Raw genomic sequence first — 114776 nt, 5'->3', positions numbered from 1 at the left:
AACATGGCGAAATCCTGGACGTCGAACGCCGACGGCACGCAATACACCTTCAAGCTGCACAAGGGCATGACCTGCTCGGACGGCAGCACGCTGGACGCCAGCGACGTGAAATACACCGTCGACCGCGCGCTCGACCCCAAGGCCCCCAGCGTCACCAAGGCCAGCTGGGGACCGATCGAGAAGGTCGAGGTGCTGGACCCGCTGACCGTGCGGTTCGACCTGTCCAAGCCCTTCGTCGCGCTGATCCCGTTCCTGGCCGACAGCTTTTCCTCGATCATCTGCAAGTCGAACAAGGACAAGCCGGGGTTCGGGACCACTGCGGCCATCGGATCGGGCCCGTGGATCTTCAAGTCCTGGACCAAGGGCGACGAGATCGTGCTGAAGAAGAACCCCAACTACGTGAATTACGGCAAACTGGCACAGAACAAGGGCGCGCCCTACATGGACGGCCTCACGATCAAGGTAATCCCCGATCCGCAGGCGCGCCTCGCCGCGCTGAAGACGGGAGAGGTCGACATCGCCGAGCCGCCGCCGGACGACGTGCCCGCGATCAAGAAGTCGGGCAAGCTCAAGCTCGTGGTGGCGCAGAATACCGGGCAGAACGTGTTCTGGGAATTCGCCGTGCACCGGCCGCCGTTCAATGACAAGCGCGCGCGCCTTGCCGTGGGATATGCCACCGACGCGGCCAGCGCGGTCAGCCTGATCTACGGCGACCTGACCCATCAGGAGGAATGCCCCGTCTCCAAGGGCACGTTCGGCAACGACCCGGCCTTCTGCAAGAAATACCGCCCCGGCTACGACCCCGCGAAGGCGAAGGCGCTGCTCAAGGAGATGGGCTACGGCCCCGGACATCCGCTGGAAACGAACATGCTGGTCTGGACCGGCGGCAACCGCGACAAGCTGGCCGAGGTGTTCCAGGCGCAGCTGGCCGAGGTGGGCATCAAGGCGCATATCCAGATGATGGATATCGGCACCATGAACGCCCGCGTGAAGCAGGAGAACAACACCAAGACCGGCATCGGCAGCATGGATATGATGACCTGGTCCTGGTACGATCCCGACATCCTCTACGCGCTGTGGCATTCGCCGGGCGCCTATGACGGCTTCACCTCGCCCGAGCTTGACAAGATGCTGGAACAGACCCGGGTTCTGACCGATCCGAAGGCCCGGGCCGAGAAGGTGCACGAGGTGTTCAAGTACCTGCTCGAGAACGGCGTGCAGATCCCGCTCTACTCCCCGGGCTGGGAATGGGTGTTCGCCGTGCGGCCCGACGTCACCGGCTTTCACGTCGCGCCCTTCGTCTACCCGATCTTCAACGACGTGAAGATTGCCGCCGCCGACTAAACGCAGCCGACTGACCGGCCGCCGACTGACCCGCCGGAGACTGACCCGCCGGCGACGATGCCGGAAATGACGCCGGGGGCGGCCCGCTGCCCCCGGCGTCAGCCGCCCCACCCGACCGACGAAAGGACCGAGACGATGTGGCGCTTTGTCGGAGGCAGGCTTGCCATGGGCCTGCTGACCATCTTCGCGACGACGGTCGCGGTGACCCTGCTGATCCATCTGGTGCCGGGCGATCCGGTGCAGATCATGTATGCGCAGAGCCAGGGCACAACGCCCGAACAGCTCGAGGCGATCCGCCATTCGCTGGGCCTCGATCAGCCGATCGTGTTCCAGTACCTGCATTTCCTCGGGCGGCTGCTGCACGGCGACCTGGGCTATACCATCCGCGGCCATCAGGCGGTGCTCGACGTGGTGCTGCAACGCCTTCCCAACACCATCGCGCTGGCGGTCACGGCGCTGGCCATCGCGGTCGCCATCGGCCTGCCGATGGGCTTTGCCGCCGCCTACTGGCAGGGCAGCCTGCTGGACGCCGGTCTGATGATCCTGTCGATCGGCGGTATCGCGATCCCCAGCTTCTGGCTTGGCCTGATGCTGATGCTGTTCTTTGCGGTCGACCTTGGCTGGCTGCCGGTCTCGGGCACCGGGCCGCTCAACATCCTGCTGCCGGCCTTCACCCTCGGGTTGTCGAACGCCGCGATCGTGGCGCGGATGACGCGCTCGTCCATGATCGACGTCATGAGCCAGGATTTCGTCCGCACCGCCGAGGCCAAGGGCCTGCCCCGCAGCACGATCCTGGTGCACCACGTCCTGCGCGCGGGCCTCGTGCCGGTGGTGACCATGCTGGGGCTGCAATTCGCCTTCATGATGGGCGGCGCCGTGGTGGTTGAGAACATCTTCGCCTGGAACGGCGTCGGGCGGATGGCCGTCGACGCGATCTTCCAGCGCGACTACCCGCTGATCCAGGGCTTCATCCTTTCCTTCACCGTGGTCGTGGTCTTCGTCTCGATCCTGCTCGACACGGTCTATGCCCTGATCGACCCCAGAATCCGGAGAAGCTGAACGATGCCGTCCAACGCCTCACCCACCCCGGACACTGCCGCAAACTCCGCCGCCAATACCTCCGCCCCGGTCCGTCGGATCGCGCGCCGCCCGTTCTGGCTGCGCGTCCTGGGCACCGTCAACGGCGCGATCGGCGGCGCCATCGTCTTCGTGCTGATCCTGAGCGCGGCGCTGGCCGGCTGGATCGCGCCCTATCCCCCCGCCAAGATGGCGGTCGGGGGCCGCTTCGGGCTGCCGCAGGCGGCGCATCCCCTCGGCACGGACGAGTTCGGCCGCGACCTGTTCTCGCGCATCGTCTTCGGCAGCCGGCTGACCCTGACGATCGGGGCGATCGCGGTGGGGATCTCGCTCATCGCGGGCCTCGCCGTCGGGCTGACCGCCGCCTATCGCCGCGGCTGGGTCGAGACGGTGCTGATGCGATCGAGCGACGTGCTGTTCTCCTTCACCGAGACGCTGATCGCGCTGGCCTGCGTGGCCGTGCTGGGCCCGAGCCTGCAGAACGCGATGATCGCGGTCGGCATAGCCGGCATCCCCTTCTACGCCCGGACCTGCCATTCCGCCGCGCTGGTCGAGGTCTCCAAACCCTATTTCGAGGCCTCGGTGGCCGCCGGGGCGGGGCATGCGCGGCTGGTGTTCGTGCACCTTCTGCCGAACGTGTTCCCCACCATGGTGGTGGTTGCGACGCTGGGCGTGTCCTCGGCCATCCTTGCCGCGGCGGGGCTGTCGTTCCTTGGCCTCGGCGCGCAGCCACCCGATCCCGAATGGGGGCTGATGCTCTCGGGGGCGGCGCATTACCTCAATCGCGCGCCCTGGCTGATGGTCGTTCCCGGCCTTTCGATCGCGGTGACCGTGCTTGGCTTCAACCTGCTGGGCGACGCGATCCGCTCGGCCATGGATCCGCGGAGGCAGGGATGACCGCCAAACCGTTGCTCGAGGTGCGCGACCTGCGCGTGGGCTTTCGCACAGGGGGCGCAGAGACCCCGATCCTGCACGGGCTGGATTTCGCGGTGAACCCCGGCGAGATCTTCGCGATCGTGGGTGAATCCGGCTCCGGCAAGTCGGTGACGGCGATGTCGCTGATGGGCCTTCTGCCGCGTGCCAGCGCCCGCATCGACGCCGGCCGCGCCCTGTTCGAGGGCGAGGACCTTCTGCACCTGCCGCCCGAGCGGCTGCGCGCCATCCGCGGCAGCCGGATCGGCATGATCTTCCAGGAGCCGATGACCTCGCTCAACCCGGTGCTGTCGATCGGCAGGCAGATGACCGAGGCGCCGGTGGCGCATGGCCGCGCGTCCCGCCGCGACGCCGCCCGCCTTGCCGTCGAGATGCTGGAACGCGTGGGCATCCCCGAACCCGCCCGCAGGCCGCGCCAGTTTCCGCACGAATTCTCGGGCGGGATGCGGCAGCGGGTCATGATCGCGATGGCCATGATGATGCGCCCGTCCTTGCTGATCGCGGACGAGCCGACGACCGCGCTCGACGTGACGGTGCAGGCGCAGATCCTCGGGCTGATGCGCGATCTCGTGCGCGAGACCGGGACCAGCATGATCCTGATCACCCACGACATGGGCGTCGTCGCCGAGATGGCCGACAGGGTGATGGTGATGCGCCACGGCCGGATCGTCGAGGCGGCGGATACCGCCAGCCTCTTCGCCCGGCCGACCCAGCCTTACACTCGCGACCTGCTGGCCGCCGTGCCCCGGATAGACGGCGACACCCCGGCGCCCGGCCCCGCGCGCAAGACCGCGCCGCCGGTGCTTCGGCTCGACACCATCACCAAGAGCTTCGGCGGCGCCCGGCCTGCGCTGGCCGCGGTGTCGTTGCAGATCGCGCCGGGCGAGATCCTCGGCCTCGTGGGCGAGAGCGGCTCTGGCAAGTCGACCCTCGGGCGCGCGGCGGCAAGGCTGACCGAGGTGGATGGCGGGACGGTGACGCTGGAGGGGCGCGACATCACCCGCCTCCGGGGAAGCCGCCTGCGCGAGGTTCGCGCCGGTGTGCAGATGATCTTTCAGGATCCCTATTCCTCGCTCGATCCGCGGCTGCGCATCGGCCGCACCATCGCCGAACCGCTGGCGATCCACGCAGGGTTGCGCGGCCGGCTGGCGCGGGCGCGGACGGGGGAATTGCTGGCGCAGGTCGGGCTCGACCCCGAGATGGCCGACCGTTTCCCGCATGAATTCTCGGGCGGGCAGCGGCAGCGCATCGCGATCGCCCGGGCGCTGGCGGCAAAGCCCCGCCTGATCATCGCGGACGAGCCGACATCGGCACTCGACGTCTCGGTTCAGGCGCAGGTCCTCGACCTGCTCGGTCGCCTCAGCGTGGAGCGGGAGCTGGCCTTCCTGTTCATCTCGCACGACCTGTCGGTGGTTCGGAAGATGGCGCGTCGGGTCGCGGTGATGCGTGCGGGGCGGCTGCTGGAAATCGGCCCGACGGCCGAGGTTCTCGGCGATCCGCGCCATGCCTACACCCGCGCGCTGATCGCAGCCGCCCCGATCCCCGACCCCGCACAGCGCGACCGCCTGACCCGCGCCGCACCGCCGGGGGAATACCCCGACGGGCCGCTCCGCCAGGTGGGCCAGGATCATTGGGTGGCGGCATGACGATCGGCATCGCCGCCGCGGGACCCGGTGCCGGGCGCGCCGTCTGCCGCGCCCTCGCCGCGGTCGAATGTATCGGACGCGGCGCGATCGGCGGCTTCGTGAGCTTCGTCGCCCTGACCGGCAGCGGCGCCCCCCTGCGCGCCGAGATCCAGGCCGGCGGGATTGGCGCGCTGTTCGGTGCCGACCTCGCAGACCTGCCGCCCGAGATGGCCGGCGCACGGATCGCCGGCCTGATGTCGAGCGGTCCGAATCGGCCCGAGCCGCTGAGCCGCTTCACCCCCGCGAAGCAGGGCGTCGGGCTGGTGACGGGGCACCGGATGCCGAACACCCCCGGCACGGGCGGGCGGGCGCTGAACGACGACGTACTTGCGCTGATGGAGACCGGCCTTTCGCCCGAGGCGGCGGTGACCCGGGTGGTCGCGGCCAACCCCGAGGTCGACGCCGGGCTGATCGCGCTGTCGGCCAGCGGCGAGATGTTCCTTGCCGATACAGCGCTGGTCGGGCGGCGGGGGGATTGCGGGCAGGCGCTGCTGCGCGCCGGGCCGGGCGCAGGGGGCGCCTGCGTGCTTCACAACTCCATCCTGCCCGACCGACCGCTGGCCCAGCTTGTCGCCGGGATCTGCCTCGACACGATGTGGCCGCCGGACCGGGCGGACGGTGTGCTGGCGCTTGCGGCAGGCGTTTCGGTCCGCGTCGGCCCGCAGAACGCGCTGCTCTGCGACGCAGCCGGGACGGTGTCCGAGATCCTCGTGCAGGACCCCAAGTTCGCCACTGGCGAATGGAGCCTCGGGCTGGGGCACAACCCGCCGGTCCTGCGCGGCGGGCGCGCGGCAGGGGTGATGCTGTATGAGCCCTACCTCGTGGTGCGCGACGGGCGCGTCGCCTCGATCGACGGCGGGCGGGACCTTGTGGTGCCGGTGCGGTGGCTCTGATCGCCCCGGCGCCCGTCCGGTCAGGAGGCGCGCAGATCCTCGAGGTAGATCCGCACCGCGTCCTGCACATGCCGGAACCGGTCGCCGCCAAGGTGCTTGCCGCCGAACCAGCGCGTGACCACGACGATGTGGCCGTGAAGCCCCTCACGCTCCAGCATCCGCAGGATCACGAGGCCCGCGCCACCCTCTCCGTCGTCGTTCTTCAGCGGGGCGTCTTCCGTCAGAAGCGCCCAGCTGTTGTGCGTCGCCTTGGCGAACTTCTTCTTGCGGCAGAGCGTCTTGATGAAGGCCCGCGCCTCGGCGTCGGAACCGCAGGGGCCGCCCGAGACGGCATATTTCGATCCGCGGTCGCTGATGACGTTCTCGAGAATGCGCATGGCGCAGGCTTAGTACCGGGGGCCGCGGGCGGCAAGGTACCCTAGCCACCCGGCACGCCCCAGCACCCGATCCGGGCCGGTTGCGCGCCGTCACGCCGGGCCAGGCGAGGCGGGCCGGGCGAGGCGGGCCGGGCGAGGCGGGGCGCCGGATCAGCCGGTATCGCCCCCGGCCACCACGAGCGTGCTTGCCGTGATGTAGGACGCATCCTCCGAGGCGAGGAACAGGATCGGTCCGACCTGTTCCCGAAGGCTGCCATAGCGCCCCATCATGGTCGAGCCCGTCACCTGCGCCACCGCCTCCGCCATCCACGCCCGTTCCTGCGCGCTGTCGCCGTCGGGATTGCGAGGCACGCGCCGGGGCGGCGCCTCGGTCCCGCCGGGGGCGGCCGCGACGACGCGGATGTTCTCGCCCGCCACCTCCATCGCCAATGCGGCGGTCAGGGCGTTCACGCCCCCTTTCGCGGCGGAATAGGGCACCCGGTGGATCCCGCGCGTGGCGTTGGACGAGACATTGACGATGGTGCCCCCGCCACGGCTGCGCAGATGCGGAAGGGCGGCGTGGCAGGCCCAGAGCGTGGGCATCAGCGACCGGCGGATCTCGGCCTCGATCTGGGGGGGCGTGAACTCGGCATAGGGCCGCATCCGGATCGCGCCGCCGACGCAGGTGACCAGGATGTCGACACCGCCGAAGGCCTCCTGCGCCGCGCGCAGGGCCGTCGCCGCCCCTGCGTGGGTCTCAAGGTCGGCGACCGCCGCCACTGCCCGCCCGGGCCCGTTGGCCGCGATCTCGGCGGCGACGTCGGGGGTGAACTCGGCCCGGTCGGCCAGAAGCACGTCGGCCCCCTCCGCGCAGGCCCGCGCCGCGACGCCGAAACCGATGCCCTGCGCCGCCCCGGTGACCACCATCACCTTGCCCCTGAACCTTTCGGGAAAGATCATGCGGCCTCCTCCACTGCGCTCGGGGTGAATTTCTCGTAGTGGAAATTCGCGGGATCCACCCCCTTGTCGCGCAGGAAACTCCGCACCGCCTCGACCATGGCGGGCGGGCCGCACAGGTAGATGTCGACCGCGCCACCATGGAGCATCGCGTCGTCCAGGTGGTTGGTGACGTACCCCTTCAGCGGGTGGGAAGATGCCTCGTCCGCCACGCAGGTGGCCCAGCTGAACCCCGGCAGCCGGTCGGCCAGCGCCTCGATCCGCGCGGTCTCGACAAGGTCCGCATCGGTAGTGACGCCGTAGAGGAGGTGGATCGGAACATGGTCCGTCCCGTCCTTCCTGGCCCCGTCCTGCGCCGCTCCGTCCTCCGCCATCGTCTCCAGCATCGACAGGATGGGTGCGAGGCCGGTGCCGCCCGCCAGCATGACGATCGGCCGTGCCCGTTCGCGCAGGAAGAACGAGCCGAAGGGACCGGTGAAGCGCAGCGTCTCTCCCGGTTTCGCGGTCTCGCGCAGGTAGCGGCTCATCGCACCGCCCGGCACGTTGCGGATCAGGAAGGTCGCCTCCGCCGCGCCCGGCGCGGAGCTGAAGGAATAGGATCGCGTCACCACCCCGCCGGGCAGCCCGAGGTTCACGTACTGCCCCGGCAGGAAGTCGAGCGCGGCGGGATCGGGCAGCGTCAGCCCCAGCAGGATCGTGCTGTCGGACACCTGCCGCAGCGTGGTGATCCGGCCCTCGAACTCCGCCGGGCCCAGCTTGCAGGCCGAAGACGGCACCGGAACCGCGACGATGCAGTCGCCCTCCGGCACCATCTGGCAGGTGAGGACGAGGCCGCCGGCGGCCTCGTCCTCCGTCAGCGCCTCGTCGAGATACTCGTCGCCGAGGTCGTAGACCCCCTGTTCGCAACGGCATTTGCAGGTGCCGCACACCCCGTCGGAACAATCGACGGGCAGATTCACCTTCTGCCGGTAGGCCGCGTTCATGACGGTTTCGGACGGGTTGCACGAAATCACCTTCGTCACCCCGTCCTCGAAGGTCAAAGCAATGCGATAGCTCATCTTTTTCCCCCCTCAGACGTGATAGATGTCGATCACCTGATGGATGTAGTCATCCTTCAGGATCACCTTCTTGGCCGTGATCTTCGGCGCCGGCCCCGAAAGGTCGATCGTGTAGAACGACGTGCCGAAAAAGCCCGTCGTCTTCTGGTAACGGTGGCTCAGCGTGTGCCAGTTGAACCGCAGGTCGACGGCATCGTCGCGCCGCGCCAGAATCTCGATGTTGGAGATCATGTGGCAGGTGCGGGGCTCGGGCATGGTGGCGCCGGAACGTTCCGTCTTGATCCGGAAAACGCGGTCTTCCAGCCCGTCGCGGTTGGGGTAGTAGATCAGCGACACCTGCGCCTGCGGATCCTCCGTCAGGCCATCGTCGTCGTCCCAGGCGGGCATCCAGAAGGTCGCCTCGGGGGCATAGCACTCCAGCCACGCGTCCCACTCGCGGTCGTCCAGCAGGCGCGCCTCGGCATAGAGGAACGCGGCGATCTGGTCCTGGTCGGGGCGGAAGGGCGCGTTCATGCCGGTTCCTCCTCTTTCGCGGAAACCGGCGCGAGGGCCTCCCCCAACGCCTTGGCCCAGTATTCGTGCTGCCGCACGAAAAGCCCTTCGTCCTCGGACCGCTCGCCCGAGATGATCGGCGCAAGCCCCATGGCCCTGGCGTTCTCGTCCGCGCCCTCGATCCAGCGCGTGGCGCCGCGGCTGAGGTCGTTCCACACGCCGTCGGCCGCCGCATAGGCGGTCTGGCAGGCGCGGAATTCCTCAAGGTCGTCGGGCGTACCCATGCCCGAGACGTTGAAGAAATCCTCATATTGCCGCAGGCGCAGGGCGCGTTCGGCCGCGGGTTCGCCCTTGGGGGCGAAGCAGTAGATCGTGATCTCGGTCTTATCCACGCTGATCGGGCGCACCACCCGGATCTGGGTGGAGAACTGGTCCATCAGGTAGACGTTCGGATAAAGCCCCAGATTGCGGGTCTGGCCGGTGATGAAGCCCGCGCGTTCCTTGCCGACGCGCGCCTCCAGCTCCTCGCGGTGGTTCCAGACCGGGCGCACCTCGGGGTTCAGGGTTCGGGTCCAAAGCAGGATGTGCCCGCGCGCGAACCCGTAGACGCCGCCCACGGATTTCGACCAGCCGTTCGCGTCAACCGCGCGGGTGCCCTCGGCCTCGTAGTTGCGGTGGCCCATCGTGGCCGAATAGTTCCAATGGACGGAGCTGACGTGATAGCCGTCAGCCCCGTTCTCCATCTGCAGCTTCCAGTTGCCGTCGAACGTGTAGCTGGAATTGCCGCGCAGCACCTCGAGCCCCTCGGGCGCCTGATCGACGATCTGGTCGATGATCACCCGTGTCTCGCCCAGGTGGTCCTCAAGCGCGGGCACGTCGGCGTTCATCGAGCCGAAGAGAAAGCCGCGATAGCTTTCGAACCGCGGCACCCGCCGGAGATTGTGCGACCCTTCGGTGTTGAACGCCTCGGGATAGCCGCCGGTCTTGCCGTCCTTCACCTTCAGAAGCTTGCCGGTGTTCGAGAAGGTCCAGCCGTGGAACTGGCAGGTGAAGCTCGACTTGTTGCCGTGCTTGCGCCGGCACAGCATCGCGCCGCGATGGGCGCAGGCGTTGATGACGGCATGCAGGGCGCCTTCGCGGTCGCGGGTGATCACGACCGGCTGGCGGCCGATCCAGGTGGTGAAATAGTCGTTCGCCTCGGGGATCTGGCTTTCATGGGCGAGATAGACCCAGCCGCCTTCGAAGATATGCGTCATCTCGGCCTCGAAGATCTCGGGGTCGGTGAAGATGTCGCGGCGGCAGCGGTGGATCCCGGTCTGCGGGTCCTGTTCGACCGCGCGGGCGATGCGGTCCTTGAGGTCTGTGGTCATTGCGTTTCCTCCTCGATTGCGGGCCGGATCGGCCGGGTCCTTGGCGATGCGTGCGGCAACAGGGTGCAGAAGGTCGGCCCGCGACCGCGGGGCGATGAGCCGGAATGCCGGCTCATGAGACCTCAAAAGTATCGGGCGATACCTCCCTGAAGGCGGCTCCTCCCGCCGCGCGCATCACTCAGCGCTGGATATGCTGCCGGTCAGGGCCGTAAATTGCCAAGACTATCGGAATCTGCATCCATACCGGGAGGGTATAGTATGGAGATGCGTCAGCTACGGTACTTCGTGGCCGTCGCGCACGACCGCAATTTCTCGCGCGCGGCGGAGCGGCTGCACATGGCACAGCCCCCGCTCAGCCGGCAGATCCAGCTGCTCGAGGCCGAGATGGGCTGCGCGCTGATCGACCGGTCGGTGCGCCCCCTGCGGCTGACGGCGCCGGGCCGGCTGTTCCTCAAGCAGGCCGAGCAGATCCTCGCCCATGCCGAGGCCACGCGTCAGATGATCGAGCGTTCACGGGCGACGGAGAAACTGAGCGTGATCTTCGGCTTCGTCGCCTCGACCATGTACGGCCGGTTTCCCGCCCTGATCCGCGAGTTCCGCAAGGTGGCGCGCGACTTCGAGATCAATCTGGTTGAGATGAGCAGCCTCGAACAGATCGCCGCGCTCAAGGAGGGGAGGATCGACGCGGGGTTCGGCACGCAGCGGTTCGAGGATCCCGCGGTCCGCCGCGTCCTTCTGCGCAACGAGGAGATGGTCGTGGCGATGCCCGCGACCCATCCCCTTGCCGGTGGCGACGCGCCGCTGCCGCTTGCGCGGATCGTGCAGGAACCGCAGATCCTCTACCCCAGCCATCCGCGGCCATCCTATGCCGACCAGGTGCTGGCGGCCTTTCACGACTACGGCCTCGCCCCTGCCATCGTGCAGGAGGTGCGCGAGCTGCACATCGCGCTGGGGCTGGTGGCGGCAGAGGAAGGCGTGGCGATCGTGCCCGCTTCGGTGAAACGCTCCTGGGCCGAGGACCTGCGGTTCCGCCCGATCGAGGAACGCCCGACCTCGCCGATCTTCATGAGCTTTCGCGAAGGCGATGTCTCGCGGCCGATCAGGGCCATGATGGAGGTGATCTGCCGGATGTACGCCAGCTGGGGCTACGAGGTGCCGGAGGGGCTTCTGACCGACTAGCCCCCGCCCGCCGCGCGCTATTTCCGCAGGACGGTGTTCTGGTCGACCATGTAATCCACCGAGATGTGGAACGCGGCGGCGCCGAGCGCGCGGGCGATGCTGCCGAAACGGCCGGCGGAAATCTCGGGCGGCTGGATCCCGCGCAGGTCGAGCCGGTAGAGATGCGCGCGGACCTCCTCGATCAGGCGCGCACGCATGTCGGCCGGGATGGCCCCGTCGATCACCACGGCCTCGAACTCGATCACCGCCTGGGTCGAGACGATGGCATGCGCGAGGCTCCGCGCCGCGCGGGTCATCCAGGCGGTGATCAGCTGCGGATGCGACCGCCAGCCGCTTTCGTCGGAATAGAGCGTCTCGGGGTCGGCCCCCGCATCCGCAAGAAGATGCTCGAGCACCACGAGCGAGGCATGGTCGATCAGGCGGTCGCCGCCCGGCTCGTCCGGGATCCGCAGCGGCCCGAAGCCCCCCGCCGTGCCCCGCCGTCCGGTGAAGACGCTGCCGTTCAGCACGATCCCGCCCCCGATGAAGGCGCCGAGGAAGAAGTAGATCACGTCTTCCTTGTGCGTCGGCGGACCGAATACCAGCTCGGCCCGACAGGCCGCGGCGCCGTCGTTCTCGACCGAGATCGGCCCCGGCACGAGATCGGCGAAGCCCGTCACCGGGTCGAACTCGCGCCAGGCGTCCATCTCCTCGCGCGGAGCACCGAAATCTTCGGTCCAGTGCCAGAGCTCCGAGGGCATCGCGACGCCGAAGCCCGAAACCTCGTCCCGGCGCAGCTTGGCCGAGCGCAGCAGGGGCCGCAGATTCGCGTTGAGAAAGTCGATCGCGCGGGCGGGTGTGGGGTAGTCGTGGCGCTGGATGCGCCGGGCCAGCACCCCGCCGCAGAAATCGACCGCGACCAGGTCGAAGCTGCGCCGCCCGATCTTCAGCCCGAGGTAGCGGTTGGCATCGGGGTTGAGCCGCATCGGCACCGAGGGCTGGCCCACCCGACCCCGCCGCGGCGCGTCGCGCAGTAGCAGGTTGTCGGCCTCCAGCGCGTTGAAGATGACCGAGACGGCATTGGCCGACAGCCCCGTCGCGCGCGTCGCCTCGGCCTTGGTCATCGTGCCGTACTGACGCAGGAGATGCAGCACCAGCCGTTCGTTGTAGCTGCGCACCGCGATCTGGTTCGACCCCTTGAGCGGGGTCGCCAACAGAAGTTTCTCCTTGTCGTCGACGTTCATCCTGTCGGGTCCGATGCCTTTTCTGCCCCGGGGGTATCCTGGGCGCATCCTAGGCCGCGCCGGCGCGGCCGAACAAGCCGAAACGTGTCGGACGGCACCTGCGCACGTCAACTTAATAATTCATTTGCGAGTTTATATTGACAGGCTGCGAGTTGCGGATCTACTGAATCAACCATGCTGTGCGGGATCTGAGGAGAGGTCTCCGCAGCGTGTCAGCCGGTTCCGGCGGGCGAAAGAAGATGCGGCGGACCTGAAACCACTTTGCAGGGACTTATCCGCCGCGCGCTCCGGGACGAGTGTTAACGGGAGGAGAACATGAGGAAATTCAAGACCGGCGGCGCCGGGTTCGTGGCGGTGGGACTGCTGGCGATGGCGGCGTCGGGGCCGGCCATGGCAGAGGGCGTGAAGGCCTGCCTGATCACCAAGACCGATTCCAACCCCTACTTCGTGAAGATGAAGGAAGGCGCCAAGGCCGAGGCCAAGAAGCTGGGCGTCTCGCTCAAGACCTATGCGGGCAAGTACGACGGCGACAACGAAAGCCAGGTGTCGGCGATCGAGGCCTGCATGGCCGATGGCGCCAAGGGCATCCTGATCACCGCCTCGTCGACCAAGGCGATCGTGCCGACGGTCGAGAAGGCGCGCAAGGCAGGCCTTCTGGTGATCGCGCTGGACACCCAGCTAGACCCCGCAAGCGCCGCCGACATGACCTTTGCGACCGACAATTTCCACGCGGGAGAGCTTGACGGCCAATGGGCGAAGGCCAAGCTGGGCGACAAGGCCAAGGATGCCAAGATCGCCTTCCTCGACCTTGCCGTGTCGCAGCCGACCGTGGGGGTCAAGCGCGACCAGGGCTTCATGAAGGGCTTCGGCATCGACATCAAGAACCCCGACAAATGGGGGGATGAGGACGACCCGCGCATCGTCGGGCACGACGTCACCGGCGGCTCGATCCAGGGCGGCCAGAAGGCGATGGAGAACCTGCTGGCCAAGAATCCCAACATCAACCTCGTCTACGCGATCAACGAACCGGCGGCGGCCGGTGCCTACCAGACGCTGAAATCCTTCGGCAAGACCAAGGGCGTGACCATCGTCGCGATCGACGGCTCCTGCCAGGGGGTGAAGAACGTGGGCAAGGGCGTGATCAGCGCGACCGCGCAGCAATATCCGCTGCGCATGGCCGCGCTCGGGATCAAGGCGATCGTCGAATACGCCAAGACCGGCGAGAAGCCCAAGGCCACCGAGGGGAAGGACTTCTTCGACACCGGGGTGAACCTGGTCACCGCGGATCCGCAGAAGGGCGTCGACTCGATCCCCGTCAAGAAGGGCGAGGCGATGTGCTGGGGCTAGGTTCCGCGGCGGCGCCCGGCGGGCGCCGCACATGACGACCGGGCGGGGCCCCTGCCCCGCCCATTCCATCGCGGTCCGGCCAGGAAGGAGAGACCATGACCACGCGGCACACCACCGCCGAGGAATACGAGCGCGACCTGACCGGCGCGCCGTCCTCGCAGGCCGAATTCGAGGAACGGCGCAGCCCGATCCAGCGCGTGCAGCACCTCTTGCACACGACCCCGTCGCTGGTGCCGCTGTTCGTGCTTCTGGTATCGGTCGCGGGCTTCGGCCTGCTTGTCGGCGCCAATTTCTTCTCGGCCTTCGCGCTGACGCTGATCCTCAAGCAGGTCGCCGTCACCGGCATCGTGGGCGCGGCCCAGTCGCTGGTCATCCTCACCGCGGGGATCGAGCTTTCGGTCGGCGCGATCATGGTGATCTCGACCGTGATCATGGGCCAGTTCACCTTCACCTACGGCATTCCGGCGCCGCTTTCGGTGCTGGCGGGCCTGGGGTTCGGCGCGCTGATCGGCTTCATCAACGGCAACCTCGTGGCGCGGGTCAAGCTGCCGCCCTTCATCGTGACGCTGGGGATGTGGCAGATCGTGCTGGCCGCGAACTACCTCTATTCCGGGAACGAAACGATCGGATCGGACCAGATCACGACCTCGGCCCCGACGCTTCAGGTCTTCGGCGGGACCATGCAGATCGGCGGCGCCGTGCTCAGCTACGGCGCGATCATGATGGTGGTGCTGGTGCTGGTGCTCGCCTACGTGCTGCGCCACACCGCCTGGGGTCGCCACGTCTATGCCGTGGGCGACGACCCGGCGGCGGCAGAGCTGGCCGGCGTCAAGGTCAAGCGCGTGCTGGTTTCGGTCTACACCCTGTCCGGGCTGATCTGCGCGATCGGCGGATGGGTGCTGATCGGCCGGATAGGGGCGATCTCGCCCAACTCGGGCCAGTTCGAGAACATCAACTCGATCACCGCGACGGTGATCGGGGGGATCTCGCTCTTCGGCGGGCGCGGTTCTATCCTGGGGATGATGTTCGGCGCGCTGATCGTCGGCGTCTTCACCCTGGGGCTGAACATGTACGGGACCGACCCGCAATGGACCTACCTGCTGATCGGCATGCTGATCATCCTTGCCGTGGCGGTCGACCAATGGATCCGGAAGGTGGCAGCATGAGCACCCAACAGAAACCCGACCCCAACCGCGACGCGCCCATCCTCTGGGCCCGCAACCTGGTGAAACGCTTCGGGCGCGTCACCGCCATCGACCACTGCGACTTCGAGCTCTACCCCGGCGAGATCCTCGCGGTGATCGGCGACAACGGCGCGGGCAAGTCGACGCTGATCAAGGCGCTGTCGGGGGCCGTCAGCCCCGACGAGGGCGAGATCCACCTCGATGGCCGGAAGGTGCAGTTCTCCTCGCCCCTCGATGCGCGCAAGCACGGGATCGAGACGGTCTACCAGACGCTGGCGATGTCGCCCGCGCTGTCGATCGCGGACAACATGTTCATGGGGCGGGAGCTGCGCAAACCCGGCTTCGCGGGCACCTGGCTGCGCAAGCTCGACCACGCGCGGATGGCGCAGATCGCGCGCGAGAAGCTGACCGAGCTGGGGATCATGACGATCCAGAACATCAACCAGCCGGTCGAAACGCTCTCTGGCGGCCAGCGGCAGGGCGTCGCCGTGGCCCGCGCGGCGGCCTTCGGGTCGAAGGTGGTGATCATGGACGAACCGACCGCCGCGCTGGGGGTCAAGGAAAGCCGCAAGGTGCTGGAACTGATCCAGGAGGTGCGCGACCGCGGCATCCCGATCATCCTGATCTCGCACAACATGCCCCACGTGTTCGAGGTCGCCGACCGCGTCCATGTGCACCGCCTCGGGCGGCGGCTCTGCGTGATCGACCCGCGGCAGCATTCCATGTCGGACGCGGTGGCCTACATGACCGGCGCCAAGGTTCCCGACGAAGCCCCCGCCGAGGTCGCGGAGCCGGCCTGAGATGGCACAGATCGAGACGCATGTGCAGGCGGTGCTCGCCCTGATCGGGCGCACCGTGCCGAAGACGGGCCGGGTGGTGATCGCCGTCGCGGGACCGCCCGGGTCGGGCAAGTCGACGCTGGCTGCAAGGGTGGTCGGGGCGCTGAACCCCGCCGGGGGCGCCCCGCAGGCCGCGCTTGTGCCGATGGACGGGTTCCACCTCGACAACGAGGTTCTCGACGCGCGCGGACTGCGGGCCGTGAAGGGCGCACCGCAGACCTTCGACGCGAGCGGTCTTGCCGACCTCCTGGCACGGCTGCGCAGGCCGGGAACCGAGACGCGCTTTCCGGAATTCGACCGTGCCGCCGACCGCGTGGTGCCGGGCGCGGGACATCTGCCCGCCGAGACCGCGACCGTCGTGGTCGAGGGCAATTACCTGCTGCTGGCCGAGGCGCCGTGGTCCGCGCTCGCGCCCTTCTTCGACGCGACGGTGATCCTGGCGCCCCCCCTCCCCGAGATCCGTAGCCGCCTTGTCGCGCGGTGGCAGGGGCTGGGGCTGGACGCCGCGGAGATCGCCGCGCGCGTCGATGGCAACGACATGGTCAACGCCCGGACCGTCCTTGACCGCAGCGTGGCCGCGGATCTCGTCCTCGGATGACGCCGCGCTTTCCGCCGACCCCGACGCTCCGGGGCAATGCTTCCCGCCGCAGCCGGCATCAGCGGCGCCGACCGGCCTTGCCGAGGTGCGAGGTCGGAAGCGCCGTCGTGTACTTCACCTGGTCCAGCGCAAAGCTGGACCGGATGTTGGCGACCCCCGGGATCTGCGTCAGGAACTCCAGCACCAGTTCCTGGTAACGCTGGAGATCCTCGACCACGATCCGCAGCATGAAATCCGCCTCGCCGGTCATCAGGTAACACTCCATCACCTCCTCGCGCGCCTCGATCGCGTCGGTGAAGACCTTGAGCGAGGCCTTGTCCTGCTGCACCAGCGTCACCTGCACGAAGACGTTGACCGACAGGCCCAGGCTGATCGGGTCGGCCAGCGCGACCGAGCCGCGGATCACCCCGCTCTCGCGCAGTTCCGCCACGCGGCGCCAGCAGGGGGAAGCGGAAAGGTTCACCCGCTCCGCCAGCTCGGCATTGCTCAGCGCCGCGTTCTCCTGCAGCGCATCCAGGATGCGCAGGGTCGCAGCATCGAATCCCCGCTCCTGTTGCGGCATGTTTCACCTGCCTTTCTCGTCTTTCGGAAAGAATTTGCCCATAACTCCGCATCGTCGGCAACCGTCAGGTCAGATTTTCCGCGCCTAAAGGTCTAACTTGCCCCGGCGGGTGGCGGCGCCCCTCCGGCGCCCCGTCCGCATGCCCCCGGCGGCCCGCGTCAGCCCGCGGCGGCCCGCACGAAATCCGCACGGGGCGGCAGGACGCAAGGCGAGAGGATCCATCATGGCGCAGACACCGGAACGCGACCCCCTGAAGATTGTCGAACAGCGCCTGCTGTGGCTGTCGCACTGGATGATCCACCATGCCAACCACATCCGGCCCAAGGCGGACGGGATCAAGGTGGGCGGGCACCAGGCCTCGTCGGCCTCGATGGTGTCGATCATGACCGCGCTCTACTTCTCGGCGCTGCGCCCCGAGGACCGGGTGGCGGTGAAGCCGCATGCCTCGCCGGTGTTCCACGCGATGCACTACCTGATGGGCAATCTCGACCGCGAGCGGATGGAGAATTTCCGCGGCTACGGCGGCGTACAATCCTACCCCAGCCGCACCAAGGACGTGGACGACGTCGATTTCTCCACCGGCTCGGTCGGCCTTGGCGTCGCGATCACCGCCTTCGCCTCGATCGTGCAGGATTACGTCGCAGCCAAGAGCTGGGGCGCGGGCCTGCCCACGGGCCGGATGGTCGCGCTGGTGGGCGATGCCGAGCTTGACGAGGGCAATGTCTACGAATGCCTCCAGGAAGGCTGGAAGAACGACCTGCGCAATTGCTGGTGGGTGATCGACTACAACCGCCAGTCGCTGGACGGGATCGTGCGCGAGGGGCTGTTCGCGCGGATCGAGAAGATCTTCGACGCCTTCGGCTGGGAGGTGGTGAAGGTCAAGTACGGCGCCCTCCAGCGCGCGGCCTTCGCCGAGCCGGGCGGCGACCGCCTGCGCGACTGGATCGACGCCTGCCCGAACCAGGAATATTCCGCGCTGACCTACCAGGGCGGTGCGGTCTGGCGCCGCCGGCTGATGGAGGATCTGGGCGACCAGGGCGAGGTTTCGGCGCTGATCGACCGGCGGTCGGACGCGGCGCTTGCCGCGCTGATGGAGAACCTCGGCGGCAATTGCGTGGAAACCCTGGCCGAGGTCTTCGCGGGCATCGACCACGACCGCCCGACCTGCTTCCTCGCCTACACGATCAAGGGGTGGGGCACGCCGATCGCGGGCCACAAGGACAACCACGGCGGGTTGATGACAAAGGCCCAGATGGCCGATTGGCAGGCCCACATGGGCGTGCCGGACGGCGCGGAATGGGAGGCCTTCGCGACGGTGGAGAACCCCGCCGCGCTGAAGGACTGGCTGACGCGCGTGCCCTTCTTCGCAAAGGGGCGGCGACGCCATGGCGACGCGCGGCTGCCCGTTCCGGCGATCACCGCTGGCGCGGACCGGGGCAGCGACCGCGAAACCTCGACCCAGGCGGCCTTCGGCAAGATCCTCGACGATCTGGCCAAGGGCGACAGCGACCTTGCGGCGCGGATCCTGACGATGTCGCCCGACGTGACCGGCACCACCAGCCTCGGGCCCTGGGTCAACCGCCGCCGTCTGTTCGCGCGCAAGGCGCAGGCCGACGCCTTCATCGAACACCGCATCCCCTCGACCGCGAAATGGACCTTCGACCCCGAGGGCCAGCACCTCGAACTCGGCATCGCCGAGATGAACCTGATGCTGGCGCTCGGCGCGGCGGGGCTGTCGCACAGCCTTTTCGGCAAGCGGCTGATCCCGGTCGGCACGCTTTACGATCCCTTCGTCGCCCGCGGCCTCGATGCGCTGAACTACGCTTGCTACCAAGATGCCCGCTTCCTGCTGGTCGGCACCCCCTCGGGCGTCACGCTGGCCCCCGAGGGCGGGGCACACCAGTCGATCGGCTCGCCCCTGATCGGGATGAGCCAGGACGGTCTGGCGGCGTTCGAACCGGCCTTCGCCGACGAGCTGGCGGTGATCATGGAATGGGCCTTCGACTACCTCCAGCGGGATGCCGAGGGCGATCCGGACGAACGCACCTGGCTGCGCGACGAGACGGGCGGGTCGGTCTATCTGCGGCTCTCCACCAATCCGATCGAGCAGCCGGGCAAGCGCCATGACGATGCCTTCCGGCAGGGCGCGGTCGACGGCGCCTACTGGCTGCGCAAGCCGGGGCCGAACGCCGAGGTGGTGATTGCCTACCAGGGCGTTGTCGCGCCCGAGGCGATCTGCGCGGCCGGTCAGCTTGCCGGGGCGCGGCGCGATATCGGTGTGCTGGCCGTGACCTCGGCCGACCGTCTGAACGCGGGATGGATGGCGGCGCAGCGTGCCCGCGCCCGGGGCAATCCGCGCGCCGTCTCGCATGTCGAACGGCTGATGTCCGACCTGCCCCCGCATTGCCGCATCGTCACGGTGATCGACGGCCACCCCGCGACGCTCAGCTGGCTCGGGGCGGTCGCCGGCCACGTCACCCTGCCGCTGGGGGTGGAGCATTTCGGCCAGACGGGCACCATCGGCGACCTTTACCGCCACCACGGCATCGACGCCGAGGCGATCGTCGAGAAGGTCGGCGGGCTGACAATGGGCCGCCGCCCCGGCCTGCCCGTCGCCGGATAAGACCCGTCGAAAAGACCCCAAGGCCCACCCCGCGCGATGGATCGCGCGGGCCTGACCCCAGGGCTTACAAAGCAAACGGCAGGGGGCTGCGTCCCCTGCCGTTCTACCTTGTCAGAATGTCCGAAAGACCCGGCCCCGAGCAGGCGCCCTCAAACGGGCCACCACCGGTCTCATGCGGGCCTCACGGGCCGGGGCGGTCAGATCCCGTCGCCGACGAAGGCCTTCTCGACCACGTATTCCTTCGGATCGGAATTCGCGCCTTCGTTCAGGCCATAGCTTTCCAGCACCGCCTTCACGTCGACGTTGAAATCGAGCGAGCCGCAGACCATGGCGCGGTCTTCCTCGGCGTTCATCTTCGGCAGGCCCAGATCCTCGAACACCTTGCCGGAGGCGAGGTTGTCGGTGATCCGGCCCATGCGCGGGCTCTCTTCCCGCGTGGTCGTGGGGTAGTAGAGCAGCTTGCCCTCCACCAGCTCGCCGATCAGCGGGTCCTCGCGCAGCGCCTCGACCAGCTGTTGCCCATAGGCCAGCTCATCCGCGGTGCGGCAGGTGTGCATCATGATCACCTGCTCGTACTTCTCGTAGACCTCCGGGTCGCGCATCAGCGAGGCGAAGGGCGCGATGCCGGTACCGGTGGCAAGGAACCACAGCCGCTTGCCGGGCAGTAGCGCGTCGACCACCAGCGTGCCCACGGGCTTGGGCCGCAGGATGATCTGGTCGCCCTCCTTGATGTGCTGCAGCTTCGAGGTCAGCGGCCCGTCCGGCACCTTGATCGAGTAGAACTCCAGCGCCTCGTCCCACGAGGGCGAGGCGATCGAGTAGGCACGCAGGAGCGGCTTGCCGTTGTCGCCCAGCAGGCCGATCATCACGAACTCGCCCGAGCGGAAGCGCAGGCTCTGCGGGCGCGTCACCCGGAACGAGAACAGCCGGTCGGTCCAGTGACGGACCTCGGTCACGGTCTGGGCGTCGGGCAACACCTTGGCGGCAGGCGTCTGGTCGGGGCTTTGGGCGGTATTGGTCATGGGGCTTTGAATAGTCATCTCGTCCCGATCTTTTCAAGGTCAAGCTATGGCGCAAATCTCGTTTGCACGCAAATGATATGGATCAACCGGCGAAGCGGCTGCGGTAATCGTTCTGCTGCCAGTCGGCGCGGAACTGCCACTGATCCTCGGGCTGGCGGGCCGCGGTTTCCTCGGGGATCTCGACCGCGTCGAAGCCCGACCGGCGCGCCATGGCGTATTGGTCCGAGATCATAGCGCCCTTGGCGTGCAGCGTACCGGCATAGCCCATGTCGCGCAGCCGGCGGCCAAGGGTGAAGCCGCGCCCATCGGCGGCCGAGGGAAAGTCGACCCGGATCAGCGAGAGCGCCGAGAGATCCGCCTCCAGCGCCGAAAGATCGGCGTCAGAGGCGAGGTCGAGCGTTTCGCCCGCGGGGGCGGGAACCGGGCCAAAGCCCCGGTCGGTGACGAGGATGGTCATCGCAGGTCTCCTTCAGGCGGCGTTGCCGCGCACGACGCGGCCATTGACGAAGTGGATGCCGCATTCGTCCTTGTCGCGGCCGCGCCAGCGCCCGGCGCGCGGGTCTTCGCCCGCCTTGACGGGCGTGGTGCACGGCGCGCAGCCGATCGAGGCATAGCCCTTGGCGACCAGCGGATGGCGCGGCAGGTCATGGGCGTCCATGTGGTCGCGCAGGTCTTCCGCCGACCAGTTCGCCAGCGGGTTCACCTTCAGCCGGCCTTCCTCCACCTCGAACGGTTGCAACGCGGCGCGGGCACCGGTCTGGAACCGCTTGCGCCCGGTGATCCAGGCGCCATAGGGGGCAAGCGCACGGTCCAGCGGCTCGGTCTTGCGCAGCTGGCAGCAGGCGTCGGGCTCGGCCAGATGCAGGATGTTGTCGGGGTCGCGCTCCAGCACCGCCTTCGGATCGGGCCGGATCACCTGCACGCCGGTCAGGCCCAGCGTCTGCGCCACCTCGCGCTGGTAGGTCAGCGTTTCGGGGAACAGCATCTGGGTGTCGAGGAACAGCACCGGAAGCGACGGGTCGATCTGCGCGGCAAGGTGCAGCAGCACGACCGAATCCGCGCCGAAGCTGGACACCATCGCGACCGGGCCGATGTCTTCCTGTTCCAGCGCCTTCGCCAGGATCTCCTGCGCGCTGCGCCCCTCGGCCCAGGCGTTCAGTCGGGCGGCACGGGTCTCGAGGTCGTCTTCGGTCAGGTCACGCGGCATCTTTCTGCTCCTCGTAGAGGGCTTCCTTGAACGGCCCCGTCCCGAGGCGACGAACCGCCTGCAGGAAGGTCTCGGACGGCGCCTTGCGCAGCGCGAGATAGGCGCGCAGGATCCGCTCGATCGCCGGGACGACCTCGTCATAGGCAAAGCCCGGGCCGGTACGTTCCCCCAGCGCGGTATCCGCGCTCGGATCGCCGCCAAGGGTGATCTGGTAGGTCTCGACCCCCGCGCGATCCAGCCCGAGAATGCCGATATGGCCCAGGTGGTGGTGGCCGCAGGCGTTGATGCAACCCGAGATCTTGATCGTCACCTGCCCCAGCTCACGCTCGATCGGGCGCAGCCGGTCGGCCAGACCCTGCGCCACCGGGATCGACCGGGCGGTCGCCAGCGTGCAGTAATCCATGCCCGGGCAGGCGGTGATGTCGGTCACGAGGCCCGTGTTGGCCTCGGCCAGCGCGATGCCTTCCAGGGCCGCGCGCAGCGCCGGCAGGTCACCGCGATGGACATGCGGAAGGATCAGGTTCTGATCCTGGCCCACGCGGATCTCGCCGTGCCCGATCTCGTCGGCCAGATCGGCGAGCGCGCGCATCTGGTCGGCTGTGATGTCGCCCGGCGTGGCGCCCCGCCCCTTGAGCGAGACACGCACGATCGCGTAATCCGGGTTGGCGTGGGAGACGAGGTTGGTCTCGGCCCACTCGGCATAGCCACGGTCGGTCAGCGCATTGAAATGCGCGACGGTGGGCGCGTCCTTGTAGACAGGCTTGGCAAAGCCCTTCTCGATCCGCTCCAGCTCTGCCACGGCGTTCGGGTAGATGCCGCGACGCTCGGCGAACCGGGCCTCGACCTGCTCCTTGAGAGCCTCCATGCCCTCTTCGCGCAGCGTGATCTTGATGCGGGCCTTGTACTTGTTGTCCCGGCGCCCGGCGATGTTATAGGCCGCTAGAACCGCCTCGATATAGGGCAGCAGCTCGTCCATCGACACGTAATCGCGCAGCTCCTCGCCCAGCAGGGGCGTGCGGCCCAGGCCACCCCCCACCAGCACGCGGGCACCGATCACACCGTCGCGTTCCACCAGTTGCAGGCCGATGTCGTGCACCTTGAGGATGGCGCGGTCGGCCTCGGCGCCGGTCACCGCGATCTTGAACTTGCGCGGCAGAAACTGGAATTCCGGATGGTCGGTCGACCATTGCCGCACCAGTTCCGCCACCGGGCGGGGATCGGCGATCTCGTCCGCCGCGGCGCCGGCATAGGGGTCGGCGGTGACGTTTCGGATCGTGTTGCCCGAGGTCTGCACCGCATGCATCCCCACCTCGGCCAGCGCATCGAGGATATCGGGCACATCGGCCAGCTTGGGCCAGTTGTACTGGATGTTCTGACGCGTGGTCATGTGGCCATAGCCCTTGTCCCACCGCTCGGCGATCATCGCGAGCGTGCGCAGCTGGTCGGAATTCAGCGTGCCGTAGGGGATCGCCACCCGCAGCATGTAGGCATGCAGCTGCAGGTAGAGGCCGTTCATCAGGCGCAGCGGGCGAAATTCCTCTTCGGTCAGGCTGCCGTCGATGCGGCGCGCAACCTGCTGACGGAACTGCGCGGCCCGGGTCTTGAGGAAATCGCGGTCGAATTCGGTCTGGTCATACATCGGTCAGGTCCGCCTGCTTGCCGTGGTTGCGGTTCGAGGGCCCGGCGGCGCGGAACCCCTCGCGGAAGTGGCCGGGCACCGGGCCCTGCTGGCTTGCGCGTGCCTCGGCCAGGTACGGGCCGACGACGCGGTCGGGCTGCGACTGGGCGTCGATCAGGCGCAGCTGCGCGATCGCCTCGTCCTCGATCAGCTCGGCCTCGTCGAGGCGGCGCACCCAGGCGCCATCCTCGGCGAGATAGACGACGTCGCCTTCCAGAAGCGCGTTCGCGGTGACGACCTTGGGGGTGAAGATGCGGCTCATGCGGAGGCCTCCCGTGCGGTGGCAAGGGCCGCGCGCGGGGCGAGGCCGAGAAGAAGGATGGCAGGACCGGCAAGGCCCGAGGCCTCGTCCGGCAGGGTGGCAAGGGTCGCGGCGATCACGCGCTCATCGCGGCGCGAGGCGTTTTCGACCAGGGTGACAGGGGTGGCAGCGGCCGCGCCGTGCATCATCAGCCGGCCCTGGATGAAGCGCGCGGCGCGCTTGCCCATGTAGATCGCGGCAACCGCACCGGGCGCGGCCAGTGCGCGCCAGTCCTGGTCGGCGAAGCCCTTGACGTCGTGGCCGGTGATCAGCCGAACGCCCTTGTTGCGCCCCCGCGCCGTGAGGCCCTGGCCAAGGCTTGCGGCGGCGGCCGATGCGGCGGTGATGCCGGGCACCACCTGCCAGGCGATCCCGGCCGCGTCGAGCGCCGCGATCTCTTCGTCGAGCCGGGCAAAGACCGCCGGGTCGCCACCCTTGAGGCGCACGACGCGCAGGCCCTTGAGCGCCTCTGTCACCATCAACGCGTTGGTCGTTTCCTGCGGGACCGATGGGCCGAACCCCTCCTTGCCGACGGCGATCAGCCGGGCTGCGGGGCCCGCCAGCGCCAGCACCTCGTCGGACACGAGCCGGTCGTGGATCACCACTTCGGCCGCGGCCAGCGCGCGGGCGGCCTTCAGCGTCAGCAGTTCGGCATCGCCGGGACCGGCCCCCACCAGCGCCACGGTTCCGGGCAGGGTGCCGCGCTGCGGCAGGTCCGTCGCGGCGGTATCTTCAGGGGTGCGGAACATGGCGGCCTCCGGTGCTTTCTTGCCTTTCAATCTAGGATATCGTCCCTGTATTTCGCCAGTCGCCCTTGCCAATAAGGAACATCGTCCCGATACTGCGGTGCAGCAGGACAAGGTTCGCGGAAACGCCGGAGGTCAGGAATGTCGGTTCGTCTGGACGCGCTGGATCGGAAGATCCTTGCGGAGCTTCAGGAAGATGCCAGCCAGTCGCTCGATGATATCGCGGGCAAGGTGGGCTCTTCCAAGACGCCCGTCTGGAACCGGATTCGCAAATTGCGCGAGGCCGGGGTGATCCGCCGCCAGACCGTGATCCTCGACCCGGAGGCCTTGGGGATCGACGCCTGCTTCTTCGTCCTGATCCGCACGTCGGAGCATGAGAAGGACTGGCAGCAGGCCTTCCTCAAGGCGCTGCGCGAACGGCCCGAGGTGCTCGAGGCGCACCGTCTGGCGGGCGATATCGACTATATCCTCAAGGTCTGCGTGCCCAACGCCCGGGCCTACGACACCTTCTACCAGGCCCTGATCGCCGAGGTGAAGATTCACAACGTGACCGCGCTCCTGTCAATGGAACAGATCAAGGCGACGACCGCGCTGCCCGTCTGACCGGCACCGCCCCTGTCTGCCCCTGTCTGCCCCTGTCTGCCCCTGGCCGACCGGAACCGCCCGCCCCCGTAGCCAAGGATGAGCCTCGACGCGCCTCGCCCGCGCAGCTATCACCAGAGGGCGAACAAAAAGGGGCGCCCGCGGACCGCCCCCGGCGCAGCAGGCAGGGGCCGCGTCGCGGTCGCCGGCCGGGCCGGACCAGCCGCATCAGCCTGAGCGCACCGATCCCCCGCCGACGCGGCGAAGATCGGGGACGCCAGGAAACCGGGACAGCAGAGACATGACGAACCTCACCCGACCGCTGCCGACCCGTCCGAAGGGGGCCTCCGCCCGTGTCTGACGCCCATATCCTCGCAACCTTCCTCGCCGAGCTGGTCGTGCTGATGGTGCTGGGCCGCGCCCTCGGCGAGGTGATGGCGCGCTTCGGCCAGCCGGCGATCTTCGGTCAGCTGCTGGCGGGGGTGGCGCTTGGCCCCTCGCTCTTCGGTCTCGTACTGCCGGGGCTGCACGACCTGATCTTCCCGCAGTCCAACAAGCTCAAGACGATGATCGACGCGGTGTCGCAGGTGGGCATCCTGTTGCTGCTTCTGCTGACCGGGATGGAAACCAACATCCAGCTTGTCCGGCGCCGCTTCCGTGTCGTCGCGACCACCTCGGTCAGCGGCATCGCGGTGCCCTTCGTCTGCGGCCTCGCGCTGGGGTATTTCCTGCCCGACAGCCTGATCCCCGACGAGGGCCGGCGCCTCGTCACCGCGCTGTTCATCGGCACCGCGCTGTCGATCTCGTCCGTCAAGATCGTCGCCGTCGTACTGATGGAGGTGGGGTTCATCCGCCGCGACCTTGGCCAGTTGATCCTCGCCACCGCGATCCTCGACGATTCCATCGCCTGGATCATCGTCTCGGTGATCGCCGGCATGGCCTCGCGCGAGGCGCTCGACCTCACGCGGATCGGGTTCAGCGTCGGCGCCGCGGTGCTTTTCCTCGCCGTCGCGCTGACCCTCGGCCGCCGCCTGGTGGCGGAACTGATCCGCTGGACCAACGACACGCTGGCTATCGACTTCCCGGTGATCACCGCCGTCCTCGCCGTGACCTTCGCGATGGCGCTGACCACCGATCTGATCGGCGTGCACTCGGCCCTCGGGGCCTTCGTCGCGGGGGTGATCATCGGCCAGTCGCCGATCCTCAAGGGCCATATCGAGCAGGAATTGCGCGGCCTCATCCTCGCCTTCTTCAGCCCGGTCTTCTTTGCCGTCGCGGGGCTGGAGATGGACCTGACGACGATCGCCACCCCGTCGATGCTTGGCCTTGCCCTGCTTTTCGTACTGATCGCCTCGGTCGGCAAGACCGCCGGCGCGCTGGCGGGCGGCCACCTTGCCGGGCTGTCCTGGCGCGAGTCGACGGCGCTTGCCACCGGCCTCAACGCCCGCGGATCGACCGAGGTGATCATCGCCACCATCGGCATGTCTCTCGGCGTGCTGAGCGAACCGCTCTACACGCTGATCGTCGCCATGGCGATCCTGACCACCATGGCGATGCCGCCGACCCTGCGCTGGACACTCTCACGGGTGGAGACCCGGCCCGACGAACAGGAACGGATGGAGGAGGAGGAGGCCGAGGCGGGCGACATCCTGCCCGCGATGGAGCGCGCGCTGCTGATCGCCGAGGCTGGCGCCAACGGCGAGATGGCCGCGCGCCTTGCCGGGGCATTCGCGGCGGAACGCCAGATGCTGACCACCTCCCTCGAACCCGCGGCGGGAACGAAAGGGAGCGGGGCGAAGGGGAGCGGCACCAAGGGAAACGAGGCAGAGGCGGACACCGCCGAAACCGGCGCGGAAACCGAAGGCAAGGGCGATACCGTCGCCCTCGATGGCACGGGGCTTGCCCGCGCAGCGGCCAAGGATGCGGCGGCGCGGATCGAGGCGGCGCGAAACGGCACGCCCCGCACCAGGCAGGGCGAGAAAACAGCCGAGGCAGCCCCCAAGACGACGGACCCCGAGACTGCGGGCCCCTCGACGGCGGGTCCAAAGGCTGCGGGTCCAAAGGCTGCGGGTCCAAAGGCTGCGGAGCCCGAGGCCAAGGGCACCCCGGCAAAGGCGCCGCGCGACAAGGACGCGCCGCCCCGGATCGGCCCCGACGCCCTGATCAAACGTACCGGAATCTCGGTCGGCACGCCGCCGCAAGAGGTTGCGGCCAAGGGCTACGGCATCCTGTTCTGCGGCCTTCCGGCGCCGTTCGATGCCGATGGGCATCACCTCGTGCCACCGCTCAAGGACATCCTCGACGCCACCGACATGCCCGCGGTCATCGCCCTTGCGCAGGGCAGGCCGGAGACCCCGGGCGGCGCGCCCCCCGGTCATATCCTGGTGCCGATCGACGGCACGCAGGTGTCGCAGCTCGCCTCCGAGATCGCGGTGGCCCTCGCCCATGCAATGGGCGCGCGCCTGACCTTCCTGCATGTGGTGGAACAGGAGAACGAGAGCACGCTGCGCCGGGGCATCCACTCCGCCGGGGCGGGGTCGATCCTGCAACAGGCGGATGTGCTTGCCCGGCGCCACACGGTCGTGCCGGAGCTGCGCGAGGTGGTCGATCGCCAGCCCCATCGCCTGATCCGCCGGCTGGCGGCCCGCGGCACCTACGATCTGATCGTGTTCGGCGCCGACCTGCGGCAGGACGGCGGCAAGTTCCTTGGGCCCCGCTCCGCCGGGCTGGTGCAAAGCCTGGCGATCCCGGCCCTCGTCGTCACCGACTGAGGCCCCGTCATCGCCCGTGCGAGGCCCCTACCCCGCCTGCCCCGCCCGCGCATCGAAGCGAAAGATCGCCTGCCGCGCCTGCGTCGCCTCGCGGATGAAGCCCGCGACGCGGCGGATGCGCGCGATCTCGCGGTCGTCCTCCGAGTAGAGCAGCCAGTAGTCGCGCGTGAACGCCACCGCCTCGGGCAACACCGGTACGACGGGCGCCTCGCGTGCCATGAAGCAGGGCAGCACCCCCAGCCCCGCGCCGCCGATCACCGCGTCAAGCTGGGCCTGCACCGTCGCCGCCTTGTATGTGGTCCGGATCCCCGGGTGGATCCGCGAGTTGAAATCCAGCGCGGCGGTGTAGAGCAGCTCGTCGATATACCCCACGAAGGGCAGCCCGGGCAGGTCGGCAAGCGTGACCGGCGCCCCGATCCCGGCCAGCAGCGACGGCGCCGCATAAAGCCTCAGGTCGTAATCCACCAGCTTCTGCATCACCAGCCTGCCCGATTGCGGCCGGTCGAGGCTGATCGCGATATCGACGTCGCGGTTCCACAAGCGGTGGTTCGACGGGATCGGGACCAGCTCCAGATCCAGGGACGGCTCTTCCCGCGCAAGCTCCGGCAACAGGCGCGAGAGGATGGCATTGCCGAAGCCGTCGGGCGCGCCGATCCGGACCCGGCCGAAATACATCCCGCTCGGTTGCAGGCGGTCGAGGATCGTCTCGGCGCAATTGGTCATCTTCTCGGCAAGCCGGACCAGTGTCGCGCCGGCATCGGTCGGCACGTAGCCATCGCCATCGGGATCGAAAAGCCGGGTCTGGAATCGCGCTTCCAGCCGCGAGATGTGCCGCGCCACGGTGGTGTGGCTGACCCCCAGGCGCCGCGCGGCATGGCTGATCCTGCCCGCCCGCGCCGTTTCCAGGAAGTAGCGGATGTCGTTCCAGTCGAAATCCTGTGCCATCGCGCGGCCCCCCTGCCGGTAGCCTAGCCTCGGGCGAACTGCACGACAATAGACAGCCGCTGTGCAAAAATGAGAGTTTCCAACCCATGCGCCCCCGGCCCATGCTTGCCCCCACCGCGGAGGACGGCGCCACGCCGGCGGGGATGGGGGAGGAGACATGCAGGATTTCGGCACTTACGATTACGTCATCGTCGGCGCGGGCAGCGCGGGCTGTGTCCTGGCCAACCGGCTGAGCGAGGATCCCGAAAAGCGGGTCCTGCTGCTCGAGGCCGGGGGCAGCGACGCCTACCACTGGGTGCACATCCCGGTGGGATATCTCTACTGCATCGGCAACCCGCGCACCGACTGGTGCTTCAGCACGGCGGCCTGCGACGGACTTGGCGGCCGTTCGCTGCTTTACCCGCGCGGACGGCTCATCGGGGGATGTTCCTCGATCAACGGCATGCTCTACCTGCGCGGCCAGGCCGCGGATTACGACGGCTGGCGGCAGATGGGCCTTGCCGGCTGGGCCTGGGACGACGTCCTGCCCTATTTCCGCAAGTCCGAGGATTACTACGCCGGGGCCGACGAGGCCCACGGCGCGGGCGGCGAATTGCGTGTCGAGGAACAGCGCCTGAACTGGGAGATCCTCGACGCCTGGAAACAGGCCGCGGTGCAGGCGGGCATTCCCGAGACGGCCGATTTCAACCGCGGCGACAATTTCGGCGTCAGCTATTTCAAGGTGACCCAGCGCAACGGCTGGCGCTGGAGCGTCGCGAAAGGGTTCCTGCGGCCCGCGCGGTCGCGCAAGAACCTCGACGTCATGACGAAATCCCACGCGGAACGGCTGATCTTCGAGGGGCGGCGCGCGGTCGGGCTCAGGTTCCGGCGCGACGGGCGGCCGGCGACGGTGCGGACCCGGGGCGAGGTGATCCTTGCGACCGGTGCGATCGGCACGCCCCAGCTGCTGCAACTGTCCGGCATCGGCCCCGGCAAGCTGCTGCAAGACCACGGGATCGAGGTGGTCCACAACCAGCCGGGCGTCGGCGCCAACCTGCAGGACCACCTGCAGATCCGCTGTGCCTACCGGGTGCGCGACGTGCTGACGCTGAACACGATGGCCGCCACGATGTTCGGAAAGGCCCGCATCGGGATGGAATACCTCATGACGCGTTCGGGCCCGATGTCGATGGCGCCCAGCCAGCTTGGCGCCTTCGCCTATTCCTCGCCCGACGTCGCGACGCCGGATCTTGAATACCACGTCCAGCCGGTCAGCCTCGACGCCTTCGGCCAGCCGCCCCACACCTTCCCCGCGATCACGGCAAGCGTGTGCCACCTGCGGCCGGAAAGCCGGGGCCATGTGCGGATCACCGCGCCCGACCCGCTCGCCCACCCCGAGATCCAGCCGAACTACCTGTCGACGGAGCACGACCGCCTGGTCGCGGCGCGGGCGATCCGGCTGACCCGCCGGATCATGGAGCAGACCCCGCTGACGCGCTACGCACCCGAGGAGTTCAAGCCGGGGCCGACCTTCCAGACCGACGCGGAACTTGCCGAGGCGGCGGGGCAGATCGCATCGACCATCTTCCATCCGGTCGGCACGGCCCGCATGGGTGCCGATCCCGAGGCGGTGGTCGACGGATCGCTGCGGGTCCGGGGGGTCGAGGGGTTGCGTGTGGCCGACGCCTCGGTGATGCCGCGGATCACCTCGGGCAACACCAACGCGCCGGTGATCATGATCGCCGAAAAGGCCGCCGACATGATCCGGCAAGAGGCGCGCGAAAGGAACGCGGGCTAGGCCCGCGACTGCCTTCAGAGATCGGCGAGGAAGGCGTCGATGCCGGCCTGCGCGACCTCCATGTCCTGCGCGGGGGTGCCCGAGGATACGCCGATCCCGCCCACGACCTCTCCCTCCACGATCACCGGCAGGCCGCCGCCCACCACCATCAGCCGCCCGCCGAGGGCCGAACCGATGCCGTAGGCCGGGGCCCCCGGCTGGCTGGAGGCGCCGTATTCATGCGTCGCCTTCTTCGCCGCCGCGGCGGTAAAGCTCTTGTCGATGGCGATGGTGGTCGAGGTCACCTTGCCGCCGTCCATCCGCTCGAAGGCGATCAGGTTGCCGCCCTCGTCGGTGATCGCGATGCACATCGGCACGCCGATCTCACCCGCCTTGTCGCGCGCCCCGGCGATCAGCCGCCGCGCGTCGCCTATGTCCAGTCTTCTGATCGTCAGCATCCCGGTTTCCCTTCCATGTGCCGCCCCGTCACGCGGCCGCCGCCTTCACCCGGCGCCGCGCGGCATGCAGCAGCGGTTCGGTGTACCCCGAGGGCTGCGCCGCCCCTTCGAACACCAGCGCGCGCGCGGCGTTGAACGCCTCGCCATCGAAACCCGGCGCCATGGGGCGATAGGCCGGATCGCCCGCGTTCTGGGCATCGACCTTGGGCGCCATCCGCCGGAACGCCGCCTCGACATCCTCGGCCGTGCAGATCCCGTGCTCCAGCCAGTTGGCGATATGCTGCGACGAGATCCGCAGCGTCGCGCGGTCCTCCATCAACGCGATGTCGTTGATGTCGGGCACCTTGGAACAGCCGATCCCCTGGTCGACCCAGCGCACGACATAGCCCAGGATCGACTGGCAGGCGTTGTCCAGCTCGTGGCGCACCGCGTCGTCCGACAGGTTGCGCCCGGCCATGATCGGCGGCGTCAGCAGCGCCTCGCGCGAGGCCGGGGCGCGGCCCGCGATCTCCGACTGCACGGCGGCAACGTCAACCTCGTGGTAATGTGTGGCATGCAGGACCGCCGCGGTCGGCGACGGCACCCAGGCGGTGTTCGCGCCCGCCTTCGGATGGGCGATCTTGGCGGCCAGCATCTCGGCCATGGCGTCGGGCTTGGCCCACATCCCCTTGCCGATCTGCGCCTGACCGCGCAGCCCGCAGGCAAGGCCGGTGTCGACATTGCCATCCTCATAGGCCTTCAGCCAAGCCGACCCTGCCATCTCGCCCCGCGGGATCACCGGCCCCGCCTTCATCGAGGTGTGGATCTCGTCCCCCGTCCGGTCGAGGAACCCGGTGTTGATGAAGACACAGCGCCGGCGCACCGCCGCGATGCAGGCCGCAAGGTTGGCCGAGGTGCGGCGCTCCTCGTCCATCACGCCCAGCTTCACGGTGTTCTCGGGCAGGCCCAGAAGGGCCTCCACCCGGGCGAAAAGGGTGTCTGCGAAGGCAACCTCCTCGGGGCCGTGCATCTTGGGCTTCACCACGTAGACAGACCCCGCGCGGGAATTGCGCGGGCCCTCGGTCCGGGCGAGGTCGTGCATCGCGCAGGCCACCGTGACCACGGCATCCATGATCCCCTCGGGCGTGTCCTGCCCGTCAAGGCGCACCGCGTCGGTCATCATCAGGTGGCCCACGTTGCGCACCAGCATCAGCGCCCGGCCCGGGTGGGTCGCCGCGCTGCCATCGGGGGCAAGGAAGCTCACGTCCGGGGCCAGGCGGCGGGTCATCGCCTTGCCGCCCTTGTCGAAGGTTTCGGCAAGATCGCCGGTCATCAGCCCCAGCCAGTTGCGGTAGACAAGGCACTTGTCCTCGGCATCCACGGCGGCAACCGAATCCTCGCAATCCTGGATCGCGGTCAGCGCGGCCTCAAGCCGGACATCCGCGATGCCCGCCGGATCTTCGGCACCGATCGCGCTGTCGCGGTCAACGACGATCTCGATCAGCAGGCCGTTCGCCCGCAGAAGGATGTCGCCCCCCTCGCGGTAGCCCGCGAATTGCGCGGGGTCGGCCAGCCCGGTCTCAAGCCCGCCTGCGGTGACCAGAAGCACACCATCCACGACCTCCAGCGCCGTGACATCGGCCCAGCCCTTGCCCGCCAGTGGCACGACCTTGTCGAGATGCGCCCGCGCCCAGGCGATGACCTGCGCGCCGCGCTTCGCATCGTAGCCGCGCCCCTCGGCCGCGCCGGGAATCGCGTCGCTGCCGTAGAGCGCATCGTAAAGCGACCCCCACCGCGCATTCGCCGCGTTCAGCGCGAAGCGCGCGTTCATCACCGGCACAACCAGCTGCGGCCCGGCGACCGTGGCGATCTCGGCATCGACCCCGCTCACCTCCACCGTGAACGGCGCGGGCTCGGGCACGAGGTAGCCGATCTCGGACAGGAATTCGCGGTAGGCGCTGCCGTCGCCCAGCGGGTGGGCCTGATGCCAGGCGTCGATCCGGGCCTGGAGCCGGTCGCGGGTGTCGAGAAGCGCGCGGTTCACCGGCGCCAGATCCCGCAGCAGCGCGGCATAGCCCGACCAGAACGCGTCGGCACCCAGCTGCGGCGCCCCGGGGCCGGCCAGCACCTCGGTTTCCACGAAAGCGGCCAGCGGCGCGGCGACCTCCAGCCCATGTCGTTGCACATACTGCGTCATTCCCGGTCTCCCTGCTGGTGGCGATACGGGCCGGGTTTAGCCGCTTCCCTCCGGACGGCACAGGAATTAGAATGACTTTTCCACGATGCGGAAAGCAGGGAAGGGCCGCGCGATGACGAGACCCAAGGCAGAGGGCGTCCAGGCGGTGTCGCGCGCGCTGGAGCTTCTGAAACTGCTGGGCGCCGGCGCCGAGGGGCAGCGGGTGTCGGACCTTGCCGCGCGCGCGGGCCTCGCGGTGTCGACGACCCACCGCCTGCTGACCACCCTCGAGCAATCCGGCTTTGCCCATTTCGAACGGGCTAGCGCGGAATGGCACGTCGGACGCGAGGCCTTCGCGGTGGGCGCGAGCTACTTCCAGAAGCGCGGCTATCTCGGCCCGGCGCTGACCTACCTGCGCAGGCTGCGCGACGAGACCCGCGAGACGGCGAACCTCGGCCATCTCGAGGACGGCCAGCTGGTGACGCTGAGCCAGGTCGAAAGCCGCGAGATCATCCGCGCGATCTCGCCCCCCGGCGGGCGGGTTCCGGCGACCTGCTCGGCCATGGGCAAGGCGCTTCTCGCCACCTGGCCCGACGATCAGATCGCCGAATTCTGCACCCGCCACGGCTTTCCCACGATGACGCCCCGCTCGCTTTGCGGCCTGCCCGCGCTGATGGACCAGATCGCCGAGATCCGGACCCGCCGTTTCGCGATCGACAACGAGGAGCACGAGCGCGGCCTGCGCTGCATCGCGGCCCCGGTCTGGGGACCGGAGGGCGAGGCGGTCTGCGCGATCTCGGTCTCGGCCATGGCGATGCGCCTGACCCAGGACCGCATCGCACGCACCGCGACGAAGGTGGTCGAGGCCGCCGCCGCGCTGACCGAGCGTATCCACGGCCGCGCGCCGGGATGACGGGCTTCCCCGCGGGGAAACTCCCGCCCCGCCACGTGCCGCCTGCGACGGGGCACGGGCGCCGGGGTCTTTTCCCCCGCCACGCCACGTGCGATGCGGATCCTGCGGACGCGTCCGCCACGCCCGCCGATGCTTCGCCGGATCCGGCACGCGGCGGGATCGGCGCACCGCAAGGATGACACTGGCCGGGTTGGGCGCCCCGATCCCGGGCCGCACCCGAGGAAAGGCAAGACGATGCTGCAACGCCCCCCCGCAACGCCCGGCATGTCCGAGGACGAGGTCGACACCCCGGCGCTGATCGTCGACCTCGACGCGCTGGAACACAACCTCGACCGGATGGCGGCCTATTGCGCCAAGGCCGGGGTGCGGCTTCGGGCCCATGCCAAGACCCACAAGTCGCCGGTCATCGCCCATTGGCAGATCGCCCGGGGCGCCGTCGGCCAATGCGTGCAGAAGGTGGCCGAGGCCGAGGTGCTGGCCTGGGGCGGTGTCGGCGATATCCTCGTGTCGAACGAGGTGGTCTCACCGGCCAAGCTTGCCCGTCTCGCGGCGCTGGCACGGATGAGCAGGGTCGCCGTCTGCGCCGACACGCCCGCCGCGCTGCCGCTGCTGGAACAGGCGGCCGAGGCGGCGGGCACCCGGCTTTCGGTGCTGGTCGAGGTCGACGTGGGCGCGGGGCGCTGCGGCCTGCCCGCCGGCGGCCCCTCGGTCGATCTGGCGCGCCGGATCGCCGCCAGCCGGCATCTGCGCTTCGGCGGGCTTCAGGCCTACCACGGCGCGGCCCAGCATCAGCGCACGCCCGCCGAACGCCGGGCCTCGGTCGACGGCGCCGTCGCCGCGGTGGTCGAAACGCTCGACGGCCTGCGCGCGGCCGGCCTCGAGGCGGGGATCGTCGGCGGCGCAGGCACCGGCACGTTCGAGCTGGAGGGCGCGAGCGGCGTCTATACCGAGATCCAGGCCGGATCCTACATCTTCATGGACGCGGATTACGGCCGCAACACCCCGGCCCCCGACTTCCGCCAGTCGCTCTACGTCCTGACCGGGGTCATGAGCGCCCGCGACGGGCTGGCCGTGGTCGATTGCGGCCACAAGGGGATTGCCGTCGACAGCGGCCTGCCGATGGTCGCGGATCGCCCGGGGCTGGTCTATCACGGGCCGTCGGACGAACACGGCATGCTGGACTGCCGGGAGGCGGAAAGCCCTCCGCTCCTCGGCGAGAAACTGCGCCTCGTACCGGGGCATTGCGACCCCACGGTGGACCGCTACGACTGGTACGTCGGCCTGCGCAAGGGCCGGGTGGAAAGCGTCTGGCCGATCGCCGCGCGCGGCGCGATGGCGTAAGGGGCGGCCCTGCACCCCTTGCCGCGGCGCAGGATCGTCAGGGCCGGACGTACCCTGCGCCGCAGAACCTCCGGCGACGGTTTCCCCGCATTCCGGGCACGTGCGGACAGGTCACGCGTCTGCCAGCGCGTCCATCCGTGACGTATCCCGATTGCGCAGATGATCGGCAACGGCTGCGACCGTGGTCAGCGAGGCGAGGGTCTCCTCCGGGATCTCGAGGGCGTAGGCTTCCTCGAACGCGACCATGAGTTCGACGCAGTCGAGGCTGTCGGCGCCTAGATCCTCGGCAAAGCGCGAGGACGGCGTCACCTTGGACGCGTCGAGATTCAGCGTTGCACTCGTGATGTCGATGACGGCAGCGATGAAGTTCGGCATGAGGCCTCCTGGACGGGAAGGAGCAGATGCGACCCCTATCCTACCGCCCCGGGCCCGGATGACCGCACATTTCTTTGCCCGGCATTTCCGGCCCTTATCGCGATTGGCAAAGTCTGGCCCACGAATCAGGACCGGGCGACGTGCCGGTCAGCCCAGCAGTTCGTCGATCTGCTGCCGGGCCTCCAGGCAGACGGTGCGCAGATGGCGGACAAGGCTTTCTCCCGCCGCCACGAACGGCCGGTTGACCGGGCACAGCGCCGAGACGGGAAAGGGCAGCGCCGGGCGAAAGCGGCGCAGCACGACACCCCGCCCGCGAAAGCTCAGGGCCGTCAGCGGGTTCACGATGGTCACGCCCAGACCGCGCCGCACCATCTCGCACGCGGCATGCGAGGATTGCGAGCTGATCAGCATCCGCCGCTGCACCTTGGCCGCGTCGAAGGCGCGGTCGATCAGCAGACGGTAGGGATCGTATTTCCCGAGCGAGATGAACCGCACCCCCGCCAGATCCTCGGGCGTCAGGACCTCGGGCGCGGCAAGGGCGTCGTCCTCGGCCAGCACCGCCACCTGTTCGAACACCCCGAGAGCGATCGTCTCGGTGCCCGGCACGAAGATCCCCGCCTCGGTCAGCCCGATATCGAAATTGAAACCCGAGATCGGCGACTGGTCGCGCGGGTCGGTGGTGTCCACATGCACCGAAACCCCCGGGTTGGTCCGGCTCAGCCGCGCGATCGCCTCGGGCAGGATGCTGTGGGCAAAGGCCGGCAGGGTCGAGACATAGAGCACCTCGTCCTGGATCTCGCGCAGCGAGTTGACGCAGGTATTGATGCGCTCGAGCCCGATGAACGCGCTCTGCACCTCGTGATAGAGCTTCTGCGCCCGCGCCGTGGGCTGCAACCGCTGGCGCCGCCGCTCGAACAGGGCGAAGCCCACGACATCCTCCAGCCGGTGCAGCTCGCGCGAGATGGTCGGCTGCGACGACCCCAGGGCCGCCGCCGCCGCGGTCACCGTGCCGAACTTCATCACCGCGCGAAAGATCTCGACCTGCCGCAGGTTGAGCTCGGTAATGTGCTGATAGGCCATCCTTCACCCCGCTGCCCCGAAAACCCGGCCCCCGGCTGCGATGCTTATATCCGCAGCGCATGAAGTTGCAGCGCTTTTTCTATATCTGGTGCTGCGGCGCGGCGATTTACTGGGGAAAATCCGCGCGGGCCGGGACAGCCCGCCTGATATTCCGCCACGATATTCGCCCGCGACATCCCAGGAAGGCAGACGCGTGACCGCCAGGCAGCCGACAGACATCGCCGCCGCAATCCTCGACCTCGCGCAGGCGCGGAGCGGCGGGCGCCTGGGGCCCGGCGACATCGGTTTCGTCCTGCGCGCCTATGCGGCGGCCCCGCGCCTGCACGACCCGGGCCGCTTCGCCCTGGACCGCTGCATCAGCCACCGACCGGATGCGCCGATCTATCCCGCCAGCGTCGTGAAGCTGTTTCACCTCTACCAGCTTGCCGCGCGCGACGGCGACGGCTCGATCACGCTGAACGACGAGGACCGCCGCGCCGCCCGCGCGATGATCGAACTCTCCTCGAACGAGGCGACGGCCTATCTGGTCGGGCGGCTGAGCGGCGCCTTCGACGGGCCCTGGCTCGACGACCCCGAGGCGCTGGCGGCCTTCGGTGAAGCGCGCGCGGCCGTGCAGGGCTGGTTCGACCGCCGCAACGACCCCGACTTGGCCGGGATCGCGGTCCTGCACGCCACCTATGAAGACAGCCCCTACGGCCGCGCCCGGCAGATCCGCGCGACGCAGGGCCCGAACCGCCTGACCGCGCGCGCCGGGGCCGCCCTTCTGCATGACATCGTGCGCGGGGCGGCGACCGGGGCGCCATACATGATGACCCTCCTCGACCGCACGGCGCAGCGCGCGACCTTCGCCGAAACCGGCCGCCCCGCCGAGGGCGATCAGGTGCGCGGCTTTCTCGGCGAGGGGATGCCCGAGGGCGTGCGGATCTGGTCGAAGGCCGGGCACACCAGCTGGACCCGCCACGATCTTCTTTACGCCGAGGCGGAGGGGCGGGCGATGCTGCTGTCGGTGATGACCGACAGCGGATGGAGCGCCGAGGACACCACCTTCCTGCCCGAGGTGGGGCGCCTCTGCCATGACGCGCTGATGGCATGACGGAACTGCAAGCCGACCGCCGGGAGGCGGAAGACGACCGGAAACAAGGACACAGGCAACAGGGATAGACATCATGAAACGGACCCAGGATCACCATCGCCGGCACGGGATCACCCGGCGGAGCTTCTTCTCGGGGGCGGGCGCGCTTGGCGCCGCCGCGGCGCTGACCAACGGCACCGCGCTCTCGGCCCTCCTGCCCACCCCGGCGCGGGCCGCCGAGGCGGCGCCGATGCCCGGCGGTACCATGCACCTCGCGGCACCCTACGGCTCGGCGCTGAAATCGCTCGACCCGCACGCCACCTGGCGGTCGCAGGACATGGTGGTGTCGAAGGCGTTCCACCGCTCGCTCTACAGCTGGGACACGTCGAAGAACGCCCCCGCCCCGGATCTCGCCGCATCGGTCACGGCCGAGGCCGACGGCATGACCCATACCTACAAGCTTCATGACAACGCCTATTTCCACAACGGCCGGCAGGTCGTGGCGGATGACGTGATCTGGTCCTTCACCCGCGTGATGGACCCGGACAAGGGCTTCCCCGGCGCCGCCCTGGTCGCGAACATCGAGGGGGCCGACGACTACGCCAAGGGCAAGGCCAAGACGATCTCGGGGCTGAAGAAGATCGACGACCTGTCGTTCCAGATCAAGATGAAGAACTACACCGATCCGGGCCTGCTGTTCTTCGACGGCGTGACCTCGATCCTGCCGAAGGAAGAAGTGGCGAAGCCCGATTTCCTGACCCACCCGGTCGGCTGCGGGCCGTTCTCGTTCTCGCAGCATGTCGCGGGGTCGAGCATCTCGGGCAAGAAGTTCGACAAGTACTACAAGCCGGGTAAGCCCTATGCCGACGGCGTGCATTTCGTCATCACCGGCGATTACAGCGCCCTCGACATGGCCTTCCGCTCCGGCGAGCTGGACGCGACGGTGCTCTCGGCCTCGGCCTATGCGCTCTACAAGAACGACGCCAAGCTCTCGAAGGGCCTGGTCGAGGTGCATGAGCTCTTCACCCGGCACATGGGCATGAACCTCAAGATGAAGCCCTTCGACGACGAGAAGGTGCGCCAGGCGATCAACTACGCGATCGACCGCGACCTGATCATCGACAAGCTGATCAAGGGCAAGGCCTTCAAGGCGGTCAGCTGGCTACCCTCCTCCTCCATCGCCTTCGACGAGACGCGCAAGCCCTACCCGTTCGACGTCGACAAGGCGAAGGAGCTGATGAAGGCATCGGCCTATCCCGACGGGGCCGAGGTCACGATCTGGGCGACCAACGGCACCAACGGCACCGGGGTGGCGCAGGCGATCACGCCCTATCTTGCCGCGATCGGCCTCAAGGTCACGCTCAAGGTCGTGGAATCGAGCGTGCTGAGCGACGCCCTGCATTCGGGCACCGCGCAGGCCTGGCTCTATTCCTCGGGCACCGGCCCCGACCCGATCGCCGCGCTGCGCGACTTCGACAGCCGCGTCACCCGCGCGGGCGGCAACACCACCGGCTTCTCGGATCCGGCCTATGACAAGATGCTTGACGACGCGGCCGGCGAGGTCGATCCCGACAAGCGGCGCAAGCTGACGATGCAGGCCGACGGCTACATCTTCGACAAGGCGCCGGTGTGGTTCTTCAACACCAACAAGGCGGTGGTCGCGACCCAACCCTGGATCCACAACGTCGGCGGCAACGTCACCGAGGCCGCGATCCTCGAGGTCGACGACATGTGGCTGGGCAAGGACGCCCCGGGCCGCAGCTAGGTGAAAGGGCGGCGGCGATGGGCCCCTCCATCGCCGCCGCCACAGAAAGGAATTCCGGATGGCGTTGGTGATCCTCAGGCGTCTGGCGCAGGCGTTGATTACGGTTGCGGTGGTGTTGACGCTGGTCTTCCTGCTGTTCAGCGTGATCCCCGGCAATTACGTCTCGTCGCTCATGGCCGAGAAACGCGGCGTCGATCCCGCCGTCGCGGCGCGGATCGCGGCCTCGCTGCATCTCAATGATCCGACGCCGCTCAGGCTGTGGCATTATTTCGTCGACCTGCTGCACGGCAATCTCGGCGTCTCCTTCTCGACACAACAGCCGGTGACCGAGATGCTCTCGGGGCGGATCTTCGCCTCGGTCAGGCTCGCCCTCGCCGCGATCAGCTTCGCGATCGTCACCGGGCTGCCGCTCGGCTATCTCGCGGCGTCGCGTCAGGGGCGATGGGTCGATGGCGTGGCGATGGTGTTTGCCGTCTCGGGGCTTTCGGTGCCGGCGTTCTGGTTCGGCCTGCTGGCGATGTACGTCTTCTCGCTTCAGCTCGGGCTGCTGCCCACCTTCGGCTACGGCGGCGGCGACCTTGCCCACCTGGTGATGCCCGCGCTGACGCTGGGCATCGCGCCGATGGCGCTGCTGGCGCGGACGACGCGGGCGGCGGTGCTGGAAACCCGCAACGCCGATTTCATCCGCACCGCGCGCTCCAAGGGGATGTCCGAGGGGCGGCTGGTGCGCAAGCACCTGGCCCGGAACGCCTTTGTCCTGATCCTGACGATGATCGGGCTGCAGTTCGGGGCCATGCTGGGCGGATCGGTCGTGATCGAAAGCCTCTTTGCCTGGCCCGGGGTCGGCTCCCTCCTGATCCAGTCGGTCGGATTGCGCGACATCCCGGTGGTGCAGGGCTGCATCCTGGTGATCGTGCTGTTCTTCCTCGCCGTCAACACGCTGGTCGATATCGCCTACCTGATCATCGACCCGCGCATCCGTTACAAATGAAGGGGCAGGCAATGCTTCGACAACTGCGCCGCCCCAACCTGGCGGTCGGGGGCGGGATCGTCGTCCTGCTGATCATCATCGCCGTCTTCGCGCCGCTGATCGCACCGCACGATCCGATCCACGACGCGAACCTGATGTATGCCGGCGAGCCCCCCAGCACCGCCTTCTGGCTGGGCACCGACGACCAGGGGCGCGACATCTTCTCGCGCATCGTCTACGGCGCGCGCATCGCGCTGACCGTGGGCCTGCTGGTCGAGATGATGAACGCCGCGATCGGCATCGCGCTGGGGCTGTCGGCGGGCTATTTCGGCGGCTGGTGGGACGAATTCGTCCAGGGCCTGACCAACGTCATGCTGGCGGTGCCCACCATCGTCTTCGCCCTGGCGCTGATGGCGGTGATGGGGCCGGGGATCCCCAGCCTCCTCGTGGCACTCGGGCTGACCGACTGGGCCTACAGCTGCCGGATCTCGCGCGCACAGGTGCTGTCGATGAAGTCGAGCCCCTTCATCCAGGCCGCGCGGACCATGGGGTACGGCCCCGGCCACATCATGCTGCGGGAGCTTCTGCCCAACATCGCGGGCCCGCTGATCGTGGTGGCGACCATGGGGGTCGGGTCGGCGATCATGGCCGAGGCCTCGCTGTCCTTCCTCGGGCTCGGCGTGGTACCGCCGGCACCAAGCTGGGGCTCGATGCTGGCCGGCGCGCGCGAGCAGCTGATCGTCGCGCCGTGGATCGCGGTCTTTCCCGGTCTCGCGATCTTCGTCACCGTCCTCGGGTTCAATCTGCTGGGCGACGGCCTGCGCGATCTTCTCGATCCCCAGGGGAGGTCACGGCGATGAGCGGCACGGAAAAGATGACGGAAAGGACCGAAGACGTCCTGCGGATCGAGAACCTTCAGATCGCGCTGCGGAGCGAGCACGGCGACGATCCGGCGATCGAGGCGCTGAACCTGTCGATCGGCCGGGGCGAGGTGGTCGGGCTTGTCGGCGAATCCGGCTGCGGCAAAAGCCTCACCGCCCTTGCCGTCGCAGGGCTGCTGCGCGACCCGATGCATGTCACCGGCGGGCGTATCCTGCTGGGGGGCGAGGATATCGCGCATCTGCCCAATCGCTCGATGCGATCGCTGCGCGGCAACCGCATCGCGATGATCTTCCAGGAGCCGATGACCGCGCTCAACCCGCTGATGACGATCGGCGACCAGATCGGCGAGATGTTCGTGCTGCACCGGGGCATGAGCGCGGGCGCGGCGCGCAAGGCCGCCATCGCCGCGCTCGACCAGGTGCAGGTGCCCTCGGCCGCGCGGCGGATCCGGGAATATCCGCACCAGCTTTCGGGCGGCATGCGGCAGCGGGTGATGATCGCGATCGCGCTGGCCTGCGACCCTGAACTGCTGATCGCCGACGAACCGACGACGGCGCTGGACGTGACGATCCAGGCCGAGATCCTCGACCTCATCCTCGATCTCTGTCGCGAGCGTCACACCGCGGTGCTGATGATCTCGCACGATCTGGGGCTGGTGGCGCGCATCTGCCGCCGGGTCGCGGTGATGTACGCGGGCCACCTGATCGAGGAACAGGCCGCGGGTCAGATCTTCGCCACCCCGCAACACCCCTATACGCGGGGCCTCGTCGGCGCACTGCCACGGCTGGGGCGGCGCCTGGTGGAGGGCCAGCAGCCGCTGACGGAAATCCCCGGCGTCGTGCCCGCGATCGGCGATTTCGGCACCGGCTGCCGCTTCGCCCCGCGCTGCCCCAGCGCCATGGCGCGCTGCCGCGAGGCGGTGCCCCGGACAACGCAACTCCCGCAGGGCGGGCGGATACGGTGCTTTCTCCATGACTGACACGGCGACACGGCAAGACGGCCCCGGGCCGGTCCTGCGGCTGCAGGACCTGCACGTCCATTACGAGGTGCGCACGGGCCAGGGCTTCGGGCAGGTTCCACTCAAGGCGGTCGACGGCGTCGACCTGCAGATCCGGCCCGGCGAATGCCTCGGGCTGGTGGGGGAATCGGGCTGTGGCAAATCCTCTCTGGCGCAGGCGGTGATGGGGCTCGTCCCCGCCACCTCCGGCGTGATCGAGCTTGACGGCAGGACCGACTGGGACCGCTCGGCCGCAACCCGGCTGGCCCGCGCCCGCACCGTGCAGATGGTGTTCCAGGATCCGTTCTCGTCGCTCAACCCGCGCCAGAGCATCGCGACGAGCCTTGGCGGCCCGCTCAGGCTGCACGGGGTGACGAACCGCTCGGAACGCGCCGACCGGGTGGCCGAGATGCTGCGCAAGGTCGGCCTCAACCCCGATGCGGCGCGGCGCTATCCGCACGAATTCTCGGGCGGGCAGCGCCAGCGGATCTGCATCGCCCGCGCCCTCATCGTCGACCCCAAGCTGGTGGTCTGCGATGAGCCGGTCTCGGCGCTCGACGTCTCGATCCGGGCGCAGATCATCAACCTCCTGCTCCAGCTCAAGGACGAGCTGGGCGTTGCGCTGCTGATGATCTCGCATGATCTGGGCGTGGTCGAACACATGAGCGATCGCATCGCCGTGATGTATCTTGGACGCATCGTGGAAGAAGGCGCCTGGAACGCGATCTTCTCCGATCCGGCCCATCCCTACACGCGCACCCTGATCTCCGCGATCCCGGATCCGGAACGGGCCGACATCGGGCACGAGCGCCTGCGGGGAGAGGCCCCCTCGGCGCTTGCCCCGCCGCCGGGCTGCGCCTTCCACCCGCGCTGCACCCAGGCCTTCGCGCCCTGCCGCGAGGGCGCGGTGCCCGCGTTCACGCGCCTTGCCGAGGATCATCGCGCGCGCTGCCACCTGCTCACGAAGGACACGGAATCGAGATGACCCATCTGGTCGAGACGATCACGGTGCGGAGCGGGGCAGACCCCGCCGCGCCCCACCTCGGAACCCTGCGGATCGGCACGTGGGAGGTGCCCTGCGTCACCGGCAAGGGCGGTCTCGCCACCCCGGGGCGGAAACGCGAAGGCGACATGTGCACGCCGATCGGCACCTTCCCGCTGCGCTACGGCTTCTACGATCCCGCGGTCTTCGGCGATGCGCCCCGCGGCTTTGCCTTTCCCTTCGTCGAAAAGCCCGCCGGGTGGTTCTGGGTCGAGGATTGCGACGATCCGCTCTACAACCGCCTCGCCTGCGATCCCGCGGGCCGGCCTGCACGCACGAACGAAAGCCTCTTCGATCTGTTCGTGCCGGTGGGCTGGAACGACGCGACCCCCGTGACGGGCAAGGGCAGCGGCATCCTGATTCACGGCGCACGCCCCGATTTCAGCGGCACCGCGGGCTGCGTCGCGGTCGCCCCCGACCACCTGCTGGAACTTGCCCGGAGGCTGCGGCCGGGCATGCTGATCGACATCGGCCCCGCCGGCGACGCGGGCGCCGAGATCCCACGCCCGCCCGCCCGGGCGGAGGAGGCCCCCGAAAGCGTCACCTTCCGCGCACTTCACCCCGGGCCGAAGCTTCTGATCACCGGCGCGGTCCATGGCAACGAACCCTGCGGGCCGGCGGCGATCGACCGGGCGATCTCCGCCTTCCGGTCCGGCGCGCTCCGGCTCACCCGGGGGCAGGTCACCTTCGTCCCGGTGATGAACCCGCTCGCCTGGGCGCAGAACACCCGCGAGGGGATGCGCAACCTCAACCGCGATCTTTGCGAACGCCCGGTCCCCGAGGACAACGAGGACAGGCTGGGCAACGTGATCTGCCCGATCATGCGCGCCCACGACATCCTGATCGACCTGCATTCCTTCGCCGCCGAGGGCGAGGCCTTCGCGCTTTTCGGACAGGCGGGCACAGGGGGGGTGCCCGAGGGTCTGCCCGAGGACCATCCTGAGGGCTTCGCCCATGCCGAAGCGGAGCTGGCCCTTGCCCGGGCCCTGGGCGTGCCGCTTCTGGCGCATGGCTGGATGGCGGCCCATGCCCGCGCGCTGGAACAGCGACGCGCCATCGGCGGGCCGGCGGGGGTTCCGGCCCATGGCGTCGGCACGACCGAATACATGCGCTTCACCGGCGGCTACGCGGTGACGGTGGAATGCGGCCAGCACCTCGACCCCCGCGCGCCCGACATCGCGCTTCAGGTCATCCTGAATGGGCTGTCGCACCTGCACATGATCGACCGGCCCCTGCCCCCGAACCCCGCCCCCCGCGTGATCGAGATTTCCGAGGCGATCCTGGCCGAGGACGACGGCGACCGGATGCTGCGCCGGTTCCGCGCGGGCGAAGAGGTCCGCAAGGGAGAGGTGATCGGAACCCGGGCCAGCGGCGCCGAGATCCGCGCCCCGGCCGATGGCGCCCTGATCTTCGCCGGGATCAAGGCCGAGGCCGGAACCGAACTCGCCTTCCAGTGCCGCCCGTCGACCCGCGTAGCCCCGGCCGGCGGCCAATCCTAGGACACTCCCGGGCCCGGGGATGCCGGTCCCGGCGGGTCCGCCCCCCTCCCCGGGCGCACTCCGTGAGCGGCCCGGGGCGCGGCGGCTCACGCGCCCCAGGTACGCTCCAGCAGCGCGATCCAGTTGCGGTGTGCGATCTTCGCGACCGCCTCGTCGTCGTAGCCCGCCCCCCGCAGCGCGGCCAGAAGGTCGGGCAGGCAGGTCACGTCGTGCAGGTTCCGCCCCATGAAGGTGCCGTCGAAATCCGACCCCAGCGCGACGTGGTCGATCCCCACCTTCTCGATCAGCGCGTCGATGTGGCGGACCATCACGTCGAACCCCAGGTCCGGGTCGCGGGTCCCCTTGGGATGCAGGAAGCGCACGCCGAAGTTCAGGCCGACCAGCCCGCCGGTGTCACGGATCGCGTCCAGCTGCCAGTCGGTCGCATTGCGGCTGTGCGGGCAGATCGACCAGGCGTTGGAATGCGAGGCGACCAGCGGCGCGTCCGACAGCTTCGCCACGTCGCGGAACCCCTCGGCATTCATGTGCGACAGGTCCACCATGATCCGAAGCTCGTTGCACAGCCGCACCAGATCGCGCCCCGCATCGCTCAGCCCCGGGCCGAACTCGGGGTCGTGATCCATGACGAAGGGCACGCCGTGGGCAAACAGGTTCGGCCTGCTCCAGACCGGGCCGAGGGTGCGCATCCCCGCCGCGTGCAGCACATGGACAAGGTCCAGATCGGCACCCGCGGCCTCGATCCCCTCGACATGGAAGACGGCGGCGAAACTGCCCCGCGCCATCGCCGCGCGGATGCCTTCCGCGCTGGTGCAGACCGTCAGCCCGCCGTCCGAGGCCCGCTCGATCCGCCGCAACAGGGCCGCCTGCGCGATGGTCTGGTCCAGCGCCGAAAGCCGCGGCACCTGCGGCAGGTCGCCGTTCGCGTCGGGCGCCGTCTCCTCGCTCGCGACCCAGACGGCGCAAAGCCCGCCGGCAAGGCCGCCCGTGCCGGCGCGCGGCAGGTCGATCTGCAGCGCGGGATCGCCCGAGACGAACCGCCCGGCCGCGCCCTCGGCCCCCTGGCGCAGCAGCTTGGAAAGAATGTCGTTGTGGCCGTCGAAGACGGGGGTCGGGGTCTCGGTCACAGCGTCACCTCGTGAAGTTCGTCATGGGTGGCGACATAGGCGCGCCCGTCGGGCGTCACCCAGCCGCGGAACATGCCGGCGGTGTTGTAGGGCGCCGACACCCGGCCCTCGGCGTCGATCGCCACGAGGCCCGCGCCGATGATCTCGCCGTGCTGCCGAGTCGCGCCCAGATCCTCCATCACCACGCGTTCGGAGGCCTCTTCCAGGCATTCGCCCAGATAGGCCATGCGCGCGGCGATCTCGTGCCCCACGACGTGACGGATGAAATACTCGCCCTTGCCGGTGCCCGAAACGGCACAGACCCCGTCGCGCGCATAGGTTCCCGCGCCGATCACCGGGCTGTCGCCCACCCGCCCCGGCGGCTTGTTGGTATAGCCCCCGGTCGAGGTGGCCGCCGCCAGGTGCCCCGCAAGATCGAGCGCGACCGCCCCCACCGTGCCGTGCTTCTCGTTCTCGCTGGCCTCGGTGCCGGCCAGCGCATGCGCCTTCATCGCGGCCAGCGCCTCGACCCGCTTCTGCGTGGTGAAATACTCCTGCGCGACCGGGGCGAACCCTGCCGCCTCGGCGAACCGGTCGGCATCGGGGCCGGTCAGGAACACCGCGCGGCCATCGTTCATCAGTGCGCGCGCAGCGCTGACCGGGTTGCGGATGTGACGCGCCGCGCTGATCGCCCCGGCCTCCAGCGTCGCCCCGTCCATGATCGAGGCATCCAGCTCATGCACCCCGTCGGCGTTCAGCGCGGCGCCGTGGCCCGCGTTGAAATGCGGGCTGTCCTCCATCACGTTCACCGCGGCCTCCACCGCCGCCACGGCACTGCCGCCGCCGCTCAGCACCGCCCAGCCGGCGGCCAGCGCACGGCCAAGATCGCTCCGCGCCCCGTCCCATTCCGCAAGGGTCATGCTGTCGTGCGGCAGCACCCCGCAGCCGCCGTGAATTGCCAGTGCCTGTCTCGCCGTGCCCATCTTCCGTGCCCATCTCCTGTGGTTTCGTTCTTGCAGATAGGGCGGACCGCCCCGCTGTCCCGCGGTTTGCACGGTCAGCCGAAGTCGATATCACCGATCACCCGCACACGCACGCGGCGGGCAGCGCCGGGCAGGTAGGCGATCGGGATGTCCTCGACCTCCAGCGTCTTCAGGCTGTCCTCCGCCGCACCCGAGGCCACGGCCGCGGCGCGCGCCTCTTCCTCGGCCGCCGAAAGTGCCGCATCGCGCGAGAGGCCCGAGAACACCTTGTCCACCTCGCCCGAGACCTGCGCCATCGCGGCCCCGATCGCGTTGGCCACGCCCGCGTTCTCGACCCGCAGCACCTCGGATGCGCCGGGCACCTGATCGGGGATCAGGAAGGCCCCGCCCCCCACCGCGATCAGCGGCACATCCTCGGCCGAGGTCTTCATCTGGTCGAAGCTCTCGGCGATCATCGCGGCCATCTTCGCCCGCGTGGCCGCGACAAAGGCGGGATCCAGATCCGCCACGCGGCCCGGATCGCCCATCTCGACCACGCCTGCCGCCACCGCGATGTCCGAGGCGGTCAGGGTTTCACCGCCGAACACCCGCGCCTCCTGCAGGATGCGGTAGCCGGTCGACCGCGGCCCGATCGCGCCGGTCCGCGGGTCTACGATCGTGCCGCCGCCAAGCGCGATGGGCAGCAGGTCAGGCATGCGGAAGAGGGTGCGTACCCCGCCGATATGGACGATGTTGTTCGCCTCGCGCGGGAAGCCCCCCACAAGACAGCCGATGTCCGAGGTGGTGCCGCCCACATCCACCACCATCGCGTCCTCGAGCCCCGTCAGGAAGGCCGCCCCGCGCATGGAGTTGGTGGGACCGGAGGCAAAGCTGAACACCGGGTTCGCCGCCGCGGCCTCGGCCAGCGCGACGGTCCCGTCGTTCTGGGTCAGGTAGAACGGCACCGACAGCCCGGCCTCGGCCAGCGCGTCCTTGAACGCCTGCACCGTGATCCGCCCCAGCGATTGCAGCGCGGCATTCAGAAGCGCCACGTTCTCGCGTTCCAGCAGCCCGATGCGGCCCAGCGTGTTCGACAAGGTGATCCGCGCCCCGGGGATGACCTGACGCACGATCTCCGCCGCGCGGTCCTCGCATTCCGTGGTCAGCGGCGAGAAGGTGGCCGAGATCGCGACCGAGGTGACGCCCGCATCGCGGATCCGCATCGCCGCTTCGCGGATCTCGTCGTCGCGCATCGGCACCAAGGGCGCGCCGTCGTATTCATGCCCGCCGTGGGTCATGAAGATCAGCGGATCGACGGCCTGAACCAGATCGGCGGGCCAGTCGCACATCGGCGGCAGCGAGGCGCCGGTGGGCAGCGCCACGCGCAGGGCCGCGACCCGCTCCAGCCGGGCGCGTTCCACCACCGCGTTGGTGAAATGCGTGGTGCCGATCATCACCGCGCCCAGGGGGCCCGGCGTGTCGCCCAGATGCGCCGCCACATGCGACAGCGCCGCCTTCACCCCCGACATCACGTCCTGCGTGGTCGGCACCTTGACCGAGGCGAGGATGGTTTCGCCGTCGATCAGAACGGCATCCGTGTTGGTGCCGCCGACGTCAATTCCGATACGTTTCATGCGAATACCGATTTGAAGTCAATGTCATAGCCAAAGGCGCGCGGGCCCACGGCCTCCAGCCCCGCGGGGCTGGTCAGGATTTCCGGCGCAGGCAGGGCCACGACGCTGACGCGCTGGCCATAGCGCACGGCCTCGGTCCCCAGCGCGCTGCCCGACACGGTGTCGAGCAGGCAGATCAGGTCTGGCGTCATCGCGACCGGCACGCCGTCGCGGAAGGCCACGGCCCATTCGTTCTGGAACGCCAGTTCCAGCACCGCGCCGCGATCCTCGCCCAGCCCCTCGATCTTCGTGCTGCCGCGCAGGAAGCCGCCCGTGGTGGTACGGTCCACATCCACCACCTTGCCGCGGAACAGCGACTTGCCGCCCTCATGGTCGAGGATCGCGGCCACCGGATCGGCATGGCGTGCGCGTGCCGCATCGACCGCGCGGCCCAGTTCGACCGCCTTGGTGATGGTGTCGTGGATGCCCCAATCCTTGACCTCGCGGCCGGTGCGCGGCGCCTTGCAGGTGGCGGCGGTGGACCCGATCGCGGTGCAGGCCGCACGCGAGATCTTTTCCATCCACTTCCAGCTTTCGGCCCGCGCCACGATCACTTCGTTGTCGCGCACGTCGACCATGGCCAGCGGGAACATCGACAGCCCCCCGATCGCGAAGGAGGTCATCTGCGCCTCCGGATACGCCCGGCCCATGCAATCGGCATTGACCACCGGGCGGCCCAGCAAGGCCGCGGCAAGGAAGGGCGACAGCGCGTTGGCGCCGCCGATCTCCAGCGCCATGATCGCGCGGAAGGGGCGGCCAAGGTAATCTTCCATAAGCTCGACCGCGCGCGCCATGTGGCGCGGGTCCTTGAGCCGTTCCTGACCCACCAGCGGCGCGCCCATGCCGGACACCACGGCGACAAGGTCGTCATCGTCCAGCGCGGCGGGGTCCATCACCTGCACCCGATGCCCCTCGGCATAGAGCCGCTTGAGATTGAGGGTCGAGAGATAGGGATTGCCGCCGCCCCCCGTTCCCAGGATCCACGCGCCGGTGGCGAGGGGATCGATATCCTCAACGGGGAAATCCTCGAGCATGTCGTTTCTCTCTGGTCAGAAGGGGGCAGTGTCAGGGGGACCCGGCCTTCCCGTGGGAAGACCGGGTCGGCCCCCCGGGCCCGAAGGCGCCGGAGGGGAGCAAGCGTTGGCAGGGCGCCGTTACTTCGCGGAACAATCCCAGTGGAAGTTCCAGAAGTTCAGGTCCCAGCTCTGCATCGGGATGTATTCATAGCCCTGCAGACAGGTCGACGCCGCATAGCGCCGGATCGGGGCGGCCAGCCAGGCATCGGGCTGCAGATCCACCAGCTTTTGCTGCAACGTCTTGTAGGTCGCATTCTGGGCCGCCACGTCGGTTTCCGAACGGGCCTTGGCGATCAGGCCGTCGACCTCTTTGTTCTGCAGCCATTCCATCGACCACCAGGTCCCCGCGTGACCGGAATCGTAGACGTTGTAGAAGATCGAATCCGGCGAGGGATAGTTGCCCTCGACGTTCACCAGCGTCGCCGCGGGCGTCGTCTTCGGCTTGGTCGCCATCTCGACGATGCGGTTCCACGGCTCGGGCTGGATGTCGACCTTGATGCCCAGCGGCGCAAGGTTCGCCTGCAATAGCAGCGCGGTGTCGGCCTCATAGGACAGCGAGGCGACATAGGCCACCGGCAGGGTGATGCTCTGACCCGCGTATTTCGACTTGGCCAGCTCGGCCTTGGCAAGATCCATGTCCTGCTTGGCGACCTTCAGGTCGTCGTCATGGGCGGCGGCAAAGGTCGATGACAGCGGCCCGGCCATGCCCTTGCCGGGGCGGATGTCGCGCTGGATCGTGGCATAGTCGATGGCGGCGGCGATGGCGCGGCGGACATGCACGTCATCGGTCGGCGCGACCTTGGTGTTGAACTTCAGGGTGTAGCTCGACCCCGTGGTGGTCGAGATCACCTTGTAGCCCTTCATCTTGGCCAGCTGGTCATAGGTGTCGATCGCCAGACCGGTCGAGGAAAGCCCCAGCTCCCCCTTCTGCGCCAGCGCCTTGACCGTCGCGTCATCCGAGGTCTGTACGAAACGGATCTCGTCGATCGGCGTGCCCTTGGTCCAGCCGAGGAAGTAATCGGGGTTGCGCTTGATCACCAGATCCGCCGCGCGGTTGTAGCTGACCAGCGCATAGGGGCCGGTGCCCACGGAATGATCGCCGACATAGGCCTGGCCCCATTTGTCGTCGGCCGTGGCGTTGGCCGTCACCTCTTTCTTGTCGAGAACAAGGAAGGAGGGCGTGATCGCGAGGAAGGGGGAGAAGACCTTCTTGAGCTTGAACACCACGGTATGCGCATCGGGGGCCGAGATGTCGCCGGCGGTCACAAGCCCCTGGATCAGGCTGGCCGGTCCCTTGTTGATCGCGATCAGGCGGTCGAGCGACCAGACCACGTCGGCCGAGGTCATCGGATCGCCGTTCTGGAATTTCACGTCGTCGCGCAGGTGGAAGGTATAGGTCAGCCCGTCGTCCGACACGTCCCACGACTTCGCCAGATGCGGCACGATCTGGCCCTTGGCATCCACCGTGGTCAGGCCGTCGTACATGTTCACCGCGGCCATGTAATCGGTGTAGTCGCTGATCTTCGCCGGATCGAGGGTGGAAAAGATCTGCATCGCGTTGACCACGATCGAGACCTTGTCCTTGTCGGCCGCCATGGCCCCCTGCCCCAGGCTCAGCGCCATCGCCGTGCCCAGCGACAGCGCCGCCAGGGTGTTCTTGAACGTCATGTATTTCATCATTTTCTCCTGTTGGATGCGCCGGGGGTGACCCCCCACCGGCACGGAAACTTGGGGAAACTCAGGCGGCGCCGACGGTGGCGGCGGGCAGCGGGTCAAAGACGATTTCGGGGTAACCGAAGGCCTGCGGCCCCACGACCTCAAGCGCCTGCGGCGTGCGCAGGAGCGCGGGCGCCGGCAGCGCCAGCACCGCGACCCGCTGGCCGTAGCGCAGCACCTCGGTCGTGATCGGATAGCCGGTGTCGACATCCAGCACGACGATCAGGTCAGGCACCGTGACCTCGACCCTGCCCTCGCGGCGGAAGATCAGGAACTCGTTCTGGATCGCAATCTCGGCCGCCTCCCCCTGGTTCGCGCCAAAGCCGCCAAGGCTGACCTCGCCCACCGCGAAACCGCCGCGCAGATGGCGCTTCAGGTCGGTGATCTTGCCGGTGAACAGGCGCCGCCCGCCCTGGCTTTTGCAGACCGCCTCGATCGGGTCGTCCTGGTTGCGCCGCGCCGCGATCACCGCCTCGCCCAGTTCCAGCGCCTGGGTATAGCTTTTCGGGATCGCGTAGCGCTGCACGTAGGAGGCCGCCATCGGTGCGGTGGCCAGCATCGCCCCGCCCCCCTGCGCCACGACGCAGGCCCGCGCCATGCGCTCGTGAAACACCTCGGACACCGCGTGCTGAAAGACCACGACATTGCCATGCAGATCGCACATCACCGAGGGGGTGGAGCTGTGGCCGTAGATCGAGAACGTCGTCATCTGCATCTCGGGAAAGGCCCGGCCCATCCCGTCGCAATCCAGCACCGGCAGACCGGCCAGACCCGCGGTGACCAGCGGGTTCATCGAATTCGCCCCGCCGATCTCCTCGCAGACCACGGCGTCGATCGGCTGGCCGGTGTATTCCTCCATCGCGCGCAGGCAGCGCAGACCCTCGCGCCCCTCGCGGATCCGTTCGGTCCCCACCACCGGGGCCCCGATCCCGCCCACGGACATGCAGCGCGCCTCGGGCGCGATGTCGTCGGTGGCAAGCAGGGTCATCTGGTATCCCGCCTTCATCGCCTCCAGCGTCAAGAGCTTGCCCTGATAGGGGTTGCCGCCACCACCGCAGCCAAGGATACCCGCGCCGATTTCCAGCGCGTCCAGATCCCCGGGGGTCAGGGTCCGCAGGTTTGCAGTGTCAAAATGCACGTTGGTCTCAGGCATTCGGCGTCCCCATTTCTCCGACGACTTTCACATGGATGCGGGTGGCATTGCCCGGCAGGTAGGCCAGCGGCATGTCCTCGCGCTCGATCACCTCGAGCGTGTCGGCAAGCGCCCCGGCGGCGATCGCCTTTTCGCGGGCTTCCGCCTCGGCCTCGGCCAGCGCGCTCTCCCGCGTGCGGCCGTCGATCAGGCTGAAGACACGATCCGTCTCGCCCGAGATCTGCGCGATGGCGGCGCCCACGGCATTGGCCACGCCGAAGTTCTCGGGCCGGATCACCTCCAGCTCGCCGATCCGGTCGGGCATCAGGACGGACCCGCCGCCCACCGCGATCACCGGCACCGGGGCCGAGGACACGCGCGAACGCTCGACGCAATCCTCGAACATCTCGGTCATCCGCGCGACGGCGCGGGCGACCAGATCGGGCGCCAGCCCTGCCACGCCCGCGCGGTCGCCGATCTCGGCCCGGCCGCTGGCCACGGCAATGTCGGTCGCGGTCAGCACATCACCGCCGAACACCAGCGCCTCGCGGCTGACCCGGTAACCCACGGATTTCGGCCCGATCGTCACCGCGTCGCCCGTCTCAACGACCAGCGACCCGCCGCCCAGCCCGATGGAGAACACGTCGGGCATGCGGAAGTTGGTGCGCACCCCGCCGATATCGACGGTGGTCGAGGCCTGCCGCGGAAAGCCCATCGACAGCGCCCCCACGTCCGAGGTCGTGCCGCCCACATCGACCACGATCGCCTCTTTCAGCCCGGTCAGGAAGGCCGCGCCGCGCATGGAGTTGGTGGGACCCGAGGCAAAGGTCAGCACCGGGTAATCGCGCACCACATCCGCCGCCATCAGCGTGCCGTCGTTCTGGGTGATGTAGAACGGCGCCGCGATCTTGGCGCGCTTCAGCGCCTCGCCGAAGGCCGCGACCGTGCGGTCGGCCAGCGACAGCAGCGAGGCGTTCATGATCGCGGCACTTTCGCGCGCCAGCAGGCCGTGGCGCCCGATATCCTTCGACATCACCACGCGCAGGCCGGGGCATTCGCCCTCCAGCATCTCCTTGACGCGAACCTCCATCGCATCGTTCACGCCCGAGAAGACACAGGTGACGGCGGCGGCGTTCAGGCCCTTCGCCCGGATCTCACCGGCGATGCGCAGGATCTCGTCCTCGTCCAGCGGCGACAGGATGCGGCCATCGAATTCGAACCCGCCCTTCACCTGGTAACCGTGGTTGCCGACGATCTGGCGCAAATCCTCGGGCCAGTCGACCATCGGCGGCAGCCCCGCGCCCGACGGCAGGCCCAGACGGATCGCCGCGACCTCGTCCATGTGGCGCCGCTCGATCACCGCGTTGGTGAAATGGGTCGTGCCGATCATGATCGCCGCGATCTCGTCGCGCGCGATGCCAGAGGCGGCGATGACCTTTTCCAGCGCCTCCAGCACGCCCGAGGTGACATCCTCGGTGGTCGAGGCCTTCACCCCGGCGAGGACGCGCTTGCCCTCCAGCACGACGGCATCGGTATTCGTGCCGCCCACGTCAATTCCTACGCGATACACTCAAGGCTCCTTCGTGTCAGACCGTCGTCGCGACAAGGGTGCGCGCGCGCTCCTCGTCGGTGACCGCGGGTTTCATGCGTTCCTCGTCGTCGCTGATCACCGGGATCGCGGCGATCAGGGCGCGGGTGTAGGGGTGTTCGGGGGCGGCGAAGACATCGGGTGTCGCCCCCTCCTCGACGATCTCGCCGCGCAGCATCACGGCGATGCGCGAGCAGAAATTCCGCATCAGCGACAGGTCGTGCGAGATCATGAAATAGGTCAGGCCCAGCTCCTCGCGCAGCTGCAGCAGCAGGTCGATCACCGTCTTCTGCACCGACACGTCCAGCGCCGCGGTGGGCTCGTCGAGGATCAGGATCTTCGGCTCCGCCGCCAGCGCCCGGGCGATCGCCACGCGCTGCTTCTGCCCGCCCGAAAGCTCATGCGGATACTTGCCCAGATAGCTGACCGGCAGCCGCACCAGCGCCATCAGCTCCTGCATCCGGACCTGCCGAACGGCACCCTTCTTCCCCAGCGCCTTCAGCGGCACCGACAGCGATTGCGCCACCGTGCGCTTGGGGTTCAGCGAGGTGCCCGGGTTCTGATAGACGATCTGCGCCAGAGGGCGGCCCTTCGCGGGTGTCTCGTGAAAGGTCACCTGCCCGGTGGTGGGCGACAGAAGCCCCATCATCATCCGCGCGACCGTGGTCTTGCCAGACCCGGATTCCCCGGCCAGACCAAAGATCTCGCCCTTGCGCAGGGTCAGGCTGACCTCGCGCACCGCCGTGAACTCGGACCGGCGGCGGCCGAAGGTCTTGGTCAGCGCCCCGGCCTCGACGATCGGCGCGCCCTCGGTCAGGGCCTGCGTCGTGACGCGGGGGCCATAAAGCGGCGGCACCGCGTCGATCAGCGCGCGGGTGTAATCTTGCGCGGGCGCCCCCAGGATCCGGTGGCAATCGCCGGTCTCGACGATATCGCCGTGATGCATCACCACCACCCGGTCGGCCACCTTGCGCACGACGCCAAGGTTGTGGGTGATCATCAGCAGGGCCATCCCCTCCTCGCGCACCAGCTGGTTGATCAGGTTCATGATCTCGTCCTGCGTGGTCACGTCGAGCGCCGTGCCCGGCTCATCCGCGATCAGCAGTTTCGGCTGATGCAAGAGCGCCAGCCCGATCAGCACCCGCTGGCGCATCCCGCCCGAAAGCTCGGACGGATAGGAATTCATCACCCGCTCGGGGTCGGCCAGCTGCACCCGGCGCAGCACCGCGGCGATGCGGTCGCGCCGCTCGGCCCGGCTGGCGCGCACCCCGCGCCTGCGGTCGGCAAAGCGCATCACGTCATCCAGATGCGTGCCGATCAGGAAGACCGGATTGAACGATGACAGCGGGTCCTGCATGATCAGCGAGAACGCCGTGCCCTTCAGCGCCTCACGCTCGCCCGGCGGCATGTGCAGCACCTCGCGCCCCTCCAGCCGGATCGCGCCGCCGGTGATCGTGGCGGCGTTCGGCAAGGTGCCGATGATCGCCTTGGCGGTGACCGACTTGCCCGACCCCGTCTCGCCGATCAGCGCGACGCGCTCGCCCGCCGCGACGGAAAAGGAGACATCGCGCAGCACCTGCCGGGTGCGGCCATAGGTGGTGAAGCTGACGTTGAGGCCCTCGACCTGAAGAAGCGCGTCGGTCATCTCAACTCTCCACATCGAACATGTCGCGCAGGCCGTCGCCCAGCAGGTTGAACCCCAGCGTGACGTAAAGGACCGCGGCCCCGGGGCAGAGAACCTCCCCCCAGTAATCGGGCATGAACTGCCGCCCGGCGGCGACCATCGAGCCCAGGTCCGGCGTCGGTGGCTTCACCCCGAAGCCGAGGAAGCTGAGCGTCGCGCCCAGCAGGATCACGAAGGCCGCGTCCAGCGTGGTCTTGACCGAGATGACCGAGACGCAGTTGGGCAGGATCTCGCGAAAGAGGATGTGAAGCGGCCCGGCGCCCGACAGGCGCGCCGCCTCGATATAATCCTCGGCCGCCACGGATTTCGACACCGCGTAGATCAGCCGCGCGTGCCAGGTCCACCATTGCAGGGTGATCGCCAGCATCGCGTTGGTCAGCGTGGGTTCCAGCAGGTTCGACACGGCCAGCGCCAGCACCAGGGGCGGCATCGCCAGCATGACGTTGGTCAACCCGGTGATCACCCGCTCCACCCAGCCGCCGAAATAGCCCGCGACCAGCCCCAGCACCGTACCCACGGGGACCGAGATCCCCAGAACCCCCAGCACCAGCAGCAGCGACACCCGCATCCCGAACAGCGCGCGCGACAGGATGTCCCGCCCCACCTGATCGGTGCCGAACAGATGCGCCAGCTCCGGTGCGTGGTGACGCGCACGGAAGTTCACCACCGTGCCCACATCCTTGGGGTGCGGCGCGATCCAGGGCGCGAACACCGCCATCGCGATCGCCGACAGCACGATCAGCGTGCCGATCACCGCCGCCGGTTTCCGGCTGTAGCGGTACCACATCATGTAGGCCGCGCTCATCTCGCGGTCGCTGGCATCAAGAAGCATCTTGGCGTCGGACATCAGCGGCCCCCTTTCTGGCGCTGGCGCGGATCGAGAAGCGTGATCACCACGTCCACGATCAGGTTGGCGACGATGAAGAACAGGCCCGAGACCAGCACCACCGCACTGACCGCGTTGAGATCCTTGTGCAGGATCGCCTCCAGCCCGTAGGAGGCGAAGCCGCCCCAGGAAAAGATCATCTCGATGACGAAGGCGTTGCCGATGAGCGAGGCGAACTCGAGCCCCATGATCGTGACCGGCGCGATCGACGACAGCTTCAGCAGGTAGCGAAAGACGATCACCCGCTCGGGCACGCCAAAGCTTTTCAGCGTCAGAACGTGGTCCTTGCGCTGGTTCTCCAGCATCGCCGCGCGGGTGATCCGGGTGATCTGTCCGATCCCCGCGATCGACAGGGCAAAGGCCGGCAGGATCAGGTGTTGCGCGGCACTTGCCACCACGTCCCAGCGCCAGGCCAGCACGCCGTCGATCAGCATGAAACCGGTCGGCCCGCCGTGAAAGTTCAGCCCATGGTCCAGCCGCCCGAGGATCGGCCAGCTGGGCCAGAACCGCGCGGCCAGCAATTGCAGCGAGATCGCGACAAGGAAGCTGGGGATCGTCACCCCGGTCAGCGAGATCAGCCGCCCCAGCACATCGACCCAGCGGTCGCGGTACTGCGCCGTCAGCACCCCCAGCGGGATCGCCACCGCGAACATGAAGATCACCGAGGCCAGCACCAGCTCCACCGTCGCGGGCACGGTTTCCGCCAGGTCCTGCGTCACCGGGCGCTGCGACACCAGCGACATGCCGAAATCGCCATGCACCGCGTTCCAGGCGTAGTGCAGGTATTGCGACAGCAGCGGGTCGTTCATCCCCATCTCGGCGCGCAGCTGCGCCACCTGCGCCTGCGACGCCGCGGGGCCAAGCGCCATCCGCGCCGGATCGCCCGGCACCACCCGCGCAAGGATGAAGATCATCACCGACAGGGCGACAAGCACGAGGATGAAGGCCCCAAGCCGTCTCAGGATCGCGACCATCGGATGTTGCTGCATCGGCGAATGTCCTCGTGCGGTAGCTCCGGTCGCAGGGTTCCACGCGGCGTCAGGCCGCAACAATTCCGGTTTGGTATGGGTTTTGAAAAAGTTAGTATGGGTTTCATGACAAAGTTCCTCCCCCGCCCCGCCCTTCTGGCCCGTATCGAGGCCGATACCACCGGCACCGCCGTCCTGCGCGCGCCGGCCGGGGCGGGAAAGTCGGTGCTGCTCGACCAGCTGGCGCAGGCGCGGGGGCGGCGGGTCTGCCGCCTGCCCCATCCCCGGCCCGCGGATGTGCAGGACGGCTGGCTGATCTGGGATACCCCGGCCACCACCCAGGCCCCCCGCCTCGCCCCCGAGGTGCAGGAGACCGCCCGCCACCTCGTCATCGCCTGCCGCCCGCACCAGCGGCTGAGCGGCCTCGCCCGGCGGCTGCTGCATGGCGGCAGCCTGCAACTCGGCCCCGCCGAGATGGCGTTCACCCGGGACGAGACGCGCGACCTGCCCCCGGCGCAGGCCGCCGCCCTCGCCACCGACTACGGCAGCTGGCCGGGATTCCTGCCCCTCACCCTCTCGCCCGACGACCCGCTGGCCGCGGACTACATCGCCGAGACCTTCCTCGCGGGCTTCGGCCCCGGCCAGTTGACCGCGCTGTCGCTCTGGCTCGCCACCGGCGAGGGCCGCCCCCTGCCCGACGGGATGCGCCAGTCGCTTCCCGCCGGTGTCTTCGAGGGCCGCGCGGGGCACGCCTTCCACCTGCTCGGCCGGGCAGTCACCGCCCGCCTCTCGGGGATGACCGGCAGCGGCGCGGCGACCGAGCGCGCCACCGCGCTCGAGGCCGGCGGCCATCCGCTCCAGGCGATGGCGCTGCTCCTCGACCACGGGCACGAGGCGCATGCGGCGCAGATCCTGGAACATGCGCGCGGGCTGGAACTGATCTACGACAGCCGGACCGACGATTTCAGCAAGGTCATCCAGCGCTTCTCGCAGGAGATGATCGCGACCAACGAGACGGTGCTGTTCGCCGTCGCCCGCAGCCTGCTGAAGATGGGAGAGCTGGTGCGGGTCCGGAACCTCGTGGGCAAGCACCTCGGGTCCGACTATCTCGACCCGCTCAAGGTGCTGCCGCGCGGCACCCGGTTCAGCTTTGCCGCCCGACGCTTTCGCCTCAACATGATGATCGCCGAGGACCTGACCCCAAGCGACACCATGCTGATGCGCCTTCAGGAATTCATGGCCGACTATCCCGTCGGCGACGACCAGAAATGGGCCGCCTTCTACAACGCCCTGCTGGAATTCGAGGCCCGCCGCCGCAACGTCCGCAACGCCGAGGCCGCCGCCGCCCGCGCCCTGACCTACCTGCAACGCTCGGGCGGGCATCCGCTGCTGGAATTCTTCATCCACCTGCACCGCTGCGTCCTGCGCCTGAACGCCGGCGACGTGATGCTGGCCCGTCCGGCGCTGCGCGACGCCGCCGCGGCACTGGCCGCGGTCGGCCACGCCACCGACACCGAAAGCCGCATGCTGCGACTGGTCGAGGCCGCCATGGCCTACGAACAGGGTCAGCCGCAGGCCCTCGTCACCTTCATGCAGGAGGATTTCGAGACCTTCGCGCGCGCCGAGATCTGGCCCAGCCTCTTCCTCTTCGGCATCCGCTACGCCTCGCAGGTGATGATGGACCAGTTCCCCGGCACGATCCGCTCGGGCTTTCTCGACGGGCTGTGGCTGCACCTGGCCGAGCGCCTGCCCCTGCACGCCCGGATGGAGATGCGCACCGCCATCGCCTTCCAGAACCTCGGCCGCTGGCACGAGGCCGAGACGATCCTCGACGCGATCGACATGGCGCAGGGCCGCACCTGGCACGAGGCCGCGGTCGACCAGCTTCAGCGGATCGCCCGCGAGGAAGAGATCGTCCACGCGCTGGCCCGCCTGCGCCAGCTTGCCTTCCGCCAGTACGACCGCCCCTTCGTCGCGGCACAGCTTGCCGCGATGCTGGCCAACCCCCGCGTCCTTCAGCGAGAGCGCGTGGCCCTGCGGATCTGGCGCGCCCATGTGCTGGACCAGACCCGCGCGACGGCGCAGGCCGGGCGCGACCTGCGCGGCGCGCTGGAATCGGCAAGCCGGCTGGGCTGTTTCGGCGTGCTGTCCGAGGAACGGATCTTCCTCGCCCCGATGCTGCGCAACAGGCGCATCCGCACCCTCGTCGAAACCTCGAGCGAGGTGCGCACCGCGCTGTCGATCTACGGCGACGCGATCCGCTCGCCCCACGCCAAGGCCCGTGCGGCCGGCCTCACCCGGCGCGAGATCCAGATGCTTCAGCTGATCGCCGAGGGACAGTCGAACCAGAAGATCGGCCAGCTTCTCGGCATCGCGGAGCCGACGGTGAAGTTCCACGTCTCGGGCCTGTTTCGCAAGCTCGGCTGCACCCGGCGGACAGAGGCGACACGGGCCGCGCAGGCGCTCGGCTGGATCTGACTTCCGCCCTTTCCGCCCCGGAAGATGGCCCGCTATCCCCACAGATCGCAACATCTCCACGCATCGGGGCCCTATGGCCTATCTTTCTGCTTTCAAATGGTTTCCGGCCAAAACAGAAATTAATTACCGCCTAATTTCACTTGTTATGACACATTACTGCCCTGCCGCCCGCTGCAAGGCCGCAAACGGGCGCCAAGATGCCCCTCCCTGCCCCCTCTGCCCCGCCCCTGCCCCGCGCCGACCACGCGCCCTCAACCGCGATCACACGGCCCTCCGGCCTGATCCGTCTTCAACCTGTGTTTGGAAACGGGCCTTGGTTCGAACCCCGCCCCCAGATGCCCCTCGCCGCTTTGCCCCCGAACGATCTCAAGGGAAACCTGCGGGGAGGATCATCGCCCTTCCCCGCGGGGAAGATGCAACTTCCCATGGCCACGAAGAAAGGACACCGCCGGCGCATTGCACGCGCCCGCTTCCCCTCCGCTGGTCCTGAAATGAAAACGCCCCCGCCCGGCCCTTGGGCCAGAGGCGGAGGCGGAGGATCTTCCCCGCGGGGAAGATCAGTCGAGCTGGTCGAGCAGCCGGTTCACCGCATCTTCCAGCTTGCGCCGGTCGATCATGGTGAAGTCGCGCGGCAGACGGATCTCCAGCCGGCCGTTGGCGGCGGTGCATTTCGCCCGGCCCTCGCGGCGGTCGAGCTGAAAGCTGGTCTTGGCGCGGCCCTGGCCCGGGGCCTTGGCGGGCTTCGGCGCCGGCGGGTCGAGGGCCTCGTCCCCGGCCCCGCACAGCCGGCGCAGCACGTCCAGCTCATCCGCGGCCGACCGGTCGTCCCAGCCCTTCAGATCCTCGCGCAGGACCTGCACCAGCGCCGGCTCCACCTCCAGCTTCTGCACCAGCGTCAGCCCCAGCCGCCGCGGGATCGCCGGGCCGTGGCGCAGCAGATCGCCCACCCGTTCGACCAGCTTGATGAAGCCGCGGATGTAGCTGCGCTTCTGGTAGCCGGCCGAGGCGAAGAGCTGCGCCACCACCTTGTCGGCGTCGCTCTCCTCCGTCTGCGGATCGCCCGCATAGTCGAGCGCAAGCTGCGCCATCTCGTAGAAAGAGATGTCCTTGCGCACGAGGTTCTCGTCGACCATCAGCCGGTAAAGACGCTCCAGCTGTTCGCCCGGCTCGGCCACCACGGCGGGGATCGTGCCCCAGCGGTCGTCGTCGCCCGTTTCCTCCAGCAGCGCGCGATAGGCGCCGAGGCGGCGGTAGCCCTGGATCAGCTCGTACCGCCCGTCGGATCGCGCCTCCAGCCGGATCGGGTTGGACAGGCCCAGCGTCCGGATCGACTCGGTCAGCTCGGGCAGCTCCGGGTCCGGGCCCTTGGTGCGGTCGCGGGTCAGCTTCCACGTCTCGACCTGGTCGAGCGGGATCATCTCCATCACCAGGCCAAGCTTCTTCAGACGGACATGCTCATGCGCCAGCGCGTCGTTCTCGGCGCGGATCCGGGCCTCGATGTCCTGCCGTTCACGGGCCGATTGCGCGGCCTCGGTGATCGCGGTGGCCATCGGGCCGCGGCGCTGCGTCTTCCCCGCGGGGAAGGTCTGCGAAAGATCGGCGGCGGCTTCCTCGGGCGCGGCCCCCGGCGTATTGCCGCCCTTGCTGCCGTCTCCCTGGGGGTCATCGCCCCGCGTCTGATCCTCGGCATCGCTCGAGGGGCCCGTGCTTTCGTCGGGCATCTCGATGTCGAAGATGCGGCGTTTCCTGCTCATGCCGGCCTCCTTCAGATCTGATCCCAGGCCGCGATGACGCGGTCCTTGAATTCGTCATAGGCGCGGTCAAAGCTGGCCCGCGCCCGGCGCCATGTCTCGCGCGTCATCTCGCGGTAGTCGATCTCGTAGACCGACGAGAGGAAGCGCCCGGATTGTTCCACAGCCCGCGTCATCTCGATCGGGTGCTCTGCCACATGATCACCGAAGACCTTGCGAAATGCCTGAAACATCGCGCGGTGGAGGTCGTTGCCCGGCTCGTAGCGCGTCATCAGAAAGCGGATGTCGGTGAAGGCCTTGGGCAACCCGATCTTCCCCGCGGGGAAGGTGCCGTCGAACCCGTGCGCCAGATCCTCCAGCGCCTCGGCCAGCTGACCGATGAACGAGGTGGTGCTGTCGTATTCCCAGTAACCGGGCCCCGAGGGGATATAGAGCATGTCGGCGGCAAAGACCGCGTTCATCGACTGGTAGCCGATCGCCGGCGGGCAGTCGAAGAGGATCAGATCGTAATCGTCGTCGGCCAGCCCGTCGAGATAGCGCGAGACGGCTGCGAAGAACGACCATTCCGGGTTCAGGTGGCGGTACTGGGCGCTGGCGAATTCCACGAAGGCCGCGTTGGCGCAGGAGGGGATGATGTCGATGGTGGACCAGGCCGTCGTCTTGATGAAATCCTGGTGGCGCAGCTCGCCCAGGCCGAGGTCGCGGATCGCCGCGGGCAGCTTGCGCTGCGGCAGGGCGGTGCCCGAGGCGGCCCCGGTGATGGCCGAGTTCATGCGGTCCGTCTCGCGGATCAGGTCGCGGGCCATGATGCCCCAGACGGTGTAATCCTCGGCCACGTCGGTCAGACCCATGGAGTGCGAAAGCGTGGCCTGCGGGTCGAAGTCGACGACGAGGACGCGGTAGCCGTCGAGGGCGGCGGCATGGGCGAGGTGGAGCGCGACGGTCGACTTGCCGGCGCCGCCCTTGAAGTTGGCGACCGCGGCGCGGAAGGCGCGCTTGCCCTGGGGCCGGGGGGGCATCAGGGACTTGCGGTTGATCTTCATCCGGCGGCGCAGCTCGTTGATCTCGTCGAGCGAGAACCAGCGTTGGCGGCCGTCGGCCTCGACCTCGCCGCCGGGGAGCGAGGGCTCGGCGGCGAGCCGTCCGCGGAAGGTCGACTGGTTGATGCGGAAGATCAGCTCGGACACTTCCCAGGACGAGAAGCGCCGCAGGCTCTTGGTGCTTTCGGGGCTGAAGGTCTGCTGGCGGATCCAGCTTTGCATCTTCAGCGACTGGGCCTGAAGCTTGGCCAGGTCTTCGTGGGTATACATCTGCTCTTTGCCTCTTAGACGTAAAATCCTGCCTGAAACGGAAATACGCCGGATTTGCCAAAAAAGCAAAAGTGAAGTTCACTATGGGAGAAATCTTCCCCGCGGGGAAGATTGCCTTGGGAAACAGGGGGACAGGCCCGAATCGGCCACTGTTCCGCCCCGGGCCGGAAAGCCGGGCAATACGGCCATATATTGGGGGACAGCTTGCGCATCCCCACCGGCTATTGGGGGACAAAAGCGCCCTAATGGGGGACAGCCAAGGTGTCACCCTTCACCATAAAACCTTTCTTTTCTGATTTGATCGGGCAGGGGGGCGAAGGCCGGACCGAGCGCAGGCTTGACAGAATCGTAATGCTGGACGCAAATAACCGAAGAACAGGCAAAAGCGTTTGGAACCGTCTCCCCGGACCGGACGCCGCGCCACCGACGGGTCAGCAAGATCCGCGGAGACCGAGGCATTAGGGCAGCGTTCCCCAAGGGGCACTGCCGGGACAGGAGAGCAGGATGCATCTCGTCAAGCCCGTCGGGCGCGAGGCGTCGGCACGCAAGTACGACCTGCTCAGCGCATTGATGGCGCATGCGCTGAGCCACGACAAGCATGTCCAGCGGCAGGTGCTGCGGCTGATGGCGCTGATCACCACGCGCTACAACTGGAAGCGCGACGAGCTGTCGATGGGACAGGACGAGATCGCCCGGCTGTGGTCGGTCGACACCCGGACGGTGAAGCGCGAGATGGCGCGGCTGAAGGCGCAGGGCTGGCTGGTGATCAAGCGCCAGGGTGCGCGCGGCAGGGTCAGCGTCTACGGCATCGACCTTTCGAAGGTGATGGAAGACACCCGCCCGTCCTGGCCCAACATCGGGCAGGATTTCATCGATCGCGTCGCGGCGCAGGACAGCGCCGGGGCGGGCGAGGCGGCAGGGCAGGGGGGCAATGTGGTGCCGCTGCGCACGGTTGCCGCCCCCGCCCGCGACGGCACGCTGTGGCGCGAGGCGCAAGCCGCGCTGCATGCGGCGGACCCGGCGGCGTTCGGCGCGTGGTTCGGCCCGCTCGAGGAGGTGTCGGCCGAGGAGGGGTGCCTGACGCTGCTGGCGCCGAGCCTGTTCCACGCGAATTACGTCCGGACGCACCTGAGCGGTCGGCTGGAGGCCGCGGTGCGCCGGCTCGACCCCTCGATCCGCAGCGTGCGGGTCGAGGCCTGAACCGGCGGTCGCGCGACAGCAGGGAACGGCGGGGCAGGGGGGTCAGATCAGCCCGTATTGCCGGGCCTTCATGCGCAGAAAGGGCAGCCCCTCGGCCAGCACCTCCTCGCGCGAGGGGGCGACGGGGCGCCAGACCGAGAGGCCCGCGGCAAAGGCGGGCGGCACGGTGATGAAGCTTTCCATCGCCATCCCGCCGGTGAAGCCGATCGCGGCGAGGGCCGCGAAGACCTCGTCCCACTGGATCGTGTCGCGGCCGGGGGTGCCGCGGTCGGAGGCCGAGAGGTGGATGTAGCGCAGATGCTCGCGCGCGGCGAGGATGCCGTTGGCGAGGCCCTTCTCCTCGATGTTCATATGGTAGGTGTCGAGATGGACGAAGACGTTGGGCTGGCCCGCCCGTTCGAGGATCTCGACCGCCTGGGCGGCGGTGTTGACGATGTGGTTCTCGTAGCGGTTCACGGCCTCGAGGCCGAAGCCCAGACCCAGGGCGCGGGCGTAGGCGGCGGCCTCGGCCACGACGCGGACGGTGGCGTCCCGCTCGGCCTCGGTGGGGGGATGGCCGGTGCGCTGTCCGATCCCGCCGTAGAGCACGCCGCTCATCGCTTCGGCGCCGGTGGCGGCGGCCCGGTCGAGGGCCATGCGCAGGAAGGCCAGCGCGCCTTCGGGATCGTTCGTGGGCAAACGGTCGAGCGGCAGGCCGAGAGAGGTGACGCAGGCGACGCCCGCGCGTTCCAGCGCGGCGCGGGTGGGGCCCGGGTCGAAGGCGGCGGGGTCGGGCATCGTGATCTCGAGGAAGTCGATACCGTGGGCCACCGCCTCGGGGATCGCCCAGGCCGCGGCCTCGGGGGTCCAGTCCATCGCCCACATCGCGGTGTGGACGCCGAAACCGCGGATCGTCATGTGTCGTCTCCGTTATCCTGTGCTGCGGGTCATGCGGAAGGGCAGGGCGGACAGCCCGCGCCCGCTGATGGCGTTGTCGATCAGCACGGCGCCGATCAGGATCAGCCCCATCACGCCGGCCTGGTAGACCGGGTTGAAGTTCATGTAGCTCAGCCCGTAGTTCACCACGCCGATCAGCACGGTGGCGACCATGGTGCCGACGACCGAGCCGTCGCCGCCGAAGATGGACGACCCGCCGAGGACGACGATGGCGATGGAGATGAGGTTGGCCTGGCCCAGGGCCTCGGGGCTTGCGGTGCCGAGGCGCGCCGCGCCGATGGCGCCCGCGATGCCGGCCATCAGCCCGGCGATGGCGTAGGTGCGGGCGCGGATGCGGTTCGGGCGCAGGCCGGTCAGCCGGGCCGCGGTGGTCGAGGTGCCGACGAGGTAGAGCGCGCGCCCGAAGCCCGCGCGGTGCTGCACCGCGATCAGGATCAGGAGGGCGGGCAGGTAGAGCGCGACAAGCTGGAACGGCAGGCCCGCGATGGCGCCCTGTCCGAGGAAGAGGAAGGCGGCAGAGGCGGTCGTCAGGTCGATGTTGATGCCGCCGGTCAGGACGAGGGCGAGGCCCGAGAAGACGAACATCGTGGCCAGCGTGGTGATGATCGGCGGGATGTCGAGGCGGGTGACGCAGGCGCCGTTGATCATGCCCATCCCCGCCCCCGCCGCGACGCAGATCGCCACCGCCAGCGGCCAGGGCAGGCCCGCGGTGATCGCAAGCCCGAGGAGGACCTGCGCCAGCGCGCCGATCGCGCCCACCGACAGGTCGATGCCGCCGTCGCCGCCGCAGATCACCAGCGTCTGGCCGAAGGCGATGATGCCGATCTCGACCGAGAAGACGGCCATGGAATAGAGGTTCGGCCCGGACAGGATTCCGGGATCGCCGAGCGCGAAGCCGCCAAGCGCGAGGATCGTCAGCAGGACGAGGACGCCGATGCGTCCGGGTTGGAAACCTGTCGCGCCCATGGTCAGCCTCCTGCGCCCTTGGTGCCTGCCGCCTTGCCCGGAAAGCGCCGGTTGGCGCCGATCGAGACGAGGATGATGCCGCCGAGGAGGACCCCGCCCCAGAACGGCTGAATGTGCATCAGGACGACGCCGTCCTTGATCAGCTCGACGATGATGGTTCCCAGCGCGGTGCCGAGGATGGTGCCCTTGCCGCCGCTGAGCTCGGTCCCGCCGAGGACGACGGCGGCGATCACGCCCAGTTCGAACCCGGTGCCGGTGGAATTCTGCACCAGCGGGCTCTGCCCCAGCGTCAGAAGCGCCGCGATGCCGGTGAAGGCGCCGAGCAGGACATAGGTGTAAAGCTCCAGCCGCCGGACCTTGATGCCGGCGAGGCGGGCGGCCTCGGCGTTGTTGCCGATGGCGTAGATGTGGCGCCCGGTGCGGAAGCCGCGCAGGAAGAGCGCGAAGAGGATCATCAGCACCAGCGCGACCACCGTGGCCACCGGCAGCACCCAGAGGCGGGAGGTGATGAAGAGGGTCGTCAGCTCGGGCGGGATCATGGTGATCCAGTTCGAGCCGAGAACGAGGAACACCGCCATGCGAAAGATCGACAGCGTGCCCAGCGTCGCCACCACCGGCGGCACCCGCCCGCCGAGGATGATCGCCGCGTTCACCAGCCCGAAGCCCGCGCCGAGCAGCACGAAGACCGGCGCCACGGCCCAGACGCTCCACCCCGCCTGGAACAGGAGGCCGCCGACCGCCGCCACGAGGCCCAGCATGGACCCGATCGAGACGTCGATGCCGCCGGTCAGGATCACCAGCGTCATGCCGATCGCCGGAATGGCGGTGATCGCGATGCGCACCAGCAGGTTGTTGATGTTCACGTGGGACCAGAAATCGCCGTGCGAGCCCAGGGTGATGCCGACCAGCACGACGACGAGGGTGATCGCAAGCACCCCTTCGCGCGCGCCGGCAAAGGCGGCGAGGCGGTTGCCGCGGGCACCGGCGGCAAGGGCCTTGGTGTCGGGCGCCGCAGGGTCGGGGGCCGCAGGGTCGGGCGGAGTGGGGGCAGGGGGGATCGCATCGCGCGCGGGATTTCGCGTTGGGCCCTGCGCGGGGCCGTGCGCGGCGTCATGTTCAGGGTCGCGCCCGGAACCGTGCGGCGGGGTGTCGGTCGGTGCGGTCATGCGGCGCTCTCTCCGGTTTGTCCGGCGCCGATCGCGGCGCTCAGCACACGTTCGGGCGTCATGGCGGTGCCCGAGACCTCATCCACCACGCGGCCCGCGCGCATGACGACGATGCGGTCCGAGACCGAAAGGACCTCCTTCAGGTCGGAGGAGATGACGACGACCGCGACACCGCCGGTCGCAAGGTCGCGGATGAAATCGTGGATCTCGTCCTTGGTGCGCACGTCGATGCCGCGGGTCGGTTCGTCGAGGATCAGCACCTTGAAGGGCTGGCCGGCCCAGCGGGCGAAAAGGCCCTTCTGCTGGTTGCCGCCCGAGAGGGTGGAGATCAGGGTGCGGGCGCTTTGCGCCTTGATGTTGTACTGCCCCATGATCCGCCGCGCCTCGGCTGCCAGCGCGGGAAAGTCGAGAAGGCCCCAGCCGCCGCGAAACCGTGCAAGGCCGTTCGATGTCATGTTCGCCTCGAGCGGCTTGGAGGCGAAGATGCCCTGAAGCTTGCGGTCCTCGGGGAGGTAGCCGATGCCGAGGGCGATCGCCTCGGCCGGGTCGGCGGGGGCGATCTCCTGCCCCTCCAGCCGGATCGTGCCGGCGGAGCGGGTGAGTTCGCCGAAGATCGTCAGCGCCACCTCTGACCGGCCGGAGCCCACGAGGCCGTAGATCCCGGTGATCATCCCGGGGGGAAGGCGGAGGTTGACGTCTTCGAAATGCGCGGGGTGCGAGAGGCCGGCGATTTCCATGACGGGGGGTGTGGCCGGATCGCCGGCAGGGGTGCGGTGGGCGGTGATCTCTGCCTCGATCTCGCGGCTGTTCTTGCCGGCCATCAGCTCCAGCAGCGTGGTTTCCGAGAACCCGCCCTTGCCGTAGCCGCCTGTCACCGCGCCGTCGGTCAGCACCGTCACCCGGTCGCCGACGCGGGGGACCTCTTCGAGGCGGTGGGTGATGTAGACGATCGCCCGACCGCCGGCGCGCAGCCGGTCGATGATTGTGAACAGGCGTTCGGTTTCGGCCCGCGACAGGATCGAGGTGGGTTCGTCGAAGATGATCAGCCGGGCGTTCTGGGCCAGCGTCTGGGCGATCAGCACCAGCTGCTGATAGCCCAGCGACAGCGCCGCCATCGGCCGGTCGAGGATTGTCTCGTCCAGCTCCAGCTCGGCGAGGATCGGGCGGGCGGTGCGGCGCATCGCGGCCCGGTCGACCCGGCCGAAGGCGCCGGTGATCTCGCGCCCCATGAAGAGGTTTTCCAGCACGCTGAGGTGCGGATAGATCATCGGTTCCTGGTAGACCGCCGAGATCCCCGCGTTCTGCGCGTCGAGCGGGCTGCGGAAATCCTGCGCCACGCCGTCGATGCGGATCTCGCCCGCGTCGGGGGCCAGCGCGCCGGTCAGGATCTTGATCAGCGTGGACTTGCCCGCGCCGTTCTCGCCCAGCAGGACGAGGCTTTCGCCCGCATCGACGGCGATGTCGACGCCCTTGAGCGCGCGCACCCCGCCGAAATTCCTGACGATGCCTGAAAGTTCGAATGTCGCCATGGCACATCGCGGGGGTCGGCGGTGACCGGCCCCCGCCCTCCCGGTTCAGAAGTTCAGGCCGATGTTCTTCTTGGTGATGACCAGCGGCTTGCCCAGAAGCAGTGTCTTCGTCTTGGCGTCATAGGCGATCTTGCCAAGGCCCGGCACGTCGTTCTCGGCCTTAAGCTGCTTGTGGTCGAGTTCCTGCAGAACGGCCCAGGCGGTCAGGTAGCCCAGGTCGACCGGGTTCCACAGCACCACGCTTTTCACCGTGCCGTTGTTGACGAAGGGGCGGATGGTGTTCGGGTCGGTGATGCCGGTGACGGCGACCTTGCCGCTCATCCCCGCGCTGAGAACCGCCTGCGCGGCGCCCGGCACGGCGGTGGAGTTCACGCCGACCACGCCCTTGAGGTTGGGATAGGCCGACAGGAGTTGCGAGGTCACGTCGGTCGCCTTGGAGATGTCTTCGCCCGCGTACTGGATCGAGACCAGCTTCATGTCGGGGTACTTGGCTTTCATGCGGTCTTTCATGAAGCCGATCCAGACGTTGAGGTTGGTCGCCGTCGGGCCGCCCGAGACGAAGGCCACGTCGCCCTTGTCGCCGACCTGCTGGGCGAGCTGGTCGATCACCGCGTAGGCGAGCGCCTTGTCGTCGGCCTGCGAGACCCGAAGCGACACGTCCGGCCCGTCGACCTGGCTGTCGGAGGAATAGAACAGTACGCCGGCCGCCTTGGCCTTCTTGGCGACGGCCGAGAGGGCGGTGGGGCTGTTGGCCGAGACGCCGACCGCGTCGAGATGCTTGTTGATCAGGCTTTCGGCGATTTCCACCTGGCCCGAGACCGAGGCCGTCGTCGGCCCCTGATAGACGATCTTGGCGCCGAACTTCTTGCCGGCCTTCTCCAGCCCCTGCTTCATCGCGGTGAAATAGGGGATGCCCACCAGCTTGGGCACGAAGCCGATGGTGTAATCCTTGGCCGAGGCGCTGCCGGGCGCGAGGGCGACGGCAAGCGCGAGCGCGGGGACCGAAACGGCCCCGGCGAGGGTGATCTTCCTGGTCATGTCTTCCTCCCGTTCAATGATCCGTCCCGCCGGGTCGTCCGGCGGGCCGGCAGATCGTCCGGGGCTGCGGGTTCCTCCTCAAAAACCCGTCTCGTCCGGCACCCCGAGGCACGGGCCGGCCAGTGGCGCGGCGGCGTGACGGGGCGGGGGACGAGCGTCTCCCCGGCGGGGTGTGCGGGGGTCCTTTCCGTGTCGCGCCGGTCCGGTCGTGCGAGTGTCGGAACCGGGCCGGATACGGGACTTGACCACCACCCCGGTATTTGCGCTAAATCCATTAAGCTAATGCGTCAAGCAAGCCGGGCCGGGGTCGCCGCGACCTCAAGAACTTGTGAAGTCGGGGCGCGGCGCGCGCCCGCGGCGGCGCGGGATCGCGGCTTGGTGCGCAACGTGCTACGCAGATTGCTGCGGGGGGCCGGAGGGCAGATTGGAAGCGGGATGACAGGCGGCAAGGCGCAGGGCCAGGCAGGTGGCGGCCAAGGAGGTCGCGGCGAATCGGGGGAGGTTCACCGGGGCCGGGCGACGGCCGCCGCGCCCGCCCGCCGGGTCACGATCTACGACGTCGCGCTGCGGGCCGGGGTGTCGGGGGCGACGGTGTCGCTGGTGCTGAACGGATCGTGGGAACGGTACCGCATCCGGCGCGAGACCGCCGAGGCGGTCCTCGCGCTGGCGGCCGAGATGGGGTACCGGCCGAACCGCCGGGCGCGCGATCTGCGGCGCGGCCGGTCCAGCCTTGCGGGAATGGTGCTGCCGCATTACCGCAACCGCTTCTTCGCCGGCATCGCCGAGGCCTTCGAGGCCGCCGCCCGGGCGCGCGGCCTGTGCCCGGTGGTGGTGAGCGCGCAGCGCGACAGCGCGACCGAGACCTGGGTTGCCGAGACGCTGGTGGCGCAGCAGGTGGAGCTTCTGGTGATCTGCGGCGTGGCCGATCCCGCCCCGCTCAATGCGCTTTGCGCGAAGACGGGGATCCCCTGCGTCAACCTCGATCTGCCGGGGCCGGGGGCGCCGTCGGTCGTGACCGACAACGCGGGCGGTTCGCGGCGGTTGACGGAATGGCTGATCGCCGAGGTTGCGGCGCGGGGCGGCGACCCGTCGGGGCTGCGCTTCATCGGCGGGGTGGCGGGGGAATTCGCGACCGAGGGGCGGATGCAGGGCTTTCGTGCCGCGCTGGAGGCCGCGGGGCTGCCGCATGGCCCGGGGATGTGCGCGCCGGTGGGCTATCCGGCGGCGGCGGTCGAGGCCGAGATCCGGCGGCTGCACGCGCGGCCCGGGGGCCTTCCCGCCGGTCTCTTCATCAATTCGCTGACCGCGCTGGAGGGCTACGCCGCCTTTCTGCGCGATCACCACGCGGCCTGCGCCGGGGTGCCGGTGGCCTGCTGGGATTGGGACCCGTTCGGTGCGGTTCTGCCGGTCGACCTTGCGATGGTGTGGCAGGATGTGCCGCGGATGGTGGCGGCGGCGTTCGAGCTGTTCGACACCGGGGGAGGGGAGCCGGGCCAGCGCGTGGTGATCCCGCCGCAGCTGTTCCTCGACCCGCGGGCGGCGCCGGTGAACGAGGCGGGGCCCGTGAGCGACGGAGTGAGAGAGGACGTGACCGGGGATCGCCCGGGGGAGGAGACGTGATGAGGTTCATCGGCATCGACGTGGGCACGGGCAGCGCGCGCGCGGGGATCTTCGACGCGGACGGGCGGATGCTGGCCAGCGCGAAGCACCCGATCCGGATCTGGCGCGCCCCGGGCGAGCGGGTCGAGCAAAGCTCGGACGACATCTGGAACGCGGTGGCGGCGGCCACCCGCGCGGCCCTGGCCGATGCGGCGCGGGTGGCGCCGGGCGTGGCAGAGACGATCGCCGGGATCGGTTTCGACGCGACCTGTTCGCTGGTGGTGCTGGATGCCGCGGGCGCGCCGCTCTCGGTCGACCCCGAGGGCGGGGCGGGGCGCAATGTCATGGTCTGGATGGATCACCGGGCGACGGGGCAGGCGGCGCGGATCAACGCGGGCGAGCACGAGGTTCTGCGCTATGTCGGCGGGGCGATCTCTCCAGAGATGGAGATCCCGAAGATCCTGTGGCTGAAGGAGGAGATGCCCGAGACCTTTGCCGCCGCCGGGGCCTTCATGGACCTTGCCGATTTCCTGACCTGGCGGGCGACGGGAAGCGCGGTGCGATCGGCCTGCACTGTCACCTGCAAGTGGACCTATCTGCCCCATGCCGGTGGCTGGGACGCGGCGTTCCTGGGCGCGATCGGGCTGGGCGCGCTGGCCGAGGAGGGCTTTGCCCGGATCGGGGCCGAGGTGGCCGAGATCGGCGCGCCGCTGGGGCAGGGCCTGAGCGCGGCGGCGGCGCAGGATCTGGGCCTGCCCCCCGGGATCAGCGTGGGCGCCGCGCTGATCGACGCCCATGCCGGCGGGGTGGGCACGCTGGGCGGGCGCGGGCCCGAGGGGACGGCACTGGATCCGCGCGACCAGATCGCGGCGATCCTCGGCACCTCCTCCTGCACCATGACGGTGGGGGACGCGCCGGTCTTCGTGCCTGGCGTCTGGGGCCCCTATCACGGGGCGATGCTGCCGGGGCTGTGGCTGAACGAGGGCGGGCAGTCGGCCTTTGGCGCGGCGCTCGACCAGTTGGTGGCGATGCACCCGGCGGCCGCGGCTGCCGCCGCGCGGGCCGAGGCGGAGGGACGGAGCCTTTACGCGCTGCTGGAGGCCGAGGCGGTGCGCCTGGCGGGGGATGCGGGACGCGCGGCGCTTCTGGCGCGGTCGGTGCATGTGGTGCCCGAGGTATTGGGCAATCGCGCGCCGGAGGCCGATCCGGCGGCGCGCGCGGTGATCGCGGGGCTGGGGACCGGGGCGGACGAGGAATCGCTGGTGGCGTGGTTCGTTGCCGTGCTGTGCGGGCTGGGCTACGGGCTGGGCCTGATCGTCGAGGCGCAGCGCGCGGCGGGGATGGGGCCGAAGATGCTGGTGGTGTCGGGGGGGGCCGCGCGCAGCGCGCTCCTGCGCCGGATCCTTGCCGATGCGACCGGCTGCGAGGTGGCCCTGCCCGCGGCGGAGGAGCCGGTGTTGCTGGGGGCGGCGATGCTGGGGATGGTGGCCTCGGGCCGCTGCGCCAGCCTTTCCGAGGCCGCCGCCGGGGTGGCGCGGCTGTCGGAGGTGCTGGTGCCCTCGGGCGGGGAGGTCGCGGCCTTCCACGCCCGCAAGCGCGCGGTCTTTGCCCGGCTGAAGGCGGCGGACCGCGAGGTGCGGGCGCTGATGGTGGAGGGTTAGCCGCGGGGTGAGCCCGGGAAGTTGGCCGCGAAGTTGGCTGGGGGTCAGCGGTACGGGTCGGCCGCGTCGCGCAGCCCGTCGCCGAGGAAGTTGAACGCCAGCACTACAAGGAAGACGGGCACCGTGGGCAGCAGGATCCACGGGTAGAAGGCGAGGACGGTGACATCGCGCGCCTCGGTCAGCAGCACGCCCCAGCTGACGATCGGGGGGCGCAGGCCGAGGCCGAGGAAGCTGAGCGCGGTCTCGCCCAGGATCATCGAGGGGATCGAGATGGTGGCCGAGGCGATCAGGTGCGACAGGAAGCCGGGCACCAGGTGGCGCAGGATGATCCGACGCGGGCGTGCGCCATTGAGCTGCGCGGCCAGCACGTAATCCTCCTCGCGCAGCGAGAACAGCTTGGATCGGACGGCGCGGGCAAGGCCCGTCCAGTCCAGGAGGCCGAGGATCACGGTGATGCCCAGGTAGACGATCAGCGGGCTCCACGTCACCGGCATGATTGCCGAGAGCGACAGCCAGAGCGGGATCGAGGGGATGGATTGCAGCACCTCGATCAGACGTTGGACCAGCAGGTCGACGGTGCCGCCGTGATACCCCGCGAGGCCGCCGATCACGATGCCCAGGATGAAGCTGACCGTCACCCCGAGAAGGCCGATGGAAAGGGATATTCGCGCGCCGTAGAGGATGCGCGACAGCTCGTCCCGGCCCATCCGGTCGGTGCCCAGAAGGAACATCTGGCCATCTCGGGCGGGGCAGATCAGGTGGATGTCGGCGGGGATCAGGCCCCAGAAGTTGTAATCGTCGCCATGGCAGAAGAAGCGGATCTTCTGCACCTCGCCGGGGATGTCGGTGTAGAGCCGTTGAAGGTTGTCCATGTCCAGCGTCATCTTGCGGCCGTAGACGAAGGGGCCGACGAAATGGCCCTCGTCGAACAGGTGGATGCGTTGCGGCGGGGCGTAGATGAAATCGGGGTTGCGGCTGTGCAGGTTGTAGGGCGCCACCACCTCGACGAAGATCGCGACGAGGTAGACGAAGGCAAGGAAGATCGCCGAGGCCAGCGCCAGCCGGTGACGCCGGAACCGCCACCAGGTCAGCCTGAGCTGCGACGCGCGGTAGAGGGATTCGCGCCCCTCGGGCAGGCGCTCGATCGAGGTCGGATCGAACGGCGCGTCGGAGACGTAATGCGGCAGCGGCGCGCCGGGGGGCGGCAGGGCGTCCTTCATCGCGTGCTCCTGCCCTGAAGGCGGATCCGCGGGTCAAGCAGCGCCAGCGCGATGTCGGACACCAGCATGCCGATCACGGTGAGGAAGGCGAGGCACATCAGGAACGACCCGGCGAGGTACATGTCCTGGCTTTTCAGGGCCGAGATCAGCATCGGCCCCGTGGTTTCCAGCGACAGCACGACGGCGGTGATCTCCGCCCCCGAGATGATCGCGGGCAGGATCGACCCGATGTCCGAGATGAAGAAGTTCAGCGACATGCGCAGCGGGTATTTCACCAGAGCGCGGAACGGGTGCAGCCCCTTGGCGCGGGCGGTGATCACGTATTGCTGGCGCAGCTCGTCCAGCAGGTTCGCGCGCACGCGGCGGATCATCGCGGCGGTGCCCGAGGTGCCGATGATGATGGTGGGGATCCACAGGTGGGCGAGGATGGACTTCGCCTTGTCCCATGACATCGGCTGGCCGAGGTATTGCTGATCCATCAGGTGGCCGATCGACAGGCCGAACCAGAGGTTGGCGAAATACATCATCACGAGGCCGAGGATGAAGTTCGGCACCGCCAGCCCCACGAGGCCGAAGAAGGTGAGGCCGTAATCGCCCCAGCTGTACTGGTGCGTGGCCGAATATATCCCCACGGGAAAGGCCACCAGCCATGTGAAGATCACGGTGACGAAGCTGACCAGCACGGTGAGCCAGATCCTGTCGCCGATCACGTCGCTCACCGGCATGCGGTAGGCGAAGGAATAGCCGAAGTCGCCGTGCAGCATGCCGCCGACCCAGTGCAGGTAGCGGATCGGTTGCGGCTGGTCGAAGCCGTAGCGGTGGCGCAGCTCCTGGATCTGGGCGCCGTTGGCATTCTCGCCCATCGCCTGAAGCTCGTTCACGTAGCTTTCGAAATAATCGCCGGGCGGCAGCTGGATGATGGTGAAGACCAGCATCGAGATCAGGATCAGCGTCGGCACCATGACCGAGATCCGCCACAGGATGAATCGCAGCATCTCTCAGGCCCCCGAGTCAGGCGACAAGCCGGTGTCGTACCAGAAGGTATCCGGCAGATAGACGCCCAGGTAGGCGGTCGGCGCGTAGCCGTAAAGCGCCTTGTCGGGCATGTTGCGCAGCCGGGAGGAGCGCAGGATCGGTTGCAGCGTCTGGTTGACCGTGCCGATCGTCAGTACCTGCTCGGACCGGATGTCGAGCATCTGCTGCCAGATCGTGCGGCGTTCGGCGAAGGTCGAGGTGCGGCCCCATTGCGCGTAGAGATCGAGAAGCTGACGCGCCACCGGCCATTCCGGGGCATGGCCCTGCGCGCCGTTCGAGAGGTAGTACATCCCCCATTGCGACCATTCCAGCTGATCGTCGGCGGTGGGGGCGAGGGCGGCGGGCGACATGTCGGGCGTCGGCACGCCGTTGTCCCAGCCGTTCCAGGCCGACATGACGACGCTGCCGCCCTTGATCCGGCTGCGGAAGATGTCGCGGTCGGTGGCGCGGATGAACAGCGCGACGCCGATCCGCGCCCAGTGGTCCCGCACCAGTTGCAGGACGTCGGTTTCCACGTCGCCGCGGCTGGCGGTCTCCACCACCAGGTCCATCGGCCGCCCGTCGGGCAGAAGGCGGATGCCGGCGCCGTTGCGCCTGTCCAGCCCCGCCGCGTCGAGAAGGGCGTTGGCGCGGTCGGGGTCGTGGGTCGCCCAGCGGCTGGCGTAGCCGGGCTTGTAGAGCACGCTTTCGGGCAGCACCGTGTCGGCGCTTTCGTGGGCGAGGCCGAAGAACGAGACCATGTTGATCTCGTGCCGGTCGATGGCCAGCGACAGCGCCCGCCGCACCGCCACGTCGCGCAGCACCTCGCGCCAGACCTTGTCGGTGCAGGTCAGGTTGGGGATCAGCGACAGGATGGAGCCCTGCGTGCGCTTCCACAGCTCGACCTTGAGCGGGTGCAGCTTTTCGGCGGCCTTCAGGAACGGGTAATCGGCGAAGTCGAGGCCGTTCATCTGCAGGTCGGTCTCGCCCGCGCCGGCCTTGGCGACCATCGTGGCGTTGGAGGTGAGGTTGAGGATCCAGCGGTCGACATAGGGCAGCTGTCGCCCGGCCTCGTCGATGCGGTGGAAATAGGGGTTGCGGACGAAGACGAATTGTTCGGCCGGGGATTTCGTGGTGTTGCGCCAGGGCGTCAGCACCGGCAGGTCGGGGTTCTCGGGCCGGTAGCAGCGCGACATCTTCACGTAGAGATCGGTCCAGGTCTGGACCTTGGCGCGCCGGATTTCGCGCTGCAGCTTCTGCCGGTCGGCAAAGGCGGGGTGGAACTGCTTCATGTAGTGGAACGGCAGCACCAGCTCCAGCGGCTGGGCCGAGGCCAGCGAGGGCAGGAAATCGGGGTTCGGCACCTCCCAGCTGTAGCGCACGGTCGTGGCGTCGATCACCTCGAAGCTGGGGGGCTTGCCGCCGGCCACCATCTCCACCGGCACGCCGTCGGGGCGCAGCTGCCGGTTCATCAGCACGTCTTCCCAGAAGTGCCGGAAGTCGCGCGCGGTGAAGGGCGCGCCGTCGGACCAGCGATGGCCCGGACGCAGGTGAAAGGTGAAGACGCGGTCGCCCTCGACCTCGCACCGGGCGAGGATGTCGGGGATCAGCGCCAGCGTCTGGTCATAGCCGACGAGACGGGCATAGCCGTCGATCGTCATGTAGCGGATGTCCTTCTGCCCGGTCACCAGCCGGCGGATCGTGCCGCCATAGGCACCCGGTTCGCGCTTGAGGGCGCGCAGGTTGACGACCCGCGGCACCCTGGGCAGGCGCTCGGCCATCGGGGGCAGGGTGCCCGCGGCGACCGCGTCGCGCAGGATCGGGGGCTCGGCCGGCGCGGCGTCGGCGCGGCGGGGCAGCAGCGGGCCGGCCAGAAGCCCGAGTATGATCCCGTGGGCCGCGCGCCGGGTGATCATCGCGCTGTCGTCCTTCCAAAGGCGGCCGCCGGGTCCGGGAGCGGCGGAACGGGATCGGCAGAGGGGGCACGGGCCACATGGGGCCGGGCCGCCCTTGCCGACGCCGGAACGGGGCCGGTCCGAAGGGGCCGCGGGCGGCCAACGTCGTCATCGGAAAGGAGACTAGCCGCGCGCCCCGTGGCTGTCCATACGCGCGGCGATCCGGCGCACCGGCCCGTCCCGGCGCCCGTGACAGGCCGGGTGCGGCGCGGGTGCGGGCTTGGGGATGGCCGGGGTAGGGGATGGCCGGGGTAGGGGGGAGCCGAGGGAGGGAGGCGCGCGGCCGGGCGGTCAGCTTGCCCGGCGCTCGCTCCGGCCGCCGCGGATCGCCGAAGGGGGCGTCTTGTCGCGGAACAGCATCATGATCTGCTCGGCCTCGGAATGCGATTCGAGGCCGGCCGCCGGCACCGGTGCCGCCTCGCCCGCGCCCTGCCGCTCGGCCGCGTCCTCGAACACCGGGGTGAAGACGGCGATCTTCTCGGACAGGCCCGCAAGCTCACGCTCGCCATGGCCCTTCCAGGCACCGCCGGCATAATCGACGAAGGCCTCGCTCGCCACGATCGGGGAGCCGAGCGTCTTGGTCAGCGCCTCAAGCCGCTGCGCCTCGTTCACCGAGGCGCCGAAGGCCGAGAACGTCAGCCGCCGGGCCAGCCCGACATTGCCGAAGATCACGTTGCCGATGTGCAGCCCGATGCCGAATCCGATCGGCTCCAGCCCCTGGCCGGCGCGTTCCTGGTTCAGGGCGGCGACCCGTTGCAGCGCTTCGCGCGCGGCATCGGTGGCGCGCCGCGCCGCGATCTCGGTGGGCTTGGCGTGGCGCTCGGTCGGGAAGACGGCGAGGAAGCCGTCGCCGATGAAGCTCAGGATCTCGCCCCCGTCGCGGTTGAACGGCTCGGCGATGGCGTCGAAGAACTGGTTCAGCGTCTCGGTGTAATCGTCGCGCCCCAGCGTCTCGGCCATCATGGTGGAGCCGCGCATGTCGGCCATGACCAGCACGGCGCGGATCGTCTCGACGTCGCCGCGCCGGGTCTGGCCCGACAGCACGCGCTCGCCCGCGCTGGCGCCGACATAGGTTTCCATCATGTTGCCGGCCAGCTTGGTCAGCAGTGCCATCTTCGCCGTCACCGCAAGCTTGCGCTGGATGTAGAGCAGCGCCTCGATCGCCTGTTCCTCGAAGCCGCCGTCGCGCGTGGTGGACCACGACCCCATCATGCCGCGCCCCTGGCCATCGCCGAAGGATTGCACGAAGCAGAGGTAATCGGTCGCGCCCATCGCCTTGAGGTCGTCGAAGATCGGGAATTCCGACGGGGTGTCCGGCTCGATCCGCCGGCGCAGGTGGTCAAGCTTGTTCTGCAGCAGAAAGTAGAACGGGCTCTTCAGGAACCGCTCGGGCTTTTCCTCGTTGCGCGGCAGCGTCAGCCCCTCGACCGACAGGCCCTCGCCACGCCGCCAGCTGAAGCCGAGCGCGTCGTAAAGCGGGTGCAGCATCGAGAAACTGAGGTACACGCGGTCGATCGGCACGCCGAGGGCGGCCAGCCGCTCGCAGGTGCCGTTGATGATCGTCTTGAGGTCTTCGCCGTCCAGGGCGGCCTGCTCGAGCCACTCCTCGACCTTGTCGATCAGAACGAGGGAAAGTTCTGTCCCACTCTTCGCCATTTTTTCTTGTCCTTAAGGCAGTCTTGCCCGGCAAGCGAAATCGCGAAAAGGCTCCGCCTGTGCGGGCGAAGTCCAAAGCCGGGAAAGGGTGATATAGAGGTATCTCGCCCGAATGCCACCCCGCACCGCCCGGATCGTTCCCGCCGGGCGGGCGCGCGCGGCGGGACGGGCGGAAAATGGCGCATCTGCGCTTCCGCCGCGCGTGTCGGGTCCGGCGGGGGAAGCCCTTGCTTCTGCGGGGAAATCCCGGTCTTGTGGCGGCGCTGCACGGATGTCCGGCGGGTTTCCGTCTGTGCGGGATCGAACAGGCGGAAGGCGGAAATGATCTATCTCATGCGGCATGGCGAGACCGCGTTCAACGCCGAGGGCCGGTACCAGGGCCGGATCGACACGCCGCTGACCGACCTTGGCCGCGACCAGGCGGCGGCGGTCGCGGCGGCGCTGGCCGAGCGGATCGGCGCCGCGCCGCTCCGGATCTTCGCAAGTCCCCTCGGTCGCGCGCGCGAGACCGCGCGGATCGTCGCGGACCGGGTGGCCCAGGCCGCCACGATCACCGTGCTCGACGGGCTGGCCGAACTGTCGCTGGGCCGCTGGGAGGGTCTGACCCGCGCCGAGATCGAGGCCGGCTGGCCCCGCCACCGCAAGCGCGGGCCGCGCGGGTCGTGGTTCTTCGATGCGCCGGGGGGCGAGACGCTGGAGGATTTTTCCGCGCGTCTCGGCGCCGCGATGGACGCGGTCGGTGCGGCGCCGGGTCTGCGGCTGGTCGTCACCCACCGCAACGCCGGGCGGATCGTGATCGGCCGCCACGCCGGGCTGGACGCCGCCGCGATGCTGACCCTGCCGGTGCCGCAGGGCACGCTCTACGCGCTGCACCCGTGCGGGCGCGCCGCGCGTGTCTACAGCCTCGACGGCACCCCCCCGGGCCCGATCTGACCCACCGCCCGAAAGGCCCTCCCCCTTTCATTGTTCCCCAAATACGCAACCCCCCGCAGGTCCCTGCGGGCCGGCCCGGATCAAGGTGCCTCAGGTCGGGCGCCTCAGGTCGGGCGCTTCAGGCCTTCACCACCTTCTCCGCCGGCAGCCCGAGCTTCGCCATCACGTTGCGGGTGTCGACGATCAGCGGCGCCCACTCGGCCAGCCGGGCGTAATCCACCGCCTCGTGATCGGTGGCGATCACCACCGCGTCGAATCCGCCGATCGTGTCGGCGTCGAAGGGAACCGACCGGCGGCCCTTGAGGGCCATGTATTCGCGTGTCTTCGGGATCTCGTCCACATGCGGATCGTGGAACGCGGCGGAGCCGCCGCGCGCCTCGATCAGCTCGATCAGCTTGAGCGAGGGGCTTTCGCGGATGTCGGGCACGTTGCGCTTGTAGGCCAGGCCCATGACCAGCACCCGCGACCGGCTGAGCGCCTTTCCGAACCGGATGTCCAGCGCCTCGGCGGTGCGGGTGACGACGCGGGCGGGCATCGCCGCGTTGATCTCTCCGGCCAGTTCGATGAAACGGGTGGGCATCTCGTATTCGCGCGACTTCCAGGTCAGGTAGAACGGGTCGATCGGGATGCAGTGCCCGCCCAGCCCCGGGCCGGGATAGAAGGGCATGTAGCCGAAGGGTTTCGACTTCGCAGCCTCGATCACCTCCCAGATGTCGACGCCCATCGCCTCGTAGAGGACCTTGAGTTCGTTCACCAGCGCGATGTTGACGGCGCGGAAGATGTTCTCTGTCAGCTTCACCGCCTCGGCGGTGGCTGTGGTCGAGACCGGCACGACCCTGTCCACCACGGCGCCGTAGAAGGCCTCCATCAGCTGCTGCGCCTCGGCGCCGTCGCCGGCCACGACCTTGGGGATCTGGATGGTGCGGAAGTCGCGGTTGCCGGGATCTTCACGCTCGGGCGAGAAGCCGAGGAAGATGTCGCGCCCCGAGGTCAGCCCGCCGGCCTCGAGGATCGGGCGCACGACGTCGTCGGTGGTGCCGGGATATGTGGTGCTTTCCAGCACGATAAGCTGACCGGGGCGCAGGGTGCGCGCGATCGCGTCGCAGGTGGCGCGGACGAAGGACAGGTCGGGGTCGCGGTGCTTGTCGAGGGGGGTGGGGACGCAGATCACCACCACGTCGCAGTCAGCCAGACGGGCGAAATCGGTGGTCGCCTCGAACCGGCCGGCCTCGCAGGTCGCGGCCAGCACCTCGTCGGGCACGGCCTCGATATAGGAGCGGCGGGCCTCGATCCGGGTGATCTTGTCCGGGTCGATGTCGAAGCCGGTCACGGCGAGGCCGCCGCGGGCGACGGCCATCGCCAGCGGCAGGCCGACATAGCCGAGGCCGATCACGCCGACCCGGGCGCGCCGGGTCTCGATCGCGGTCAGGAGCGGTTGGAAGGCAGGCGGTGTCACGTCCGGGCTCCTGTCTCGGGGGGAGGTGAGGCCGTGGTGTCGAAAACCCGGGGGCAAGTCAAGCGGGCGCCGCGGCGGGGCAGGGGACGCCGCCGCGGGGCCGAGGGGACGGTCGCGCCGCTCTTGGCGCCGCGTTCCCGCTGCCCGGGTCCTGTCATCCCGCGGGTGGTACCCGGGTCTTGCCACCCCGGGGCCGCCATCCGGGGCCGCCATCCGGGACTGCCATTCCGGGTCCTTTCGGCTGGGCGCTCTCAGGACCCGGGGGCGGGGTCGATCACGGCTTCGGCCTCGATCTCCACCAGGTAGTCGCCGACCAGCGCCCCGGCCTGAAGCAGGGTGTTGGCCGGAAGCACCTCGCCGAAGACCCGCCCGTGGGCGCGCGAGACCGGCTCCCACTGGGTCACGTCGGTCAGGTAGACGCGGGTGCGCACCACGTCCTCGATCCCCGCGCCGAGGGCGCCGAGGGAGGCCGCGATCTTGTCGAGGATGTAGGTGGTCTGCGCGCCCGGGTCGCCGGGGGCGACGCAGCGGTCGGCGCCATGGGTCGCGGTGGTGCCCGAGACCAGCACCCGGTCGCCCACCCGGACCGCCCGGCTGTAGCCTGCCAGCGGTTCCCACACGCTGCCCGAAGACGCGCGCGTGCGGCCGGGGCGTGTCGGGGCCGCGCTGGTTTCCAGCACCGACGGGATGGTGTCGAGGTGATGGCTGAGGTCGCCCGAGGCGGTCAGGAACGGCGGCCGGCGGTATTCGTCGCCGCAATCGCCGGGGATCGGATCGGTGGCGGCGAAGGCTGCGTCGAGCGCGGCGCGATCCTCGGCGTCGAGCATCACGTCGAAGACCCTGAGGTTGTCGCCGCGGTGTTCGCTCTCGGTCAGCCGCGCGCCGATGATCGTGGCCGCGACGGCCTCGTGGTCCAGCACCCAGGCCGAGGCCACGTTCGACAGCGACACCCCGTGCTTGCGGGCGATGCCTGCTGCGGCGGAGAGGATCCCCTGGAATGCGGCCCATCCGCCGGCGGCGTCGATGAAGCGCTTGTACTTGGCGCGGCTCCAGTCGGGGATCGTCTCCGGCTCGGGCCGACCGAGCCATTTCTCGGACAGGAAGCCGCCGCAGAGGGTGCCGTAGGCAAAGAGCTTCACCCCGGTCCGCGCGCAAAGTTCGGACAGCGCGCCCCCCGCGCGCCGGTCGACGAGCGAGAACGACACCTGGTTGGAGACCAGCGGGATGCCGTCCGCCAGCGCCAGCGCCAGGTGCGCGGCGTCGAAATTGGTCACGCCGAGGGCGCAGATCAGCCCCTCTTCGCGCAGCCGGTTCATCTCGTGCAGTGCGTCGAGCCAGGCCGGGTGCTCGAAGCTCCACCAGTGGAACTGCAGAAGGTCGACCCGTTCGACCCCCAGCCGGTCGAGCCGCTCCTGCACGCCGCGGCGCACGACCTCGGGGGTCATGGGGCCCGGCTCGGGGCACCATTTGGTCATCGCCACCGGGCGGCGGGCGCCGGGCGGCGTGCGTGACAGGAGGCGCCCGGTGATCAGCTCGGCGCTGCCGTAATGGTCGGCCATGTCGAAGGTGTCGAACCCTTCCTCGGCATAGGCGGCCAGCGCGTCGGCGGCCGCGTCGGGGTCGAGCGTGCCGCCGTCCTTCTCGATGTCGGCCACCTGCCAGAGGCCGCAGATCAGGCGACTGATCTCGGGCCCGCCGGGCAGACGGATGCGTTCGGGATGGCGTGTCATGTCAATTCTCTCCGCTGGGCGTGGGCGCCTTGCGCGGGGCGGCAGGGCGCAGAAGATGGCGCGCGCCGACGCGGGCCTCGCCGATCAGGCCGCGCGGCCGCCACAGCAGGATGGCGCAGAGCGCGACGCCGATGGTGACGATCTGGAGCGAGGCCGCGCGGGCCTGCTGGTCGGCGGGCACGACGGCCGAGATCAGGGCCGCCGACAGCGCCCAGATCCCCCAGACCACGACCGACCCCAGGATCGCGCCGCGGTTGTTGCCCGAGCCGCCGACGATCAGCATCGCCCAGACCTGGAAGGTCAGCGTGGGCTGATAGTTGTCGGGGGCGATGAAGCCGATGAAATGGGCCTGCGCCGCCCCCGCCAGCCCCATGATCGCGCCGCCGAGGGCGAAGGCCTGCAAGCGGAAGGCGACCGCGCTCTTTCCCAGGGCCTGGGCGGCGGTCTCGTCCTCGCGGATCGCCTTGAGGGCGCGGCCCCAGGGGCTTTGCGCAAGACGTTCCAGCGCGAGGTAGAGCACTGCGACGACGGCGGCGATCAGCGCGAGGTTGGCCGCGCCGAACAGGAACGGCCGGCCGGCGAGCGCCGCGAAGGGGCGCGGGATGAAGCCCACGCCGAAGGGGCCGCCGGTGACCGGCTGGAAGTTCAGCACGCACAGCTGGATCGAGACCGCCGCGCCGAAGGTCGCGATGGCGAGGTAATCGGCGCGCAGCCGGATCGTCAGCGCGCCGATCAGGAAGGTCACCAGCGCGGTGGCCAGCGCGGCCCCGACCCAGCCCACGGCGATCGGCAGCCCGAAGCCGCCCAGGTGACTGGCGCTTTCCGGGGTGGTCAGCAGGGACGAGACATAGGCGCCGACCGCCACGAAGCCCGCGATTCCCACGTTGAAGAGGCCGGTCTGCCCCCATTGCACGTTCAGCCCGAGGCAGACGATGCCATAGGTCAGCGCCATGGTGAGGAAGAAGAAGCCGTAGCTGAGGATGTCGATCATCCGGCCCTCCCGAACAGGCCGCGCGGGCGCACCAGCAGGATCACGACGAGGATGACGAAGGCCACGGCGGCGCGCCATTCGGCTCCGACGACCGCCACGGTCATCGATTCCGCGACGCCGACGATCAGGCCTGCCAGCATCGCCCCCGGCACCGATCCGATCCCGCCGAGGATCGCCGCGGCAAAGAGCGGCAGCAGCAGGTCGAGGCCCATCTCGGGCCGGATCTGCACCACGAGGCCCGACATCACGCCGGCGACGCAGGCAAGGCCCGCCCCCAGCGCCCAGACGGTGCGGATCACCCGCCGCGCGTCGATCCCCGCAAGCCCGGCCAGCTGCCGGTTCTCGGCCACCGCGCGCATCGACCGGCCCATGGCGGTGCGGGTCAGCAGCAGGTGGATCGCGGCCACGAGGATCAGCGCGACCGCCACGGTCAGAAGCTGGTCGGGCGTCGCGCGCATGCCCCCGCCGACGGGCGCCGCGATCTGCAGCTCTGTGCTGAAATAGCGCGGGCTGGAGGTGAAGATGAATTCGATCATGTTGCGCAGCGCCAGCGCGGCGCCGAAGCTGGCCATCACGAGGATGATCACCGCGCTGCCGCGGCGTCGCAGCGGCCCGAACAGCAGCGCGTCGACCCCCAGCGCGAGGCCGGCGGTCAGGATCACCGCCAGCACCAGCGCGACCGGCAGCGTCCAGCCGAAGGAAAACGGCCCGATCGGCTGGACGTCCCCGCCCGTCAGCGTCCCGAGGGCCGAGGCGATCGCCAGCGCGAGATAGGCGCCCCAGGAGATGAACTCTCCATGCGCGAAATTGGCGAAGCGCAGGATCGAATAGGTCAAGGTGATGCCGATCGCGCCAAGCCCGATCATCGCGCCCGCGACCACCCCGTCCATCAGAACCTGTGGCGTCATCCGCGGTCCTCCGTGGTGGTGCCGTGCTGCCGGCCGTGCCCGCCGAGGAAGAGCTTGCCGAGGGTGTCGCTCTCGGCAAGGCCGGCCGCGGGGGCGTCGAGGCGCACCCGACCCTCGACCAGCACGACGGCGCGGTCGGCGATGGCGAGCGCGGCCTTGACGTTCTGTTCCACCAGCACGGTGGTGACGCCGCCGCGGTTGATCTCGCGCAGGCGGGCAAAGACCTCGGACACCACCTTGGGTGCGAGGCCGGCCGAGGGTTCGTCTAGGATCAGGACCGAGGGCCCGACGATCAGCGCCCGCGCGACGGCAAGCATCTGGCGCTGTCCGCCCGAAAGCTGCCCCGCGCGCAACGACCGAAGCCGCGCGAGATCGGGGAACATGTCGTAGAGCGCGGCGATGCGTCCGGCGCGGTCGGGCCGGGGCAGGACCTGCGCCGCGATCAGAAGGTTCTCGTGGATCGACATTGTGGTGAAGACGTTCTCGGTCTGCGGCACGAAGGCGAGGCCGTGGCGCAGCCTTTCGTGCGGCGCGAGCGCGGTCAGGTCCGCGCCGCCCAGCGTGACCGCGCCCGCATGCACCGGCACCAGGCCCGCGATCGTCTTGACCAGTGTCGACTTGCCCGCGCCGTTGGGGCCAAGGAGCAGCAGGAATTCCCCCTCGTGCACCTCCATCCCGACCTCGCGCACGATCGGCAGATCGCGCTCGTATCCCGAGGTCAGCGCCCGGGTGGCGAGGAGCGGCGCGTTCATGGCGCGTCTCCGAGGTAGGCGGCGATCACCGCGGGGTCTGCGGCCACGGCGTCGGGCGTGCCCTCGGCCAGGAGCCGGCCCGCGGCCATCACCACGGCGCGACTGCACAGCCGCGCCACCATGTCCATGTTGTGTTCGATCAGCAGGATGGTCTTGCCCGCGCCGTTGAGCGCGACGATGCGGTCGATCAGCAGGTCGAGGAGCGCGGGGTTCACCCCCGCCGCCGGCTCGTCCAGAAGCAGGACGTCGGGATCGGCCATCAGCACCCGGGCGAGTTCCAGAAGCTTGCGCTGACCGCCGGACAGGACGCGGGCGGGTTCCAGTTCCAGATGCGAAAGGGTGACGAATTCGAGCAGGGCGCGCGCCTTCTCGATCGCCGCGCGTTCCTCGGCGGCGACGCGGCGCGGCGCGAGGAAGTTGGCCCAGATCCCTTCGCCGGTCTGGGACTGGGCGCCGACCAGAACGTTCTCGAGCACGCTCATCTCGGCGAAGGGGCGCGGGATCTGGAAGGTGCGCCCGACGCCGCGCCGGATGCGGCGGGTCGGTCCTTCGCCGGTGACGTCGGCGGACCCGATCAGGATGCGCCCCGAGGTCGGCCGCAGGCTGCCCGCGACGAGGTTGAACATCGTCGTCTTGCCGGCACCGTTCGGGCCGATCAGCGCGACCATCTCGCCGCGCCCGAGGCTCAGCGACATCTCGTCGACTGCGCGCATGCCGCCGAAGGCCATGGTCACGCCGACAGCGCTGAGCGCCGGATCCGCCCCCGCCGCCGGTTGCCCGGCCGCGGCAGGCGCAAGGCTTGCCGAAGGGGTCATCGCAGCCTTCCCTGTTTTCCAGATCAGCTATCTTCGATCTGTGATTTTTGATCAAATATCTTGACCGTTTTCGATTTGGCAAGATAATTCTCGGGCAACTTCAGCGGAGGTGCGACGTGATCGGCGCAAAGGCTGACAGGGTGGAGAGCCGGGACGGGGGCGGCGTGCTGGGCCCCATCGCGCGCGACTCTCTTCAGGAACGCGTCTACCGGCGGCTTCGGCGATCTCTCATTCATGGGGAGTTCGACGCGGGGCAGGTGCTGCGCATCCAGGACCTGGCCGATACCCTGCAGACCAGTACCATGCCGGTGCGCGAGGCGCTGGCGCGGCTGGTGTCGGAACAGGCGCTGGAGTCCTTGCCCAGCCGGTCCGTCCGGGTGCCGCTGATCGAGGTTGCCCGCCTCGACGATCTGGCCCGCGCCCGGTCGCTGGTGGAGGGGGAGCTGGTGCGGCTTGCCACCGACCGGCTGAAGGGCAGCGGCTGCGCCCACCTCCATGCCCTGACCGAGGAATGCGAGGCGGCCTTTGCCGCCGGCGGGCCGGAGAAGCAGCAGACCACGTCGGAGCTGAACCACGCCTTCCACTTCGCGATCTACGGTGCCGCGCGTTCGCCCGTGCTGCTGCCGATCGTGGAAAGCCTGTGGCTGCAATCCGGGCCCTATGTGCGGGCGGCGGCCGGGCTTTATGACGCGACGCCGGCGGGCCGGGCGGTGCGCCATCACCGCACCCTGATCGCCGCGATGGACCGCGGCGACCACGCCGGCGCGGTGAGCGCGCTGACCGAGGACATCACCCAGTCCTTCAACCTGATCCGCACCCGGCTGGTGCGGGAGGACGCGGTGGCTGACGGTCCCGGGGCCGGGGCCGGAGACGTCGGGGGCGGGGTGCGCGATGGCTGATCCCGCGGACGACGGTTTCGAGCTTTACGACCTGCGGGTCGAGGTGATCGTGCCGGAGGAGGGGCCGGTCCTGTGCGGCGCGCGGCCCGGCGATCATTTCGAGCTGCGGGGCGAGATGCTGCACCTGCCGCCCGGTCAGGGCTTCTCGATCTACTCGCTGGCCGCGGTGCTGCCGCTTCTGGCCGCCAAGCAGCGCCCGACCGATGCCAACGACTGGATGACCACGGACGCCGAGATCGCCTGTCCCGATCCGAACTGCGTGACCCGGCTGCGCATCACCCGCACCGGCAAGCGCAGGTTCCGCCATTCCGAAACCACCCTTGTTCCGCTGCCAGAGAAGTGACCCGCCATGCAGACGCGCAACCTAGCCCCCGGCCATACCATATCGCGCGTGATCCGTGGCGGCTGGCAGATGGCCGAGGGCCATGGCAGTGCCGTATCCGACGCCGCCGTTGACGACATGGTGGCCTTTGCCGACGCGGGCATCACCACCTTCGACTGCGCCGACATCTACACTGGGGTCGAGGCGCTGATCGGCCGGTTCCGCGACCGCTACCGCGACCTGCGCGGGGCCGAGGCGCTTTCGCGGATCCGTGTGCACACCAAGTGCGTGCCCGACCTCACGCTGCTGCATACGCTGCGGAAATCCGACATCGAGGCGACGATCGACACCTCTCTTTCGCGGCTGGGGGTGGAGCGGCTCGACCTCGTGCAGTTCCACTGGTGGGATTACGCCGCGCCGAAGTGGCTGGAGGCCGCGGGCTGGCTGGAGGAGTTGCGGCAGGCGGGCAAGATCGCCCGCATCGGATCGACCAATTTCGACACCGCCCACATGCGCGCGATCTGCGAGGCGGGGGTGCCGCTGGTGTCGATCCAGGTGCAGTATTCGCTGCTCGACCGCCGGCCGGAAAAGGCGATGGCGGCGGCCGCGGCCGAGCATGGCGTGTCGCTGCTGTGCTACGGCACGGTGGCGGGCGGGTTCCTGTCGGACCGCTGGCTGGGGCAGGCGGAACCCGCCGGCGCGCTCGAGAACCGCTCGCTGGTGAAATACAAGCTGATCATCGACGATATCGGCGGATGGGACCTGTTCCAGGCCCTGCTGGCCGAGCTGCGCCGGATCGCCGATGCCCATGGCACCGATATCGCCACGGTTGCCAGCGCCGCGATGCTGGACCGGCCGGGGGTGGCGGCGGTGATCGTGGGGGCGCGCAACCGCACGCATCTGGCGGGCAACCTCGCGATTTCCGACCTGGCCCTCGGCGCCGCGGACCGTGCCGCGATCGATGCCGTGCTGGCCGAGGCCCGTCCGCTGGAGGGCGACGTCTACGAGCTGGAGCGCGACCGCAACGGCCGGCACGGGGCGATCATGAAATACAACCTCAACAACGAGGCCGTCTGACGCCCGGGCAAGCGCCGGGGCCGTAGACCGACCGTGAAGACAACCACAAAGAAGGCGCAAAGCGCCGTACCAACCGGGAGACTGACCATGAGAAAGCTTCTTTTGTCGAGCGTGCTGGCGGCATCTGCCGGCATCGGCGCCCTGCCGTCCCATGCCGCGGATTGCGACATCACCGTCGGCGTGGTGATGTCGCTGACCGGCCCCGCCGGCGTCTACGGACAGGCGGGCGCCAAGGCCGTCGACATGGCCTTCCGCGACCTCAACGAGGCCGGCGGCGCGCATGGCTGCAAGATCGTGTCGAACACACGCGACGCCCAGAGCCAGGGTACCGTCGCCGTCGACCAGGCCTCGCAGCTGGTGAACATCAAGAAGGTACCGGTGATCATCGGCGGCATCATCTCGTCGGTGTCGATCCCGATCCTGACCTCTGTCACCGCGCCGGCAGGGGTGGTGCAGGTCTCGCCCGCCTCCTCCTCGCCCACGCTGACCCAGCTTGGCCGCGACGGCAAGACGGACGGGGTGTTCTTCCGCACCATCACCTCGGATGCGCTGCAGGGCACGGCGGCGGCGAAATACGCCATGGACCAGGGGCTGAAGAAGCTGGCGATCATCTACGTCAACAACGACTTCGGCGCCAACATGATGCAGGAGTTCAAGGCCGCCTACGAGAAGCTGGGCGGCGACATCACCTCGGTCACGCCCTACAACGAGAAGCAGTCGAGCTACAATTCCGAGGCCGACGCGGCGATGAAGGGCGATCCGCAGGCGCTCTATCTCATCAGCTATCCGGTGGACGGGGCGACGATCGCGCGGGCCTGGATCTCGCACGGGGGGCCGCAGAAGTTCCTGCTGAACGACGGGATGAACTCCTCCGACTTCATCAAGGCGGTGGGGGCGAAGTACCTCAACGATGCCTTCGGCACCTCGTCGGGTACGGCCGAGACGGCCTCGACCAAGTATTTCTACGACAATTTCACGGCCTTCTCGGGCGGTATCAAGCCCGATGCGCCGGCGGCCGACCGTTCATATGACGCGGGGGCCATCGTCGCGCTGGCGATCGCCAAGGCCGACAAGCCGACGCCGGCGGCGATCAAGGCGGCGATCCCCGAAGTGGTGGCCCAGGACGGCACGCCGATCTACGCCGGCAAGGCCGAGTTCGCCAAGGCGCTGAAGCTGATCAAGGAAGGCAAGCCTATCCGCTACGAGGGCGTCATCGGCCCGGTCGATTTCGACAAGTACGGCGACATCACAGGCCCGTTCCGCCTGTGGCGGATCAAGGACGGCGCGGTGACGACCGTCGGCACGATGAGCGCGGACGACGTGACCAAGCTCAAGTCCGGACTGTCGAAGTAACCGGCCCCGCCGCCGGACCCTCCCCCGATCCGTGCCCTGTGCGGGGTCGGGGGGGCCGAAACTCAGGCGCTCCGGCCTGTCTGCGTCTGCTGTCTTGGCAGACATAGCTTTCGACGCTTTCAGATCCCCCGGGAAAGCGACCGGCACACTGCCTTCGCGACGCCCCACATGCGGACGGCGGCGGGGGGGCGGGAGATCGGCGGTTGCGGCAGGGCGGAGGGCATGTGCATGATCGGGCGGCAGGATTTCAGGAGGTGAGCGCATGGCCCCGAGGCAGAGACGGCGGCGGCAATGGCATGGACGGGGCCTTGCCGCCTGTCTTGGTGGGGCGGTGGTGGCGCTGGGGCTGGCCGTTTCGGTGACGCTGGGCGCGGCGGGGCCTGCACGGGCCGACTGGCGCAAGCCGCTTGCCGACGATTTCGAAGGAACGACCTTCGCGCCCGGCGGCGGGCTCTTCTTCAAGAAGAACTTCGAGCAATCGGCGGGGAAGGTCACCTTCGAGAAGGGGCCCGGCGCCTTTTCCGGCAAGGGGTATCTGAAGCTGTCGGTGCGTCACATCTGCCCGCCGGGCCGCGAGGGCTGCAGCGAGCGGGCCGAGATCTGGCAGCGAACGCGGAACCGCGTGCCCTTCGGCGCCGGCATCTGGGACGGTTTCGCGGTGCGTTTCGCCAAGCCCATCCCGCGCGATGACCACCGCTATGTCATCGCCCAGTGGAAGCGCGAGATCGACCCTGGTGCCAAGGGCGACTGGAGCCCGTTCCTGGCGATCCGCATGGATCGGGGCAAGCTGTTCGTCACGGTGGAAACCGACTGGGCCAAGGCGGTTTCGGTCGGGCCGAAGGGGGTGCGCGCGCGCTGCCCCGCGGGGCAGACGCCGGTCTGGCTGCGCCCGAAGACGCACCAGATGCGGGCCCTCGTGGTGGCCGACCGCGGGTTCGAGAAGGGCGACGCGACCGATTTCAACGCCTGCACCGACCGGATCCGCGTGACCCGGCACGGCGCGCCCCTGCCGCAGCCCGGCACCAAATGGGTGGACTACGTGATCTACAGCCGCCCGGGCGCGCATGGCAAAGGCCATATCGAGATCTTCGCCGACAACCGCTGGATCGCCACGGTGAAGGGCGACATCGGGTTCGACGCGCCGGGGCTTGGCAAGAACCAGTATTTCAAATTCGGCCCCTATCGCGACGGCGAACAGGGGATCTGGACGATGTATTACGACGACTTCCGCCGCAGCCCGCAGTGTCGGGACGTGTTGAAGGATGCCGCGCTCTGCGCCAAGGTGCGCTGAGCGCCACGCGATCGGATCGGCAGACATGAGCCTCGACACAGCCCCAGCGGCCCCCGGCAGGGGGACCGCGGCCCCGGCGGGGGTCGACGTTCTCAGGATCGAGGGGCTCGACATCTCCTTCCCGATCTTCGGCGGCGCGGTCGAGGCGGTCCGGCAGGCGAGCTTTCGCGTGCTGCCGGGCAAGGTGACGGCGCTGGTGGGCGAATCCGGATCCGGCAAGTCGGTGATCGCGAGCGCGGCGATGGGCCTCTTGCCTGAGCGTGTGAACCTGTCGGGCCGCATCCTCTTCACCGATCCGAAGACGCCGCAGAGCCCGGTCGACATCCTGACCCTGCCGCAGGACGGCCGCGCGCTCCGGGCGCTACGCGGCAGCCGCATCGCCAAGATCTTCCAGGAGCCGATGACCTCGCTCTCGCCGCTCCACACGATCGGCAACCAGATCTCCGAGGTGCTGGCGATTCACGAACCGAAGACCGGCAAGGAGGAACGCCGCGCGCGGTCGGTCGAGATGCTGCGCCTCGTGGGGTTCCGCGACCCGGACCACGCCTTCGACATGTATCCGTTCGAGATGTCGGGCGGGATGCGTCAGCGCGCGATGATCGCGATGGCGCTGATCTGCAAGCCGGCGCTTCTGATCGCGGACGAGCCGACGACCGCGCTGGACGTGACGATCCAGGCCCAGATCCTGGGGTTGCTGCGCGAGTTGCAGACCGAGCTGGGCATGGGCATGCTGCTGATCACCCACGACCTGGGGGTGGTGGCGAACGTCGCCGACGAGGTGGTGGTGATCTACCACGGCCGGATCATGGAGGCGGGCCCGGTGGGGCCGATCTTCCGCAATCCGCAGCATGCCTATCTCAAGGGGCTGATGGCGGCGCTGCCGCATTTCGAGATGGCCCCGGGCGAGCGGCTGAAATCGCTGCGCGAGATCCCGGCGGCGGCGGGGCGGCTCGGTCTCGGCCCCGGGTCTGGTTCAGGCGCCGTCGCGGTCCCCGTCGCTGGCGCGGCCAGGGCCAGTGCGGCTAGGCCCAGTAAGGGTGGGGCCGGTGCGGGCCATGACGGGACGCTGCTGCGGGTGCGCGATGTATCCGTCAGTTTCCAGTCCAAGGCACGGCGCGGGCCGGCCGGCGCGCGCGAGAAGGTGCGCGCGGTCGATGGCGTCAGCTTCGATATCCGGCGCGGCGAATGCCTCGGGCTGGTGGGCGAGAGCGGATCGGGCAAGACCACGCTGAGCAAGCTGCTGATGCGGGCGGTCACGCCCGAGCAGGGCAGCGTCATCCTGGAAAGCTCCGGCCAGGGGGACGCCACGGGAACGATCGACGTCCTGCGCGCCCAGCGGTCGGAGCTGACGGCGCTGCGCAGCCGGATGCAGATGATCTTTCAGGATCCGGTGTCGTCGCTGTCGCCGCGGATGACGGTGCGCAATATCCTGGCCGAACCGCTGGAGATTCACCGCCGCGGCACGCGGCGCCAGCGTGACGAGGCGGTGGAGCGGCTGATGTCGGCGGTCGGGCTCGACCGGTCTTTCCTCAACCGCTACCCGCACAGCATGTCGGGCGGCCAGCGTCAGCGGGTGGGCATCGCCCGGGCGCTGGCGCTTGGCCCGGAACTGATCGTCTGCGATGAGCCGGTCTCGGCGCTCGACGTGTCGGTTCAGGCGCAGATCCTCAACCTGCTCAAGGACATGCAGAAGGAGCTGGGGCTGACCTATCTGTTCATCTCGCACAACCTTGCGGTGGTGAACTACATGGCCGACCGGATTGCCGTGATGTGCGCCGGGCGGATCGTCGAGATGGCCCCGCGCGAGGTGCTGATGAACCGCCCCGTGCATCCCTACACCCGCGACCTGCTGGCCGCGGTCCCGTTCCCCGATCTCGACCGCAAGCTCGACTTCCCGCATCTGGCGCAGGGGCGGGTTTCGTCCGGGCGAGGCTGGCCCGAGGCGTTCCGCGACGCCGAGGCGGGTGGCGGCGCACCGCTTGCGCGGGTCGGGCTGGGCGCGGACCACTGGGTTCTCGCCCGCCCCGACCTGCCGCTGCCCGATCCCCGGCCGTCCGATCCCCGGCCAACCGGGGTCGCGGGGTGACGCCGCAACCGGGGCGCGAATGCCACAGCGCGGAGTTCTGACCGTCGCGGGCTTGCCAACCGGGTTGCGCGACGTAATGTCGCCATGCGCGCCTTGCGGAGGGAATTGCCGGAATGGCAGAACCGGTGTGCGATTGACTTCGGATGAGGGACAATTTCATCCAGCACAGGTAAAGGACGGCGGATCTGGGCGCGTCGACTGCCCCCCGGGGCGGCGGCACGAAGGAGGAGCGGCGCAGATCGCCGATGGGTGGCTGGCGGTGACACCGGCGGACATCGCGACATACGAAGAAGGGCCGCCCATGCTGCGTCGATTCAAAGATGCCAAGATCCTGATGTACAGCCACGACACCTTCGGGCTGGGGCATCTGCAGCGCTGTCGGGCCATCGCCCACGCGCTGGCCGAGGATTACCGCGGATTGCAGATCCTGATCATCTCGGGCGCGACGATCGCGGGGGCCTTCAACTACCGCGCCCGGGTGGATTTCGTGAAGATCCCCAGCGTGATCAAGCTGCGCAATGGCGAATATACCCCGCTGGAGGAGCATATCGACCTCAAGGACCTTCTGAAGGTGCGCCAGTCGATGATCTTCAACGCCGCCGAAAGCTTCGCGCCGGATATCTTCATCGTCGACAAGGAACCCCTCGGCCTGCATGGCGAGGTAGAGGAGACGCTGGTCTATCTCAAGGCGCGGGGCACCCGGCTGGTGCTGGGGCTGCGCGACATCATGGATTCGCCCCATCTCCTCGACGCGGAGTGGAAGCGCAAGGAGGTGCTGCCGCGGATCGGCGACATCTACGATGACATCTGGGTCTATGGCCCGAAGGAATTCTACGATCCGCTCACCGGGCTGGACGTGCCCGAGACGGTGCGCGCCAAGATGAATTTCGTGGGCTTCCTGCAACGTTCCCTGTCGGACCGGGTGGTGAAGGAGGACACGATCCACGGCCTTCCGCGCGGCGGCTACCTGCTGGTCACCCCGGGCGGGGGCGGCGACGGGGCCGAGATGGTGGGCAACGTGATCGACGCCTACCACGCGACGCCGGACTTGCCGCTGCCCGCGCTTGTCGTGCTCGGGCCCTACATGCGCGCCTCGGACCGCGAGGCGCTGATCGCGCGGGCGGCGGATCTGCCGCAGCTGCATATCATCGAGTTCGACAACCAGATGGAAAAGGTCATCGCGGGGGCTGCGGGCGTGGTCGCGATGGGGGGTTACAACACCTTCTGCGAGATCCTGTCCTTCGACCGCCCGGCGCTGATCGTGCCACGCGTCCAGCCGCGGGAGGAGCAGCTTCTGCGGGCCTGGCGCGCGCGCGAACTGGGCCTTGTCGAGATGCTGCTGCCCGAAGAGGCGGCCGATCCGGCGCGGATGGGGGCGGCGCTGGCCGCGCTGCCGGACCAGCCCGCGCCCTCGGCCAACGGCCGCGGCCTGCGGCTCGAGGGGCTGACCCATATCTCGGAGCTGGTGGGCGGCTGGCTCGACGCGGCCGAGCGGGGCCATCTGAAGCTGGTCAGGGGCTAGGGATGGGCGGAACACGGCCGTCGAGGCTGGTGGTCCTGCTCAAGGGCTATCCCCGGCTTTCCGAGACCTTCATCGCGCAGGAGCTGCTGGGGCTGGAGCGCGCGGGTTTCGACCTGGCGCTGGTGTCGCTGCGCCATCCGACGGACAAGAAGCGCCACCCGATCCACGACGAGATCCGCGCGCCGGTGATGTACCTGCCGGAATACCTTCACCAGGAGCCGCTGCGCGTACTGCGCGCGGTGTTCGCCGCCCGGCGCCGGCCCGGTCTGGGTGCGGCCTTCCGCGCGTTCCGCGCCGATCTTGCGCGGGATCTCACGCGCAACCGGGTTCGGCGCTTCGGGCAGGCGCTGGTTCTGGCGGCGGAATGGCCCGGGGGCGGCGACTGGCTGCATGCCCATTTCATCCACACCCCGGCCTCGGTCGCGCGTTACGCAAGCCTGCTGACCGGCACGGGGTGGAGCTGTTCGGCCCATGCCAAGGACATTTGGACCTCGCCCGACTGGGAGCTGTCGGAAAAGCTGGGGGGACGCGTGGGGCCCGCCGACTGGACGGTGACCTGCACCTCGGTCGGGGCGCAGCAGCTGCGCCGTCTCGCCGGACCCCGGGCCGACCGGGTGCACCTGAGCTATCACGGGCTCGACCTGTGCCGTTTCGCGCCGAACCCGGCCGAGCCCTCGGGCCGGGACGGCAGCGATCCGGGCGATCCCGTGCGCCTGCTCAGCGTCGGCCGGGCGGTGGAGAAGAAGGGTTACGACGTGCTGCTCGAGGCGCTGGCGCGCCTGCCCGCGGGGTTGCACTGGCGGTTGGAACATATCGGCGGCGGCGACCTGCTGCCCGCGCTTCAGGCGCAGGCGGAGCGGCTGGGTCTTGCCGACAGGATCGACTGGCGCCGGGCGCAGGACCAGCGCGAGGTTCTGGCGCGCTACCGCGCCTCGGACCTTTTCGTGCTGGCCTGCCGGATCGGCCATGACGGCGACCGCGACGGTCTGCCCAACGTGCTGGTCGAGGCGTCGAGCCAGCACCTCGCCTGCCTGTCCACCGATGTCTCGGGGGTGGTCGAACTGCTCGACGACGGCGAGACCGGGGTCGTTGTCCCGCCCGAGGACCCCGCCGCGCTGGCTGCCGCGCTGACGCGCCTGATCGGGGATCCCGGGGCGCGCGCCCGTCTCGGGGCGGCCGCCGAGGCGCGGGTGCGGGCGGAGTTCGACTGCCACGCGAGCATCGATACCCTGGCCGGGCTGTTCGGCCGGCCCGATGCGGAGCAGGCGGCATGAGCGCGCCTGTCGCCCCCGCCGCACGCCCCCCGCGCGCGCTGTTCTACGTCCAGCACCTTCTGGGCATCGGCCACCTTGCGCGCGCCAGCCGGATCGCGGCGGCGATGGCGGCCGACGGGTTCGAGGTGACGATGGTCACCGGCGGCCTGCCGGTGCCGGGCTTTCCCGGGCCGGGTGTCGCCCATGTCGCGCTGCCGCCGATCCGGTCGGGCGACGCGGGGTTCACCGGGCTGACCGATGCCGAGGGCCGCCCGGTCGACGATGCCTTCAAGGCGATGCGCCGCGACCGCCTGCTGGAGACGTTCCGCGAGGCCGGGCCCGACGTGGTGATCATCGAGGCCTTTCCCTTCGGCCGCCGCCAGGTCCGGTTCGAGCTTTTGCCGCTGATCGAGGCGATCGCGGCCAGCCGGCCGCGCCCCCTGCTGGTCAGCTCGGTCCGCGATATCCTTCAGGCCAACCGCAAGCCCGGGCGCGATGCCGAGACGGCGGAACTGGTGGAACGCGCGTTCGACGCGGTGCTGGTGCATGGCGATCCGGCCTTCGTGCGGCTGGAGGACAGCTTCCCCGAGGCCGCGCGGATCGCCGACCGGGTGCAGTATACCGGCCTCGTTGCCCCCGTTGCCCCTGCGGCCCCTGCGGCTCCGGCCGAACGTCACGACGTCACCGTCTCGGCCGGGGGCGGGGCGGTGGGTCGCGCGCTGATCGAGGCCGCGGTGGGGGCGGCGCGGCTGATGCCGGACCTGACCCGCTGGTGCGTGGTCACCGGCCCGAACCTGCCGCAGGGCGAATACGATGCGATCGCCGCGGCCGCCCCGTCCGGCGTCACGCTGCATCGCTTCCGCGAGGATTTCGTGCGGGTGCTGGCGGGCAGCCGGCTGTCGGTCTCGCAGGCGGGGTACAACACGGTCTGCGACGTGCTGGTCGCGGGGTGCCGGTCGGTCCTTCTGCCCTTCGCGGCGGGTGGCGAGACCGAGCAGGGCGTGCGCGCCGAACGCCTTGCCGCGCAGGGCCGCGCCGTGGTCCTGCCGGAGGAGGGGCTGACGCCGGAGCGGATGGTCGAGGCGATCCGCCGCGCGCTGCGGGGGCCCGACCCGGCGCGGATCGCGCTGGACCTCGACGGCGCGGCGGGAACGGCCCGGATCCTGCGCGCGATGATCGGCGGCCACGCGGCACGGGCGCGGTGAAGATTGTCCCCGCCCGAAGAGCTGATGTAACCTTGCGACGGGAGGGACGGCGCAGGAGGGGCGGCGCGTCCGTCTCCATGGGCTCCACGGGGCGACAGGGATGAAGCTGACCGGATGAACACACCGCTTGAACGAAGTCTCGCGCGCTATATCTGGGCGACGACGCGGCCGCAGCAGACATGGATCCTCTGCATCGTCCTTCTGTCGATGATCCCCTATTTCATGGCCTTCGACCTGCCGAAGCAGATCGTCAACGGCCCGCTGCAGGGCGACGGGTTCGAGACCGCGGGCGCCACGCAGACGTTCATGGACATCTCGTTCAACCTGCCGTGGCTCGGCCAAGTCACCCTGTTCCCGGGGGTGGAGCTGGACCGTCTGTCGACGCTTTATGCGCTGAGTTTCGTGTTCCTGGGGCTGGTGATCGTCAACGGCCTCTTCAAGTTCTACATCAACACCTACAAGGGCCGTCTGGGCGAGCGCCTGCTGCGGCGCATCCGTTTCGATCTTGTCGACCGGGTGCTGCGCTTCCCGCCCGCGACCTTCAAGAAGGTCAAGGGCGCCGAGATCGCCAGCATGGTCAAGGACGAGGTGGAGCCGCTTGGCGGTTTCACCGGCGAGGCCTTCGTCTCCCCCCTGTTCCTGGGCGGGCAGGCGGTCACGGCGCTGGCCTTCATCTTCATGCAGAACCTGATGCTGGGTCTCCTGACCGCCGGGCTTGTGAGCGCGCAGGCCCTGCTGATCCCGCGGCTGCGCCGGCGGCTTCTGGTGCTGGGGCGGGAACGCCAGCTGACGGCACGGGAATTCGCCGGACGGGTGGGCGAGATCGTCGAGGGGATCGGCACGATCCACGCCTACGACACCTCGAACTACGAACGCGCCGACGTGGCCCACCGGCTGGGCCGGATCTTCCGCATCCGCTACGACATCTACCAGTGGAAGTACCTGGTCAAGTTCATCAACAACTTCCTCGCCTCGGTGACGCCGTTCCTGTTCTACCTCGTGGGCGGGATCCTGACGCTGCGCGGGCATCTCGACCTTGGCCAGCTGGTCGCGGTGATCGGCGCCTACAAGGACCTGCCGGGCCCGCTGAAGGAGCTGATCGACTGGGACCAGCAGCGCCAGGATGTCGAGGTGAAGTACCAGCAGGTCGTCGGCCAGTTCGACGTCGACCCGCTGATCGCGCCGGATCTCCACGCCCTCGCGCCCGAGGCGCCCGAGGCCGATTTCTCGCAGCTCGCCCTGTCGAACCTGACGGTGAGCGACGATGGCGGTTCGGTGCTTCTGAACCACGTGAGCCTGCGGTTCCAGCCGGCCGAGAGGGTCGCGCTCTACGGTCTCGGCGCCAGCGGGGCGGACGTTCTGGCCGAGGCGCTGGGGCGGCAGGTCTGGCCCACCACCGGGCGGATCACGGTGGGAGAACAGGATCTTCTGGCGCTGCCGGAATCGGTGACCGGGCGGGCGATCACCTACGTGCCCTCGGATCCCTACTATTTCTACGGCACGCTCGAGGAGAACCTGCTTTACGGCCTCAAGCACGCGCCGCTGACGGAATCGCGCGAGGATCCGAATGCCAAGTACAGCCGCGCCTGGGAAAAGCGCGAGGCGCGCTCGGCCAACACGCCCTATTTCGACCGTGGCGCCGACTGGGTCGATTACGGCGCGGCGGGGATCTCGGGGGCTGACGATCTGGGCGCCCTGCTGCGGCCGATCTTCGAGGCGACCGAGCTGACCGACGACATCATCAACTTCGCGATGCACACGACGTTTCCCGCGGCGCATCTTGGCGAGATGGCCGAGCGCATCGTCAGCGTCCGCGCGAAGCTGTTGCCGACGCTGGAGGCCGCAGGGCTGAAGGGGGCGGTGCTGCCCTACGATCCGGCGACCTACAACCCCGAGGCGACGGTGGCCGAGAACCTGCTGTTCGGCAACGCCACCGGCGTGCGCCTCGCCCCCGAGAACGTCAGCCACGAGACCTATTTCCGCAGCCTCGTGATCGAGACCGGGTTGAACAAGGCGCTGTTCGAGATGGGCCGCAGGATCGCCGAGGCAACGATCGACCTGTTCGGCGACCTGCCCGAGGATCACCCGTTCTTCCACGACCTGACCTACATGACCCATGCCGAGATCCCGATCTACCGGCAGATCCTCAAGCGGGTCGAGGGCAAGTCGGTGCAGGAGGCCTCGGACGAGGACCGCGCCGCGCTCATCGGCCGGCTGGCCGGCGCCTATGTCGAGCCGCGCTACCGCTTCGGACTGCTCGACGACGAGTTGCGCGACCGCATCGTGTCGTTCCGCAAGCTGTTTCGCGAACGGTTGCCGGACTACCTCAAGGGCGAGATCGAGTTCTACGACCCCGAACGCTACATGGACTCGGCCAACCTGCTGGTGAACCTGCTGTTCGGCCGGCTCGACAGCCGGCTGTCCAAGACCTCGTTCCGTCAGGCCCGCGGCGTGCTGCGCAAGTTGCTGCGCGACGAGGGGCTGGGTACCCGGGTTCTGATGCTGGGGCTGGAATATCACGTCGGCAGCGGCGGGCGCCGGCTCAGCCCCGTGCAGCGCCAGAAAATTGGCCTCGCACGTGCCCTGGTGCGCCAATCCGCCTACTTTGTGTTCAATCGCCCGGTGACGGCGATGGATTCCCGTTTACAATCGTCGATTATGAAGAATGTTCTGGCGCTGCTGAATGAACGGGACGCTCCGCCGGGGGTATTGTGGGTGCTGTCCGATCATGGAGAGCTTGATCTGTTCGATCGCGTGGTCGTGCTCGAGAGCGGGCGGCTCGTCGAAGACGGCTCCACCGCCGAGGTCGCTTCGGCCGATCATACTTCGGGAGGGCTGCTGACGGCCTGACACGGGGGGCCCCGAAACGGGGCAATGACAGGGATGAAACAACGTGCCGGGAAAAAGGCGCGAGAACGTAAAAGAGACGAACATGACGCTGAATGACGAGGCCTTGCTGCTCAAGCGTATCCCTCTGTTTTCGGGGGCGACGCCCGGTGCGCTGAAACTTCTGGCGTTCACCTCCGAGCGGCTGTCCCTCGGCGTGGGCGAAGCGCTGTTTCACCATGGCGACTCGGGCGAGGCCGCCTATGTGATCCTGACCGGACGCCTGGAGATCCTGGCCGAGCGGACCGGAAAGGACGTCCGGCTGGTGGAGCTTGGTCCGAATTCGCTGGTGGGCGAGATCTCGATCCTCTGCGGCGTGGCCCGGACCGCGACGGTCCGCGCGGTGACGCCGAGCGAAGTTCTCAGGATCGGCAAGGATCCGTTTCTCAAGCTGCTGCACGATTCGCCCGAGATGGCCGAGCAGGTCATCCGGGTGCTGGCCGACCGGCTGAGCAAGACCACGGCGGAACTGACGCGGTTGAAGGCCGAGCAGGCGCTGGGGCGCGTCTGACGTGACCGCCGGCACCTTCGACATCACGGTCTTCGGCGCGCGCGGCAGCCTGCCCGTCTCGGGGCCGGAATACGTGCGCTACGGCGGCGGAACCATGTGCATCGGGATGGTCTGCGGCGACCGCCCGCTGGTGTTCGACGCGGGCACGGGCATCCTGCGCGCGGGGCCCTGGCTCGAGGCGCGGAGCAGTGGGCAGGCGGATCTGTTCTTCACCCATTCGCACTACGACCATGTGATCGGCCTGCCGTTCTTCGCCCCGCTCTACGACGCCCGGCGCGCGCTGCAGATCTGGTCGGGCACGGCCCCGGGTCACATGGGCAGCGAGGCGATCGTCGACGGGATCTTCTCGGCACCGTGGTTCCCGGTGACCCGCGACGCCTGCAAGGCGCATCTGGGCTATCACGACTTCACGCCCGGCGACACGATAGATCTGGGCGGCGGCATCATGATACGGACCGCCCCGCTGAACCATCCCGGTGGCGCGACCGGCTATCGCGTGGAGTACGGCGGCCGCTCGGCGGCGATCATTACCGATACCGAGCATGAGGAAGGCGTGCTGGACGCCAACGTGCTGGCGCTGATCGACGGGGTGGACCTGTTCTTCTACGACGCCTGCTACACCGACGCGGAGCTGCCGAAGAAGCGCAAGTTCGGCCATTCGACATGGCAGCAGGCGGTGCGGCTGGCCAGTGCCGCCGGGGTGGCGCGGGTCGGGCTGATCCACCACGCGCCCTTCCGCACGGACGATCAGGTCGACGAGATCGAGCGCGCGGCCCAGGCCCTGCTGCCGGGGGCGTTCTGCGCGTTCGACGGGCAGGAGATCAGCCTGTAGCTGCCGCCCCCGGGTCGATCCAGACACAGCCGGGATGGGCTGCAGTGGCGGCGAATAACGCCTCGATGAACGCCCAGGCCGCGGCGTCGTGGACAAGGTGGTGGGTGAGGAAACCCATCGTGCCCTCTGGCCCCATCCGGTCCATGCGTGCGACGATTTCGGCCACCAGCGCCGCGGCGGGACGGCCGCCGCGGGTGCCGTGCCAGTCGATCAGGTCGACATGGGTGTTCATCTCGGTCAGCGGGCCGGGGCGTTCGGGCCCGAAGACCGACAGCGTGCGGAACCCGGCCTCTGCCAGCGCCGGCAGCAGGGCGCGGTCGATCCGGTTCCACGGCGGCACCAGCATCGGCAGGCAGCGCGCGCCATAGATGTCGCGCAGCTTTTCCAACCCCTGGGTCAGTTCTGCGGTGGTCTCCCCGGCGGGCCGGTGCGGGCCCAGTTCCTGCTTCTTCTCGCCGGGGGGGGCGTGGTTCTCATGCGCCCAGCCGTGCACCGCGACGCGCAGCTGCGGCGCGCCCGCCAGCCGGGCTGCCAGCGGTGCGCCGGTATCGCGCGGGATGACGGCAAGGGTCAGCGGCACCGCGGCCTCGGCCCCCAGCGCCAGCAGCTGGTCGAGCGCCGCGCCCGGCGTCACGGCGTCGTCGTCGCGCAGCCAGAAGCGCGCGGGAACACCGGTGTCCGCCCGGCGGTCGAGGGCCGCGCGCAGCGGCGCGAAGGGGTCATGTGTATCGCTCATGCCGCCCCCTTGAGACATCCGGCGAGGATCGCGTCAAGCCTCTCGCCCGCCCGCGCGGCCGAGCGTTCGCCCAGGACGAAGTCGCGCGCGGCCGCGCCCATCCGGTCGCGCAGCGCAGGATCGTCCAGCAGCCGGGCAAGGGCTGCGGTCAGGGCGGCGGTGTCGCCCTCGGGCACCAGAAGGCCGGTGCGCCCCTCTGCCACGACGTCGGGCACCCCGGCGGTTGCCTCGGCCACCACCGGAAGCCCCGCGCATTGCGCCTCGAGATAGGCCAGGCCATAGGCCTCTCCGCAGCCGGGCCAGACGAGGAGGGCCGCGCGCGACAGGACCCGGGCCACCGCCTCGGGCGGCAATTGCCCGCACCATTCGATCCGGGGCAGGGGGATCCCGGCGAAGAGAGCGTCGACCGCGGCACGCTCTGGCCCGTCGCCCACGATCGCCAGCCGCCAGTCGCCGGTGAGGCCCGACAGCGCGGCGGCGAGGCGGCGGTAGCTTTCCAGCTTGTCGCCCGGCCGCATCATCGCGACCACGGCAAGCGTGCGGCTGTCGCCCGGACGGGCCTGCACCAGGGCGAAGGGCCCGGGGTCGAGGAAGGGCGGCAGCTCGGCGACGCGCGCCCCGGGCCGGGCGGCAAGGATCCCCTGCCGGTCGCGCCCGGTCAGGCAGATGTTCACGGCGGCAAGGTCGATCCCGGCCAGAACCTCGGCCTGCCAGCCGGCCCAGCCCTGGCCGTCGCGACGCGGTGAATGCGAGGTCTCGACCGTGACGTAAGGCAGGCCAAAGCGGCGGCAGAGGACCGGACCGATCAGGTCGGGCGCCTTGTAATAGGGGTGATAGGTCAGCCACAGCCGGGGCGGGGCGGTCTGGCGCCAGGCTTCGGTCAGGCGGGCGACCTCGGCCCCTGCAAGGGTGTGCAGATGGTCGAGCGCATCGGCGTAATTGTCGCGCGAGAAGGCGCGAAGGGTGGACATCTCGCGCACCCGGTGGCCCTTGCCCTCAAGCGCGGCCACCAGTTGGCGCGCCATCAGCCGATCGCCTGAAGGGACGGGATGCGCGGGCGACTTGAGCGGTGCGTAAAAGCCGATGTCCATCGCCGATGAGGTAGCGGCGGCACGGGCGCACTGTCAATCGCGCCCGTGCCGCTGTCCCACTATGCCGTGCCGGCGTTCAGGCGGATGCCGTCTCGGGCAGGGCGAAGGAGGCGATGGTCTTCAGCGCGCCGTCCAGCTCCACCCCCTTCTCGTCCTTCAGCGCGGCCTCGCGCAGGCGGCGCAACCAGTCGGCGGCATCCGCGCGCCCCTCGATCATCGGTAGGGCTCCCAGCACCCGGTCGTATTTCGACAGGCCCCGGGCGTGGGTGTCGCTGTAGCCCTTGATCAGCCGGCGGCAGCGCAGGATCTCCACCGCCAGCGCATAGTCGCTTTCCACCCGGGCGGCTGCGAGGGCATACCACGCGTCGAGATGCGCCATCTCGGCGCCGTGGCGCAGCATGCCGCGGCGGCGTGGGCGCATCCCGGCCACGACCCACAGCATCAGGAACCCTCTCAGGCTGTCAGTGCGGATCCGCCGGCCCTTGTTGATGAAGCCGTCAAGCCAGCGCGCCAGCCCCGGCCGGGCCTCGATCCAGCCGCCCAGACCCGCGGGAAGCGAGGCGCAGACCTCCTCGATCCGGGGGTGAAAATATTCGGTCACCTGAAGCACGGTCGCCTCGCCCGCGCCTACTTCGGTCCGAACCCGGGCTAGGCGGCTGGCGCGGGTCTTGAGGTCGGCCACGCGCACGATGTCGTCGTAACACATGGCATTCGCGATGTATTTCGCCGCCGCGATCGAGAAGTCGCGGCGCTCGCCCGTGTCGATCTTCAGTGCGGCATCGAGGCGGTCGAGGTATTCGCCGCCATAGGCCGCATCCTGATAATCGACGGTTTTGCGCAGCCCGGCCATCGCCATCTCGCACACCGGTTCGGGCAGGGCCTCGGCGCGCTGGACGAGGGCCTGCCACTGCCCCAGCTGCCCGGCGTCCCCGGTGGGGGCGGGTTTCGGCCCACGCACCGGCGCGGCCACGGGTTTCAGGATCGGCGGCTCGCCCCCCGCGGCCAGTGCCGCGCGGTCGGCCGCGGCCTTGTCATAAGCCAGGCCGAAGGCGCGCAGGCTTGCCTTGGCGCCGCGGCCAGAGGCCTCGATCGTCGCCTCGAAGCTTTCGCGCGGAAAGGGCAGCACGCCCGAGCCCGCCAGCGCCCCGAAGAGCGACGACGAGATGACCGAGCCCGCCTCCACCGCCATCTTCTCCATGTCGAAGCAGACGAAGTTGCGCGCGGCCTTGAGGGCTGCAGATTTCACCTCTGCCCCGTCGGCGCGCCCGTCGCCGGGAACGATCTTTTCCGATACCGCGGCGATGCGGTGATCCGACGCGATCAGGGTGGTGCGGTCCGGCGTGACGAAGCCGCGCAGGATGGCACGGCCCGCCTCCATCAGCTCGGCTGCGATCAGCACGTCGACGTCGCCCTGCGCGGGCGAGAGCGAGAACACCGGCTGGCGGCCCCGGTCGGGGCACATCTCGACATAGTAGATCGTGGCGCCCGTGCGCTGCGCCACCCCCGCGACCGAGGTCGATTGCGCGCGGAAGCCGTTGCGCTCTGCCACGTCGATGATCCAGTTGGTCAGCACGCCGCCGCCCTGACCCCCCACCGCCAGCGTGGCGATGGAGATGATGCGGTCCTCTGCGGCGGTGTCTTTCGGCGAAGGGGCGGGGGGCGAAAGGGGGGCGTTCATCTCAGACCTCCGCGAAGTTCAGGCGTTTTTCGGCACGGCGCGATTGCAGCCAGCCGATGGCGCGGCGGCGCATCCGGTCGGCGAATTTCTCGGCGCCGGTGGGATTGTGGATCGTGTCGGCGCGGTAGAAGGACGGGCAGAGCACCGCCGCCTCGGCCACCTCGCCGCAATTGCCGCAGCCCACGCAATTTTGGTCGATCGCCGCGACCGGATCGTCGCGCAGGGGATCGTCCAGCGTCTTGACGGAAAGCGAGGGGCAGCCCGAAAGCCGCATGCAGGCGTGGTCGCCGGTGCAGACGTCCTCGTCCACGCCGAAGCGGGGTTTGACGGCGCGCTTGCCGTCGGCGATGGCCTTGGCGACGATCGGCTTCTCGCGCCGCTGGCGGTTCAGCATGCATTCGGACGAGGCCACGATGACCTTCGGGCCTTTCTCCTTTGTGGTCAGCGCCTCCTTCAGCGTGGCCTGCATCTTGCCCACGTCGTAGGTGCGGTCGACCTGCCGGACCCATGTCGCGCCCATGCCCTTTACCGCGGCAGTGATCGGGTGTTTGGTCGACTTGGTCTTGTTGTCGGCGCGCGAGGACAGGATGTCCTGCCCGCCTGTGGCCGAGGAATAGAAGTTGTCGACGATGACGATGACGCCGTCGTTCTGGTTGAACACCGCGTTGCCGATCGACGAGGTCAGGCCGTTGTGCCAGAACCCGCCATCCCCGACGAAGGAGATCGAGCGGCGCTTTGCGTCCGGCGCGTTGAAGGCCGAGGCGGAAGCGGGCCCGAGGCCGTAGCCCATGGTCGTCGCCCCCAGTTCAAAGGGCGGCATGATCGAGAACAGGTGACAGCCGATGTCCGAGGCGATGTGGTGCTGACCCAGCTCCTCCTCCACCAGCTTGGTCGCGGCAAAGATCGGGCGTTCGGGGCAGCCGACGCAGAAGCCCGGCGGCCGGCCCGGCACGTTGGCGGCAAGGTTCGGCACGTCGATCACCGGCGCCTCGACATTCGGGGCGCGCACCGTGTCGGGCAGCATGTCGCCGGCGAAGTCGCGGATGAAATTCCCGATACTGTCCAGCATGACCTGTCCGGTGTATTCCCCGGCCATCGGCAGGTAATCCTTGCCCGCCAGCTTCACCGTCGCGCCGGAGCGGTAAAGCATCGCACCGAAGGCCTGTTCGATGTAGTTCGGCTGACCCTCCTCGACCACCAGCACCGCATCCTTGTCGCGGGCGAAGTCGAGGAACTCCTCGTCCACCAGCGGGTAGACGGCGTTGAGGACATACATCGGCACCTCGGTCTCGCCGTAGATGTCGGCGAGGCCCAGCCGTTGCAGCGCGCGGATCACGCCGTTGTACATGCCGCCCTGCATGACGATGCCGATCTTGCCGGACTTGGCGCCGAAGAATTCGTTGACCTTGTTCTTGCGGATGTAGTCGACCGCGGCGGGCCAGCGGGCCTTGATCTTCTCGTGCTCGTGCAGGAACGACGCGGGCGGCAGCACGATGCGGTTGGTGTCGCGCAGGGGCTTGTCCAGCGCATCGGCCACGGTCATCGACGGGCGCACGTTGTCGCGCGTCTCGAAGCTGCCGTGGACATGGCAGCAGCGGATCCTGACCTGCATCATCACCGGCGTGTTCGACGCCTCCGACAGCTCGAACCCGTTGCGCACGGTCTTCACGATGGTCGGAAGGTCGGGCCGCGGGTCGAGCAGCCAGACCTGGCTTTTCATCGCGAAGGCGTGGCTGCGCTCCTGCATGATCGACGAGCCCTCGCCGTAATCCTCGCCGACGATGATCAGCGCGCCGCCGGTGACCCCGCCCGAGGCGAGGTTGGCCAGAGCGTCCGAGGCCACGTTGGTGCCCACCGTCGACTTGAACGTCGCGGCGCCGCGGATCGGGTAGTGGACCGAGGCGGCCAGCATCGCCGTGGCCGTCGCCTCGGACGCCGAGGCCTCAAAATGCACGCCAAGTTCGCCCAGGATGTCCTGCGCATCGGCAAGCACGTCCATCAGGTGGCTGATCGGCGCGCCCTGGTAGCCGCCGACATAGCCCACGCCGCATTCCAGAAGCGCCTTGGTGATGGCGAGGATCCCCTCGCCCGAGAATTCCTCTCCGTCCCCGAGACGGAGTTTCTGCACTTCCTTGGCGAAGGACCGTTCGGCCATGGCGGGTCTCCCTGAGATGCAGCGAGGGGCGGCACGGGGGCCGCCGGGTCGCCCTTAGAATTCGTGGTGGCGGACGTTGCGCAGCATGCGGTGCAGCACGGACAGGAACGTCGCGTATTCGCTATCGCCGACGCCGCGGAACATGGCGCTGAACGCCTCCCACATCGTCGGCCAGAGGGTTTCGAACAGGGCGCGCCCGGCGTCGGTCAGGTAGATCCGGCGCACCCGGTTGTCGCTGTCGCTGGCCTCGCGCCGGACCCAGCCGGCGGCGGCCATGGTGTCGAGCGTGCGGCTCATCGTCGATTGCTCGAACACGCTGTAGACCGCCAGCTCGTTCAGTGTGGGCCCGTTCAGCGCGGCCAGCACGGCCAGCGCGCGCATCTGCGCGGTGGTGACGCCATGCTGTTTCAGCGTGTCGCGCAGGGTCGCGTTGTAGCGGCCCATGATGCGGTTCATCAGGTAGGGCGCGAATTGCTGCAGCCCGATCTCGCCGATGGCATGCACCGGCCCGGCCGCGACCGAAGGCGCCAGCGCGGCGGGGCCAGAGGCGCCCTCGGCGGGGTCTTCGATATCGTCGCGCGGCGCGGGCCGGGTCATCGCGGCACCTCCCGTCAGTCGGCGACCAGCGCCAGCACGCGGCAGGGGCTGCCGGTGCCGTGCTCGATCTTCAGCGGCGCCGCGATCAGGATCGCGCCCTTCGGCGGCAGCTTCTCCAGATAGCAGAGGCTGGCAAGGCCGTAGCGGTTGTTCTTGTGCATCAGGTTATGCGCGGGGAAGGGCGGTTCCATCCCGCCGGCAAGGCCCGCGTCGGTGCCGACGCATTCCGTGCCCCAGCCGATCGCGCCCTTCGACAGGATGTATTCGATGCAATCCGCGGTCGGCCCCGGGGTGTGGGGGCCGTTCTCGTCGGCGTTCAGATAGGCCGCCTCGTCGCCGTTGCGCTTGTACCAGTCGGTGCGCATCAGAACCCATTCGCCGGGCTGGATCTCGCCATGCTTGGCCTCCCAGGCCTTCACCATGTCGGCGGTCAGCAGGAAGTCGTGATCGGCCTCGGCCTCGGCCGAGCAGTCGATGACGTTCGCGGGCGCCACGAAGCTTTGCGCGGGGATCGTGTCGGTCGACCCGTCGGGATGATCCTTGCCGGTGATCCAGTGGTGCGGCGCGTCGAAATGAGTTCCCGAATGCTCGCCCACCTTGAGCCAGTTCCAGGCCCAGAACGGCCCGTTCTTGTCATAGGCCGAGATCGTGTGGATCTCGATCGGCGGGGTATCGACCGCCAGCTCCGGAGGCAGCTTCAGAAGCGGGGTCTTGGGCCCCAGCACCGCAGCCAGGTCGACGACCTTGACCTTGCCGCTGAGAAGAAGCCCGGCGAGATCCGCCAACGTGTCTGTTCCGCTCATCATCCACCTCCGGAAGTTTGTCCCTGATGGCGAAATGCTAGGGCCGGGGAATATGCGTTTGCAAGGATTTCGCGCGCGACGGGGGGTATCGGGTGCCAAGCCCGTCCCGCGACTGGATAAATTTTAAGCTTCAAGTAGTCTTCCTGGACGCTTTGCCGCCGAATCAGGCGCGGGTTGTCCCGGCCCGGGGGGATTCGCTTCTGCTACGGGGCAGATACATGCAAATGGATGGATAGGACGCCCACTGACCGCCTGCGGCCACCGACGGGCCAAAGACGGGCCGCACGGGCGGCACCACATGAGGAGCACGCCATGACGGATTTCGCAGCCCTGCTGGAGCGAACGCTCGGCCCCGACCTCGTGGTCACGGGCGCGGCGGTGCCCGAACGCGCCTGGTCGGACTGGAGCGGCCTTCCACCGGTTCGTCCGCTGGCGCTGGTCCGGCCCCGCACCACCGAGGATTGCGCCGCCGCGGTGCGCCTGTGTGCCGAGCATGGCGTACCGATGGTGCCGCAGGGCGGCCTCACCGGCCTGTCGGGCGGGGCGCATCCGGTCGCGGGCTGCGTGGCGCTGTCGCTGGAGCGGATGGCCGCCATCGAGGAGATCGACACCGCCATGAGCACGATGACCGTGGGCGCGGGGTGCGTGCTGTCGGTCGCGCAGGAGGCCGCGCGCGATGCGGGGCTGTTCCTTGGCCTCGACCTCGGTGCGCGGGGGTCGTGTTCGGTCGGCGGCAACCTTGCCACCAATGCCGGCGGCAACCGGGTGATCCGCTACGGCATGGCACGCGAGCATGTGCTGGGCCTGGAGGTGGTGCTGGCCGACGGCACCGTGGTGTCCAGCCTGAACAAGATGCTGAAGAACAACGCGGGCTACGACCTCAAGCAGATGTTCATAGGCTCCGAGGGCACGCTGGGGATCATCACCCGCGCCGTTCTGCGGCTGCAACCGGCGCCGGGGCCCGCCGTGTCCGCGCTTTGCGGGCTGAGGGATTTCGACGCGGTGCTGACGCTTCTCAAGGCCGCGCGCGCAGGTCTGGGGACGGAGCTGACCTCGTTCGAGCTGATGTGGCCCAGCTTCTACGACTTCATGTCGAAAAGTCTGAACCTGCCGCGTCCGCTGGGGTCGGACCATGGCATCTACGTGCTGATCGAGGCCAGCGGCCTTGGCGACCGGCAGGCCTCGGAGGCGCTGGAGGAGGTACTGGGCGCCGCGCTGGAAGACGGCATTCTCGAGAACGCGGTGCTGTCGAAATCGGAACGCGAGGCGGCCGACCTCTGGGCGGTGCGCGAAAGCCCCGCGCATTACAGCAGCGTGATGGGCCCGCTCACCCCCTTCGACGTCGGCGTGCCCACGGCGCTGGCCGGCAAGGTGGTGGCCGAGGCCGAGGCGGGGCTGAAGGCACGCTGGCCCGATGCGATCGCGCTGTCCTACGGCCATATCGGCGACAGCAACCTGCACCTCGTCGTCAATATCCCCTCGGCCGGGCAGGACCAGCCGACCAAGGCGGTGGCCGATTACGTGTATGGCGTGATCCGTGCGGCGGGGGGCACCGTCTCGGCCGAGCATGGCATCGGGGTGATCAAGCGCGGCTACCTGGGCTACTCCCGCACGCCCGAGGAGCTGGCGTTGATGCGGCGGCTGAAGGTGGCGATGGATCCGCAGGGCATCCTCAACCCGGGCAAGGTTCTCTGAGCTGGGGCGGGGGCGGGGTCAGCCGCGCAGCCCCGCCTCGCGCAGAAGCGGCAGCACCCGGTCGCAGAAGAACGGCAGTTCGTGCGTGTAGTTGACGAAGGACAGCGCGATCCCCTCGTAGCCCTGCGCACTGATCTTCGCCATCTCCCCGGCGATATGTTCGGGCGTGCCGACCAGCGGATATGTTCCCGCGCCGCCCGCGAAACGCTGGCGGTAGCGGTCGTAGGCCGCGCTGTCGTGCGAGGAGGAGAACTCCTTCTTCCCCGCCATGTGTGTGTCGACCGCGGCGTGGTCGGCCTGATCCAGCGCATAGCGCCGGTAATAGGCCTCAGCCTCCTCCTGCGTCTCGCGGCAGACCACGTGGCAGACGGTGTAAAGGCCGATGTCGCGGCCCCGGACCTGCGCCTTCTCCTTCATCTCGGTGACATGGCGGCCGCCGTCCTCGATCTCGGAGAAGGTGGTGAACAGGTAGTCGCAATTCTCGGCGGCAAAGGCCCGGCCGGGCCCCCCGAAGGCCGCGTTCATCGTCACCGGGCGGGGGGTCTGCAGGCTGGCAGGTCGGCTGATCACGTTCTTCAGGTGGTAGAAGGTGCCGTCGAAATCGAAGGGCTCGGCACTGGTATAGCAGCGCTCCATGATCTCCAGCCACTCGGCGGCCTGATCGTAGCCCTTCTCGGCCAGTGCCACGCCGAACATCGCGAATTCGGCCGGGTTCCAGCCGCAGACGATGTTGAGGCCGGCGCGCCCCTTCGAGATATGATCCACCGTCGCCAGCGCCTTCGCGGCGTAAAGCGGATGCACCACCGGCACGTGGACCGTGGAGAAAAGCGCGATCCGCTCCGTCACCGCGGCAAGGCCCGCGGCCCAGGTGAAGGTCTCATACGACCATTCGCGGGCGTTGGTCTGGCCGCCGAAGCCCTTCCAGCGGGCGATCGGCAGCAGGAATTCCAGACCCGCGCGGTCGGCGATCTGCGCGGCGTTACGGTTGTCGTCCCAGCTTGCCCCCCAGCGTTCGGGCACCGCGGTGATCGCGAGGCCGCCGTCGGCGTTCATCGAGAAGACGCCCAGTTTCAGGCGGTTGCCGTTGCGCAGCGGGTGGGGAAGGGTCATGGCGTGGGCTCCTCTCTCTGGGCAGACCGGACCCTCCGGGGCCTGTGCGCGCCGGCGGGATGCCCTTGCGATTAGAAAGACTTCACCGCCGTCTTCAAGCAAAAATTGCTTGAAGCATGAAACAATTTCCCGCAATCCTGACGGCAGAGCGAAAGGAGGCACCGATGCGTGATCTCGATGCGTGATTTCCGTGCGCGCGCCCGGGCGGGTGAAAGACTTTGCGGCACCTTCATCGGCATTCCGCATCCCGTCGCCGTCGAGGTGACGGCACGGGCGGGGGTGGAGTTCCTGTGCCTCGACTGGGAGCATGCGCAGATCTCGCGCGGCCGGATCGAGGACCTTCTGCGCGCCGCCGAGGTGGCCGCCTGTCCGGCCATCGTGCGGGTCCCGGGTCACGGGCCGGAGGCGATCGCCGCGGCGCTGGATGCCGGCGCGGCGGGGGTTCTGGTGCCCCGCGTCTCGACCGAGGCCGAGGCCCGCGCCGCGGTTGCGGCGGTGCGCTATCCGCCGCTTGGCGCCCGCGGTGCCGGGCCGGGCAGGGCGGCGGGCTATGGCTACGACATCGCCGCCTACCTTGCCCGCGCGAACGACGAGATCCTGCTGGCCGTTCAGGTCGAAACCGCCGAGGGGCTGGCCAACATCGACGCCATCGCCGCGGTCGAGGGGATCGACGTGGTCTTCATCGGGCCGGGGGATCTGTCGGTCTCGCTCGGCGCGTTCGGGCCGGAAGGCAAGGCCACGCTGGACGCCGCCATCGCGCGGATCCTTCAGGGCTGCCGCGCCGCCGGGCGCGCGGCGGGCCTGTTCTACCCCGACGCCAGCCGGCTGGCCGAGGCGCGCGCGCTGGGGGTCAGTTTCCTGATCGTGGGGTCGGACGCGATGTTCCTTGGCGCGGCGTTGCGCAGCTATGCCGCCGAGATCGCCGCCACCGCGGACGGCGCGGAATGAGGGCGGTCCAGTACGGCGCCTATGGTGGGCCCGAGGTGTTGGAAGAGGTGACGCTGCCCGATCCGGTCGCGGGTCCGGGGGAGGTGGTGGTGGCGCTCTCTGCCGCTTCGGTCACGCCCTTCGATTGCAAGCTGCGGGCGGGTGCGCTCCGGCAGTTCTTCGAGGTCGACTTTCCCAAGGTCCCGGGCCGGGACGGTGCGGGCGTGGTGCAATCGGTGGGCGCGGGCGTCACCGGCCTTGCGCCGGGCGACGCGGTCTGCCTGATGGCAGGGCAGGGGCGCCCGGGAAGCTATGCCACCCTGCGCCTGTCGCGGCCCGAGGAGTTGCTGCCGATCCCCGCGGGAATGGTGCCACTCGACGCGGCGGCCTTGGTCAACGCGGGGCTCAGCGCCTGGATCTGCGTGGCCGAGGTGGCGCATGTCGCCGCCGGAATGCGGGTGCTGATTCATGGCGGATCCGGCGCGGTGGGCGGGCTGATCGTCCAGCTTTGCCGCCATCTGGGGGCCGAGGTCACGGCCACCTGCAGCGCCGCCCACGCCGCGATGGTCGAGGGCCTCGGCGCAAGCCGGGTGATCGCCTATGACCGCGAGGATTTCGGGACCTTGCGCGACATGGATGTGGTCTTCGACCTCGTGGGGGGCGAGACGCATGCGCGCTCCTATCCGGTGCTGCGCAGGGGCGCGCACCTCGTCTGGCTGGTGGCAGAGCCGATCGAGGACCGCGGGGCGGAGCATGGCGTGCGGGTCACCCGCGCGATGATCTCTGACCGGCGGGAGCCGGTGGCGGCGATGCTCGACCTTGCGGCGCGGGGCGTGCTGCGCCCGCTGATCGCGGGCACCTTGCCCCTGTCCCGGGCGGCCGAGGCGCAGCGCCTTGTCGGCGCGGGCCGGGGTCTTGGCGGGCGGATGATGCTGGCGATCTAAGCCGCGTCAGCGTGGCCGCACCACCTCGGTCAACATCGGGAAATGCTTGTTGCCGCCCTCGTAGGCTGGGAAGACGTTGTAATCGCCGCGCATTTCCTCGCGCACCGGGGATTGCAGCGCAGCGGTCAGCGCGTCGGGGCTGTCGAAGAGGATCCGGTTGCGCTGCATGTGCGCGACCCGCGGCCAGGGCATGGCGTCGATCCAGTCGAGGCGGGTCAGGATCTCAAGCTGCCTCAGCCCCGGAAAGCGCACCATCAGCGGCGGGTGATGCGCGACGTAATGGCCGAGCCAGGCCGAGAGGTCTTCGGCCGGGCCGGGGTAATGCACGAGGTAGCTGCAGGCGCCCGGCACCGGCGGCTGCGGGTCCGGCACCGCGAAGGGTCGCGCCAGCATCGCCTGATGCGACGCCTCCGTGCCGTCGAGGCTCGCCAGCCCGCCTCCGGTGACGAAGGACTGCAACGCCCCGCCTTCGCGCAGCGCGGCCTCCATATCGGCGATGTCGTCGAAATACAGCTGGAAGCCGAAGACCGGCGGCGCGCCGTCGTCGTTGTAGCGGTCGCTGGCGACCGACGGGGTGTAGAGATGCCCGCGGTCGAGACCCTTGAGCCCGGCAAGGCAGGCGCGCAGGGCCGCAAGCTCGGCCTCCGCGATGCGCAGGCCGGGATCGGCGGGAT

96 protein-coding genes (2 of these 96 cut by a window edge) are annotated in these 114776 nt (G+C 69.0%); 43 read left to right on the top strand and 53 right to left on the bottom strand.

Going from position 1 to position 114776, the window contains the following annotated elements; translation table 11 throughout:
* From CVV76_RS12125 to CVV76_RS12105, 5 genes are all read left to right on the top strand, one after another.
* Positions 1-1344 carry the 3' portion of an ABC transporter substrate-binding protein gene (locus tag CVV76_RS12125; protein ID WP_102224906.1) on the top strand. Its footprint begins 219 nt before the window's first position, so the window shows 1344 of its 1563 coding nt (coding positions 220-1563); its start codon lies off the left edge, out of view; it ends in the stop codon at positions 1342-1344.
* 135 nt (positions 1345-1479) lie between these two features.
* Positions 1480-2403 (top strand): ABC transporter permease, encoded by a 924-nt coding sequence (locus CVV76_RS12120; RefSeq protein WP_102224905.1) that lies wholly within the window; start codon positions 1480-1482, stop codon positions 2401-2403.
* 3 nt (positions 2404-2406) lie between these two features.
* Complete coding sequence (locus tag CVV76_RS12115; protein WP_102224904.1) at positions 2407-3318, top strand: ABC transporter permease; 912 nt, start codon at positions 2407-2409, stop codon at positions 3316-3318.
* On the top strand, positions 3315-5000 hold the full coding sequence (locus tag CVV76_RS12110; RefSeq protein ID WP_102224903.1) for an ABC transporter ATP-binding protein: 1686 nt from the start codon (positions 3315-3317) through the stop codon (positions 4998-5000). Before CVV76_RS12115 ends, CVV76_RS12110 begins: the two co-directional genes overlap by 4 nt.
* Positions 4997-5932 (top strand): DUF6963 family protein, encoded by a 936-nt coding sequence (locus CVV76_RS12105; RefSeq protein ID WP_102224902.1) that lies wholly within the window; start codon positions 4997-4999, stop codon positions 5930-5932. Before CVV76_RS12110 ends, CVV76_RS12105 begins: the two co-directional genes overlap by 4 nt.
* 20 nt (positions 5933-5952) lie before the next feature.
* Here the strand turns inward: CVV76_RS12105 and CVV76_RS12100 are convergent, their stop codons facing one another.
* From CVV76_RS12100 to CVV76_RS12080, 5 genes are all read right to left on the bottom strand, one after another.
* Positions 5953-6309 carry a YigZ family protein gene (locus CVV76_RS12100; protein ID WP_102224901.1) on the bottom strand — a complete coding sequence of 119 codons (357 nt, stop codon included), beginning with the start codon at positions 6307-6309 and terminating at the stop codon, positions 5953-5955.
* A gap of 150 nt (positions 6310-6459) precedes the next feature.
* Positions 6460-7248, bottom strand: a complete 789-nt coding sequence (gene benD / locus CVV76_RS12095; protein WP_102224900.1) for a benzoate diol dehydrogenase BenD — start codon at positions 7246-7248, stop codon at positions 6460-6462.
* A complete protein-coding gene (gene benC / locus CVV76_RS12090) occupies positions 7245-8303 on the bottom strand; it encodes a benzoate 1,2-dioxygenase electron transfer component BenC (RefSeq protein WP_102224899.1) in 1059 nt (352 codons plus the stop codon). The genes benD and benC overlap by 4 nt, the downstream gene beginning before the upstream one ends.
* Positions 8304-8315: 12 nt before the next feature.
* The gene (gene benB / locus CVV76_RS12085) at positions 8316-8816 is read right to left on the bottom strand and encodes a benzoate 1,2-dioxygenase small subunit (RefSeq protein WP_102224898.1); all 501 of its coding nucleotides are present in this window, start codon (positions 8814-8816) and stop codon (positions 8316-8318) included.
* Positions 8813-10165, bottom strand: coding sequence for a Rieske 2Fe-2S domain-containing protein (locus CVV76_RS12080; protein WP_102224897.1), 1353 nt, complete (start codon positions 10163-10165; stop codon positions 8813-8815). The genes benB and CVV76_RS12080 overlap by 4 nt, the downstream gene beginning before the upstream one ends.
* 258 nt (positions 10166-10423) lie before the next feature.
* Between CVV76_RS12080 and CVV76_RS12075 the strand changes: the two genes are divergently transcribed.
* Complete coding sequence (locus CVV76_RS12075; protein ID WP_102224896.1) at positions 10424-11344, top strand: LysR family transcriptional regulator; 921 nt, start codon at positions 10424-10426, stop codon at positions 11342-11344.
* Positions 11345-11361: 17 nt separating this feature from the next.
* Here CVV76_RS12075 and CVV76_RS12070 read toward each other — a convergent pair whose 3' ends face one another.
* Entirely contained in the window at positions 11362-12567 is a 1206-nt protein-coding gene (locus CVV76_RS12070) for an ROK family transcriptional regulator (protein WP_158243145.1), read from the bottom strand.
* 315 nt (positions 12568-12882) lie between these two features.
* Here CVV76_RS12070 and CVV76_RS12065 point away from each other — a divergent pair, with 315 nt between their 5' ends.
* The 4 genes from CVV76_RS12065 to CVV76_RS12050 all read left to right on the top strand — a co-directional run bounded on the left by CVV76_RS12065 (position 12883) and on the right by CVV76_RS12050 (position 16535).
* A complete protein-coding gene (locus CVV76_RS12065; protein ID WP_102224894.1) occupies positions 12883-13914 on the top strand; it encodes a sugar ABC transporter substrate-binding protein in 1032 nt (343 codons plus the stop codon).
* 95 nt (positions 13915-14009) lie between these two features.
* A complete protein-coding gene (locus CVV76_RS12060) occupies positions 14010-15080 on the top strand; it encodes an ABC transporter permease (RefSeq protein ID WP_102224893.1) in 1071 nt (356 codons plus the stop codon).
* Entirely contained in the window at positions 15077-15898 is an 822-nt protein-coding gene (locus CVV76_RS12055) for an ATP-binding cassette domain-containing protein (RefSeq protein ID WP_102224892.1), read from the top strand. Before CVV76_RS12060 ends, CVV76_RS12055 begins: the two co-directional genes overlap by 4 nt.
* Position 15899: 1 nt before the next feature.
* Positions 15900-16535, top strand: coding sequence for a nucleoside/nucleotide kinase family protein (locus CVV76_RS12050; RefSeq protein WP_233192826.1), 636 nt, complete (start codon positions 15900-15902; stop codon positions 16533-16535).
* Positions 16536-16593: 58 nt separating this feature from the next.
* Here CVV76_RS12050 and CVV76_RS12045 read toward each other — a convergent pair whose 3' ends face one another.
* Complete coding sequence (locus CVV76_RS12045) at positions 16594-17097, bottom strand: Lrp/AsnC family transcriptional regulator (protein ID WP_102224891.1); 504 nt, start codon at positions 17095-17097, stop codon at positions 16594-16596.
* Positions 17098-17320: 223 nt separating this feature from the next.
* Here CVV76_RS12045 and CVV76_RS12040 point away from each other — a divergent pair, with 223 nt between their 5' ends.
* The gene (locus CVV76_RS12040; protein ID WP_102224890.1) at positions 17321-19720 is read left to right on the top strand and encodes a transketolase; all 2400 of its coding nucleotides are present in this window, start codon (positions 17321-17323) and stop codon (positions 19718-19720) included.
* A gap of 197 nt (positions 19721-19917) precedes the next feature.
* On the opposite strand, the gene CVV76_RS12035 is transcribed toward CVV76_RS12040, so the two are convergent.
* From CVV76_RS12035 to cobA, 6 genes are all read right to left on the bottom strand, one after another.
* The gene (locus tag CVV76_RS12035) at positions 19918-20760 is read right to left on the bottom strand and encodes a ferredoxin--NADP reductase (protein WP_199178585.1); all 843 of its coding nucleotides are present in this window, start codon (positions 20758-20760) and stop codon (positions 19918-19920) included.
* 64 nt (positions 20761-20824) lie between these two features.
* Positions 20825-21199 (bottom strand): DUF934 domain-containing protein, encoded by a 375-nt coding sequence (locus tag CVV76_RS12030; RefSeq protein ID WP_102224888.1) that lies wholly within the window; start codon positions 21197-21199, stop codon positions 20825-20827.
* Positions 21200-21211: 12 nt separating this feature from the next.
* On the bottom strand, positions 21212-21949 hold the full coding sequence (locus CVV76_RS12025) for a phosphoadenylyl-sulfate reductase (protein WP_102224887.1): 738 nt from the start codon (positions 21947-21949) through the stop codon (positions 21212-21214).
* Positions 21939-23588, bottom strand: a complete 1650-nt coding sequence (locus CVV76_RS12020; RefSeq protein WP_102224886.1) for a nitrite/sulfite reductase — start codon at positions 23586-23588, stop codon at positions 21939-21941. Before CVV76_RS12020 ends, CVV76_RS12025 begins: the two co-directional genes overlap by 11 nt.
* Positions 23581-23889 (bottom strand): DUF2849 domain-containing protein, encoded by a 309-nt coding sequence (locus CVV76_RS12015; RefSeq protein ID WP_102224885.1) that lies wholly within the window; start codon positions 23887-23889, stop codon positions 23581-23583. Before CVV76_RS12015 ends, CVV76_RS12020 begins: the two co-directional genes overlap by 8 nt.
* Positions 23886-24677, bottom strand: a complete 792-nt coding sequence (gene cobA / locus CVV76_RS12010; RefSeq protein ID WP_102224884.1) for a uroporphyrinogen-III C-methyltransferase — start codon at positions 24675-24677, stop codon at positions 23886-23888. The genes CVV76_RS12015 and cobA overlap by 4 nt, the downstream gene beginning before the upstream one ends.
* Positions 24678-24815: 138 nt before the next feature.
* Here cobA and CVV76_RS12005 point away from each other — a divergent pair, with 138 nt between their 5' ends.
* Together CVV76_RS12005 and CVV76_RS12000 are read left to right on the top strand one after the other, a co-directional pair.
* The gene (locus CVV76_RS12005; protein WP_102224883.1) at positions 24816-25277 is read left to right on the top strand and encodes an Lrp/AsnC family transcriptional regulator; all 462 of its coding nucleotides are present in this window, start codon (positions 24816-24818) and stop codon (positions 25275-25277) included.
* Between the two features lie 332 nt (positions 25278-25609).
* A complete protein-coding gene (locus CVV76_RS12000) occupies positions 25610-28027 on the top strand; it encodes a cation:proton antiporter domain-containing protein (RefSeq protein ID WP_102224882.1) in 2418 nt (805 codons plus the stop codon).
* 27 nt (positions 28028-28054) lie between these two features.
* On the opposite strand, the gene CVV76_RS11995 is transcribed toward CVV76_RS12000, so the two are convergent.
* Positions 28055-28972: a LysR family transcriptional regulator gene (locus CVV76_RS11995; RefSeq protein ID WP_158243144.1), complete on the bottom strand. Its 918-nt coding sequence runs from the start codon at positions 28970-28972 to the stop codon at positions 28055-28057.
* Positions 28973-29129: 157 nt separating this feature from the next.
* Between CVV76_RS11995 and CVV76_RS11990 the strand changes: the two genes are divergently transcribed.
* Positions 29130-30749 carry a GMC family oxidoreductase gene (locus CVV76_RS11990; protein ID WP_102224880.1) on the top strand — a complete coding sequence of 540 codons (1620 nt, stop codon included), beginning with the start codon at positions 29130-29132 and terminating at the stop codon, positions 30747-30749.
* A 14-nt stretch (positions 30750-30763) separates the two neighbouring features.
* Here the strand turns inward: CVV76_RS11990 and CVV76_RS11985 are convergent, their stop codons facing one another.
* Both CVV76_RS11985 and CVV76_RS11980 read right to left on the bottom strand, forming a co-directional pair.
* Positions 30764-31186, bottom strand: coding sequence for a GlcG/HbpS family heme-binding protein (locus CVV76_RS11985; RefSeq protein WP_102224879.1), 423 nt, complete (start codon positions 31184-31186; stop codon positions 30764-30766).
* A 28-nt stretch (positions 31187-31214) separates the two neighbouring features.
* Complete coding sequence (locus CVV76_RS11980) at positions 31215-33362, bottom strand: malate synthase G (RefSeq protein ID WP_102224878.1); 2148 nt, start codon at positions 33360-33362, stop codon at positions 31215-31217.
* Between the two features lie 112 nt (positions 33363-33474).
* Between CVV76_RS11980 and CVV76_RS11975 the strand changes: the two genes are divergently transcribed.
* Together CVV76_RS11975 and CVV76_RS11970 are read left to right on the top strand one after the other, a co-directional pair.
* On the top strand, positions 33475-34254 hold the full coding sequence (locus tag CVV76_RS11975) for an IclR family transcriptional regulator (RefSeq protein WP_102224982.1): 780 nt from the start codon (positions 33475-33477) through the stop codon (positions 34252-34254).
* A 234-nt stretch (positions 34255-34488) separates the two neighbouring features.
* Complete coding sequence (locus CVV76_RS11970; RefSeq protein ID WP_102224877.1) at positions 34489-35595, top strand: DSD1 family PLP-dependent enzyme; 1107 nt, start codon at positions 34489-34491, stop codon at positions 35593-35595.
* A gap of 111 nt (positions 35596-35706) precedes the next feature.
* Here the strand turns inward: CVV76_RS11970 and acpP are convergent, their stop codons facing one another.
* Complete coding sequence (gene acpP, locus CVV76_RS11965) at positions 35707-35970, bottom strand: acyl carrier protein (RefSeq protein ID WP_102224876.1); 264 nt, start codon at positions 35968-35970, stop codon at positions 35707-35709.
* Between the two features lie 147 nt (positions 35971-36117).
* The gene (locus tag CVV76_RS11960) at positions 36118-37050 is read right to left on the bottom strand and encodes a LysR family transcriptional regulator (protein ID WP_102224875.1); all 933 of its coding nucleotides are present in this window, start codon (positions 37048-37050) and stop codon (positions 36118-36120) included.
* A gap of 193 nt (positions 37051-37243) precedes the next feature.
* Here CVV76_RS11960 and CVV76_RS11955 point away from each other — a divergent pair, with 193 nt between their 5' ends.
* The 7 genes from CVV76_RS11955 to CVV76_RS11925 all read left to right on the top strand — a co-directional run bounded on the left by CVV76_RS11955 (position 37244) and on the right by CVV76_RS11925 (position 45277).
* Positions 37244-38143 (top strand): serine hydrolase, encoded by a 900-nt coding sequence (locus tag CVV76_RS11955; RefSeq protein WP_158243143.1) that lies wholly within the window; start codon positions 37244-37246, stop codon positions 38141-38143.
* Positions 38144-38216: 73 nt separating this feature from the next.
* The gene (locus tag CVV76_RS11950) at positions 38217-39887 is read left to right on the top strand and encodes an ABC transporter substrate-binding protein (RefSeq protein ID WP_102224873.1); all 1671 of its coding nucleotides are present in this window, start codon (positions 38217-38219) and stop codon (positions 39885-39887) included.
* 58 nt (positions 39888-39945) lie between these two features.
* On the top strand, positions 39946-40878 hold the full coding sequence (locus CVV76_RS11945; RefSeq protein ID WP_102224872.1) for an ABC transporter permease: 933 nt from the start codon (positions 39946-39948) through the stop codon (positions 40876-40878).
* Positions 40879-40889: 11 nt separating this feature from the next.
* Positions 40890-41717: an ABC transporter permease gene (locus CVV76_RS11940; protein WP_102224871.1), complete on the top strand. Its 828-nt coding sequence runs from the start codon at positions 40890-40892 to the stop codon at positions 41715-41717.
* The gene (locus CVV76_RS11935; RefSeq protein ID WP_199178584.1) at positions 41714-42718 is read left to right on the top strand and encodes an ABC transporter ATP-binding protein; all 1005 of its coding nucleotides are present in this window, start codon (positions 41714-41716) and stop codon (positions 42716-42718) included. The genes CVV76_RS11940 and CVV76_RS11935 overlap by 4 nt, the downstream gene beginning before the upstream one ends.
* Positions 42711-43721, top strand: a complete 1011-nt coding sequence (locus CVV76_RS11930; RefSeq protein ID WP_102224870.1) for an ABC transporter ATP-binding protein — start codon at positions 42711-42713, stop codon at positions 43719-43721. The genes CVV76_RS11935 and CVV76_RS11930 overlap by 8 nt, the downstream gene beginning before the upstream one ends.
* Positions 43718-45277, top strand: coding sequence for a L,D-transpeptidase family protein (locus tag CVV76_RS11925; RefSeq protein WP_102224869.1), 1560 nt, complete (start codon positions 43718-43720; stop codon positions 45275-45277). The genes CVV76_RS11930 and CVV76_RS11925 overlap by 4 nt, the downstream gene beginning before the upstream one ends.
* Positions 45278-45363: 86 nt before the next feature.
* Here CVV76_RS11925 and CVV76_RS11920 read toward each other — a convergent pair whose 3' ends face one another.
* From CVV76_RS11920 to CVV76_RS11875, 10 genes are all read right to left on the bottom strand, one after another.
* Positions 45364-46401: a dipeptidase gene (locus CVV76_RS11920; RefSeq protein ID WP_102224868.1), complete on the bottom strand. Its 1038-nt coding sequence runs from the start codon at positions 46399-46401 to the stop codon at positions 45364-45366.
* The gene (locus CVV76_RS11915; RefSeq protein ID WP_102224867.1) at positions 46398-47363 is read right to left on the bottom strand and encodes an isoaspartyl peptidase/L-asparaginase family protein; all 966 of its coding nucleotides are present in this window, start codon (positions 47361-47363) and stop codon (positions 46398-46400) included. Before CVV76_RS11915 ends, CVV76_RS11920 begins: the two co-directional genes overlap by 4 nt.
* A gap of 74 nt (positions 47364-47437) precedes the next feature.
* On the bottom strand, positions 47438-48976 hold the full coding sequence (locus CVV76_RS11910) for a hydantoinase/oxoprolinase N-terminal domain-containing protein (protein ID WP_102224866.1): 1539 nt from the start codon (positions 48974-48976) through the stop codon (positions 47438-47440).
* Positions 48973-50049, bottom strand: coding sequence for a DUF917 domain-containing protein (locus CVV76_RS11905; protein ID WP_102224865.1), 1077 nt, complete (start codon positions 50047-50049; stop codon positions 48973-48975). Before CVV76_RS11905 ends, CVV76_RS11910 begins: the two co-directional genes overlap by 4 nt.
* Positions 50050-50169: 120 nt before the next feature.
* Positions 50170-51768, bottom strand: a complete 1599-nt coding sequence (locus tag CVV76_RS11900; RefSeq protein ID WP_102224980.1) for an ABC transporter substrate-binding protein — start codon at positions 51766-51768, stop codon at positions 50170-50172.
* Positions 51769-51829: 61 nt separating this feature from the next.
* Positions 51830-52960, bottom strand: coding sequence for a DUF917 domain-containing protein (locus CVV76_RS11895; protein ID WP_102224864.1), 1131 nt, complete (start codon positions 52958-52960; stop codon positions 51830-51832).
* Positions 52953-54509 (bottom strand): hydantoinase/oxoprolinase N-terminal domain-containing protein, encoded by a 1557-nt coding sequence (locus CVV76_RS11890; protein WP_102224863.1) that lies wholly within the window; start codon positions 54507-54509, stop codon positions 52953-52955. The genes CVV76_RS11895 and CVV76_RS11890 overlap by 8 nt, the downstream gene beginning before the upstream one ends.
* Positions 54510-54525: 16 nt before the next feature.
* Positions 54526-56172 carry an ATP-binding cassette domain-containing protein gene (locus tag CVV76_RS11885; protein ID WP_102224862.1) on the bottom strand — a complete coding sequence of 549 codons (1647 nt, stop codon included), beginning with the start codon at positions 56170-56172 and terminating at the stop codon, positions 54526-54528.
* A 1-nt stretch (position 56173) separates the two neighbouring features.
* Positions 56174-57058: an ABC transporter permease gene (locus tag CVV76_RS11880; protein ID WP_102224861.1), complete on the bottom strand. Its 885-nt coding sequence runs from the start codon at positions 57056-57058 to the stop codon at positions 56174-56176.
* Positions 57058-58086: an ABC transporter permease gene (locus tag CVV76_RS11875; protein WP_102224860.1), complete on the bottom strand. Its 1029-nt coding sequence runs from the start codon at positions 58084-58086 to the stop codon at positions 57058-57060. Before CVV76_RS11875 ends, CVV76_RS11880 begins: the two co-directional genes overlap by 1 nt.
* Before the next feature lie 105 nt (positions 58087-58191).
* Here CVV76_RS11875 and CVV76_RS11870 point away from each other — a divergent pair, with 105 nt between their 5' ends.
* Positions 58192-60543, top strand: a complete 2352-nt coding sequence (locus CVV76_RS11870) for a helix-turn-helix transcriptional regulator (RefSeq protein ID WP_102224979.1) — start codon at positions 58192-58194, stop codon at positions 60541-60543.
* A gap of 557 nt (positions 60544-61100) precedes the next feature.
* Here CVV76_RS11870 and CVV76_RS11865 read toward each other — a convergent pair.
* Positions 61101-62297 carry a ParB/RepB/Spo0J family partition protein gene (locus CVV76_RS11865; RefSeq protein WP_102224859.1) on the bottom strand — a complete coding sequence of 399 codons (1197 nt, stop codon included), beginning with the start codon at positions 62295-62297 and terminating at the stop codon, positions 61101-61103.
* An 11-nt stretch (positions 62298-62308) separates the two neighbouring features.
* Positions 62309-63604 carry an AAA family ATPase gene (locus CVV76_RS11860; RefSeq protein WP_102224858.1) on the bottom strand — a complete coding sequence of 432 codons (1296 nt, stop codon included), beginning with the start codon at positions 63602-63604 and terminating at the stop codon, positions 62309-62311.
* A gap of 504 nt (positions 63605-64108) precedes the next feature.
* Between CVV76_RS11860 and CVV76_RS11855 the strand changes: the two genes are divergently transcribed.
* Positions 64109-64804, top strand: coding sequence for a DnaA N-terminal domain-containing protein (locus tag CVV76_RS11855; RefSeq protein ID WP_102224857.1), 696 nt, complete (start codon positions 64109-64111; stop codon positions 64802-64804).
* Positions 64805-64846: 42 nt separating this feature from the next.
* Here CVV76_RS11855 and CVV76_RS11850 read toward each other — a convergent pair whose 3' ends face one another.
* Genes CVV76_RS11850 through CVV76_RS11830 form a run of 5 tightly spaced genes read right to left on the bottom strand, consistent with a single transcriptional unit; the run spans position 64847 to position 70439 of the window.
* Positions 64847-65701, bottom strand: a complete 855-nt coding sequence (locus tag CVV76_RS11850) for a sugar phosphate isomerase/epimerase family protein (RefSeq protein ID WP_233192825.1) — start codon at positions 65699-65701, stop codon at positions 64847-64849.
* Between the two features lie 12 nt (positions 65702-65713).
* Positions 65714-66706, bottom strand: coding sequence for an ABC transporter permease (locus CVV76_RS11845; RefSeq protein ID WP_102224856.1), 993 nt, complete (start codon positions 66704-66706; stop codon positions 65714-65716).
* A 2-nt stretch (positions 66707-66708) separates the two neighbouring features.
* On the bottom strand, positions 66709-67872 hold the full coding sequence (locus tag CVV76_RS11840; protein WP_102224855.1) for an ABC transporter permease: 1164 nt from the start codon (positions 67870-67872) through the stop codon (positions 66709-66711).
* Positions 67869-69401 carry a sugar ABC transporter ATP-binding protein gene (locus CVV76_RS11835; protein ID WP_102224854.1) on the bottom strand — a complete coding sequence of 511 codons (1533 nt, stop codon included), beginning with the start codon at positions 69399-69401 and terminating at the stop codon, positions 67869-67871. Before CVV76_RS11835 ends, CVV76_RS11840 begins: the two co-directional genes overlap by 4 nt.
* 45 nt (positions 69402-69446) lie before the next feature.
* Entirely contained in the window at positions 69447-70439 is a 993-nt protein-coding gene (locus CVV76_RS11830) for an autoinducer 2 ABC transporter substrate-binding protein (protein ID WP_102224853.1), read from the bottom strand.
* Positions 70440-70874: 435 nt separating this feature from the next.
* On the opposite strand from CVV76_RS11830, the gene CVV76_RS11825 reads away from it, so the two are divergent.
* Positions 70875-72059, top strand: a complete 1185-nt coding sequence (locus CVV76_RS11825) for a LacI family DNA-binding transcriptional regulator (protein WP_102224852.1) — start codon at positions 70875-70877, stop codon at positions 72057-72059.
* A complete protein-coding gene (locus CVV76_RS11820; protein WP_102224851.1) occupies positions 72059-73699 on the top strand; it encodes an FGGY-family carbohydrate kinase in 1641 nt (546 codons plus the stop codon). The genes CVV76_RS11825 and CVV76_RS11820 overlap by 1 nt, the downstream gene beginning before the upstream one ends.
* A 44-nt stretch (positions 73700-73743) precedes the next feature.
* Here the strand turns inward: CVV76_RS11820 and CVV76_RS11815 are convergent, their stop codons facing one another.
* The 4 genes from CVV76_RS11815 to CVV76_RS11800 all read right to left on the bottom strand — a co-directional run bounded on the left by CVV76_RS11815 (position 73744) and on the right by CVV76_RS11800 (position 79544).
* Entirely contained in the window at positions 73744-74919 is a 1176-nt protein-coding gene (locus CVV76_RS11815) for an ABC transporter permease (RefSeq protein ID WP_102224850.1), read from the bottom strand.
* Entirely contained in the window at positions 74916-75914 is a 999-nt protein-coding gene (locus CVV76_RS11810) for an ABC transporter permease (RefSeq protein ID WP_102224849.1), read from the bottom strand. The genes CVV76_RS11815 and CVV76_RS11810 overlap by 4 nt, the downstream gene beginning before the upstream one ends.
* 3 nt (positions 75915-75917) lie before the next feature.
* Complete coding sequence (locus CVV76_RS11805; protein WP_102224848.1) at positions 75918-77849, bottom strand: ABC transporter substrate-binding protein; 1932 nt, start codon at positions 77847-77849, stop codon at positions 75918-75920.
* Between the two features lie 330 nt (positions 77850-78179).
* Positions 78180-79544 carry an adenylate/guanylate cyclase domain-containing protein gene (locus tag CVV76_RS11800; protein ID WP_102224847.1) on the bottom strand — a complete coding sequence of 455 codons (1365 nt, stop codon included), beginning with the start codon at positions 79542-79544 and terminating at the stop codon, positions 78180-78182.
* A gap of 321 nt (positions 79545-79865) precedes the next feature.
* On the opposite strand from CVV76_RS11800, the gene CVV76_RS11795 reads away from it, so the two are divergent.
* Positions 79866-80477 (top strand): histidine phosphatase family protein, encoded by a 612-nt coding sequence (locus CVV76_RS11795; protein WP_102224846.1) that lies wholly within the window; start codon positions 79866-79868, stop codon positions 80475-80477.
* 118 nt (positions 80478-80595) lie between these two features.
* Here CVV76_RS11795 and CVV76_RS11790 read toward each other — a convergent pair whose 3' ends face one another.
* From CVV76_RS11790 to CVV76_RS11765, 6 genes are all read right to left on the bottom strand, one after another.
* Positions 80596-81933, bottom strand: a complete 1338-nt coding sequence (locus CVV76_RS11790) for a nucleotide sugar dehydrogenase (protein WP_233192824.1) — start codon at positions 81931-81933, stop codon at positions 80596-80598.
* A 251-nt stretch (positions 81934-82184) separates the two neighbouring features.
* Positions 82185-83663, bottom strand: coding sequence for an aldo/keto reductase (locus CVV76_RS11785; protein ID WP_102224844.1), 1479 nt, complete (start codon positions 83661-83663; stop codon positions 82185-82187).
* 1 nt (position 83664) lies between these two features.
* On the bottom strand, positions 83665-84654 hold the full coding sequence (locus tag CVV76_RS11780) for a branched-chain amino acid ABC transporter permease (protein WP_102224843.1): 990 nt from the start codon (positions 84652-84654) through the stop codon (positions 83665-83667).
* Positions 84651-85562, bottom strand: a complete 912-nt coding sequence (locus tag CVV76_RS11775) for a branched-chain amino acid ABC transporter permease (protein ID WP_102224842.1) — start codon at positions 85560-85562, stop codon at positions 84651-84653. Before CVV76_RS11775 ends, CVV76_RS11780 begins: the two co-directional genes overlap by 4 nt.
* Complete coding sequence (locus tag CVV76_RS11770) at positions 85559-86314, bottom strand: ABC transporter ATP-binding protein (protein WP_102224841.1); 756 nt, start codon at positions 86312-86314, stop codon at positions 85559-85561. Before CVV76_RS11770 ends, CVV76_RS11775 begins: the two co-directional genes overlap by 4 nt.
* Positions 86311-87129: an ABC transporter ATP-binding protein gene (locus CVV76_RS11765; protein ID WP_102224840.1), complete on the bottom strand. Its 819-nt coding sequence runs from the start codon at positions 87127-87129 to the stop codon at positions 86311-86313. The genes CVV76_RS11770 and CVV76_RS11765 overlap by 4 nt, the downstream gene beginning before the upstream one ends.
* A 116-nt stretch (positions 87130-87245) precedes the next feature.
* Here CVV76_RS11765 and CVV76_RS11760 point away from each other — a divergent pair, with 116 nt between their 5' ends.
* The 12 genes from CVV76_RS11760 (at position 87246) to CVV76_RS11705 (ending at position 102366) form a co-directional block, all read left to right on the top strand.
* Positions 87246-88028, top strand: coding sequence for a GntR family transcriptional regulator (locus CVV76_RS11760; protein WP_233192823.1), 783 nt, complete (start codon positions 87246-87248; stop codon positions 88026-88028).
* The gene (locus tag CVV76_RS11755) at positions 88021-88371 is read left to right on the top strand and encodes a TIGR04076 family protein (RefSeq protein ID WP_102224838.1); all 351 of its coding nucleotides are present in this window, start codon (positions 88021-88023) and stop codon (positions 88369-88371) included. Before CVV76_RS11760 ends, CVV76_RS11755 begins: the two co-directional genes overlap by 8 nt.
* Positions 88372-88377: 6 nt before the next feature.
* Positions 88378-89427, top strand: a complete 1050-nt coding sequence (locus tag CVV76_RS11750) for an aldo/keto reductase (RefSeq protein WP_102224837.1) — start codon at positions 88378-88380, stop codon at positions 89425-89427.
* A gap of 87 nt (positions 89428-89514) precedes the next feature.
* Complete coding sequence (locus CVV76_RS11745; RefSeq protein ID WP_102224836.1) at positions 89515-90780, top strand: ABC transporter substrate-binding protein; 1266 nt, start codon at positions 89515-89517, stop codon at positions 90778-90780.
* A gap of 262 nt (positions 90781-91042) precedes the next feature.
* Positions 91043-92071, top strand: coding sequence for a polysaccharide lyase (locus CVV76_RS11740; protein ID WP_102224835.1), 1029 nt, complete (start codon positions 91043-91045; stop codon positions 92069-92071).
* A gap of 25 nt (positions 92072-92096) precedes the next feature.
* On the top strand, positions 92097-94157 hold the full coding sequence (locus CVV76_RS11735; RefSeq protein WP_102224834.1) for a dipeptide ABC transporter ATP-binding protein: 2061 nt from the start codon (positions 92097-92099) through the stop codon (positions 94155-94157).
* 301 nt (positions 94158-94458) lie between these two features.
* Positions 94459-95679, top strand: coding sequence for a glycosyltransferase family protein (locus CVV76_RS11730; RefSeq protein WP_102224833.1), 1221 nt, complete (start codon positions 94459-94461; stop codon positions 95677-95679).
* A 2-nt stretch (positions 95680-95681) separates the two neighbouring features.
* Complete coding sequence (locus CVV76_RS11725) at positions 95682-96953, top strand: glycosyltransferase (protein ID WP_102224832.1); 1272 nt, start codon at positions 95682-95684, stop codon at positions 96951-96953.
* Positions 96950-98137, top strand: coding sequence for a glycosyltransferase family protein (locus tag CVV76_RS11720; RefSeq protein WP_102224831.1), 1188 nt, complete (start codon positions 96950-96952; stop codon positions 98135-98137). The genes CVV76_RS11725 and CVV76_RS11720 overlap by 4 nt, the downstream gene beginning before the upstream one ends.
* A 114-nt stretch (positions 98138-98251) precedes the next feature.
* Positions 98252-100987 (top strand): ABC transporter ATP-binding protein/permease, encoded by a 2736-nt coding sequence (locus tag CVV76_RS11715; RefSeq protein ID WP_102224830.1) that lies wholly within the window; start codon positions 98252-98254, stop codon positions 100985-100987.
* Positions 100988-101069: 82 nt separating this feature from the next.
* On the top strand, positions 101070-101534 hold the full coding sequence (locus CVV76_RS11710) for a Crp/Fnr family transcriptional regulator (protein WP_102224829.1): 465 nt from the start codon (positions 101070-101072) through the stop codon (positions 101532-101534).
* A gap of 1 nt (position 101535) precedes the next feature.
* Positions 101536-102366: an MBL fold metallo-hydrolase gene (locus tag CVV76_RS11705; RefSeq protein ID WP_199178583.1), complete on the top strand. Its 831-nt coding sequence runs from the start codon at positions 101536-101538 to the stop codon at positions 102364-102366.
* Here CVV76_RS11705 and CVV76_RS11700 read toward each other — a convergent pair.
* The 6 genes from CVV76_RS11700 to CVV76_RS11675 all read right to left on the bottom strand — a co-directional run bounded on the left by CVV76_RS11700 (position 102356) and on the right by CVV76_RS11675 (position 109426).
* Complete coding sequence (locus tag CVV76_RS11700) at positions 102356-103102, bottom strand: polysaccharide deacetylase family protein (RefSeq protein ID WP_102224828.1); 747 nt, start codon at positions 103100-103102, stop codon at positions 102356-102358. The genes CVV76_RS11705 and CVV76_RS11700 overlap by 11 nt on opposite strands.
* The gene (locus CVV76_RS11695) at positions 103099-104127 is read right to left on the bottom strand and encodes a glycosyltransferase family 4 protein (RefSeq protein WP_199178582.1); all 1029 of its coding nucleotides are present in this window, start codon (positions 104125-104127) and stop codon (positions 103099-103101) included. The genes CVV76_RS11700 and CVV76_RS11695 overlap by 4 nt, the downstream gene beginning before the upstream one ends.
* Positions 104128-104269: 142 nt before the next feature.
* Positions 104270-105871 carry an indolepyruvate oxidoreductase subunit beta family protein gene (locus CVV76_RS11690; protein WP_102224826.1) on the bottom strand — a complete coding sequence of 534 codons (1602 nt, stop codon included), beginning with the start codon at positions 105869-105871 and terminating at the stop codon, positions 104270-104272.
* 1 nt (position 105872) lies between these two features.
* Entirely contained in the window at positions 105873-108026 is a 2154-nt protein-coding gene (locus tag CVV76_RS11685; protein ID WP_102224825.1) for a thiamine pyrophosphate-dependent enzyme, read from the bottom strand.
* A 54-nt stretch (positions 108027-108080) separates the two neighbouring features.
* Positions 108081-108623, bottom strand: a complete 543-nt coding sequence (locus tag CVV76_RS11680) for a MarR family winged helix-turn-helix transcriptional regulator (RefSeq protein WP_102224824.1) — start codon at positions 108621-108623, stop codon at positions 108081-108083.
* Between the two features lie 14 nt (positions 108624-108637).
* Positions 108638-109426 carry a cyclase family protein gene (locus tag CVV76_RS11675; RefSeq protein ID WP_102224823.1) on the bottom strand — a complete coding sequence of 263 codons (789 nt, stop codon included), beginning with the start codon at positions 109424-109426 and terminating at the stop codon, positions 108638-108640.
* A gap of 312 nt (positions 109427-109738) precedes the next feature.
* Here CVV76_RS11675 and CVV76_RS11670 point away from each other — a divergent pair, with 312 nt between their 5' ends.
* A complete protein-coding gene (locus CVV76_RS11670; RefSeq protein ID WP_102224822.1) occupies positions 109739-111121 on the top strand; it encodes an FAD-binding oxidoreductase in 1383 nt (460 codons plus the stop codon).
* 18 nt (positions 111122-111139) lie between these two features.
* On the opposite strand, the gene CVV76_RS11665 is transcribed toward CVV76_RS11670, so the two are convergent.
* Positions 111140-112231, bottom strand: a complete 1092-nt coding sequence (locus tag CVV76_RS11665) for an LLM class flavin-dependent oxidoreductase (protein WP_102224821.1) — start codon at positions 112229-112231, stop codon at positions 111140-111142.
* A 177-nt stretch (positions 112232-112408) separates the two neighbouring features.
* Here CVV76_RS11665 and CVV76_RS11660 point away from each other — a divergent pair, with 177 nt between their 5' ends.
* Together CVV76_RS11660 and CVV76_RS11655 are read left to right on the top strand one after the other, a co-directional pair.
* Complete coding sequence (locus tag CVV76_RS11660) at positions 112409-113179, top strand: HpcH/HpaI aldolase family protein (protein WP_102224976.1); 771 nt, start codon at positions 112409-112411, stop codon at positions 113177-113179.
* Positions 113176-114102, top strand: coding sequence for an NADP-dependent oxidoreductase (locus tag CVV76_RS11655; protein ID WP_102224820.1), 927 nt, complete (start codon positions 113176-113178; stop codon positions 114100-114102). The genes CVV76_RS11660 and CVV76_RS11655 overlap by 4 nt, the downstream gene beginning before the upstream one ends.
* 6 nt (positions 114103-114108) lie before the next feature.
* Here CVV76_RS11655 and CVV76_RS11650 read toward each other — a convergent pair whose 3' ends face one another.
* On the bottom strand, positions 114109-114776 hold the 3' portion of the coding sequence (locus CVV76_RS11650) for a hypothetical protein (protein ID WP_102224819.1). 31 nt of this gene lie beyond the right edge of the window; 668 of the gene's 699 nt are visible here — the last part of the coding sequence; its start codon lies beyond the right edge, outside the window; its stop codon occupies positions 114109-114111.

Origin of the sequence: Acidimangrovimonas sediminis (assembly GCF_002871005.1) — a bacterium.
Classification (GTDB): Bacteria; Pseudomonadota; Alphaproteobacteria; order Rhodobacterales; family Rhodobacteraceae; genus Acidimangrovimonas; species Acidimangrovimonas sediminis.
The sequence above is the reverse complement of the archived record's forward strand: the minus strand, read 5'-3'. Positions and strand labels throughout refer to the sequence as shown.

Bases quoted from the DNA above. Each gene is read 5' to 3' on its own strand.
- CVV76_RS11990 (WP_102224880.1), top strand. From the start codon at position 29,130: ATGCAGGATTTCGGCACTTACGATTACGTCATCGTCGGCGCGGGCAGC.
- CVV76_RS12015 (WP_102224885.1), bottom strand. From the start codon at position 23,889: ATGAGCCGCATCTTCACCCCCAAGGTCGTCACCGCGAACGCGCTTCTG.
- CVV76_RS11945 (WP_102224872.1), top strand. From the start codon at position 39,946: ATGGCGTTGGTGATCCTCAGGCGTCTGGCGCAGGCGTTGATTACGGTT.
- CVV76_RS11835 (WP_102224854.1), bottom strand. From the start codon at position 69,401: ATGGCGACATTCGAACTTTCAGGCATCGTCAGGAATTTCGGCGGGGTG.
- CVV76_RS12070 (WP_158243145.1), bottom strand. From the start codon at position 12,567: ATGAACGTCGACGACAAGGAGAAACTTCTGTTGGCGACCCCGCTCAAG.
- cobA (WP_102224884.1), bottom strand. From the start codon at position 24,677: ATGTTCCGCACCCCTGAAGATACCGCCGCGACGGACCTGCCGCAGCGC.
- CVV76_RS11985 (WP_102224879.1), bottom strand. From the start codon at position 31,186: ATGCTGACGATCAGAAGACTGGACATAGGCGACGCGCGGCGGCTGATC.
- benB (WP_102224898.1), bottom strand. From the start codon at position 8,816: ATGAACGCGCCCTTCCGCCCCGACCAGGACCAGATCGCCGCGTTCCTC.
- CVV76_RS11845 (WP_102224856.1), bottom strand. From the start codon at position 66,706: ATGGGCGCGACAGGTTTCCAACCCGGACGCATCGGCGTCCTCGTCCTG.
- CVV76_RS12020 (WP_102224886.1), bottom strand. From the start codon at position 23,588: ATGTATGACCAGACCGAATTCGACCGCGATTTCCTCAAGACCCGGGCC.
- CVV76_RS12045 (WP_102224891.1), bottom strand. From the start codon at position 17,097: ATGCCGCAACAGGAGCGGGGATTCGATGCTGCGACCCTGCGCATCCTG.
- CVV76_RS11725 (WP_102224832.1), top strand. From the start codon at position 95,682: ATGGGCGGAACACGGCCGTCGAGGCTGGTGGTCCTGCTCAAGGGCTAT.
- CVV76_RS11715 (WP_102224830.1), top strand. From the start codon at position 98,252: ATGAACACACCGCTTGAACGAAGTCTCGCGCGCTATATCTGGGCGACG.
- CVV76_RS11810 (WP_102224849.1), bottom strand. From the start codon at position 75,914: ATGCTGCGATTCATCCTGTGGCGGATCTCGGTCATGGTGCCGACGCTG.
- benC (WP_102224899.1), bottom strand. From the start codon at position 8,303: ATGAGCTATCGCATTGCTTTGACCTTCGAGGACGGGGTGACGAAGGTG.
- CVV76_RS11880 (WP_102224861.1), bottom strand. From the start codon at position 57,058: ATGTCCGACGCCAAGATGCTTCTTGATGCCAGCGACCGCGAGATGAGC.
- CVV76_RS11775 (WP_102224842.1), bottom strand. From the start codon at position 85,562: ATGACGCCACAGGTTCTGATGGACGGGGTGGTCGCGGGCGCGATGATC.
- CVV76_RS11860 (WP_102224858.1), bottom strand. From the start codon at position 63,604: ATGTATACCCACGAAGACCTGGCCAAGCTTCAGGCCCAGTCGCTGAAG.
- CVV76_RS11700 (WP_102224828.1), bottom strand. From the start codon at position 103,102: ATGAGCGATACACATGACCCCTTCGCGCCGCTGCGCGCGGCCCTCGAC.
- CVV76_RS11900 (WP_102224980.1), bottom strand. From the start codon at position 51,768: ATGAAATACATGACGTTCAAGAACACCCTGGCGGCGCTGTCGCTGGGC.
- CVV76_RS12050 (WP_233192826.1), top strand. From the start codon at position 15,900: ATGGCACAGATCGAGACGCATGTGCAGGCGGTGCTCGCCCTGATCGGG.
- CVV76_RS12030 (WP_102224888.1), bottom strand. From the start codon at position 21,199: ATGACCATCCTCGTCACCGACCGGGGCTTTGGCCCGGTTCCCGCCCCC.
- CVV76_RS11665 (WP_102224821.1), bottom strand. From the start codon at position 112,231: ATGACCCTTCCCCACCCGCTGCGCAACGGCAACCGCCTGAAACTGGGC.
- CVV76_RS11815 (WP_102224850.1), bottom strand. From the start codon at position 74,919: ATGAAGGACGCCCTGCCGCCCCCCGGCGCGCCGCTGCCGCATTACGTC.
- CVV76_RS12040 (WP_102224890.1), top strand. From the start codon at position 17,321: ATGGCGCAGACACCGGAACGCGACCCCCTGAAGATTGTCGAACAGCGC.
- CVV76_RS11800 (WP_102224847.1), bottom strand. From the start codon at position 79,544: ATGGCGAAGAGTGGGACAGAACTTTCCCTCGTTCTGATCGACAAGGTC.
- CVV76_RS11980 (WP_102224878.1), bottom strand. From the start codon at position 33,362: ATGACGCAGTATGTGCAACGACATGGGCTGGAGGTCGCCGCGCCGCTG.
- CVV76_RS11655 (WP_102224820.1), top strand. From the start codon at position 113,176: ATGAGGGCGGTCCAGTACGGCGCCTATGGTGGGCCCGAGGTGTTGGAA.
- CVV76_RS11710 (WP_102224829.1), top strand. From the start codon at position 101,070: ATGACGCTGAATGACGAGGCCTTGCTGCTCAAGCGTATCCCTCTGTTT.
- CVV76_RS11765 (WP_102224840.1), bottom strand. From the start codon at position 87,129: ATGACCCCTTCGGCAAGCCTTGCGCCTGCCGCGGCCGGGCAACCGGCG.
- CVV76_RS11830 (WP_102224853.1), bottom strand. From the start codon at position 70,439: ATGACCAGGAAGATCACCCTCGCCGGGGCCGTTTCGGTCCCCGCGCTC.
- CVV76_RS11795 (WP_102224846.1), top strand. From the start codon at position 79,866: ATGATCTATCTCATGCGGCATGGCGAGACCGCGTTCAACGCCGAGGGC.
- CVV76_RS11690 (WP_102224826.1), bottom strand. From the start codon at position 105,871: ATGAACGCCCCCCTTTCGCCCCCCGCCCCTTCGCCGAAAGACACCGCC.
- CVV76_RS12115 (WP_102224904.1), top strand. From the start codon at position 2,407: ATGCCGTCCAACGCCTCACCCACCCCGGACACTGCCGCAAACTCCGCC.
- CVV76_RS11740 (WP_102224835.1), top strand. From the start codon at position 91,043: ATGGCCCCGAGGCAGAGACGGCGGCGGCAATGGCATGGACGGGGCCTT.
- CVV76_RS11755 (WP_102224838.1), top strand. From the start codon at position 88,021: ATGGCTGATCCCGCGGACGACGGTTTCGAGCTTTACGACCTGCGGGTC.
- CVV76_RS11910 (WP_102224866.1), bottom strand. From the start codon at position 48,976: ATGAAACGTATCGGAATTGACGTCGGCGGCACCAACACGGATGCCGTT.
- CVV76_RS11950 (WP_102224873.1), top strand. From the start codon at position 38,217: ATGAAACGGACCCAGGATCACCATCGCCGGCACGGGATCACCCGGCGG.
- CVV76_RS11720 (WP_102224831.1), top strand. From the start codon at position 96,950: ATGAGCGCGCCTGTCGCCCCCGCCGCACGCCCCCCGCGCGCGCTGTTC.
- CVV76_RS11730 (WP_102224833.1), top strand. From the start codon at position 94,459: ATGCTGCGTCGATTCAAAGATGCCAAGATCCTGATGTACAGCCACGAC.
- CVV76_RS12055 (WP_102224892.1), top strand. From the start codon at position 15,077: ATGAGCACCCAACAGAAACCCGACCCCAACCGCGACGCGCCCATCCTC.
- acpP (WP_102224876.1), bottom strand. From the start codon at position 35,970: ATGCCGAACTTCATCGCTGCCGTCATCGACATCACGAGTGCAACGCTG.
- CVV76_RS11960 (WP_102224875.1), bottom strand. From the start codon at position 37,050: ATGGCCTATCAGCACATTACCGAGCTCAACCTGCGGCAGGTCGAGATC.
- CVV76_RS12120 (WP_102224905.1), top strand. From the start codon at position 1,480: ATGTGGCGCTTTGTCGGAGGCAGGCTTGCCATGGGCCTGCTGACCATC.
- CVV76_RS11745 (WP_102224836.1), top strand. From the start codon at position 89,515: ATGAGAAAGCTTCTTTTGTCGAGCGTGCTGGCGGCATCTGCCGGCATC.
- CVV76_RS11805 (WP_102224848.1), bottom strand. From the start codon at position 77,849: ATGATCACCCGGCGCGCGGCCCACGGGATCATACTCGGGCTTCTGGCC.
- CVV76_RS11770 (WP_102224841.1), bottom strand. From the start codon at position 86,314: ATGAACGCGCCGCTCCTCGCCACCCGGGCGCTGACCTCGGGATACGAG.
- CVV76_RS11850 (WP_233192825.1), bottom strand. From the start codon at position 65,701: ATGACGATCCGCGGTTTCGGCGTCCACACCGCGATGTGGGCGATGGAC.
- CVV76_RS12100 (WP_102224901.1), bottom strand. From the start codon at position 6,309: ATGCGCATTCTCGAGAACGTCATCAGCGACCGCGGATCGAAATATGCC.
- CVV76_RS11820 (WP_102224851.1), top strand. From the start codon at position 72,059: ATGAGGTTCATCGGCATCGACGTGGGCACGGGCAGCGCGCGCGCGGGG.
- CVV76_RS11925 (WP_102224869.1), top strand. From the start codon at position 43,718: ATGACCCATCTGGTCGAGACGATCACGGTGCGGAGCGGGGCAGACCCC.
- CVV76_RS12065 (WP_102224894.1), top strand. From the start codon at position 12,883: ATGAGGAAATTCAAGACCGGCGGCGCCGGGTTCGTGGCGGTGGGACTG.
- CVV76_RS11905 (WP_102224865.1), bottom strand. From the start codon at position 50,049: ATGCTCGAGGATTTCCCCGTTGAGGATATCGATCCCCTCGCCACCGGC.
- benD (WP_102224900.1), bottom strand. From the start codon at position 7,248: ATGATCTTTCCCGAAAGGTTCAGGGGCAAGGTGATGGTGGTCACCGGG.
- CVV76_RS11825 (WP_102224852.1), top strand. From the start codon at position 70,875: ATGACAGGCGGCAAGGCGCAGGGCCAGGCAGGTGGCGGCCAAGGAGGT.
- CVV76_RS11785 (WP_102224844.1), bottom strand. From the start codon at position 83,663: ATGACACGCCATCCCGAACGCATCCGTCTGCCCGGCGGGCCCGAGATC.
- CVV76_RS11995 (WP_158243144.1), bottom strand. From the start codon at position 28,972: ATGGCACAGGATTTCGACTGGAACGACATCCGCTACTTCCTGGAAACG.
- CVV76_RS11780 (WP_102224843.1), bottom strand. From the start codon at position 84,654: ATGATCGACATCCTCAGCTACGGCTTCTTCTTCCTCACCATGGCGCTG.
- CVV76_RS11915 (WP_102224867.1), bottom strand. From the start codon at position 47,363: ATGGGCACGGCGAGACAGGCACTGGCAATTCACGGCGGCTGCGGGGTG.
- CVV76_RS12080 (WP_102224897.1), bottom strand. From the start codon at position 10,165: ATGACCACAGACCTCAAGGACCGCATCGCCCGCGCGGTCGAACAGGAC.
- CVV76_RS11680 (WP_102224824.1), bottom strand. From the start codon at position 108,623: ATGACCCGGCCCGCGCCGCGCGACGATATCGAAGACCCCGCCGAGGGC.
- CVV76_RS11865 (WP_102224859.1), bottom strand. From the start codon at position 62,297: ATGAGCAGGAAACGCCGCATCTTCGACATCGAGATGCCCGACGAAAGC.
- CVV76_RS12005 (WP_102224883.1), top strand. From the start codon at position 24,816: ATGTCGGTTCGTCTGGACGCGCTGGATCGGAAGATCCTTGCGGAGCTT.
- CVV76_RS12060 (WP_102224893.1), top strand. From the start codon at position 14,010: ATGACCACGCGGCACACCACCGCCGAGGAATACGAGCGCGACCTGACC.
- CVV76_RS11675 (WP_102224823.1), bottom strand. From the start codon at position 109,426: ATGAGCGGAACAGACACGTTGGCGGATCTCGCCGGGCTTCTTCTCAGC.
- CVV76_RS11875 (WP_102224860.1), bottom strand. From the start codon at position 58,086: ATGCAGCAACATCCGATGGTCGCGATCCTGAGACGGCTTGGGGCCTTC.
- CVV76_RS11855 (WP_102224857.1), top strand. From the start codon at position 64,109: ATGCATCTCGTCAAGCCCGTCGGGCGCGAGGCGTCGGCACGCAAGTAC.
- CVV76_RS11685 (WP_102224825.1), bottom strand. From the start codon at position 108,026: ATGGCCGAACGGTCCTTCGCCAAGGAAGTGCAGAAACTCCGTCTCGGG.
- CVV76_RS11695 (WP_199178582.1), bottom strand. From the start codon at position 104,127: ATGGCGCGCCAACTGGTGGCCGCGCTTGAGGGCAAGGGCCACCGGGTG.
- CVV76_RS11670 (WP_102224822.1), top strand. From the start codon at position 109,739: ATGACGGATTTCGCAGCCCTGCTGGAGCGAACGCTCGGCCCCGACCTC.
- CVV76_RS11935 (WP_199178584.1), top strand. From the start codon at position 41,714: ATGAGCGGCACGGAAAAGATGACGGAAAGGACCGAAGACGTCCTGCGG.
- CVV76_RS11970 (WP_102224877.1), top strand. From the start codon at position 34,489: ATGCTGCAACGCCCCCCCGCAACGCCCGGCATGTCCGAGGACGAGGTC.
- CVV76_RS12025 (WP_102224887.1), bottom strand. From the start codon at position 21,949: ATGCCGCGTGACCTGACCGAAGACGACCTCGAGACCCGTGCCGCCCGA.
- CVV76_RS11870 (WP_102224979.1), top strand. From the start codon at position 58,192: ATGACAAAGTTCCTCCCCCGCCCCGCCCTTCTGGCCCGTATCGAGGCC.
- CVV76_RS11735 (WP_102224834.1), top strand. From the start codon at position 92,097: ATGAGCCTCGACACAGCCCCAGCGGCCCCCGGCAGGGGGACCGCGGCC.
- CVV76_RS11930 (WP_102224870.1), top strand. From the start codon at position 42,711: ATGACTGACACGGCGACACGGCAAGACGGCCCCGGGCCGGTCCTGCGG.
- CVV76_RS12035 (WP_199178585.1), bottom strand. From the start codon at position 20,760: ATGACTATTCAAAGCCCCATGACCAATACCGCCCAAAGCCCCGACCAG.
- CVV76_RS11940 (WP_102224871.1), top strand. From the start codon at position 40,890: ATGCTTCGACAACTGCGCCGCCCCAACCTGGCGGTCGGGGGCGGGATC.
- CVV76_RS11660 (WP_102224976.1), top strand. From the start codon at position 112,409: ATGCGTGATTTCCGTGCGCGCGCCCGGGCGGGTGAAAGACTTTGCGGC.
- CVV76_RS11895 (WP_102224864.1), bottom strand. From the start codon at position 52,960: ATGCCTGAGACCAACGTGCATTTTGACACTGCAAACCTGCGGACCCTG.
- CVV76_RS11840 (WP_102224855.1), bottom strand. From the start codon at position 67,872: ATGACCGCACCGACCGACACCCCGCCGCACGGTTCCGGGCGCGACCCT.
- CVV76_RS12105 (WP_102224902.1), top strand. From the start codon at position 4,997: ATGACGATCGGCATCGCCGCCGCGGGACCCGGTGCCGGGCGCGCCGTC.
- CVV76_RS11975 (WP_102224982.1), top strand. From the start codon at position 33,475: ATGACGAGACCCAAGGCAGAGGGCGTCCAGGCGGTGTCGCGCGCGCTG.
- CVV76_RS11750 (WP_102224837.1), top strand. From the start codon at position 88,378: ATGCAGACGCGCAACCTAGCCCCCGGCCATACCATATCGCGCGTGATC.
- CVV76_RS11885 (WP_102224862.1), bottom strand. From the start codon at position 56,172: ATGACCGACGCGCTTCTTCAGGTCGAGGGCCTCAACGTCAGCTTCACC.
- CVV76_RS12110 (WP_102224903.1), top strand. From the start codon at position 3,315: ATGACCGCCAAACCGTTGCTCGAGGTGCGCGACCTGCGCGTGGGCTTT.
- CVV76_RS12075 (WP_102224896.1), top strand. From the start codon at position 10,424: ATGGAGATGCGTCAGCTACGGTACTTCGTGGCCGTCGCGCACGACCGC.